This window comes from Sphaerisporangium siamense (assembly GCF_014205275.1).
Classification (GTDB): Bacteria; Actinomycetota; Actinomycetes; order Streptosporangiales; family Streptosporangiaceae; genus Sphaerisporangium; species Sphaerisporangium siamense.
Genome location: NZ_JACHND010000001.1, coordinates 8105608 through 8220950 on the forward strand (window position 1 = coordinate 8105608; position 115343 = coordinate 8220950).

93 protein-coding genes (2 of these 93 only partly in view) are annotated in these 115343 nt (G+C 72.5%); 34 read left to right on the forward strand and 59 right to left on the reverse strand.

What is annotated here, in order from left to right; all coding sequences use genetic code 11:
- Positions 1–787: the start of an NAD-glutamate dehydrogenase gene (locus BJ982_RS36595; protein WP_184887787.1), read on the reverse strand. It extends 4115 nt beyond the left edge of the window; 787 of the gene's 4902 nt are visible here — the first part of the coding sequence; its start codon is at positions 785–787; the stop codon falls past the left edge of the window.
- Positions 788–1272: 485 nt separating this feature from the next.
- On the opposite strand from BJ982_RS36595, the gene BJ982_RS36600 reads away from it, so the two are divergent.
- A complete protein-coding gene (locus BJ982_RS36600; protein ID WP_184887789.1) occupies positions 1273–2856 on the forward strand; it encodes an FAD-binding oxidoreductase in 1584 nt (527 codons plus the stop codon).
- Positions 2857–3000: 144 nt separating this feature from the next.
- On the opposite strand, the gene BJ982_RS36605 is transcribed toward BJ982_RS36600, so the two are convergent.
- The 14 genes from BJ982_RS36605 to BJ982_RS36670 all read right to left on the reverse strand — a co-directional run bounded on the left by BJ982_RS36605 (position 3001) and on the right by BJ982_RS36670 (position 16494).
- A complete protein-coding gene (locus BJ982_RS36605; protein WP_184887791.1) occupies positions 3001–5097 on the reverse strand; it encodes an acetoacetate--CoA ligase in 2097 nt (698 codons plus the stop codon).
- Positions 5098–5965: 868 nt separating this feature from the next.
- Positions 5966–6193 (reverse strand): DUF397 domain-containing protein, encoded by a 228-nt coding sequence (locus BJ982_RS36610; protein ID WP_184887792.1) that lies wholly within the window; start codon positions 6191–6193, stop codon positions 5966–5968.
- A gap of 18 nt (positions 6194–6211) precedes the next feature.
- On the reverse strand, positions 6212–6763 hold the full coding sequence (locus tag BJ982_RS36615) for a DUF5753 domain-containing protein (RefSeq protein WP_184887794.1): 552 nt from the start codon (positions 6761–6763) through the stop codon (positions 6212–6214).
- A gap of 333 nt (positions 6764–7096) precedes the next feature.
- Positions 7097–7804, reverse strand: coding sequence for an HAD family hydrolase (locus BJ982_RS36620; RefSeq protein ID WP_239122702.1), 708 nt, complete (start codon positions 7802–7804; stop codon positions 7097–7099).
- Between the two features lie 264 nt (positions 7805–8068).
- Positions 8069–8707 carry an HAD family hydrolase gene (locus BJ982_RS36625; RefSeq protein ID WP_184887797.1) on the reverse strand — a complete coding sequence of 213 codons (639 nt, stop codon included), beginning with the start codon at positions 8705–8707 and terminating at the stop codon, positions 8069–8071.
- A 60-nt stretch (positions 8708–8767) separates the two neighbouring features.
- Entirely contained in the window at positions 8768–9274 is a 507-nt protein-coding gene (locus BJ982_RS36630; protein WP_184889875.1) for a DUF6912 family protein, read from the reverse strand.
- 99 nt (positions 9275–9373) lie between these two features.
- Positions 9374–10021 (reverse strand): HAD family hydrolase, encoded by a 648-nt coding sequence (locus tag BJ982_RS36635; protein ID WP_184887799.1) that lies wholly within the window; start codon positions 10019–10021, stop codon positions 9374–9376.
- Positions 10022–10071: 50 nt separating this feature from the next.
- Entirely contained in the window at positions 10072–11805 is a 1734-nt protein-coding gene (locus tag BJ982_RS36640; protein ID WP_184887801.1) for a glycoside hydrolase family 3 protein, read from the reverse strand.
- Positions 11806–11919: 114 nt separating this feature from the next.
- Positions 11920–13578: a phosphoenolpyruvate--protein phosphotransferase gene (gene ptsP, locus BJ982_RS36645; RefSeq protein WP_184887803.1), complete on the reverse strand. Its 1659-nt coding sequence runs from the start codon at positions 13576–13578 to the stop codon at positions 11920–11922.
- A 19-nt stretch (positions 13579–13597) separates the two neighbouring features.
- Positions 13598–13855, reverse strand: coding sequence for an HPr family phosphocarrier protein (locus tag BJ982_RS36650; RefSeq protein WP_184887805.1), 258 nt, complete (start codon positions 13853–13855; stop codon positions 13598–13600).
- 77 nt (positions 13856–13932) lie between these two features.
- Entirely contained in the window at positions 13933–14571 is a 639-nt protein-coding gene (locus BJ982_RS36655) for an HAD family hydrolase (RefSeq protein ID WP_239122701.1), read from the reverse strand.
- Positions 14572–14670: 99 nt separating this feature from the next.
- Entirely contained in the window at positions 14671–15117 is a 447-nt protein-coding gene (locus tag BJ982_RS36660; protein WP_184887808.1) for a PTS sugar transporter subunit IIA, read from the reverse strand.
- 65 nt (positions 15118–15182) lie between these two features.
- Complete coding sequence (locus tag BJ982_RS36665) at positions 15183–15419, reverse strand: PTS sugar transporter subunit IIB (RefSeq protein WP_184887810.1); 237 nt, start codon at positions 15417–15419, stop codon at positions 15183–15185.
- 40 nt (positions 15420–15459) lie between these two features.
- On the reverse strand, positions 15460–16494 hold the full coding sequence (locus BJ982_RS36670) for an SIS domain-containing protein (protein ID WP_184887812.1): 1035 nt from the start codon (positions 16492–16494) through the stop codon (positions 15460–15462).
- 156 nt (positions 16495–16650) lie between these two features.
- On the opposite strand from BJ982_RS36670, the gene BJ982_RS36675 reads away from it, so the two are divergent.
- From BJ982_RS36675 to BJ982_RS36685, 3 genes are all read left to right on the forward strand, one after another.
- On the forward strand, positions 16651–17391 hold the full coding sequence (locus BJ982_RS36675) for a GntR family transcriptional regulator (protein WP_184607969.1): 741 nt from the start codon (positions 16651–16653) through the stop codon (positions 17389–17391).
- 32 nt (positions 17392–17423) lie between these two features.
- The gene (locus BJ982_RS36680) at positions 17424–18758 is read left to right on the forward strand and encodes a PTS transporter subunit EIIC (protein ID WP_184887814.1); all 1335 of its coding nucleotides are present in this window, start codon (positions 17424–17426) and stop codon (positions 18756–18758) included.
- A 96-nt stretch (positions 18759–18854) separates the two neighbouring features.
- Complete coding sequence (locus BJ982_RS36685; protein WP_239122700.1) at positions 18855–19370, forward strand: Rv3235 family protein; 516 nt, start codon at positions 18855–18857, stop codon at positions 19368–19370.
- Between the two features lie 78 nt (positions 19371–19448).
- Here the strand turns inward: BJ982_RS36685 and secA are convergent, their stop codons facing one another.
- Positions 19449–22250 (reverse strand): preprotein translocase subunit SecA, encoded by a 2802-nt coding sequence (gene secA / locus BJ982_RS36690; RefSeq protein ID WP_184887818.1) that lies wholly within the window; start codon positions 22248–22250, stop codon positions 19449–19451.
- A 303-nt stretch (positions 22251–22553) separates the two neighbouring features.
- Here secA and BJ982_RS36695 point away from each other — a divergent pair, with 303 nt between their 5' ends.
- Complete coding sequence (locus BJ982_RS36695) at positions 22554–22832, forward strand: HGxxPAAW family protein (RefSeq protein WP_239122699.1); 279 nt, start codon at positions 22554–22556, stop codon at positions 22830–22832.
- Positions 22833–22872: 40 nt separating this feature from the next.
- Here BJ982_RS36695 and BJ982_RS36700 read toward each other — a convergent pair whose 3' ends face one another.
- From BJ982_RS36700 to mtrA, 7 genes are all read right to left on the reverse strand, one after another.
- Positions 22873–24102, reverse strand: a complete 1230-nt coding sequence (locus BJ982_RS36700; RefSeq protein WP_184887820.1) for a winged helix-turn-helix domain-containing protein — start codon at positions 24100–24102, stop codon at positions 22873–22875.
- A gap of 71 nt (positions 24103–24173) precedes the next feature.
- Complete coding sequence (locus BJ982_RS36705; RefSeq protein ID WP_184887822.1) at positions 24174–24875, reverse strand: response regulator; 702 nt, start codon at positions 24873–24875, stop codon at positions 24174–24176.
- 138 nt (positions 24876–25013) lie between these two features.
- Entirely contained in the window at positions 25014–25685 is a 672-nt protein-coding gene (gene hpf / locus BJ982_RS36710; protein WP_184887824.1) for a ribosome hibernation-promoting factor, HPF/YfiA family, read from the reverse strand.
- 566 nt (positions 25686–26251) lie between these two features.
- Complete coding sequence (locus BJ982_RS36715; protein ID WP_239122698.1) at positions 26252–26917, reverse strand: ComF family protein; 666 nt, start codon at positions 26915–26917, stop codon at positions 26252–26254.
- A gap of 197 nt (positions 26918–27114) precedes the next feature.
- A complete protein-coding gene (locus tag BJ982_RS36720) occupies positions 27115–28911 on the reverse strand; it encodes an LpqB family beta-propeller domain-containing protein (RefSeq protein WP_184887826.1) in 1797 nt (598 codons plus the stop codon).
- Positions 28901–30646, reverse strand: coding sequence for an MtrAB system histidine kinase MtrB (gene mtrB, locus BJ982_RS36725; protein ID WP_184887828.1), 1746 nt, complete (start codon positions 30644–30646; stop codon positions 28901–28903). Before mtrB ends, BJ982_RS36720 begins: the two co-directional genes overlap by 11 nt.
- A 35-nt stretch (positions 30647–30681) precedes the next feature.
- A complete protein-coding gene (gene mtrA / locus BJ982_RS36730; protein WP_184607980.1) occupies positions 30682–31359 on the reverse strand; it encodes an MtrAB system response regulator MtrA in 678 nt (225 codons plus the stop codon).
- Positions 31360–31666: 307 nt separating this feature from the next.
- Here mtrA and BJ982_RS36735 point away from each other — a divergent pair, with 307 nt between their 5' ends.
- From BJ982_RS36735 to BJ982_RS36770, 8 genes are all read left to right on the forward strand, one after another.
- A complete protein-coding gene (locus BJ982_RS36735; protein ID WP_184887830.1) occupies positions 31667–33076 on the forward strand; it encodes a DUF7847 domain-containing protein in 1410 nt (469 codons plus the stop codon).
- Complete coding sequence (locus tag BJ982_RS40805) at positions 33073–33774, forward strand: DUF4129 domain-containing protein (RefSeq protein WP_239122697.1); 702 nt, start codon at positions 33073–33075, stop codon at positions 33772–33774. The genes BJ982_RS36735 and BJ982_RS40805 overlap by 4 nt, the downstream gene beginning before the upstream one ends.
- Entirely contained in the window at positions 33771–34979 is a 1209-nt protein-coding gene (locus BJ982_RS36745; protein ID WP_184887832.1) for a DUF4350 domain-containing protein, read from the forward strand. Before BJ982_RS40805 ends, BJ982_RS36745 begins: the two co-directional genes overlap by 4 nt.
- Positions 34976–36121, forward strand: coding sequence for an AAA family ATPase (locus tag BJ982_RS36750; protein ID WP_239122696.1), 1146 nt, complete (start codon positions 34976–34978; stop codon positions 36119–36121). The genes BJ982_RS36745 and BJ982_RS36750 overlap by 4 nt, the downstream gene beginning before the upstream one ends.
- Positions 36121–37509, forward strand: a complete 1389-nt coding sequence (locus tag BJ982_RS36755) for a DUF58 domain-containing protein (RefSeq protein WP_184887834.1) — start codon at positions 36121–36123, stop codon at positions 37507–37509. Before BJ982_RS36750 ends, BJ982_RS36755 begins: the two co-directional genes overlap by 1 nt.
- Before the next feature lie 247 nt (positions 37510–37756).
- On the forward strand, positions 37757–39979 hold the full coding sequence (locus tag BJ982_RS36760) for a M4 family metallopeptidase (RefSeq protein WP_184887836.1): 2223 nt from the start codon (positions 37757–37759) through the stop codon (positions 39977–39979).
- 79 nt (positions 39980–40058) lie between these two features.
- Complete coding sequence (locus BJ982_RS36765; RefSeq protein ID WP_239122695.1) at positions 40059–40523, forward strand: NUDIX domain-containing protein; 465 nt, start codon at positions 40059–40061, stop codon at positions 40521–40523.
- 267 nt (positions 40524–40790) lie between these two features.
- Entirely contained in the window at positions 40791–42323 is a 1533-nt protein-coding gene (locus BJ982_RS36770; RefSeq protein WP_184887838.1) for a discoidin domain-containing protein, read from the forward strand.
- Positions 42324–42380: 57 nt separating this feature from the next.
- Here BJ982_RS36770 and BJ982_RS36775 read toward each other — a convergent pair whose 3' ends face one another.
- Entirely contained in the window at positions 42381–43370 is a 990-nt protein-coding gene (locus BJ982_RS36775) for a stage II sporulation protein M (protein WP_184887840.1), read from the reverse strand.
- A 37-nt stretch (positions 43371–43407) separates the two neighbouring features.
- Between BJ982_RS36775 and BJ982_RS36780 the strand changes: the two genes are divergently transcribed.
- A complete protein-coding gene (locus BJ982_RS36780; protein WP_184887842.1) occupies positions 43408–44340 on the forward strand; it encodes an RDD family protein in 933 nt (310 codons plus the stop codon).
- Positions 44341–44501: 161 nt separating this feature from the next.
- On the opposite strand, the gene BJ982_RS36785 is transcribed toward BJ982_RS36780, so the two are convergent.
- The 7 genes from BJ982_RS36785 to ahcY all read right to left on the reverse strand — a co-directional run bounded on the left by BJ982_RS36785 (position 44502) and on the right by ahcY (position 53472).
- A complete protein-coding gene (locus BJ982_RS36785) occupies positions 44502–45464 on the reverse strand; it encodes an ABC transporter permease (RefSeq protein WP_239122694.1) in 963 nt (320 codons plus the stop codon).
- 4 nt (positions 45465–45468) lie between these two features.
- Positions 45469–46464: an ABC transporter permease gene (locus BJ982_RS36790; RefSeq protein ID WP_203958851.1), complete on the reverse strand. Its 996-nt coding sequence runs from the start codon at positions 46462–46464 to the stop codon at positions 45469–45471.
- A complete protein-coding gene (locus BJ982_RS36795; protein ID WP_184887844.1) occupies positions 46461–47504 on the reverse strand; it encodes an ABC transporter ATP-binding protein in 1044 nt (347 codons plus the stop codon). Before BJ982_RS36795 ends, BJ982_RS36790 begins: the two co-directional genes overlap by 4 nt.
- Positions 47491–48531 (reverse strand): ABC transporter ATP-binding protein, encoded by a 1041-nt coding sequence (locus tag BJ982_RS36800; protein ID WP_184887846.1) that lies wholly within the window; start codon positions 48529–48531, stop codon positions 47491–47493. Before BJ982_RS36800 ends, BJ982_RS36795 begins: the two co-directional genes overlap by 14 nt.
- Positions 48532–48637: 106 nt before the next feature.
- Positions 48638–50455 (reverse strand): ABC transporter substrate-binding protein, encoded by a 1818-nt coding sequence (locus BJ982_RS36805; RefSeq protein WP_221482436.1) that lies wholly within the window; start codon positions 50453–50455, stop codon positions 48638–48640.
- Positions 50456–50686: 231 nt separating this feature from the next.
- On the reverse strand, positions 50687–51937 hold the full coding sequence (locus BJ982_RS36810) for an adenosylhomocysteinase (protein WP_184887848.1): 1251 nt from the start codon (positions 51935–51937) through the stop codon (positions 50687–50689).
- 107 nt (positions 51938–52044) lie between these two features.
- Positions 52045–53472 carry an adenosylhomocysteinase gene (ahcY, locus tag BJ982_RS36815; protein ID WP_184887850.1) on the reverse strand — a complete coding sequence of 476 codons (1428 nt, stop codon included), beginning with the start codon at positions 53470–53472 and terminating at the stop codon, positions 52045–52047.
- A gap of 156 nt (positions 53473–53628) precedes the next feature.
- Here ahcY and BJ982_RS36820 point away from each other — a divergent pair, with 156 nt between their 5' ends.
- Positions 53629–53919, forward strand: coding sequence for a MerR family transcriptional regulator (locus BJ982_RS36820; protein ID WP_307784616.1), 291 nt, complete (start codon positions 53629–53631; stop codon positions 53917–53919).
- Positions 53920–53969: 50 nt separating this feature from the next.
- Here BJ982_RS36820 and BJ982_RS36825 read toward each other — a convergent pair whose 3' ends face one another.
- From BJ982_RS36825 to BJ982_RS36845, 5 genes are all read right to left on the reverse strand, one after another.
- Positions 53970–54929 carry a cation diffusion facilitator family transporter gene (locus BJ982_RS36825; protein ID WP_184887854.1) on the reverse strand — a complete coding sequence of 320 codons (960 nt, stop codon included), beginning with the start codon at positions 54927–54929 and terminating at the stop codon, positions 53970–53972.
- A gap of 65 nt (positions 54930–54994) precedes the next feature.
- On the reverse strand, positions 54995–56116 hold the full coding sequence (locus BJ982_RS36830; protein ID WP_239122693.1) for an SIS domain-containing protein: 1122 nt from the start codon (positions 56114–56116) through the stop codon (positions 54995–54997).
- Positions 56113–56286, reverse strand: coding sequence for a Trm112 family protein (locus BJ982_RS36835; protein WP_184887856.1), 174 nt, complete (start codon positions 56284–56286; stop codon positions 56113–56115). The genes BJ982_RS36830 and BJ982_RS36835 overlap by 4 nt, the downstream gene beginning before the upstream one ends.
- Before the next feature lie 2 nt (positions 56287–56288).
- Positions 56289–57653 (reverse strand): phosphomannomutase/phosphoglucomutase, encoded by a 1365-nt coding sequence (locus BJ982_RS36840; RefSeq protein ID WP_184887858.1) that lies wholly within the window; start codon positions 57651–57653, stop codon positions 56289–56291.
- A gap of 191 nt (positions 57654–57844) precedes the next feature.
- The gene (locus BJ982_RS36845; RefSeq protein WP_114031452.1) at positions 57845–58210 is read right to left on the reverse strand and encodes a DUF3499 domain-containing protein; all 366 of its coding nucleotides are present in this window, start codon (positions 58208–58210) and stop codon (positions 57845–57847) included.
- A gap of 436 nt (positions 58211–58646) precedes the next feature.
- Between BJ982_RS36845 and BJ982_RS36850 the strand changes: the two genes are divergently transcribed.
- Entirely contained in the window at positions 58647–59090 is a 444-nt protein-coding gene (locus BJ982_RS36850; RefSeq protein ID WP_184889895.1) for a metallopeptidase family protein, read from the forward strand.
- A 150-nt stretch (positions 59091–59240) separates the two neighbouring features.
- On the opposite strand, the gene BJ982_RS36855 is transcribed toward BJ982_RS36850, so the two are convergent.
- The 4 genes from BJ982_RS36855 to BJ982_RS36870 form a co-directional block, all read right to left on the reverse strand.
- Positions 59241–60746, reverse strand: a complete 1506-nt coding sequence (locus tag BJ982_RS36855; RefSeq protein WP_239122692.1) for a DUF5719 family protein — start codon at positions 60744–60746, stop codon at positions 59241–59243.
- 386 nt (positions 60747–61132) lie between these two features.
- Positions 61133–64213: a glycosyltransferase family 2 protein gene (locus BJ982_RS36860; protein ID WP_239122691.1), complete on the reverse strand. Its 3081-nt coding sequence runs from the start codon at positions 64211–64213 to the stop codon at positions 61133–61135.
- A 287-nt stretch (positions 64214–64500) separates the two neighbouring features.
- Positions 64501–64743, reverse strand: a complete 243-nt coding sequence (locus BJ982_RS36865) for a WhiB family transcriptional regulator (RefSeq protein ID WP_184889896.1) — start codon at positions 64741–64743, stop codon at positions 64501–64503.
- A gap of 280 nt (positions 64744–65023) precedes the next feature.
- On the reverse strand, positions 65024–67372 hold the full coding sequence (locus tag BJ982_RS36870) for a hypothetical protein (protein ID WP_184887864.1): 2349 nt from the start codon (positions 67370–67372) through the stop codon (positions 65024–65026).
- A gap of 214 nt (positions 67373–67586) precedes the next feature.
- Here BJ982_RS36870 and cofD point away from each other — a divergent pair, with 214 nt between their 5' ends.
- The 3 genes from cofD to BJ982_RS36885 all read left to right on the forward strand — a co-directional run bounded on the left by cofD (position 67587) and on the right by BJ982_RS36885 (position 70845).
- Positions 67587–68513: a 2-phospho-L-lactate transferase gene (gene cofD / locus BJ982_RS36875; RefSeq protein ID WP_184887866.1), complete on the forward strand. Its 927-nt coding sequence runs from the start codon at positions 67587–67589 to the stop codon at positions 68511–68513.
- Positions 68510–69781, forward strand: a complete 1272-nt coding sequence (locus tag BJ982_RS36880; RefSeq protein WP_184887868.1) for a coenzyme F420-0:L-glutamate ligase — start codon at positions 68510–68512, stop codon at positions 69779–69781. The genes cofD and BJ982_RS36880 overlap by 4 nt, the downstream gene beginning before the upstream one ends.
- Positions 69782–70269: 488 nt before the next feature.
- A complete protein-coding gene (locus BJ982_RS36885; RefSeq protein ID WP_184887869.1) occupies positions 70270–70845 on the forward strand; it encodes a GNAT family N-acetyltransferase in 576 nt (191 codons plus the stop codon).
- Between the two features lie 53 nt (positions 70846–70898).
- Here BJ982_RS36885 and BJ982_RS36890 read toward each other — a convergent pair whose 3' ends face one another.
- From BJ982_RS36890 to BJ982_RS36930, 9 genes are all read right to left on the reverse strand, one after another.
- Positions 70899–71144 carry a hypothetical protein gene (locus tag BJ982_RS36890; RefSeq protein ID WP_184887871.1) on the reverse strand — a complete coding sequence of 82 codons (246 nt, stop codon included), beginning with the start codon at positions 71142–71144 and terminating at the stop codon, positions 70899–70901.
- A gap of 330 nt (positions 71145–71474) precedes the next feature.
- Complete coding sequence (locus tag BJ982_RS36895) at positions 71475–74045, reverse strand: bifunctional FO biosynthesis protein CofGH (RefSeq protein WP_239122751.1); 2571 nt, start codon at positions 74043–74045, stop codon at positions 71475–71477.
- Positions 74046–74378: 333 nt separating this feature from the next.
- Positions 74379–75302, reverse strand: coding sequence for a DNA-3-methyladenine glycosylase family protein (locus tag BJ982_RS36900; RefSeq protein ID WP_184887875.1), 924 nt, complete (start codon positions 75300–75302; stop codon positions 74379–74381).
- A gap of 120 nt (positions 75303–75422) precedes the next feature.
- The gene (locus BJ982_RS36905; RefSeq protein WP_184887877.1) at positions 75423–76544 is read right to left on the reverse strand and encodes a glycosyltransferase family 4 protein; all 1122 of its coding nucleotides are present in this window, start codon (positions 76542–76544) and stop codon (positions 75423–75425) included.
- Positions 76545–76677: 133 nt separating this feature from the next.
- Entirely contained in the window at positions 76678–77604 is a 927-nt protein-coding gene (locus tag BJ982_RS36910) for a lysylphosphatidylglycerol synthase domain-containing protein (RefSeq protein WP_239122690.1), read from the reverse strand.
- A 17-nt stretch (positions 77605–77621) separates the two neighbouring features.
- A complete protein-coding gene (locus BJ982_RS36915) occupies positions 77622–78470 on the reverse strand; it encodes a class I SAM-dependent methyltransferase (RefSeq protein ID WP_203958849.1) in 849 nt (282 codons plus the stop codon).
- A 23-nt stretch (positions 78471–78493) separates the two neighbouring features.
- Complete coding sequence (locus tag BJ982_RS36920; protein WP_184887881.1) at positions 78494–79570, reverse strand: glycosyltransferase family 4 protein; 1077 nt, start codon at positions 79568–79570, stop codon at positions 78494–78496.
- A gap of 6 nt (positions 79571–79576) precedes the next feature.
- Complete coding sequence (locus BJ982_RS36925; protein ID WP_184887883.1) at positions 79577–80506, reverse strand: glycosyltransferase family 2 protein; 930 nt, start codon at positions 80504–80506, stop codon at positions 79577–79579.
- A 462-nt stretch (positions 80507–80968) separates the two neighbouring features.
- A complete protein-coding gene (locus BJ982_RS36930) occupies positions 80969–83032 on the reverse strand; it encodes a hypothetical protein (RefSeq protein ID WP_184887885.1) in 2064 nt (687 codons plus the stop codon).
- Between the two features lie 180 nt (positions 83033–83212).
- Here BJ982_RS36930 and BJ982_RS36935 point away from each other — a divergent pair, with 180 nt between their 5' ends.
- From BJ982_RS36935 to BJ982_RS36965, 7 genes are all read left to right on the forward strand, one after another.
- Positions 83213–84832, forward strand: coding sequence for a hypothetical protein (locus tag BJ982_RS36935; RefSeq protein ID WP_239122689.1), 1620 nt, complete (start codon positions 83213–83215; stop codon positions 84830–84832).
- Positions 84833–84977: 145 nt separating this feature from the next.
- The gene (locus BJ982_RS36940; protein ID WP_239122688.1) at positions 84978–86798 is read left to right on the forward strand and encodes an LCP family protein; all 1821 of its coding nucleotides are present in this window, start codon (positions 84978–84980) and stop codon (positions 86796–86798) included.
- 216 nt (positions 86799–87014) lie between these two features.
- Positions 87015–89234, forward strand: a complete 2220-nt coding sequence (locus tag BJ982_RS36945) for an acyltransferase family protein (protein ID WP_184887887.1) — start codon at positions 87015–87017, stop codon at positions 89232–89234.
- A gap of 80 nt (positions 89235–89314) precedes the next feature.
- Positions 89315–90430, forward strand: coding sequence for a glycosyltransferase (locus BJ982_RS36950; protein ID WP_184887889.1), 1116 nt, complete (start codon positions 89315–89317; stop codon positions 90428–90430).
- Between the two features lie 213 nt (positions 90431–90643).
- Complete coding sequence (locus BJ982_RS36955) at positions 90644–91528, forward strand: acetoacetate decarboxylase family protein (RefSeq protein WP_184887891.1); 885 nt, start codon at positions 90644–90646, stop codon at positions 91526–91528.
- 75 nt (positions 91529–91603) lie between these two features.
- Positions 91604–93076, forward strand: a complete 1473-nt coding sequence (locus BJ982_RS36960) for an AAA family ATPase (protein ID WP_184887893.1) — start codon at positions 91604–91606, stop codon at positions 93074–93076.
- Positions 93077–93085: 9 nt separating this feature from the next.
- Positions 93086–93853: a nucleotidyltransferase domain-containing protein gene (locus BJ982_RS36965; protein WP_184887895.1), complete on the forward strand. Its 768-nt coding sequence runs from the start codon at positions 93086–93088 to the stop codon at positions 93851–93853.
- 308 nt (positions 93854–94161) lie between these two features.
- On the opposite strand, the gene BJ982_RS36970 is transcribed toward BJ982_RS36965, so the two are convergent.
- The 7 genes from BJ982_RS36970 to BJ982_RS37000 form a co-directional block, all read right to left on the reverse strand.
- Positions 94162–94518, reverse strand: coding sequence for a VOC family protein (locus BJ982_RS36970; RefSeq protein ID WP_184887897.1), 357 nt, complete (start codon positions 94516–94518; stop codon positions 94162–94164).
- A 123-nt stretch (positions 94519–94641) separates the two neighbouring features.
- Complete coding sequence (locus BJ982_RS36975) at positions 94642–95520, reverse strand: glycosyltransferase family 2 protein (protein ID WP_373869599.1); 879 nt, start codon at positions 95518–95520, stop codon at positions 94642–94644.
- 225 nt (positions 95521–95745) lie between these two features.
- The gene (locus tag BJ982_RS36980) at positions 95746–96513 is read right to left on the reverse strand and encodes a CDP-alcohol phosphatidyltransferase family protein (protein WP_184887901.1); all 768 of its coding nucleotides are present in this window, start codon (positions 96511–96513) and stop codon (positions 95746–95748) included.
- On the reverse strand, positions 96491–97531 hold the full coding sequence (locus tag BJ982_RS36985) for an iron-containing alcohol dehydrogenase family protein (protein WP_184889905.1): 1041 nt from the start codon (positions 97529–97531) through the stop codon (positions 96491–96493). Before BJ982_RS36985 ends, BJ982_RS36980 begins: the two co-directional genes overlap by 23 nt.
- 5 nt (positions 97532–97536) lie before the next feature.
- Positions 97537–98271 carry a phosphocholine cytidylyltransferase family protein gene (locus BJ982_RS36990; protein ID WP_184887903.1) on the reverse strand — a complete coding sequence of 245 codons (735 nt, stop codon included), beginning with the start codon at positions 98269–98271 and terminating at the stop codon, positions 97537–97539.
- A 170-nt stretch (positions 98272–98441) separates the two neighbouring features.
- Entirely contained in the window at positions 98442–99110 is a 669-nt protein-coding gene (locus BJ982_RS36995; RefSeq protein ID WP_184887905.1) for a DUF5941 domain-containing protein, read from the reverse strand.
- A 61-nt stretch (positions 99111–99171) separates the two neighbouring features.
- The gene (locus BJ982_RS37000; RefSeq protein WP_275411659.1) at positions 99172–100809 is read right to left on the reverse strand and encodes a CDP-alcohol phosphatidyltransferase family protein; all 1638 of its coding nucleotides are present in this window, start codon (positions 100807–100809) and stop codon (positions 99172–99174) included.
- A gap of 454 nt (positions 100810–101263) precedes the next feature.
- Here BJ982_RS37000 and BJ982_RS37005 point away from each other — a divergent pair, with 454 nt between their 5' ends.
- Positions 101264–102544: a bifunctional cytidylyltransferase/SDR family oxidoreductase gene (locus BJ982_RS37005; RefSeq protein ID WP_239122687.1), complete on the forward strand. Its 1281-nt coding sequence runs from the start codon at positions 101264–101266 to the stop codon at positions 102542–102544.
- Between the two features lie 16 nt (positions 102545–102560).
- Here BJ982_RS37005 and BJ982_RS37010 read toward each other — a convergent pair whose 3' ends face one another.
- Positions 102561–103601: a glycosyltransferase family 2 protein gene (locus BJ982_RS37010; protein WP_184889911.1), complete on the reverse strand. Its 1041-nt coding sequence runs from the start codon at positions 103599–103601 to the stop codon at positions 102561–102563.
- 105 nt (positions 103602–103706) lie between these two features.
- Here BJ982_RS37010 and BJ982_RS37015 point away from each other — a divergent pair, with 105 nt between their 5' ends.
- A complete protein-coding gene (locus tag BJ982_RS37015) occupies positions 103707–105236 on the forward strand; it encodes an LCP family protein (protein WP_184887907.1) in 1530 nt (509 codons plus the stop codon).
- Positions 105237–105242: 6 nt separating this feature from the next.
- Here BJ982_RS37015 and BJ982_RS37020 read toward each other — a convergent pair whose 3' ends face one another.
- Both BJ982_RS37020 and BJ982_RS37025 read right to left on the reverse strand, forming a co-directional pair.
- On the reverse strand, positions 105243–106073 hold the full coding sequence (locus BJ982_RS37020; protein ID WP_184887909.1) for a phosphoribosylaminoimidazolesuccinocarboxamide synthase: 831 nt from the start codon (positions 106071–106073) through the stop codon (positions 105243–105245).
- Positions 106074–106145: 72 nt separating this feature from the next.
- Positions 106146–107210: a ketoacyl-ACP synthase III family protein gene (locus tag BJ982_RS37025; RefSeq protein ID WP_184887911.1), complete on the reverse strand. Its 1065-nt coding sequence runs from the start codon at positions 107208–107210 to the stop codon at positions 106146–106148.
- Between the two features lie 359 nt (positions 107211–107569).
- Between BJ982_RS37025 and BJ982_RS37030 the strand changes: the two genes are divergently transcribed.
- From BJ982_RS37030 to BJ982_RS37055, 6 genes are all read left to right on the forward strand, one after another.
- Positions 107570–108490 (forward strand): AfsA-related hotdog domain-containing protein, encoded by a 921-nt coding sequence (locus BJ982_RS37030; RefSeq protein ID WP_184887913.1) that lies wholly within the window; start codon positions 107570–107572, stop codon positions 108488–108490.
- On the forward strand, positions 108487–109146 hold the full coding sequence (locus tag BJ982_RS40810; protein WP_184887915.1) for a methyltransferase family protein: 660 nt from the start codon (positions 108487–108489) through the stop codon (positions 109144–109146). The genes BJ982_RS37030 and BJ982_RS40810 overlap by 4 nt, the downstream gene beginning before the upstream one ends.
- A gap of 10 nt (positions 109147–109156) precedes the next feature.
- A complete protein-coding gene (locus BJ982_RS37040; protein ID WP_239122750.1) occupies positions 109157–112150 on the forward strand; it encodes a PEP/pyruvate-binding domain-containing protein in 2994 nt (997 codons plus the stop codon).
- A gap of 224 nt (positions 112151–112374) precedes the next feature.
- Positions 112375–113121: a hypothetical protein gene (locus BJ982_RS37045; RefSeq protein WP_184887919.1), complete on the forward strand. Its 747-nt coding sequence runs from the start codon at positions 112375–112377 to the stop codon at positions 113119–113121.
- A 269-nt stretch (positions 113122–113390) separates the two neighbouring features.
- Entirely contained in the window at positions 113391–114494 is a 1104-nt protein-coding gene (locus tag BJ982_RS37050; protein WP_184887921.1) for a cytochrome P450, read from the forward strand.
- A 309-nt stretch (positions 114495–114803) separates the two neighbouring features.
- A protein-coding gene (locus tag BJ982_RS37055) for a nitroreductase family protein (protein ID WP_184887923.1) crosses the window boundary here: on the forward strand, positions 114804–115343 show its 5' portion. The gene runs 276 nt beyond the window's last position; 540 of the gene's 816 nt are visible here — the first part of the coding sequence; it begins with the start codon at positions 114804–114806; its stop codon lies beyond the right edge, outside the window.

The following is a 115343-nucleotide window of genomic DNA, read 5'->3' on the forward strand; positions in this document are numbered from 1 at the left end:
GGCCGGTGCCCGGCAGCGCGCGGAGGCGGTCGCCGTCCGGCGCGCTCTCCAGGCGGTACTCGCGGTACCCGAGGAAGGTGAAGTGGCCGTCGGCCAGCCAGCGCAGCAGCTCGACGCTCTCCTCCACCCCGCCGGAGGCGGCGCCCGGCGGCAGGGCGGGCGGGCCGGCCTCCAGGTCCAGGGCGATGCCCTCGGCCAGGGCCCGCATCTTGGTGAAGTCCTCGACGGCGTAGCGGACGTCGCCGAGCACCCGCTGCAGGTCCTTCTCGACCTCCTCCAGCACCGCCGGGTCGCTCTGCCGGTCGATCTCGATGTGGATCCAGGACTCCTCCAGCGCCTGCCCGCCCGCGGCGTCGTCGTCGCGTTCGAGCATGCGGCCGGTGAGGTCGCGGCGGACCCGCATCTGCGGGTGGACGATCAGGTGGACGCCGATGCCGTGGCGGTCCAGCTCCATCGTCGCCGAGTCGACGAGGAACGACATGTCGTCGGTGACGATCTCGACGACCGAGCGGCCGGGGTCGTACCCGTGCTCCGCGACCGTGGGGTCGTACGCGCGCACCAGGGCCCGTCCCTGCGGGCGGTGGCGCGCGAAGCCGCGGTGCGCCATCGCCGGCCGGTACAGCCCGGCGGCGTCGCGTCCGGTCAGCTCCTCGGGCGCGACATGCCGGTAGTAGAGCCGCAGGAAGGCGAGGACGTCCTCTCCGTCCAGGCCGTCGCCGCCGGGGGGACCGGCGCACAGTTCGGCCGCGGATCGGAGAAGATGATCTTTCTCCTTGTCGAGGGGCATGTCGCTCTCACTCCTTTGTGAGGGATTCAACGTCGTCCAGATGGTCATGGCAGGCACCGTGCTTCCGGTCCGGGGGAGGTCGCCACGGCGGTGTGGTCCGGCCATGCCCGTGGTTGAGAGGAGGCTAGAGGAAAAACGCCGCCGGGAAGCGGGGCTCGCGGGCCGGGGCGCGCGTTGTCAGGGGCTTCCGCGGCCACGCCTGCAACGCCCCCGTACGTGCTCCCCGACACCGGACACCTCCCCCTGGCGGGCCGGCCTCCCGATCGTCGTTGACCCAGGCCGCGTTCCCGCCTACCCGATACCAGCCCATCACACATAAAACGTCAACCAGCGCGAAACTGCGCATTCCCCGCACCTTCGAGCCTGTCGCGTGTCATCCGCACGGCTTGCCCGATTTGTGATAAACCAACGTTCCTCTGGGGACGTCTGACGTAACGGGCGCGCCACGCGCCCGCCGATGACCGTCCTTTGGGGGCTTCGAGGCGATGCGCGAGATCTTCGACCGGCGGAACTTCCTGCGTGCCGCCGCCGTCACGGCGGCCGGAGCGGCGGCGGCGTGCGGGCGCACGCCCCCGGAGCACACCACCGCGACGCCCTCCTCCGGCGTCCCCGCGCCGCGAGCCGCCTCCTCCGCGCCGGGAACCGCCTCCGCTCCGGCGGCGGGCGCCCCCGCGGCCACGGGAGCCAGGACGGCGCCCTCCCCCGCCGACTGGAAAGCCCTCGGCAAGGGACTGACCGGGCGGCTCATCCGGCCCGGCGACGCCTCCTACGACGCCGCGCGCCGCCTGTTCAACACCTCCTTCGACGGCGTGCGGCCCGGCGCCGTCGCGTACTGCGCCGATCCCGACGACATCGCCGAGTGCCTCGCCTTCGCCCGGCGCACCGGCGTCCCCGTCACCTCGCGCTCCGGCGGCCACGGCTACGCCGGCTGGTCGACCGGCACCGGCCTGGTCATCGACGTCTCGCGCATGAACGGCGTCAAGGTCGCCGGCGGGCGCGCCGTGGTCGGCGCGGGCGCCCAGCTCGTGGACGTCTACGCCCGCCTGGCCGCGCGCGGGGTGAGCATCCCCGCCGGGTCGTGCCCCACGGTCGGGGTGGCGGGCCTCACGCTCGGCGGCGGCCTCGGCGTCGTCTCCCGCAAGTACGGGCTCACCTGCGACGTGCTGGAGTCGTTGAAGATCGTCACCGCCGACGGGCGGCTGCGCACGTGCGACGCGGACCACGACCCCGAGCTGTACTGGGCCTCGCGCGGCGGCGGGGGCGGCAACTTCGGCGTCGCGGTGTCGTTCACCTTCCGCACCCACCCGACGCGCGACGTCACCGTCTTCTACCTGCACTGGCCCTGGTCCCGCGCCGCGAAAGTGACGGCCGCCTGGCAGGCGTGGGCCCCGCACGCCCCCGACGCGCTGTGGTCGACGCTCCACCTGAGCCACGACCCCACGCCGGACGTGCTGGTCGCCGGACTGCACCTCGGGCCGCGCGCCGAGTGCGAACGGCTGCTCGCCGCGTTCGCCGCCACCGCCGGAACCCCGTCCCGCCGGACGGTCCGCCAGATGCCGTACCTGGCGGCGATGATGGACCTCGGCGGATGCGGGTCCCGCACGGTGTCCCAGTGCCACCGCCGGGGCGACCTGCCCGGGCAGACCCCCGACGGCACCTTCCCGCGCGACTCCTTCCGCGCCAAGTCGCACATGGCCTACCGGCCGCTGACGTCCGCGGGCGTCGCCGCGCTCGTCGCCCAGGTCGGGCGCGGCGGGCGCCACACCGTGCTGCTGGACGCGCTCGGCGGCGCCGTGGGACGGCCAGGCCCGGACGCGACCGCGTTCCCACACCGCGAGGCGCTGTTCAGCGTGCAGTACTACGCGCACACGGCCGGGGCGGCGACGTGGGTGCGCGGGGCGCACGCCGCGATGGCGCCGCACTTCGGCGACCACGCCTACGTCAACTACATCGACCCGGAACTGAAGAACTGGCGGCAGGCGTACTACGGGGCGAACGCCGCGCGCCTCGCCAAGGTGAAGGCCGCCTACGACCCCGGCCGCCTCTTCCGCTTCCCCCAGGCCGTCTGAGCGGCCCCCGAACCCTCGGGCGTCCCTGCCGCGTGCGACCGGCAGGGACGCCCGAGCCCGTCACGAACGTCACCGAGCCCCATGGGGAGGCGGGCGAGGACGCGTCAGGGTGGGCGAGGACAGGGCAAGGCGGGCGCGGGCGGGTCAGGGCAGGAAGTGCTTCAGCACCTCGGGGTTGGCCATCGCGCCGGTGTTGGCCGCCTTCTCCACCGGGGTGCCGAGCAGGATCTTGCGCACGGGAACCTCCAGCTTCTTGCCGCTCAGCGTGCGCGGGATGCCCGGCACCTCGCGGACCTCGTTCGGCACGTGGCGCGGGGACAGCTCGGTCCGCAGCGCGGCCTTCAGCTCGGCCACCAGCTCGTCGGTCAGCGACGCGCCGGCCGTCATCGTCACGTACAGCAGCAGGCGGCCCTCCTGCCCGAGCTGCCCGGTGTCGATCACCAGGCTGTCCTCGATCTGCGGGAACCTCTCGACGACCCGGTAGAACTCGCTCGTCCCCATGCGGACGCCGCCGCGGTTGAGCGTGGAGTCCGACCGGCCGTAGATCACGCAGCCGCCGTCCGGGAGGATCTTGATCCAGTCGCCGTGCCGCCACACGCCCGGATAGTCGGCGTAGTAGCTCTCGCGGTACCGCTCGCCGTCCGGGTCGTTCCAGAACATGACCGGCATGGACGGCATGGGCTTGGTCAGCACCAGCTCACCGACCTCGCCGACGACCGGGCGGCCCTCGGCGTCGTAGGACTCCACCGCCGCACCTAGGCAGCGGCACGGGATCACGCCCGCGCGCACCGGCAGCACCGGCACCGCGCCCACGAAACCCGTGCAGACGTCCGTCCCGCCGGAGAACGACCCGAGCTGGACGTCCGGCAGCACCCCGTACAACCAGGCGAACCCCTCGGGCGGCAGCGGCGAGCCCGTGGACCCGACGCCGCGCAGCCGCTCCAGCCCCGCCGGCTTCAGCTCCGCGCGCATCGAGGCGACGATGTACGGCGCGCCGGTGCCGAAGTAGGTGACGCCCTCCTCGGCCACCAGCCGCCACAGCGCGTCCGCGCCCGGATGCGTCGCGCTGCCGTCGTACAGCACGATCGTCGCGCCCACCAGCAGGCCGCCCACCAGGTAGTTCCACATCATCCAGCCGGTGGTCGTGTACCAGAAGAACACGTCCCCCTCACCGAGGTCCTGATGGAAGCTGAGGGCCTTCAGATGCTCCAGCACGATCCCGCCGTGCCCGTGAACGATCGGCTTCGGCAACCCCGTGGTCCCCGAGGAGTACACCACCCAAAGCGGATGCCCGAACGACACCGCCTCAAAGCCCAACTCCCCCCACTCCCCCCGCAACTCCTCCCAAGACTCCACCCACACCCCACCAGCGAGCCCCTCCAGGAACTTGCCCCGCGCCCCGCCGGCCAGCCCCTCCCGGGACTCGGCCCGCGTGCCACCAGGCAGCTCCTCCCCGGACCCGGCCCGCGCCCCACCGGGCAGGTCCTCTCGGGACTCGGCTCGTGCCCCGCCGGGAACCGCCTCCCCTGGCCCGGGTCGCACCCCGCCGGGAACTCCCTCCCCGAGTGCGGTCCGCACGACCACGGTCGCGGCCAGGCCGGGGAGCTTGGCGGCGACGCCGGCGACGATCTCCGAGCGGTCGAACCGGCGGCCGTTGTACGTGTAGCCGTCCACCGCGATCAGGACCTTCGGGCTGATCTGCGCGAACCTGTCGGTCACGCTGGAGGCGCCGAAGTCCGGCGAGCAGGATGACCAGATGGCGCCCAGGCTGGCCGTCGCGAGGAACGCGATCAGAGCCTCCGGCCCGTTGGGCAGATAGGCCGCCACGCGGTCGCCGCGCCCCACACCGAGCCGTACCAACCCCGTCCTTACCCGCGCGACCTCCTCGGCCAGCTCGCCATAGGTCAGCGTGCGCCGGACCCCCGTCTCGTCGCGGGCGATCACCGCCGGGCGGCCGGGGTCGCCGCGCAGCGCGTTGGCCGCGTAATTGAGGGTGGCCCCGGTGAACCATTCGGCGCCCGGCATCGTCCCACTGATGACGGGCCCGTCACCACGCTCGCCTGCGACCTCGAAGTAGTCCCAGACCGACGCCCAGAACTCCTCGGGAGACCCGACGGACCAACGCCAGAGCTCCTCGTAGTCCTGCCCGGCACGCCCGAGCCACGCGGCGAACCGCGTGATCCGCGCGTCCCTGACCACCTCCGGCGACGGCTCCCAAAGCAGCGCACCTTCCTCAACCATGCCCCCATCTTCTACGCCCCCCGCCCCCCACGCCATCCCGCCCACACCATCCCCGGACACCTCCACCACCCGCGATTTCCCGCCTCCCGCTCCCGTGGCACGCGAGCACACGCCACCTTCCTCATCGCAGGCACGAGCCCGCCCCCGCACCTCCTGAGCAAGTCGCGGACACCCTCACGTACGGCACGGGCACCCTCACTCGCCCTCGCGTACAAGGTCGGGACGGCCCAACGGCGAACAGCTTCCCCTTGAGGCCGCAGGCGTTCCTCCCTGATCCCGCGGTGTTCCGCGATGCGCGTACGTTGACTCTGCCCCATTCCGCGATGCGCGCGTTGACTCCGCGGTCGTTCCGCGATGCGCCCGCGCGATTCCGGCATGCGGCATGCGATTTCGGGGCGCACCGGGGCCGAAGTTTCGGACCCGAGCGCGGGAAGACCCTCGATAGCCGCGTTGACCTGCGACGACTCTCCTCACACCCCGCAGTGCGAAGATTCGGGGCCTGGGCGGCGATGTCCGCGGCCCTTAGCGTGGATCTCGCGACGGGCGAGGGCCGCGACCGGGCGGCCGTCCCCGTCGCCACCTCGCGGCGACCCCGCGAGCCCGACACCATGACGCCGACCGCGATCGTCCGGACACCCCCGATCGCCGGCGTGCGCCGCCGAGCCCCCACAGTGTCGTGACCTCGGCGACGCGAGCCTCGTGGAGCAGCCCCGCGGTATCCCTCATCTCGGGATACCGCGGGCCCCGGCCATCACCCGGCGCCTACGGCTCTTCGACTCCCCCCACAAGCGGACACTTCCCACACGGCACTCCGAAGCGTCCCTTGACCGTCCAGCGCACAGGGGCCATTGGCACGGTCGAGGACGCTTCACCCCGCGAAAAAGTCGAACTCCCCCGCCCGCACCCCGGCGACGAAGGCCTCCCACTCGGCCCTGGTATAGACGATCACCGGCCCACCCGTATGACGACTATGCCGAACCGCGACCCGCTCACTCCCATCAAGCACAGGCCCGGCCTCAACACAGTCGCCACCTCCGCCGTCAGCGCTGAAGGTGCTGATATGCCAAGCGGCAGAGAGGTTCGAGGGGATGGACATGGGACTCCCTTCAAGGCGTCAGCCACGCCCCTGGGCCACGGCCTTGATCAACTCAACCGACTCCGCACCCGGAAGCGCATCTCGACGAATCGCATCGAACTTGAGCATAAGCCTCTCGGCCTGATCGGCCTCGACATAAAGCGGCCCAGCAGGGCTCGGGACGTGAGCAACCACTGGGTACGGCTCAGGCATCTCGTACACCTTGAAGGATCCGTCCGGACTGGCATGCGCTCCGCTTGATCGCGAAAGCACTCGCAGATCGATGTTCGGTTGCCGGGCGACGTCCACGAGTCTGGTGAACTGCGCCCGCATCGTCTCGTTGCCGCCGACCGAGCGATGCAGCACGGCCTCATCGAGAACGACCACCACACGCGGCATGTTGCTCGCCAGCACCTGCTGACGGATCAGACGAAACTCGATCCAGCGCCGGATCTGTTCGTCGGGAGCCTCTGAGTCGGCGGCACGCATGACCGACTCCATGTACTCCCGCGTCTGCAGCAGTCCTGGGACGACCATCGCGTCGAAGGAGCGAATCACCTCGGCACGCGACTCCAGCCATGCGTTGTCCACGATGCTGATCGAAGCATCCTCTGAAGAAGACCTCGTGCGAGGAATCGCGCTGGTAGACGACGTCGATTCAGGACATCGCGGTACGGGTGCTCCGCTGCAGGCTCCCATCGAGTGAGCTGAGGACGCGGATCACGGCGCGATGAAGACGGGACTCGGCTGGAGGCCGTGGCCTCCCATCGCTCAATCGATGCCAGGCATCCGGGGGTTCAGGGAGCGCGAGGGGCGGAGCCCCTCGTTCGGGGGGCGAGGGGGGCGGAGCCCCCTGGGAAATACAGCCCGAGCCGGAGGGCCCCCGGGGCCCGGAGGCGAGGACCATGCCCGGGGAGGACCGGATCAGGCGGGGCGGGGGGTTAGGGGGGTGGTGAGGTGGGAGATGGCGGCGGCCAGTTCTGAGGGGTTGGTCAGGTCGTCGAGGACCAGGTTGGCGCCGGCTTCGCGGAGTTCGGTGGTGGTGGAGCGGCCGGAGGCTATGGCGATCATGGTGGCGCCGGCGATGCGAGCGGCCTGGACGTCGCGGGTGGAGTCGCCGATGAGGACGGTGTTGGAACCGTCGCAGGGGAAGCCGTACATCTGCTTGACGCGGCTCTGGGCGACCTGGAGCAGGGTGGCCTTGGGGTAGACCTCCTCGCCGTAGCCGCCGACCTCGAAGTCGACGAAGGCGTCCAGCCCGAACGCGCGGAGCTTGTGGACGGCGTTGCTCTTGATCGTGCCGGTGAGGACGGACTGGACGACGCCATCGAGGCGGGAGACCGCCTTGAGGGCGTCCTTGGCGCCGGGCATGGCGCGGCCGTCCTTGTCCAGGCGCCTGCGGCGGCCGGCGAACGCCCCGGCGAGCGCGTCGATGAACCGGGGCAGGTGATCGTCGTTCGGGACGATGCCGTTGATGGCGAGGGTCTCGAAGATGATCTCCGAGTCGGGGCGGCCCATCGCGGGCGCGAGCTTCACCAAGGGGCGTCCGGTGACCTGGCGGAACGCGTCGGCGTAGGCCTCACGGGTGACGATCGTGACGTCGACCAGGGTCAGGTCGACGTTCCAGAGCACGAGACGGTTAATGGGGGGCCTCCGAAGGCGCGTGACCGGTGCGCTCAGAGTACGACGATTGGCGACCGAGGGCGTCCGCCGATGCCGAACTCGTTTCGGGCGCGGGGACTCCACGCCGTCTCCACGGCTGCGGGAGGCCCGGAGCCGAGGGCAGGGCCGGAGGATGGGGCAGGGGTCGGGTCAGGAGGATGCCAGAGCGGATCCAGGAGCCGAGACGGGAGCCGCGGCGGGGTTGGACCCGGCCGATGGAGCCGGGGCCCGGGGTCAGCTCGCCCACTCCAGGGCGGTGGTGAGGGATTCGACGACGGGGAAGCCGGAGGCGTCCAGGTCGGCGCGGCTGGTCATGCCGCCTGTGTAGAGGACGGCTCTGGCGCCGACGTGCTCGGCGGCGTGGGCGTCGTCGATGCTGTCGCCGATGACGAGGATCTGGGACGGGTCGACGCGCAGGGCGGCGATGTGGGCCACCATGTGCTCGGCCTTGCCGCCGCCGGGGGCGCCGTCGTTCAGCCCGTCGATGCGGTCGAAGTAGTCGGCGATGCCGAGTTCGGCGGCCTTGGCGACCAGGCGGTCGTGCGTCCACATCGACAGCAGGGACTGCGTGCGCCCGGCGTCGGTCCAGGACCGCAGCGCGGTGAGCGCGTCCTCGGCGAGGGCGCAGGAGAGCATGAGGCGGTGGTAGTGGTCGTGGAAGACCGCGTCCAGCCTCACCCACTCGCCGTCGTCCAGCGGGCGGCCGAGGATGCGCTCGTAGGCGACCCAGATCGGACGGGTGTAGGCGGCGCGGAAGGCGTCCGCGTCGAAGGCCGCGAGGCCGTAGGGCTTGAAGACCTCGTTGGTGGCCTCGACGACGGCGTCGATGTCGTGGAAGAGCGTGCCGTTCCAGTCCCAGATGATGTGCTTCATGGCATGGTCAAGGGTAGACCAGCGCCGCGGAACGCCCCACCCGTTTTCCGGCCCGCCGGCTCAGCCGAGCAGGTCGGGGATCTCCTGGGTGGCGTACCACATCAGCTCGTGGGCCTCGGCGCCGTCGACCTCGAACCGCGCGTCGTCGTCGCCTCCGTCGGCGGCGAAGACGGCGGCCACGGCGGACTCGATGTCGGGGACGGCCTGGGCGTCGTCGATGTGGACCGCCGCGACGGCGGTCAGCGGCACGGGGAGGGGAACGCGGACGCGGGAGCGGTCCTCCAGGTCGACACCGGCGGTGACGGCGGCGTCGGGGACCTCGGCGGCGACGACGACCCTGCGGGCGGGGACCTCGACGCCGTCGGCGCGGTCGGCGGCCAGCATGCGCAGGGACGCCCGGGCGGCGTCGGTGAGGGCCACGTACTCCAGCTCCTCGGTGTCCCCGGAGACGTACCACTCGACCAGGGCGGGGGTGACCGCGTAGCCGGTCAGCGGGGCCGGGCCGACCTCTCCGGTCGCCGCCGCCCGGGCGAGCCCGGGCAGTGTGCACGGCAGGTAGACGCGCATGCGTTCCTCAATCACGATGGTCACGGGTCGCGGAGAACCCTTGATGCGGGATGCCGGCGCGTCAGGCGGGCGCCGGCCTCCTAAGAGTGTGCCAGCCGATCATGTGAGGCGGAGCCGCACCCGGCACAGCGCCTCCACCGCCGTGATCGTGGCGTCGGCCTCGCGGTGGTGCAGGCCGACCATGCCGATGGCCTGGGCCGCCACGATGTTGGCTTCGATGTCGTCGATGAAGACGCACTCCTCGGCGGTCAGGTCCACCAGCCCGAGGGCGTGGTGGAAGATGCGCGGCTCGGGCTTGCGCATGCCGACCTCGCCGGAGATGACGATGGCGTCGAAGCAGGAGTCCCAGCCGTCCCGGAGGTAGTGGTCGCCCCAGGAGTTGGACACCAGGCAGGTGGCGAGCCCGGCGGCCCGTGCGGCGCGCAGCATGGCGTACATGGGCTCGACGGGGCGGAAACCGGCGAACATGCGGGCGAGCAGCCCTTCCGCGACGGCCGGCGCGCCGTCGAGCGTGAGCAGCCGGGCGGCCAGGTCGCGCTCGAACTCGGCCGCGTCGATCTCACCGCGCTCCAGCGCGTGGATGGGGTTCTCGCCGTCGCCGCCGTCGTAGGCGTGGGAGATGAGCCGGCTCATCAACTCGCGATAGTGGGCGGCGTCGATGCCGTCGGCGCTGAGCCACTCGGCGATGGCCTCGTGCAGGCCGGTGGTGAGCACGCCACCCCAGTCGATCAGCACACCCTTCACCACATCTGCCCCCTTTTCACGGGTCGGCCTTTCAGCGTAAGCCGGGACGGCCGCTAGCGCGTCTCCAGCCCCACCGGAAGCCGTCCCTTAGGGGTGAGGTCACCGTTCAGCGCCTTGGCGGCGGCGCGGAGCGAGGCGTCGGCGTCGGCGTAGACGGCGAGGGCGATGTCGTACCCGCGCAGGCGGGTCAGCTCGTACGGCGCCCCCATCGACACCACCACGACCTTTTTGCCGGTGGCGGCCATCGCGGAGACGAGCCGGGTCTGGGCCGGGCCGGCGTCCTCCGTGGTGACCACGACGGTGTCGGCCCGGGCCGCCGCCGCGCGGGCCCGCGCGATCTCGGACGCCGTCGGCGTGTCCCCCGTGCCCACGGCCGCCGCGCCGTCCAGCATGCCGGCCAGGCGCTTGCCCGCCGGGCCGGTGACCAGGACGTCACCCGTGACCGGCAGCCGGTCGGCGCCCTTCACGGCCGTGACCGACCGGTCGGCGACGTCCTGCACGGCCTTGCGGTGCTCGGCCGAGCGCAGGACCTCGGCGGCCTCGTCCGCGTCGGCGGCGGGGGCGGTGAGGATGCCGCGGGCCTCCTTCAGTTCCAGCAACCGGGTGACGGACCGGTCGAGCCGCTCCTTGGAGATGCGGCCGGAGCGCACGGCGGACAGCACCGCGTCGCGGGCGGCACGGAAGTCGGGGGGCATGAGCAGCAGGTCGACCCCCGCGAGGACGGCGCGGACGGCGACCTCGGCGTCGCCGTACTTCTCGCGCACGCCCGCCATGTCGAGCGCGTCGGTGCTGACCACGCCGTCGTAGCCGAGCTTGTCGCGGAGCAGCCCGGTGAGGATCGGCTTGGACAGCGTGGCGGGATCGCCGGACGGGTCCAGCTTGGGCATCACGACGTGGGCGGACATGATGATGTCCACGCCGCGCCGGGCGGCCTCCTCGAACGGCGGGGCGTCGAGCCGCTCCCACTCGGAGCGCGAGTGCTGGATCACGGGCAGCCCGCTGTGGCTGTCGACCTTGGTGTCGCCGTGCCCGGGGAAGTGCTTGGCGGCGGCGCCGACCCCGGCGTCGTGGAAGCCGTCGACCGCGGCGCCGACCATGGCGGCCACCCGCCCGGGGTCGGAGCCGTAGGAGCGCGAGCCGATGACCGGGTTCGCCGGGTTGACGTTGACGTCGGCGACGGGCGCGAAGTCGAGGTTGACGCCGACGGCCCGCAGTTCCTCGCCGGTGACGCGCGCGGCCGTGCGGGCCGAGCCGGGGTCGCGGGTGGCGCCGAGCGCCATGCTGCCGGGCACGTCGGTGACCAGCGAGCCGAGCCGGGAGACCACGCCGTTCTCCTGGTCGGCGCCGACGATCAGAGGGATCTTGGACGCCTTCTGCAGGCCGTTGGTGAGCGCGGCGAGCTGGGCGGCGTCCTGCACGTTGCCGGCCCAGGGGAAGATGATGACCCCGCCGGGACGGTACTTCTCGACGACCTCGGCCGGGCTTCCCACGCCGTACCTGGCGCGGTTCTCGCCGTGGGCCGCCCCGGCGCGGGGGCCGTAGAGGACGGGCATGAAGAGCTGGCTCACCTTGTCCTCGACGCTCATGGCGGCCAGCGTCGCCGACACGGCCGGGCTCGGCGACGCACCCGGGGAGGACGGAGCAGGGCTGGGGGGCGGGCTGGGCGGGGCGGGTGTGGACGGCCGCACGGGCGACGGCGAGGAGGACGCCCGTGGCGGCGCGCTTCCGCACGCGGCCGTCACGATCGCGATCAGGAGAAGCGCCACCGCGCGCAGAGGTCCAGCCATGGCGTCAACCGTATCGGCGTCGTGACCGAACAGCTCCCGACATTTGACCTAAGACAGAACACAAGCATAGGAATCTCCGGTTCGCCGACTGCGAACACACGATCGAAAAGTGCCCTAGGCCAGGCCCGGAAGCCGGTCGCGCGCGGCGGCGCGGGCCTCGCCGGGTGTACGGGCGGCCCGCGCGGCGGCGGCGGCCGCGCGGCACTGCTCCAGCGTGTGGCGGGCCAGCGCGGCCCGCACCCAGGGCAGCGCCCGCGCCGTCATCGAGAGCGAGGAGACGCCGAGCCCCGCGAGGACGCACGCCAGGGCCGGGTCGGCGCCCGCCTCCCCGCAGACGCCGCACGGCACGCCGGCCGCGGCGGCCATGGCGACCAGGTCCAGCAGGGCCGGCTGCCAGGGGTCCTGGAGGGCGGCGAGCGCGCCGGCCTCCCGGTCGGCGGCGAAGGCGTACTGGGCCAGGTCGTTGGTGCCGACCGAGAGGAAGCCGGCGACGGCGGCGATGTCGGCGGCCCTGAGCGCCGCCGCCGGGACCTCGATCATGACGCCCGCGCAGGTCAGCCCCGCCTCCTCGCAGGCGGCGGCGAACCAGGACGCGTCCTCGGCGGTCGCGACCATGGGCGCCATGACGCGCAGCACCGCGGAGGTGCCCGCGGCGGCGCGCGCCAGGGCGCGGAGCTGGACCGCGAGCACGTCCGGGTAGGCGCGCAGAACGCGCAGGCCCCGCCGCCCGAGCGCGGGGTTGGGCTCGCGCCCCGGCGGCGGCAGGAAGGAAAGCGGCTTGTCCGCGCCCGCGTCCAGCACGCGCACGGTGACCGTCCTGCCGGGGAAGGCCGTCAGGACCTGGCGGTAGGCGGCGATCTGCTCCTCTTCCGAGGGCGCCTCCCCGCGGTCGAGGAACAGGAGCTCGGTGCGGTAGAGGCCGACGCCCTCGGCGCCGTGGCGCAGCGCGGACGGCACGTCGCCGGGGCCGCCGATGTTGGCCAGCAGCGCCACGGGGTGGCCGTCGGAGGTGGCGCCGGGGGCGGGGGCGGCGGGCATGACCGGCACGACCTCGCGCGCGGCGCGCAGCGTGGCGGTGACCTCCTCCCGCGAGGGCGCGACGCGGACGACGCCGGTGGCGCCGTCGACCAGCAGGGGCGTGCCGGGGGCGATCGAGGCCGCCCCGGGGCAGGCCACGACGGCGGGCACGCCCATCGCCCTGGCCAGGATCGCGGTGTGGCCGGTGGGCCCGCCCTCCTCGGTGACGAAGGCCGCGACGACGTCCGGCGACAGCAGCGCGGTGTCGGCGGGCGCGAGGTCCCGTGCGACGAGCACGTACGGGCGGCCGGCCGGGCGGGGCAGGCCGGGCATGGGCACGCCGGCCAGCTCGGCGATCACCCGGTCGCGGATGTCGTCGAGGTCTGCCACGCGGGCGCCGAGATAGCCGCCGATGCCGGACAGGATGTCGCGATAGTGGAGGAACGCCTCGAAGACCGCGCGTTCCGCGGCCGTCCCCGCACCGATGAGCGTGGTGACGTCGGTGGACAGCGCCGGGTCGCGGGCGATCATGGCCTGGGCCGCGAGCACGTCCTTGGCGTCGCCCCCCGCCGCCTCACCCCTGGCCTCCAGTTCGGCCGCCACGCGCTCCATGGCGGCCGCGGCCCGCACCGCCTCGGCGGCGGGGTCCCCGTCGTGCCGCGTCCCGGGCGCGGGTTCCTGGACGGCGCCGCTCATGACGTACGCGGGTCCGTATCCGGCGCCCGGGCTGACGCCGGCCCCTGCGAGCCTCTCCATCGCCGCGCGTGCGCCCCGGTCAGGGCACCGAGACGATCGCGGCCAGTTCGTCCAGCAGCCGCTCGGCCCCGTCGCCCTCGGCGTGGATCACGATCGCCTCCCCGTGCCGGACGTCCAGCGCCAGGATGGACAGGATGCTCTTGGCGCTGACCGGCTCACCGCCCGGCTTGGCCACGGTGACGTCGATGGCGGCCTTGGCGGCGGTCTGCACGAACGTCGCGGCGGGACGCGCGTGCAGCCCCACCTGCGACTCCACGATGACCTTGCGCTCGGGCACGGCTCCTCCTCAGGCGGGGCGGTCCAGACCACCCGCTCGAAGTTGGGTACAAATAGCGGGTTATACCGGAAATATCGCTACAGAGTTAACGGCCATTCCACCCCCGATAAATCGGTCACCACCATGTCGGCCGCGAACAACTCGCTCGCGTGATGGGTCGTCGCGACCCCGACACAGGTCATACCCGCCGCCTTGGCCGCCGTGATGCCCGCCAGCGAGTCCTCGAACGCGACGCAGTCCTCGGGACGCACGCCCACCGCCGCCGCGCCCGCCAGGAAACAGGACGGGTCCGGCTTGCCGACGATGACGTCCTCGGCCGAGACGATGGTCCGGACCACGTCGCCCACGCCGACGATCTCCAGGCAGCTCTCGGCCCACCACCGCCGCGCCGAGGTGACCAGCACCACCGGCAGGCCGTGGCCGTCGATCCGCCGCACCAGGTCGGCCGCGCCCGGCACCGGGCCGATCGCGGGCAGGCCCGGGGTGTCCAGGTAGGAGGTCAGCTCGGCCAGCAGGTCCTCGACCCGCTTGCCGGGGAACAGCAGGGACTTCTCGGCGAGCACGTCCGGGCCCCGGCGTCCCATGAACTCCCTGAGCAGGGAGTCGTCGTGGTCCACCCCGTGGTTGGCGAGCAGGAGCCGCCAGAGCTCCAGGCTCCGCCGCTCACTGTCGATCAGCGTGCCGTCGAGGTCGAACAGCGCGGCCTTCGCTCCCACCCGCCCGTCACCCCTTCCCGGGTCGCGATTCCAGCGGTACGTCCTGTCCATCCAACACGTCTTTGACCCGCGGAACATCCCTAGCCAGACGAAAGGCGCTCAATCCCAGGCGAACAGCCGCTCCCCCGCCCGGACGTTTCCCGTCGTGACGAGCGCGACCGCGTCCGGCTGCGCGTCCAGGGCGATCACCGGGCACATCGGGGACCGGCCGCCCGCCTCGACCAGCGCGGGGTTCCAGGCGACGATCGGCGTGCCCGCGCGCACCCGCCGGCCCTCGGTCGCCAGCACGCGGAAGCCCTCGCCCCGCAGCTCCACCGTGTCGATGCCGAGGTGGACCAGCACGCCGCGGCCGTCGCCGCCGACGATCACGTAGGCGTGCGCGTGCAGCTTGGCGACCGTGCCGTCGATCGGGGCCACCGCGACGCCCGGCACGCGGGCCGGGTCGATGGCGGTGCCGAGCCCGACCAGCCCGTGGGAGAACACCGGATCGGGCACGGCGGCCAGCCCCACGACGCGCCCGGCCACCGGGGCGAGAACAGTCGTCATGGCAGGTTCACCTTCGGGCGACCCCCGGCGGCGGGCTCGGCGTGGTCAGGAGACCTCGCGCGCCGTCACGAGATGAGGTCGCCGATGTCGGAGGCGATGGTGTCGGCGTCGGGCCCCACCACCACCTGGACGACGTTGCCCGCCGCCATCACCCCGTGGACGCCCGCCGCCCGCAGGACGGCGTGGTCGACCTTGGAGGCGTCCCGCACCTCGGTGCGCAGGCGCGTGATGCACGGCTCGATGTCGATGATGTTCTCGACTCCCCCGAGCCCGGCGATGATCGCACGCGCCTCTGCCGACATTTGGGACCTCCTCGATACGCCCGGGGCAACGGTAGTGACGCTAATCGGTCTGCGTCACCTTGTTGAGCCCGCGGGGGGAGTCGGGGTCGATGCCCCGCCGGCGGGCGAGCGACTCGGTGAGGAGCTGGGCCGGCACGATCAGGCCCATCGGCGCCACCCACTCGGGCAGCGAGGGCCCGTTGAGCGCCGCGGTCGAGGCGGTGGCGAGCTCGGCGCCGCCGCCGATGCCGTACGCGGACGCGCCCGCGCCGGTCACCCGCCGCGCCAGCGCGACCGTGCCCTGCAGCGTGGGGCCCTCGCCCGAGGCGACGAGCAGCGCCGGGGTGCGCTCGTCCACGACGGCGATCGGCCCGTGCAGCAGGTCGGCGTAGGACAGGCCCATGGCGTGCAGGTAGCAGGCTTCCTTGAGCTTGAGCGCGGCCTCCAGCGCGGTCGAGAAGGCCAGGCCGCGGCCGGAGACCACGACGCCCGCCACCTCGGCGAGCCCCTCGACGACGGCGTCGACGTCGCCGGGGTCGGCGATGAGCCGCTCGACGGCGTCCGGCACGCGCTGCAGGTCGTCGGCGTTCACGTCGGCGTCGAGGCCGAGGGCGAGCACGGCGAGCGCGGCGAGCTGGGTGGTGTAGGTCTTGGTGGCGGGGACGGCCTTCTCTTCCCCGGCGAGCGTGCACAGCGCGAGGTCGGCGGCCTGGGCGAGCGGGGAGTCCTCGCCGCCGTTGGTGACCGCGACCGTGGTCGCGCCGCAGGCCTTGGCCCAGACGAGCGTCTCGACGATCTCCTCGGTCCTGCCCGACTGCGACAGGGCGACGGCGAGCACGCCGCTCAGGTCGAGCTTGCGCTTGTAGGTCGTGGCGATGGACGGCGCGGCCAGCGAGGACATGCGCCCGGCGTGGGCCTCGATCAGGTAGCGGCCGTACACGGCGGCGTTGTCGGAGGTGCCCCGCGCGATGAAGAGGAGCTGCCGGGTGTCCCGGGCGAGCGCCCTGACCTCGTCCACCCGGGGGACGAGGGCGTCGAGGGTGGCCCGCAGGGCGGCCGGCTGCTCGGCGATCTCGCTGCGCATCTTGGTCGTCATCCGTACCCGTCCTTCAGCTTCGGTAGGGCGAGATCGGGCCGTTATCGATCCGTCGCCGGTCCGTACGTTGACACTGATTTCTGACGTGTGGTCTAGTCCGGACTAGACCAGCATGAACTTTAACTTATAACGACATAGAGATCGAGAGGAGAATAGGTGCCGCAGATCGACCCCGACAGCCCCGTCCCGAAGTACTTCCAGCTGCGCGAGATCCTCCTCGACCTCATCGAGAGCAACGAGCTTTCCATCGGGGCGGCGATCCCCTCCGAGCGAGAGCTTTGCCAGCGCTTCGGCCTGTCGCGGATGACTGTACGCCAGGCGGTCGACCACCTCGTCTCCGAGGGGCGCCTACACCGCGTCGCCGGCAAAGGCACCTTCGTCGCCCGTCCGAAGATCGAGATGGCGCTGCGGCTCACCTCCTTCAGCGACGACATGCGGGCGCGCGGCATGGAGCCCGGCTCCCGCGACCTCGACCGGCGCGTGGTCCGGGCCAGCGCACACCTCGCCAGGGAACTCGGCATCCAGCCGGGCGAGGCCGTCCACTTCATCGAGCGGCTGCGCACCGCCGACGGCGAACCCCTGTGCATCGAACGGGCTCACATCCCTGTATCTTTCGCGCCGGATCTGGCATCGTTCGACCTGTCCGGCCGATCCCTCTACGCGCTCCTGGAGACGCGGCACGGGGTCGTGCTGGACGCCGGAGAACTGACCATCGACGGGGGCATCGCCGACCCGGGCGACGCCGACCTGCTCAAGATGCCCAGAGGCGGGGCCGTGCTGCTGCTCCAGCGCCGGTCGTTCTCGGGCGGCGTCTGTGTCGAGTTCGGGGTGTCGACCTACCGCGCCGACCGGTACCAGCTCCGCACGGTGCTGGAGATACCGACACGGCGCAGCTGAATCCTCCCTTCCCCGACCTGGAGGAATAGCCGATGAGCTCCGCCTCGGCCGAAGCGGGCCTCCCCGCGCCCCCGCCCCCGAGAGCCGGCGTCATGTCGATCCTGTCGCGCATCGGCCGCTCGCTGATGCTGCCGATCGCGGCCCTTCCCGCGGCGGCCCTGCTGCGCCGGCTCGGCCAGGACGACCTCCTCGGCCGCACCCACAACGCGGCGCTCGACAAGATCGCCGAGGTGGTCGGCGGCGCGGGCACGGCGCTCTTCGACAACCTTCCCCTGCTCTTCGCGATCGGCGTGGCCATCGGGTACGCGCGGCGCTCGGACGGCTCGACCGGCCTGGCCGCGCTGATCGGCTACCTGGTGTTCGACCGGGTCTCCAAGCTCCTGTTCTTCGACGCCTCCGGCTACGCCGTCCACGACCGCGTCGCCCAGACCGTCCTGGACGCCGAGGGCAGGCCCGCCCAGGTGATCAACCTGGCCGCGGGCAACCCCACCGGCGTGCTCGGCGGCATCGTCATCGGCCTGGTCACCGCCGTGCTCTACCAGCGCTACCACCGCATCAAGCTGCCCACCTGGCTGGCGTTCTTCGGCGGGCGCCGGTTCGTCCCCATCGTCACGGCGTTCGCCGCCCTGGTGCTCGGCGTGGTGTTCGGCGTCCTGTGGCAGCCCGTCGGCGAGTGGATGACCGCCTTCGGAGGCTGGCTCGCCGACCACTCCACCGCGGGCGCCGGCATCTACGGCGTCGCCAACCGCCTGCTGATCCCGTTCGGCCTGCACCACTTCCTGAACTCGATGGTGTGGTTCCAGGTGCCGGACTGCACGGTCGGCGGCCGGCAGTTCGCCGGCGACCTCACCTGCTACCTGCAGGGCAACCCCGGCTCCGGCGAGTTCATGGCGGGGTTCTTCCCCGTCATCATGTTCGGCCTGCCCGCCGCGGCGATCGCCATCTGGCGCGCCGCGCCGCCGCACCGCCGCCGCGCCGTGGGCGGCATCATGATCTCGGCGGCGCTGGTGGCGTTCGTGACCGGCATCACCGAGCCGATCGAGTTCGCGTTCATCTTCGTCGCGCCGCTGCTGTTCGTCATCCACGCCCTGCTGACCGGGGTCTCGATGGCGCTGGTGGCCGCCATGGACGGGCACCTGGGCTTCGGCTTCTCCGCCGGGGTCATCGACGCGGCGCTCAACGCGACCAAGTCCAACACCGACAAGTTCTGGCAGATCATGGTGCTCGGCCTCATCTACGCGGCCGTGTACTACGCGGTGTTCACCTTCCTGATCAAACGCCTGAACATCCTCACCCCGGGCCGCGAGCCGGAACCCGACCCCGACGCCGGGGAACCCGCCGCGCCCGCGTCCAGAAACGGCCCCTGACGGCCGGTATCAACCCCGCGCCCCGAGGTCTCCTAAGTGGCGTCCCGACCGCCGACGACACCGGAGCCTCCCGCGATGCCCCCGTCCTCCCGACCCATGCCCCTCCCTCGTCTGGGCGCCGTCCCCCCGGCCGACCCGCCGTACGACGAGGAGCGCCGCGTGCCCGCCGCCCTGGCGCACGGCCCCCGGCCGCGCGCCCATGGCCCCGCCCACGACCCCGCCCATGACCGGGCCCGCGCCGCCCCGCGCGAGCGCCGCAGGGACGATCCTGGGGCCGCGCGGCGGGGCCACCGCGCGGACGGCGCCCCGCCCGGCGCGCGGGGGCTGCGCGCGCTCGGGCAGGCCCTGGCCGAGGTCCTGGCCGGACGCCGGCCGCCCGCCGGCGTGGCCGACCACCTGACCGAGCGCGCCTACGCGGAGCTGGTGCGCGCCGGCCGCATGATCGAGACGCGACGGCCCCCGCTGGCCGGCGCGCCGCACGTCCACCGGCCGCGGGACGGCGTGGTCGAGGCGTGCCTGCTGCTGCACTGCGGCGAGCGCAGCCGCGTGCTGGCGCTGCGCGTCGAACGCCGGGGCACTCAGTGGTTGTGCACGGAGTTCGAGACGGCCTGAACGCCGCGGCCCCGCGACCTGTGGAAGGTCGCGGGGCCGGTCGGCGCTCTGTCCCCGGCGCGCGGCCGGGGGACGTGCTCAGGCGGAGGCGTTCTTGGGGTCGCCGTGGCAGCGCTTGTACTTCTTGCCCGAGCCACAGGGGCAGGGGGCGTTGCGCTCGACGTTGCCGTAGGCGGCGCGCTCGGCGGCCGTGGTGCGCACCCGGGTCTGCTCGACCTCACCGCTCTCGCCCGGCGCGGTGTAGATCATCTCGCTGGGGCGCTGCGGGCGGCGCAGGGCCTTGGAGATGATGGCCTCGGCCTCGCTGACGCCGGCGTCCTGCGGCACCTCCTCGACGATCGGGTTGTCCTGCACCTCGACCTCAAGGTTGAACAGGTAGCCGACCGACTCCTCCTTGATGCCCTCCAGCATCGCGGTGAACATGTCGAAGCCCTCGCGCTGGTACTCGATCAGCGGGTCCCGCTGGGCGTAGGCCCGCAGCGCGATGCCTTCCTGCAGGTAGTCCATCTCGTAGAGGTGCTCGCGCCACTTGCGGTCGAGCACCGACAGGATGACGCGGCGCTCCAGCTCGCGCATGGTCTCGGAGCCCAGTTCCTGCTCGCGGCGGTCGTAGGCCGCCAGCGCGTCGGCCTTGACCCAGTCGCTGATCATCTGCGGCGTGAGGCTCTCGCGCTCGCCGCCGGCCTCGCGCTCGATGAGCTCGTCGGCGGTGCCGGAGATCGGGTAGAGCTGCTGGAACGCCTTCCACAGCTTGTCGAGGTTCCACTCCTCGGCGAAGCCCTCCTGGGTCTCGGCCTGGACGTACGCCTCGACGACGTCGGTGACGAAGGTGCGCACCTGCTCGTGCAGGTCGGCGCCCTCCAGCACGCGGTGGCGCTCGGCGTAGATCACCTTGCGCTGGCGGTTCATGACCTCGTCGTACTTGAGGACGTTCTTGCGGATCTCGAAGTTCTGCTGCTCGACCTGGTGCTGGGCCGTGGCGATGGCCTTGGTGACGATGCCCGACTCGATCGGGACGTCCTCGGGGATGTTCAGGCGCGTCATGATCATCTCGACGCGGGCGGCGTTGAACAGCCGCATGAGGTCGTCTTCGAGGGAGAGGTAGAACCGGGACTCGCCGGGGTCGCCCTGACGGCCCGACCGGCCGCGGAGCTGGTTGTCGATGCGGCGGGACTCGTGGCGCTCGGTGCCGAGGACGTACAGGCCGCCGAGGCCGACGACCTCCTCGTGCTCGGCCTTGACCGCGTCGCGGGCCTTCTCCAGGGCCTCGGGGAAGGCCTTCTCGTACTCGTCCGGGGTCTCGGACGGCGACAGGCCGCGCTGCTGGAGTTCGAGGTCGGCGCGGAACTCGGAGTTGCCGCCGAGCATGATGTCGGTGCCGCGGCCGGCCATGTTGGTGGCGACCGTGACGGCGTGCTTGCGGCCCGCCTCGGCGATGATCGCCGCCTCACGCGCGTGGTTCTTGGCGTTCAGGACCTCGTGCGCCACGCCGAGGCGCTTGAGCATCTTGGAGAGCTTCTCGGACTTCTCGACCGAGGTGGTGCCGACCAGCACCGGCTGGCCCTTCTCGTAGCGCTCCTTGATGTCGTTGACGCACGCGACGAACTTGGCGTCCTCGGTCTTGTAGACGACGTCGGCCTGGTCCTTGCGGATCATGGGCCGGTTCGTCGGGATGGGGATCACGCCGAGCTTGTAGGTCTGGTGGAACTCGTTCGCCTCGGTGGCCGCCGTACCGGTCATGCCGGCGAGCTTGGTGTAGAGGCGGAAGTAGTTCTGGAGGGTGATGGTGGCGAGGGTCTGGTTCTCGTCCTTGACCTTCACGCCCTCTTTGGCCTCGATGGCCTGGTGCATGCCCTCGTTGTAGCGGCGGCCGTGCAGCACGCGGCCGGTGAACTCGTCGACGATGAGGACCTCGCCGTCGACGACGATGTAGTCCTTGTCGCGCTTGTAGAGCTCTTTGGCCTTGATGGCGTTGTTGAGGAAGCCGACCAGGTGGGTGTGCTCGGGCTTGTAGAGGTTGTCGATGCCGAGCCAGTCCTCGACCTTCTCGACCGCGGCCTCCAGCACGCCGACCGTGCGCTTCTTCTCGTCGACGACGTAGTCGCCGGTGCTCTCCTCGCCGTCCTTGCCCTCGACGCCCCTGCGGAGGCGGGGGACGATCTTGGCGAACTCCTGGTACCACTTGCCGGACTGCTCGCCGGGGCCGGAGATGATGAGCGGGGTGCGCGCCTCGTCGATCAGGATGGAGTCGACCTCGTCGACGATCCCGAAGTTGTGGCCGCGCTGCACACACTCTTCCAGCGACCACGCCATGTTGTCGCGCAGGTAGTCGAAGCCGAACTCGTTGTTGGTGCCGTAGGTGATGTCCGCCGCGTACTGGCGCCGGCGCTCGTCCGACGGCATGTTCGCCAGGATGACGCCGACCTCGAGGCCGAGGAAGCGGTGGATGCGGCCCATCGTGTCGGCGTCGCGCTTGGCGAGGTAGTCGTTGACGGTGATGACGTGGACGCCCTTGCCGGAGATGGCGTTGAGGTAGGCGGGGAGCGTACAGGTGAGGGTCTTGCCCTCACCGGTGCGCATCTCGGAGATGTTGCCGAGGTGGAGCGCGGCGCCACCCATGATCTGGACGTCGAAGTGGCGCTGGCCGAGCACCCGGCTCGCGGCCTCGCGGACGGTGGCGAACGCCTCGGGGAGCAGATCGTCGAGGGACTCACCGTCGGCGTGGCGCTGCTTGTACTCCTCGGTGGTCGCGCGCAGCTCCGCGTCCGTCATGGTCTTGAAGTCGGCCTCGATGGAGTTGACCTGCTCGGAGATCCGCTTCAGCTTGCGCAGAACCTTGCCCTCACCGGCGCGAAGGATCTTGTCGAAGATGGCTGGCACTTTGTGTAAAGCTCCTCGCAGGTCTGTACCGCGGCCCGGCGGCCGGGACATGAGGACATAACAGAGTTCCCCGTAACCATGGTAGGCGGTTTCACCACCGCACACAGCCACCGTCAAAGACGCTGTCGGGGCCCGCCGAGTTCCCGGCTTTCCCCGCGCCGGGACGTTCATCCGGGTTACACCGGTACGGCCTGCGACGACCGGCGGGCACGTTGTATATCGTGCGACGTTAAGGGGAGGGAATCTTTGCCACTGGGCACGGCCCTCCCGGCACACGCGATACCGAAGCGAGATCAAGGAGTCATGATGGCCGAGAGCGCACCGGCGCAGGCACACGGCGGGCAGTCCCACGCGGGGCGTCCGACCTCATGGCTGGCCGTCACCGTGATGCTTCTTGGGTTCACGATCGGCGGGGTGGCGCTGTGCATGGGGCCCAACTGGTTCCTGTTCTGGCTCGGCGGCGGCGTCGTGGTGGTCGGCGGCATCCTCGCCCTGATCTTCGACATCTTCTCCGACGTCATCGAGGACGCCCCCCGCGAGATCGCCGTCCAGGAGCACCACTCCCCGTTCGAGCGCCACTAGCCTCCCGGCCCGGGCCCGCCCTCGCCCGCGGGCCCGGAGGTCAGAGGGAACCCGCCAGTAGGGCCGACTGGAGAGGCAGGGCGGCCTCGGCGGGCACCACGCGCTCCACGCGGATGTCGTCGCAGCCCACCCAGGTGGCCGCCTCCCGCAGGGCCTCGGCCATGGCCTCGGCCGCGCCGGCCCGCACCCGCCCGCCCGGTCCCGGCTCGAAGCCGACCTGGCGGGCCACGAACGTCCTTCCCTCCCGCGCGGGGTCGACCCGGCCGATCAGGCGGCCCCCCGCGAGCACCGGCATCGTGAAGTAGCCGTGCACCCGCTTGTCCTTCGGCACGTACGCCTCCAGGCGGTGGGTGAAGCCGAACACCCGCTCGGTGCGGGGACGGTCCCACACCAGCGAGTCGAACGGGGACAGCGGGGTGGTGCGGTGGCGGCCCCGCGGCGCGGACTCCAGCGCCGCCGGGTCGGCCCACGAGACGGCCCCGCCCCGCGCGGCCTCCCAGCCGGCCACCTTGACCGGGACCAGCCCCGCCGAGCCGTCGGCCAGAGCCGTGTCGAGCATCGTGGCGTGCCGGCCCCTGAGCCGCAGGAAGTCGATCAGGTCGGCGCGGGTCGCCACGCCCAGCGCCGCCCCGGCGACGCGGGCCAGCCGCGTGACGCACTCCTCGTCGGTGAGCGACTCCTGGAGCAGGGACGGCGGCACGACGCGCTCGGCGACGTCGTAGACCCGGCGCCAGCCGACGCGGCGGGTGCAGACGACCTCGCCGATGTCGAGCAGGTACTCCACCGCGATCTTGACGTCGGACCAGTCCCACCAGGGGCCGCCGTTCTTGGCGCCGCCCAGCTCGGTGGTGGTCAGCGGGCCCTCGTCGCGGACCTGGTCGAGCACCTTGCCGATGGTGGGCGGCACCTCGTGCCACCGGAAGCGCCGCTCGCGGTAGGCCTTGCGGCGGAACTCGTACAGCGGCCAGTGGTCGATGGGCAGGATGCACGCCGCGTGGCACCAGTACTCGAAGGCCAGGGCGGGCTCGTGCCAGTAGGCCCGCTCGACCTTGGCCCGGCCCACCGCCCCCAGCCGTGCGTACGCCACCAGCTCGTGGGAGCGGGCGAGCACCGAGATCGTGTCGAGCTGGACGGCGGCCAGGCGGCGCAGCACCGCCGCGGCCCCGCCCCTGCGGGACTCGGCGCCGAGGAAGCCCTGGGCGCGCAGGATGGCGCGCCGGGCGTCGTCGGCGGACAGTTCGGCCACGGGAACGGGGAGACCACTGGGCATGCGTCGATGGTAGGGCCTGCCACCGACAAAACCACTACGCAGGTGTCACCCCGCCGCGCCCGCGCGGGAGGTCAGGTGATCTCCAGCAGGCGCTCGCGCACGGCGTAGACCACGGCCTCCATGCGGGAGTGGAGCTGCAGCTTCTCCAGGATGTTGCGGACGTGGTTCTTCACCGTGTTCTCGGAGATGAACAGCTCCTTGGCGATCTCACGGTTGTTCATGCCCTTGGCGACCAGGCGCAGGACCTCCATCTCGCGGTCGGTCAGCCGGGGGACGGGAAGCTGCGGAGGACGTTCGGCCTCCTTGCGGCTCATGTTGGCGAACTCGCTGATCAGCTTGGCCGCCATCGCCGGGTTGATCAGGGACTGCCCCTCGTGGACACCGCGCACGGCGTCGGGGACCTCGTCGATCTGGACGTCCTTCAGCAGGTAGCCCGTGGCCCCCGCCTTGATCGCCTCGAAGAGGTCCTCCTCCTCGTCGCTCACGGTCAGCATGATGATCCGCGCGCTCGGCACCGAGGCCTTGATCACTCTGGTGGCCTCGATGCCGCCCTGACGGGGCATGCGGACGTCCATCAGGACGACGTCGGGCAGGAGGCGGTCGGCGATCTCGACCGCCTCCTGACCATCGCTCGCCTCGCCCACCACATCGATGTCCGGCTCCGCGGCCAGCGCCAGTTCGAGGCTCCGCCGGATCAGCGCGTGATCGTCAACGATCAGCACGCGGATCGGCTCTCGCCCGGAGCGGCCGGCCGTTTCGTCGGTCTGCGTCACGCCTCCTCCTCGTGGGGAGCCAGATCGCGCCGGGTAGGTCGAGCCCTACCGCACGACGCTCCCGCGCCGTCGGAACCGCCATCATTACACGGGTTTCCGGGTCGTGGGGTGGGTCGAGAGGATCTTCGAACGCCTTGGCTACTGTTCCACGAGTCGCAACACTCCGTACGCGTATCCGACACGTCGGTACACGACGCTGGGATGTCCGCTCTCCTTGTCCCTGAACAGGTAGAAATCATGGCCGACGAGTTCCATCTCCAGCAGTGCCTGGTCGATGGTCATCGGGTCGGCCTTGTGGAACTTCTCGCGGACGACGAGGGGGCCGTCACCGTCCATCTCGATGGGAACGATGGGCTCTTCGAAGACCTCCTCCTCGCGCGGGCCCTTGGCGGCCTCGGCCCGCTCCTTGGCCTGGGGCTCCGCGGGGAGCGGCTCGGGGAGCGGTTCGTAGGTCTCGGCGAGGGTGGAGGTCAGGGCGGCCACCGACGGGGGGCAGTGGTTGCCGTGGTGGACCTTGCGCCGGTCGGCGATGCGCCGGAGCCGGCCCTCGAGTTTGCCGAGCGCGATGTCGAGCGCCGCGAAGCGGTCGTCGGCGGACGCCTCGGCCCTGATGGCGGGACCCTTGGAGTGGATCGTCAACTCGACCCGTTCACGATCCTCGGTAGCCCGCACGTTCGCGTTCTTGGACACCTCCACGTCGACGCGGATCAGCTTGTTGTCCAGTCGTTCGATCCTGGCCAGCTTGGTCGTCACATGATCGCGGAACCGGTCACTCACACTGGTGTGCCGTCCCTTGACGATGATGTCCACTCAAAGGCCCCCCTTCGTATCGACAGCGAGGAGGACACCCGTCCGGCCGACCTGGTCTTCGTCCCCACATCCGCCTGCTGAGGGTCTCGCGGCTCTGTGCCACTACTGCCCTTCTCTTCTGACGGAGGACATCCGGACCTCCGGGAAGGCAGGACTTACCTCTAAGCCGCACCGTGATCGGTCGACGAAGAGTCGCCTTACGTGGGCCGTTTCGCCTGCGGCTGGCATCGGCTAGCCGGGCCGGCCCTCTTGCGGGGATCGGTCCGGTGCAACCACGGACCCGAACGGGTGCCATGCTCGAACGCTAGTCGCTGCCGGGCCGAATGTCAGCCGTGAGATCGGCCATAGGATCACATTGAGTGATTTCCTTGAGGATTCGAGCCCGGGGGCAGACCCGGTATTGGCCGTCCTCGTGCTCGGCACAGGCGACGTTTCCCACCCTCTGAACAGGAAGGTCAGCACGCGGGGGCATGGACATGCGGCCGTGCGGGGCGCCGGGGACTTTGACGCAATCATTACCGTTCGTAATCTTTTTGCGTCGGATGTCGCCGGGCGTGTCGGGCGTGTCACAAATGTCGTCGTGTGGCGGCGACGACCACCGCGAAGGGCACCTCGGCGCCCTCGGCGCGCAACGCCGCCGCGGCCGCCGCCAGCGTGGCCCCGGTGGTCACGACATCGTCCACCAGGACGGCCGTACGCCCTCTCAGACGGCCGGCGGCCGCGGGGGTGACCTGGAAGGCACCCGCCACGTTCCGTGCCCGCTCCGGCGCGCTCAGGCCCGCCTGGTCGCGCACGCGGCGGCGGTGCCCGAGCACCGGCGCGCAGGCCACGGCGCGGCCCCGCAGGCCCTGGGCGGCGAGGGCGGCGAGACCCGCCACGGGATCATGGCCGCGCCGCCGCACGGCCCCGCGGGCGCTCGGCACCGGGACCAGGAGGAACGGCGCCGCGGGCGGGCCCGCGGCGCGGATCGCGACGCGGAGGCAGGCCGCGAGCGCGGGACGCAGCGCGGTGCGCCCGCGCTCCTTGTAGGCGAGGATCGCCCGGCGCGCCGCCCCCTCGTACGCGGCGGCGGCCCAGCACTCCGGCGGGCCGCCCGGCGTGGGCGGCCTCGCGAACGGGTGGGCGCCCATGAGCGCCAGGCACGCGGCGCACAGCACGGCGCCCGTCCGGCCGCAGCCGGCGCAGCGCGGCGGGAGGATCAGATCCAGCAGGTCGAGCAGGGAGGCCGGCACCCGCCCAGCATCGGCCCCGCCTCCGACGGAAACCCCGCCGAGACGGGCCCGTCCACAGCCCGTGGCCGATCCCGGCCACGACGGGCCGTCCGTCCACAGCCCGTGGCCATCCGGCTACATCATGCCGTCCGGCCACAGCCCGTGGGCCCCCGGCCGCCGTCGGCGGAGAAGCGCACGGGACGCTCCCGGCGCGGAGGTCACCCCAGCGGATACTTGGGGGTCGCCGCGCCGTTCTTCTCCACGGAGGTCCACTGCCGCTTCTGCGGGTCCCACATCAGCACCTCGCCGTCCGAGGTGCCCGCGAACACGGGCGCGGCCTCGGGCGCGGCGGTGATCGTCACGATGCGGGCCGCCGCCTTGGGCGTGTCGGACCTGCTCCCCCGGGTGACCGACCAGGTGGCCAGCTCGCGGTCGGACTTGCTCTGGGTGAGCACCAGCAGCGTGCTGGCGTCCCGCCAGGCGATGTCGACGATCTCCTGCCCCTCGGCGGCGGGCACGAGCGGGCGCACGTTCTCGACCTCCGGCCGCGACCTGTCGATCGACCCGACCAGCACGCGGTCGCCGCGCCCGTCGTCGGCGATGACGGCCACGCGGGCCCCGTCGCGCGACACGCGGAACGCCTTGACGTCGGAGGACTCCAGGGCGGGGGCGGGCACGCGCTCGGCGCCGGTCGCGTCGCGCGCCCTGAGCACCTGGGATCGGCGCGGCCCGAGCTTGGCCACCGACCAGAGCTGGTCGTAGCGGTCCCAGGACGGCGCGGTGAGCCCGGCGGCCTGCATCCAGCGCTGCCAGGGGCTGCCCGGCACCTCGCCGGTGACCCAGACCGCGCCGGTCTTGTCCAGCAGCGCCAGCGTCGACAGCCCCTTGCCCACGGCCAGGGCGGTGAACTGCCGCGCGGGCTCGGCGCCCCGGTCCAGCGGCTGGTCGTGGTCCTTGTCGACCAGGTACGGCTTGCCCTGGCGCAGGAAAAGCGCCTGGGCCGAGGAGGTCACGACGTTGGGATCGAAGCTCGCGTAGGCGCGCGGGTCGATGACGAACGGCCCGCCGGGGAACTGCTCGCCGTTGACCCTGACCTCGATGGACCGCGACTCGGTGAGCGGCTTCAGCGTCCAGGAGAGCTGGGCGGACAGGGCCATCTTCTGCGCGGTGACGCGCGCGGAGTCGACGATGCCGTAGGTGAAGTCCACCACGACGGTGTCGTCCTCGACGGTGACGTCGTTGACGTCCACGTCGTGGCCGAACGCCGGGACGACGGCATCGCGCAGCGGGGTGGTCGGCCCGACGAGCATGCGCTGCACCAGCGACTTGGCGAGCCCCTGCTCGGGGTCGATGGGCACCAGCACCTGGTCGGTGACCAGCACCTTCTGGTCGTAGGCGGGGAAGTACAGGTCGTAGGCGCGGTAGGCGCGCTTGAAGTCGTCGTCGGACAGCAGCAGCCCGGTGGGCGCCGCCGAGATGCGCCACTGGCCGCCGACCTTGATCAGCTTGAACTCCTCGGTCAGCTCGCCGCCCGAGGAGGCGTCGGCGGGCACGTAGTGGCCGTCGGCGTCGAGGGCGCCGAGCTTGAGCGCCTTCATCGTGATGTGGGCCTGCGTCTCCTCGACGACCTGCGTGGGCGACTTCGGCTGGTCGTAGATCACCACGGCGTCGGTGGGGTCCCACGCGCGGCGGGCCTCGTCGGTGAGGTACTGCCGGGCCACGGTGCGCTGAGGGTCGTCGAAGCCGGCCGCGGCGGCCAGGAAGCCGTTGACGATGTCGATGGGCTCGCCGTTCGGCTTCGGCGGCGCGGCGAGGATGCGCACGTAGGGCTGGCTGAGCGGGTCCTTGGCGGCCGGACCGCGCGCCGTGAAGGGGTTGCCGCCGGTGGGCACGGTCGAGCACGCCGAGAGCAACGCGAGTGCGGCGCCGAGCGAGGCGCCGAGCGTGAGCCGGACGGGCCCGGACGGGCCGGTACGCCGGACCGGCCTGGCCGGTCGTGCCGGTCTAGTCGGCATCGAACGCCCCCTCGACGGCGGGCGAGAGCACCGGCGTGGCGTGGGCCCGCCAGGTGCGCCGCATCTCGACCTCCGGCGGCACCAGCGGGAGCGGCGAGCCGCGCAGCTCGGTGCCGGCCTGCCGGGGCAGCGACAGGCGGAACTGCGACCCCTCCCCCGGCATGCCCCACGCCTGCAGCCACCCGCCGTGCAGCATGGCGTCCTCGCGGGAGATCGCCAGGCCGAGCCCGGTGCCGCCGATCGTGCGGGCCCGCGACGGGTCGGCGCGCCAGAAGCGGTCGAAGACCATGTTCTCCTCGCCGGGCTTGAGCCCGACCCCGTGGTCGCGCACGGCCACCGCCACCGCGTCGCGGTCGGCGCCGAGGGTGACCACGATGTCGCGGCCCTCGCCGTGCTCGATGGCGTTGAACAGCAGGTTGCGCAGGATGCGCTCGACCCGGCGGCTGTCGGCCTCGGCCATGCAGGGCTCACCGGGCAGCCGCAGGTCGAGCCGGGTGGACCTGCGCTCGGCCAGCGGCTGGGAGTCGCCGACGGCGCGCAGCACGACGTCGCGCATGTCCACCGAGTCGATGTCGAGCGTGGCGGCGCCGGCGTCGTAGCGGCTGATCTCCAGGAGGTCGGCGAGCATCGACTCGAAGCGTTCGAGCTGGTTCTGCATCAGCTCGGCGGCGCGCGCGGTGGCGGGGTCGAAGTCCTCGCGGCTCTCGTACAGCAGGTCGGCCGCCATGCGGACGGTGGTCAGCGGGGTGCGCAGCTCGTGAGAGACGTCGGAGACGAACTGCCGCTGCACCTGGGACAGCTCTTCGAGCTGGTGGATCTTCAGGGCGAGGTTGGAGGCCATCTCGTTGAAGGACGTGGCCAGGCGGGCCAGGTCGTCCTCGCCGCGCACCTTCAGCCGTTCCTCCAGCCGTCCCGCGGCGAGGCGCTCGGCCGCCTGGCGGGTGAGCCGGACGGGCGTGACGACCTGGCGGGTCACCAGGGAGGCGACGGCGGCGAGCAGCAGCACCAGCGCCACGCCGACCACGACCAGCCACTGCTGGACGGCGGACAACGTCTTGACGTCGTCCTCCAGCGGGAAGAAGTGGTAGACCTCGTAGTCGCCGACGAGCGCGCCGATGGCCAGCGCGGGGATCGGCTGCGGCCTGCCCAGGTAGTACATCGGGGTGTAGAGCGCGCGGGGCTCGTCCCTGTTCTGCAGCACGGCGTCGCGCAGCTTCCAGGTGACGCTCCTGGGGTCCAGGTTGTCGGTGACGCGGTCCCGGCCGACCAGGTCGGCGTTGAGGATCACGACGCTGTAGCGCGAGTCCGCCCGCTGGGCCATGGCGTAGGCCGCCTGGTCGACCGGGTTGGCGAAGGCGGTGTCGGGGCCGCCGTCTCGGCCCGGCGAGACGTCCGGGGGCGGGGCGGCGGACGGCTGCTCCAGGTACCCGCCGAGGGTGGTCACGTTGGCCCGCGCCTCGGCGGTCGCGGAGTCCACCCGGCCCCGCAGCACGGCCGTGTCGATCATCTGCATGAGGAAGAAGCCGAGCACCGCGACCACCGTCATGGAGATGAAGAGGGTGCTGGTGACGACCCTGAGCTGCAGCGAGCGGCGCCAGACCCGGCGCACCCGCCCGGCGGCGCGCCGCGCGCGCCTCCGGACGCCGCGCACGATCTGGCGCGGCGTCCGCCGGGGCTTCTTCTTCGGCTTCGGGCGGGCGGGGCCCGCGCGGCCGGGAAGGGGCGCGGTGGCCATGGAAGGCGTGGAGGTCACGGCGCGGCCGCGTCCGGCTACGCCGGCCCGGCCTTGTAGCCGACGCCGCGGACGGTGACCACGATCTCGGGGTGCTCGGGGTCCTTCTCGATCTTGGCGCGGAGCCGCTGGACGTGCACGTTGACCAGCCGCGTGTCGGCGGCGTGGCGGTAGCCCCAGACCTGCTCCAGCAGGACCTCGCGGGTGAAGACCTGGCGCGGCTTGCGGGCGAGCGCGACCAGCAGGTCGAACTCCAGCGGCGTGAGGTTGACCGTGTCCTCCTCGCGCTTGACCGAGTGGCCGGCGACGTCGATCGTGATGTCGCCGATCTGCAGGACCTCGGGGGTCGGCTCGTCGGTGCGGCGCAGCCGCGCCCGCACCCGGGCGACGAGCTCCTTCGGCTTGAAGGGCTTGACGATGTAGTCGTCCGCGCCGGACTCCAGGCCCAGCACGACGTCGATCGTGTCGCTCTTGGCCGTCAACATCACAATGGGAACTCCGGACTCGGCGCGGATGCGGCGGCAGACGTCGATGCCGTCCGCCCCGGGAAGCATCAGGTCGAGAAGTACCAGGTCCGGCCGGGTGTCACGGAACGCGTCCAGCGCCTTGTCGCCATCGGACACGAACGACGGCTCGAAGCCCTCCCCCCGAAGGACAATGCCGAGCATCTCGGCGAGAGCGGCGTCGTCGTCGACGACCAGCACGCGTCCTTTCATGGCCCCTCATTCGTTCTGCACAGGTTCGAGAAGGTTGCGGCGAAAGCGGTTAGACCGACCGAAGGCTACCCGTGCGTCGGCGCCGGGCGATAAACGGTCGAACATTGGCGTCACCAAAGGCTGAATTTTAGGCGCACGTTACGCAACCCGCCAATGATCTGGCTCGATGAGCTTGCCATGTGGCGTGAGGCGGGAGCGCGGGCCCCTCCCCCAAGTCTGCGTCAAGCGGGTCGTATTCGGCCATCCCCCCGACGTGATCAGTGCGGTCAGAACCCCGGAGAGCCGTGCGACATGCCAGGATTGGGATATGTCAGACGGTCACGGCTCCGCGTCCAGCACCCCCGGAGGCTGGGCACAGAACCAGCCTCCGCCGTACCGCGGCCAGGCCGGCGCGCCGTGGACGTCACCCGGCGACACGCCCCCCGCCGACCAGGCGTGGCAGGTCCCCTCAGGTCAGGGCGCCCCTCCCCAGGACGGCCAGGCGTACGCGCCCCCGCCGGGGCAGCAGGACCAAGGGCAGTACGGCCAGGGGCAGTACCAGCACGGACAGCAGCACGGCGGGCAGGCGTACGGCCAGCAGTACGGGCAGCAGCAGTCCGGCTACTCGGCGTACGGGCAGGGCGGTCAGATGCCGCCCCCGGCCGCGCCGCGCCCCGGCATCATCCCGCTGCGCCCCCTGGGCCTCGGCGACATCCTGGACGGCACGATCAAGCTGATCCGGTCGAACCCGAAGGCCACGCTCGGCCTGTCGGCCATCGCCGCGGCGATCGGCACGCTTCCCCTGGCGATCGGCCAGGCGATCTACTTCAACGCGCTCGGCGGTGTGCTCGCCGACCCTTCGTCGCTCGGCTACGGTTCCGACGCGCCGGTCGGTGGCGTGATCGCGCAGGCGGGCGGCGGCGTCCTCTCGTACATCATGCAGTTCTTCCTGGTCACGATGCTGACCGGCGTGCTCACGCGCATTCTCGGCCGCGCGGTCTTCGGCGGGCGCATCACCATCGGCGAGGCCTGGCGGCTGACCCGGCCGAGGCTGCCGGCGCTGCTCGGCCTCGCCCTCCTGACCGCGCTGATCGTGATGGCCCCCCTGGCGATCGTGGTCGTGCTGCTGGTGGCCCTCGCGACGGCGGGCGCGTCCCTGGAGGCGGTCGTGTTCGCCGGGTTGATCCTCGGCCTCGGCTACCTGGTCTACGCGGTGATCATGACCACGCGCCTCGCGCTGGCCCCGGCCGCGGTGGTCCTGGAGGGCCGCGGCGTGACCGAGGCGATCCGGCGGTCCTGGGGGCTGGTCCGCGGCGCCTTCTGGCGCACGCTCGGCATCCTGGTCCTCACCATGATCCTCACCATGCTGATCGGCGGCATCCTGTCGGTGCCCGTCAACGTGCTGACCATGCTGGTCGCCTTCACCGGCCGCGACACCCTGATCGCCACGGTGCTCACGACGATCCTGCTCATCATCGGCGGCATCCTCACCTCGATGATCACCTATCCGCTGCAGGCGGGCGTCAACGGCCTGCTCTACACCGACAGGCGGATGCGCGCCGAGGCGTTCGACCTCGTGCTGCGCACCGCGGCGACCGAGCAGTACCGCCAGGGGTGGGTGTCCCCGGCCGCCGACGACCTGTGGCATCCTTCCCACGCGGCGGGCCACGCGGGCGGGTACCATCCCCAGGACCCCCGCCACCATCCCTACGCCCCGGGCGGCCCCGGAGGGCTGTGACCATCTCCGTGACCATCTCCGCGAGCATCCTCGCGCACGCCTCCTTCGCGATCTTCGACGACATCGGCCGCGACGAGGCGCGCCGCAGGGCGTTCGAAGAGCTCGTGAGGCCCGAGTACCAGCAGGAATCGCTGCTGGAGCGCCTGGTCAGGCTCGTCAGGGAATTCTTCGACGGCCTGCTCGACCAGGCGCCCGGCGGCGTGCCGGGCGGCCTCACGGCGCTCGCCCTCATCATCCTGCTCATCGCCGCGCTGATCGGCCTGATCGCCTGGCAGGCGCGGAAGGCCACCAGCGGCCGGCGGGTGGCCGAGGGCCTGTTCGGGACGCGCGAACGCACCGCCGACGAGCACCGGCGCGAGGCCGAGCGGCTGGCTGGGGAGTCCCGCTGGGCGGAGGCCATCCGCGAACGGCTGCGCGCCATCGCCCGCGACCTGGAGCACCGGGCGATCGTCGCGCCCCAGCCGGGCCGCACGGCCGACGAGCTGGCGGAGGCCGCGGGCGCCGAGCTGCCCGCGTTCGCGGGACGGCTGACCGGGGCCGCGCGGCTGTTCGACGACGTCACCTACGGGCAGCGCCACGGATCGCCGGAGGGCTACGCGACGATGACGACCCTGGACGAGGACCTGCGCGCCGCCAGGCCCGCCGCGCTCGCGGGACAGGCGCACGCCGGCGCGCCGCCCCGGACGGCCGCCCCATGACCGTGACCGCTCCTCCGCCCCCGGCCACGAGCGACCCCGCCGCGGTGCCCACGAGCGGCTCCGCCGCCGTCTCGCCGACGGCGCGGGGCCTGTGGCGCGGCGCGCGGGGCGCGGTGGCGCTCGGCGTGATCGTGCTCGCCGTCGCCGTGGTGACCGCGCTGATCGTGGGCGGTTCGGGCGAGAGCGGGCGGCTCGATCCCACCGACACCACGCTCTCCGGCGGCAAGGCGCTCGCCCGGCTCCTGGCCGGCCAGGGCGTCCGCGTCGAGCGGGTCTCCACCGTCGAGGAGGTCGAACGCCTCGACGGGACAGAAAGCCAGCTCCTGGTGTCCGGCACCTGGTGGCTCACCTCCGACGAGCACCGCCGGCTCGCCCGGACGCGCGCCGACCGTCTGGTCGTCGGCGCCGACCCGGCGCTGCCCACGCTGGCCCCGGGCCTGGAGACCACCGGCGAGGCATCGCCCCGTTCGCGGGAGCCGGCCTGCGAGCTGCCCGCCGCCGTCCGCGCGGGCAGCGCCTACATGGGCGGCGTGACGTTCCGCACCCCGCCCGGCGGCGCCGTCGGCTGCTACCCCGGCGCCGAGGGGGTGAGCCTGGTGCGCGTGTTCGGCAGCGGCGCCCCGACGGTGACGGTGGTGGGCGACGGCGCGTTCATGACCAACCAGCGGCTCGCCGAGGACGGCAACGCCGCGCTCGCGGTCAACCTGGCGGGGACCAAGCCGGTGCTGATCTGGCTGGTCCCCGGCGACAGGCCCGCGTCCGCCCCCGGCTCGGGGAACGCCTCGCCCGGCGACCTGATCCCCGCCGGGGTGGTCTGGGCGCTGGTCCAGCTCCTCGTCGCGGTGCTGGTCGTGGCGCTGTGGCGGGGCCGCAGGCTCGGGCCCGTGGTGGTCGAGCGGCTGCCCGTGGTCGTGCGCGCCGCCGAGACCGTCGAGGGACGCGGCCGCCTGTACCGGGCCCGCCGCGCGCGCGACCGCGCCGCCGCCACGCTGCGGGCGGCCTGCGCGGCGCGCCTGACGCCGAGGCTGGGGCTGACCGGGGACGCCACCCCGGAGGAGATCGTCGCCGCGACCGCCCTGAAGTCGGGACAGGACGCGGCCTGGGTCCGTTCGGTCATGTACGGGCCGGTGCCGGCCGACGACGCCGCGCTGGTCGCCCTGGCGGGCCAGCTCGACACCTTGGAAAGGCAGGTACGAGAGTCGTGACCACACCTCCGCCCGGAGGCCCACCGAGCGCTTCGCCCGACCGGCCCACCGTCTCGCCGGGGCAGCGGCCCCCGGAGGGGCCCGGCGGGCCTCCCGCGGCTCCGCCGTCCGCCCCGGCCCCCTCCGGCCCGCCCCTTCAGGGGCCCGCCCAGCCGCCCGCGCCCGTCCAGCCGTACGGCGCCGCGCCGGCCGTCGAGGCCGACCCGGCGCGGGACGCACTCGGGGCGCTGCGCGCCGAGGTCGCCAAGGCCGTCGTCGGGCAGGACGCCGTGGTGACCGGCCTGGTCATCGCCCTGCTGTGCCGGGGGCACGTGCTGCTGGAAGGCGTGCCGGGCGTGGCCAAGACCCTGCTGGTGCGCACGCTGGCCGCCACCTTGGCCCTGGACTTCAAGCGGGTCCAGTTCACGCCCGACCTGATGCCCGGTGACGTCACCGGGTCGCTGGTGTACGACGCCAAGACCGCCGAGTTCGCCTTCCGCGAGGGCCCGATCTTCGCCAACCTGCTGCTGGCCGACGAGATCAACCGCACGCCGCCCAAGACGCAGGCCGCGCTGCTGGAGGCCATGGAGGAACGCCAGGTCAGCGTGGACGGCTCGCCCGTCAAGCTGCCCGACCCCTTTGTGGTGATCGCCACGCAGAACCCGATCGAGTACGAGGGCACCTACCAGCTTCCCGAAGCCCAGCTCGACCGGTTCCTGCTGAAGCTGACGGTCCCGCTGCCGCCGCGCGACCAGGAGATCGCGGTGCTCGAACGCCACGCGCTCGGCTTCGACCCCAAGGATCTGTCGCACATCAGGCAGGTCGCCTCCGGCGCGGACCTGGCGGCGGGCCGCGCGCGGGTCGCCAAGCTGCACGTCGCGCCCGAGGTGCTCGCGTACGTCGTCGACCTGGCCCGGGCGACCCGCATGTCGCCCTCGCTGCAGCTCGGGGTCTCCCCGCGCGGCGCGACCGCCCTGCTCGCGGCGGCCCGCGCCTGGGCCTGGCTGTCGGGGCGCGACTACGTCACCCCCGACGACGTGAAGGCGCTCGCCAAGCCGGCGCTGCGGCACCGCGTGCAGCTCCGTCCCGAGGCCGAACTGGAGGGGGCCACCTCCGACGGCCTGCTGGACGGCATCCTGGCGTCGGTCCCGGTACCCCGCTGATGGCGCTGACCGGCCGCGCCGGGCTGATCGCCGCGCTCGGCGCGATCGCCGTGTACTTCGCGCCGCGGCCGGGCTACGCGGTGCTCGGCCTCCTGCTGCTGCTCGCCGCGCTGGTCGTGGTGGACCTGCTGTTCGCGGGCGGCGTGCGCCCGCTGCGCTTCCGGCGCGGCGGGGCGCGGCTCGTGCGCCTCGGCGAGTCCGTGGCCGTCGAGCTGATCGTGGAGAACCCCGGACGCCGCCGCGTGCGGGGGGCGCTGCGGGACGCCTGGCCGCCTTCCGCGGGCGCGCACCCGCGCCACCTGCGCGTGGACGTCCCCGCGGGTGAGCGCCGCCGTCTGGTCACGACGCTCACCCCGTCGCGGCGCGGCGACCGCGAGGCCGTCAAGGTGACCGTGCGCTCGCTCGGCCCGCTCGGGGTGGCCGCGCGCCAGGGCTCGCACGTGGTGCCCTGGAAGGTGCGCGTGCTGCCGCCGTTCCTCAGCCGCAAGCACCTGCCCGCCAAGCTGGCGAAGCTGCGCGAACTCGAAGGGACGCACCCGGCGCTGGTGCGCGGGCAGGGCACCGAGTTCGACTCCCTGCGCGAGTACGTGGTCGGCGACGACGTGCGGTCGATCGACTGGCGCGCCACGGCGCGGCGGTCGGACGTCGTCGTGAGGACCTGGCGTCCGGAGCGGGACCGGCGCGTCCTGATCGTGCTGGACACCGGGCGCACCTCCGCCGGCCGCGTCGGCGTCTCCCCCCTCGCCCCGCCCGCCACCAGTGCGAGCGCCGCCGCCCCGGCCCACGGCGGCACGGGTGCCGGCGCCTCCGGGCGGGGCGCCGCCGGGTGGCCGCCGCTGGACTGGTCGATGGACGCCGCCCTGCTGCTGGCCGCGCTCGCCACCCGCGCGGGCGACCGCGTCGACTTCCTCGCCCACGACCGGGCCACGCGCGCCTGGACGTCGGGCGCCTCGCGGACCGGCTCGCTGTCGGCGCTGGTCAACGTGATGGCCCCGCTCGAACCCGAGCTGGTCGAGGCCGACTCCGAGCGCATGGTCGCGACGATCATGGCCAGGGCCGGGCGGCGCTGCCTGGTCGTGCTGATGACCGACCTCAACCCCGCCGCCATGGAGCAGGGCCTGCTGCCGGTCCTGCCGCGGCTCACCGCGCGCCACCTCGTGCTCGTGGCCGCCGTGGCCGACCCGCGGGTGGCGGAGATGGCCGCGGGCCGGGGCACGCCGGAGCTGGTGTACGACGCGGCGGCGGCCGAGCACCTGCGCGGCGAGCGCGCCCGCCTCACGGCCCGCCTGCGCCGCCATGGCTGCGAGGTCGTGGACGCCACCCCCGACACCCTCGCCCCCACCCTGGCCGACGCCTACCTCGCCCTCAAAGCCGCCGGCCGCCTCTAGCGTCAGGAGGACGGTCGGCGGCGTGTCCCGCTCCTCAGGGCCGTTCTCCCTGCTTCGTGGCCATTTTCCGGTAGGTGTACGGATGTCGCTACGGATAGTCAGGACCCGGTCCGGCACCTAGCGTCGCGAACAAGCGCTGTCTCGTCACCCCCCACGATCCTCCGCACGCCGTCGGCCGCGACGTCCCTGCGCGGCGTGGTCCGCCGCCCCGCGTCCCCGGCGGCGGGCGGTACGGAAAGGAACGCGCATGAGGCGCAAAGCCTTGTTCGCGGCGGCCCTCGGCCTGGCCCTCGCGACATCCGTGACGCCCGCGACATCGGCCGCGGCGAAGCCCCCGCCCGGGGCCGCCGCCCGGCCCCTGTCCGCCGACCCGCTCACCCTCGCCACGCGGGCGGCGGACCAGGCGGCCGCCGGCCGGCTGGACCACCTGCGCACGGGTGCGGACGAGGTCTGGCACCGCACCAAGATCACCCCTGGTGCGGGCGGCCTCTACTACGCCGCCTACGAGCGCACCTACAAGGGCCTGCCCGTGATCGGCGGCGACGCGGTCGTGGTCGTGGACTCGGCCGGAGGCGTCCGCGAGACCATCGCGGCCTCCGGGCCCACCACCGGCGTGCCCACCACGCCCACCGTGTCCGCCGAGAAGGCCCTGGCCGCCGCCAGGACACGCCTGGACCGCGTGGACGACACCGCGTCCCCGCACCTGGTCGTGCTGAACCAGGGGTCCGGGGCGCGCCTGGCCTGGGAGGCGACGGTGGCGGGCATCGCCTCCGGCCGGCCCAGCGTCCAGCACGTGTACGTGGACGCCCGCACCGGCGAGATCGCCGGATCCCGGGACGAGGTCCACGCCGGCACCGGCACCGGCTACTACAACGGCCAGGTCGTCATCCAGACGTCCGGCTCCGGCGGCACGTACCGGATGGCCGACCCGCTCCGCCCGGGCGTGCAGTGCGGCGGACAGAACGGCACCGCCTACGCCGGGTCCGACGACGACTGGGGCGACGGGCAGGCCGCCAACCTGGAGACCGCCTGCGTGGACGCCCTGTACGGGATGCAGCGCATGTACGACATGCTGCGCGACTGGCTGGCCTTCAACGGCTTCGACGGCGCGGGCCACGGCTTCCCCGCACGGGTCGGTCTGAACGACCTGAACGCGTACTGGGCCGGCGCCTACGCCGCCTTCGGCCACAACGCGAGGAAGCAGCGCCAGCTCACCTCCATGGACATCGTGGCGCACGAGTACGGCCACGCGGTCTTCCACTTCACCCCCGGGAACACGGGCACGGGCTTGGAGGTCCCCGCCCTCAACGAGGGCACCGGCGACATCTTCGGCGCCCTGACCGAGCACTATGCCGCGAACGCCACCGACCCGCCGGACTACGTGGTGGGGGAAGGGGTCGACCTTGAGGGACGCGGCCCGATGGAGTACATGTACAACCCTTCGCTGACGGGCTACTACAACTGCTACTCCTCCTCGATCGACTGGACCAGGCCGCACCAGGCCGGCGGTCCGCTGAGCCACTGGTTCTACCTGCTCGCCGAAGGCTCCGACCCGGGCGGGGGCAAGCCCTCCAGCCCCCTCTGTTCCAGCACGCTCCCCAAGCTGACGGGGATCGGCGTCCAGAAGGCCGGCAAGATCTTCATGGGCGCGCTGCAGCGGAAGACCTCCACCTGGCGCTACTACGACGTCCGCAAGGTCTCCCTGATCGCGGCCGCCCAGCTCTACGGCGCCGGCAGCCCCGAATGCGCCGCCACCCGGAACGCGTGGACCGGGATCGGCGTCCCGGCCCAGTACGGCGAGCCCCAGTGCACCTACATACCGCCGGACTTCTCGATGGTGCCGCTCCCGGCCTCCGGGTACGTCCACCCTGGCGGCTCGGTCAGCCTCACCATCGCCACGCAGACCGTCACGGGCCCGCCGCAGACGGTCGCCCTGACCGCGTCCGGCCTGCCGAGCGGGATGACCGCGACGTTCACACCCACGTCCGTCGCCTCGGGCGGCTCCGCGTCGCTGACCATCGCCGCCTCGGGCGCCACGCCCGAGGGCGACCACCTCGTGGCGATCAAGGGTACGGGGCCCACCGCCACCCACACCGTGGCCTACGCCGTGGTGGTCTCGAGCGCCTTCGAAGAGCGGACGTTCCGCGACGACACCGACCACCCGATCCCCGACAACGCGACGATCTCCAGCTCGGTCACCTCGACCGCCACCGGAAACGCCGTCTCCCCGGTCCAAGTGATCGTCAGCATCGCCCATCCCTGCGCCGCGGACCTGGCGATCCGCCTGCGCGGACCGGACGGTCCGCCCTACACGCTGGTCGCCAGCGGCACCGCGTCCTGCACGCCGTTCGGCGTCCGCGCGTACCTGGTGCCGGTCACCCAGCAGGCGGCCGGCACCTGGACCTTGGAGGTCTCCGACGACTACCGCAAGGACACCGGCGTCCTGGAGAGCTGGAGCGTGACCGTCTGACGCGCGTGGCCGGCCCCGTCCCGCGACGGCTTCCGCCGACCTGATCACCACGCCGGGCCGCTTCGGCCAGGATGGGAGCATGCTGAAGAGGTTCCTGGCGCGGGCTTGGCGTGGCATGTCGGGGTCGGTGCAGTGGCGGGTGCTGTGGCTGCGGCACGCGAAGTTCATGGTCGGGGTGACCGGCGTCGTGCGGGACGGGGACGGCAGGGTGCTGCTGCTCAAGCACCGGTTCTGGCCCGAGGGACGGCAGTGGGGCCTGCCCAGCGGGTACGCGAACAAGGGCGAGACGTTCGAGGACACCTTCGCCCGCGAGGTGCGCGAGGAGACCGGCCTGGAGGTGCGGGTCCACGGGCTCAGGCATCTGAAGAGCGGTTTCCAGCTCCGGATGGAGGTGGCGTTCGAGGCCGAGCCGATCGGCGGCACGCTGCGGCTGAACGCCCTGGAGATCCTTGACGGAGGCTGGTTCCACCCCGGCGACCTCCCGGGCGAGCTCCAGCCGGAGCACCGCGCCCTGATCCACACCGGCCGCGTCGTCGCCGAGTGAGCCGACGCCGACGGCCCCGAGGACGAGAGGGCCACGGCCGCAGGCCCGCGTTCACGTTCGCCCTGCTCGGGCGACACCCCGTACGGCCCGGCCCAGGAGTCCGGGACGCCGTTCAGGTATGTGAACAGAATTCACCATATTGACCTGAATTGCCCAAAGAGGCTACTTTTCAGGTCAACCCGCGCGGTCACCCCCCACGCCCGCGTCCCGGAGCGTTCGACGGCGCCGCTCCGGCGGCCGGACCTTCCCCGAAGGGCCTCCGTCACCATGCCCACGCACCGAAGGGCGGCCGTCCTGACGGCCGTCTCCCTCGCCGCCACCGCACTCTTCGCCACGAACGCCGCGATCCGCGCCTCGGACGCGGCGGCCGTCCGATCCACCGGGACCGGACCGGCCTCCGCCGCCTCCTCGGCGGACGTCGTGAACCTGGCCTGCGGCAAGCCGATCACCGCCTCCGCCAACGCCGCCACCGCCGCCCGCGCCGTCGACTGCGACGCGACCACGGCGTGGCAGTCGGCGACGGTCAAGCCCGCCTGGCTCACGGTCGACCTCGGGGTCGCTCAGCGCGTCACCCGCATCGTGGTGAAGTGGGGCGGCGGGTACGGCACCTCCTACAAGTTCCGCAAGTCGGCCAACGGCTCAAGCTGGTCGACGTTCCAGGACGGCACCGGCCTCGACGGCGGCACCGACGAGGTCGCCGTGGACGTCTACAGCCGTTACCTGCAGCTCTACCTGAGCCAGTACGCGGGGACCAGCGGCTTCACGGTCAACGAGCTGGAACTGTACGGCCCGGCCGCGCCGACGCCCACCCCGACCCCGACCCGGACGCCCACGCCCACCCCGACCCCGACGGGCGCGGGCCGCACGGTGCGCGTCTCCACCCCGGCCGAGCTGAAGTCCGCCCTGGCCGGCGCACGGCCCGGCGACACGATCGCGATGGCCGACGGCGTCTACCACGACGAATTCGTGATCACGGCGTCCGGCACCGCCGGCGGGCGCATCACGCTCACCGGCTCACGAAACGCGATCATCGAGAACGACCTGACCGGCGGCGGAACCGGAGGCTGCCCGAGCGGGCACCTCGGCTACGGCCTGCACGTCAACGGGGCGAGCCACTGGAACCTGTCCGGCTTCACCGTGCGCGACTCCAAGAAGGGCATCGTCATGGACGGCGCCAGGAACACGGTGATCGACGGCGTGTACGTCCACCACATCCAGGACGAGGGCGTGCACTTCCGCAAGGGCAGCGCGGACGGCGTGATCAAGAATTCCACGGTGACCGACACCGGCCTGGTGCAGCCCGGCTACGGCGAGGGCGTCTACATCGGCTCGGCCAACGGCAACTGGGCGTGCTTCGGCGGGCCGGACGGCGTCGACCGCAGCGACAACGTCCAGGTGCTGGACAACACCATCGGCCCGAACGTCACCGCCGAGTCGGTCGACGTCAAGGAGGGAACGAGCGGCGGCGTGATCCGCGGCAACCGCTTCGACGGCGCCGGGCAGAAGAACGTCAACTCCGGGGACAGCTGGCTGGACGTCAAGGGCGACGGCTACCTCGTCGAGTCCAACACCGGCGTGAACCCCTACACCGAGGGCGCGCGCGTCCAGACCGTCTACTCCCCCTACGGCTGCGGCAACGTCTTCCGCTCCAACACCTTCACCCTGGGCACGGCGACCGGTTACGCGATCTTCGTGAACAACCAGCCCGCGTGCGTGTCCAGGAACGCCCCGAACGTCGTCCACGCCTCCAACTTCTCCACCGGAGGCAGGGGCCTGACCAACATCCCCCTCACCCCCTGACGGCCGCCGCCCGGCCGCGGGAACACGCGGCCGGGCACGCGGGTCCGGCGGGCCGGCTCAGGTCGACGGCGCGACGTCGGGGGCGCGTTCCAGGTCGCCGCTCTCCCCCGCGCGCAGGGCGCGGCGCCCGAAGTAGACGACGTAGGCGAGGAAGGCCGCCTCCGCCACGACGCCGATGCCGACGCGCGCCCAGGTCGGCAGCGAGGACGGCGTCACCAGCGCCTCGATCAGGCCGGACACCAGCAGCACCACGACCAGCCCGAGCGCGACGCTCACCACGGCCCGGCCCTGCTCGGCCAGCGCCTCGGCGCGCCTGCGCGGCCCGGGGTCGATGACGCTCCAGCCGAGGCGCATGCCGGCGGCCGCGGCGAGGAAGACGGCGGTGAGTTCGAGCAGGCCGTGCGGGGTGATGAGGCCGAAGAAGACGTCGAGCCGGTCGCGGGAGGCCATGAGCCCGGCGGAGACGCCGACGTTCGCGGCGTTCTGCCAGAGAATGTAGGGAATCGGGAGGCCGAGCAGGACGGACATGGCGATGACCTGCATGGACACCCAGGCGTTGTTGATCCACACCTGCCCGGCGAAGGCGGCCGCGGGATGCTCGGAGTAGTAGTCGGCGAAGTCGTGCTCGACGAGCTGCCGGATCTGCTCGGGCCCGGCGACGGCGGCCTGGACCTCGGGGTTGCGCGCCACCCACACGGCGAGGACCGCCGACACCGCGAGGAAGGCCACGGACGTGCCGAGCCACCACCAGCGGCCGCGGTAGGCCACCACCGGGAAGGACACGGTGAAGAACCGGGCGAACTCGCGCCAGGCGGGGGTGTGCGCCCCGGTCACCGCCGAGCGCGCCCGCGCGACCAGCGCCGACAGGCGGCCGACCAGCAGAGGGTCGGACCCGGACCTGACGATGGACAGATGGGTCGCCACCCGCTGGTAGAGGTCGACCAGCTCGTCCACCTCAGGGCCGGTCAGCGAGCCCCGGTGCCGCACCAGGGCCTCCAGGCGGTCCCACGTGGGCTTGTGCGCGGCGACGAAGGCATCGATGTCCACGCGAAAAGCCTATTGGCCCGGCGGATAGGGTGGGGGCGTGGCAGATGTCGTGACCGGCGAGGCCGTCGTCGTCGAGGTCCGGGTCGCGCAGCTTCCGAGCCGCGCGCTGGCGCTCATGATCGACATGGTGGTGCAGTTCGCGGGCGTCTTCGGCGTCGGCCTGCTGCTGAGCATGGTCACGTTCATCGCCGAGGAGGCTCTGGCCACCGCGTTCGGCATCCTGCTCGGCGCGCTGGTCGTCGTCGGCTACCCGGTGCTCTTCGAGACGCTCACCCGGGGCCGCAGCCTCGGCAAGCTGGCCCTCGGGCTGCGGGTCGTCAGCGACGACGGCGGGCCCGAGCGGTTCCGCCAGGCCCTGTTCCGCGGGCTCTCCGGGCTCGTCGAGTTCTGGCTGCTGTTCGGGGCCCCCGCGCTCATCTGCTCGCTGATCTCCGAGCGCGGCAAACGGCTGGGGGACGTCTTCTCGGGCACCATCGTGATCGCCGAGCGGGGGCCGCGCCAGGCCCCTCCGCCCGAGATGCCGCCCGCGCTGGCCGCGTGGGCGACGACGCTGGAGCTCTCGCGGCTGCCGGAGGGGCTGGCGACCACGGCGCGGCAGTATCTGTCGCGGTTCACCGAGCTGTCCCCGATGGTGCGGCACGAGATGGGCGCGCGGATCGTCGCCCGGTTCGCCGCGTTCGTCTCCCCGCCCCCGCCGCCGAACGCGCCGCCGTGGGCCTACCTCGCCGCCGTCCTGGCCGAGCGGCGCCGCCGCACGGAGGCCCGGCTGGCGCGCCAGATCCAGGGGTACTCCACCCGCCACGGCGCCGCGCCGGCCGTCCCGTACGCCACGGCGTTCCCGGCCGTGCCCCCGGCGCCCCCTCCGCTCACGCCGCCGACCGGAATTCCCGTCCCTTTCCCGCCGCCGGTCTTCGCCGCCTCACCTGCGCGGACGTCCGCGACGCCGGGTGGTTTCCAGCCCCCCGCATAGATTTTTCGCCAAGCCCGCGCATACATATGGCAATGCCGGGCAGAGGGACGTCCAGCGAGCCACTGGGGCATTGGTTCGCTACGTGGGAACGGGTATGGCCCGGCGCGCGAGGGAGAGGTCGCGCCGGCCATACCCACCCGCCCTTTCCCCGCACTCCCTGCTCAGCCGAGCCGCACCCGCGCGTCCAGCAGCGCGTACGCCAGGTCCACGAGCAGGTTGGCGACCACCACGGCGGAGGCCGTGATCAGCACGACTCCCATGATGACCGGCAGGTCGCTGCTGACGAACGCCTGGACGACCGCCTGCCCGACCCCGCCGAGCCCGAAGACCGACTCGGTGACCACCACACCCCCGATGAGCGTGCCGACGTCCACGCCGAGCTGCGACACGACCGGGGTCAGCGCCGAGCGCAGGCCGTGCCGGACGATCACCCGCCGTTCGGGGACGCCCTTGGCGCGGGCGGTGCGGATGTAGTCCTCGCCGAGGACGTCCAGCATGGAGCCCCGGGTGAGCCGCAGGTAGGTGGCGGCCTGCACGGTGGCGAGCGTGACCCACGGCAGGATCAGGTGGCGGGCCCACTCCGCCGGGTCCTCGGAGAAGGGGACGTAGGAGTCGGGCGGGAAGATCGGCGCCCCGGCCTTGGTGAGCTGGAAGAACAGCAGGTAGAGCAACAATAGGCCGATGACGAACGTCGGCATCGACACCCCGGCCAGGGCCAGGAACGTCATGAGCCTGTCGAGCGGCGATCTGGCCCGGGTGGCGCTCAGCACGCCGAGGCTGACGCCCGCGACGAACCACAGGACGGCGCCGCCGAGCACCAGCGACATCGTCGGCGGCAGGTCGCCTGCGACCAGCGTGCCCACCGACTCGCCGTTGAAGTACGACTTGCCGAGGTCGCCGCGCACCAGGCGGCCCATGTACTCGCCGTACTGCACGAGGATCGGCTGGTCGAGGCCGAGGTCGCGCCGGATCATCTCGACCTGCTCGGGCGTGGCCTGACGGCCCGCGAGCGTGCGCGCCGGGTCGCCGGGGGCCACGAAGAACATGAAGAACGTGCCGAGCGTGACCAGCCAGAGCACGACCAGGCCGAGCAGCACCCGGCGGATGAGAAAGCGCCGCAACATCGCCTCAGCCCTCCGTGGTGGTGGCGCGGGCGGCCCGGCGCCCGGCCTTCTTGCGGACGATGCCGCGGCGCCTGCTGAACAGCCGCTCGGTCCTGGGGTCGATCGCGTCGCGGATGCCGTCCCCGAGCAGGTTGAACGCGAGCGTGGTGAGCAGCAGGGCGCCCGCGGGGAAGGTCAGGTACCACCAGGCGACGCGGTAGAAGCCCTGCGCCTCGCTGAGCAGGTTGCCCCACGAGGGGGTGGGCGGGGTGATGCCGAGCCCAAGGTAGGACAGCGTGGACTCGAAGACGATGGCGGCCGGGATCAGCAGCGTGACCAGCACGATGACCGGGGCCAGCAGGTTCGGCAGGATGTCGATGAACATGATCCGCGTGTCGCTCGCGCCGAGCGACCGCGCGGCCTCGATGTACTCCCGCTCCTTGATCGACAGGGTCTGTCCCCGGACGATCCTGGCGATCGCCGCCCAGGAATAGAAGGCGATCACCCCGATCGTCGCGGTCAGCGACGGCCCGGCGATCGAGACGACCGCGATCGCGAAGATCAGGTACGGGAAGGACAGCACGACGTCCATGAGCCGCGACAGCAGCGTGTCGACCACGCCGCCGTAGAACCCGGCGAGCAGGCCCACCGCGACGCCGAGCGCCGCGGCGAGCACCGTGGACAGCACGCCCACCATCAGCGAGACCCGGGCGCCGTACAGGACGCGGACGAACAGGTCGCGGCCGAGGCGGTCGGTGCCGAACCAGAAGGTGCCGTTCGGCGGCACGGGCAGCCCCTGGTCGGTGATGCCGATGTCGCGGAACTGGTCGTCGGGGGCGTGGCCGCTCCACTGCGCGACGAGCGGCGCCGCCGCGGCGAGCACCAGCAGGACCACGACCACGACGGCCGAGGTCAGCGCGACCCGGTCGGTGCGGATGCGGGCCCAGGCCAGCGCCCACGGGCCGCGTCCCGCGATGGTCTTCCCTGGCACCGAGTCCGGGCGCATCTCGGTGAGCGTCACCGGGCCTCCCCTTCGCCGCCGCGCGGGCCGGGGCCGGGGGCGGGTCCTTCGAGCGGGAAATGGCAGGCGGTGAGGTGCGCGCCGCCCTCCAGCGGGGGTTGCGTGCTCGCGCACACCTCCTGGGCCCTCGGGCAGCGCGGGTGGAAGCGGCAGCCGGCCGGGGGGTTGATCGGCGAGGGCACGTCGCCGGTGAGGACGACGCGGGTGCGGCGGTCGGCGACGTCGGGGTCGGCCACGGCCGTCGCCGACAGCAGCGCGCCGGCGTACGGGTGGCGCGGCGCCTCGTACAGCTCGTCGGCCTCGGCCAGCTCCACGACCCTGCCGAGGTACATGACCGCGATCCTGTCGCTGACGTGCCGGACCACCGACAGGTCGTGCGCGATGAACAGGTAGGTCAGGCCGAAGTCGTCCTGGAGGTCCTTCAGCAGGTTGAGGATCTGCGCCTGGATCGACACGTCCAGCGCGGACACCGGCTCGTCGCAGATGATCAGCCGGGGGCGCAGCGCCAGGGCGCGGGCGACGCCGATGCGCTGGCGCTGGCCTCCGGAGAACTCCGCGGGGAAGCGGTTGTAGTGCTCGGGGTTCAGCCCGACCCGCTCCATCAGCTCGCCGACGGCGCGCCGCCGCTCGCGCGGGGTGCCGACGCCGTGGATGACCAGGGGGTCGGCGATGATCGAGCCGACGCGCCTGCGCGGGTTCAGCGAGCCGTACGGATCCTGGAAGATCACCTGGATGTCCTTGCGCACGGCCCGCATCTCCTTGCGGGAGAGGTCGGTGATGTCCCGGCCGTCGAAGACGACCCTGCCGGACGTCACCGGGTGCAGGCCGGCGACGCAGCGGGCCAGCGTCGACTTGCCGCAGCCGGTCTCCCCGACCAGGCCCAGCGTCTCGCCGGGCGCCAGCGTCAGGCTGACCCCGTCCACGGCGTGGACCTGGCCCACGGTGCGGCGGAGCACCGCGCCCTCGTTGATCGGGAAGTGCTTGACCAGCTCGTCCACTTCGAGAAGGTTCGGCGGGGTGGTGGGTTCAGGGACGTTCACTGGGACTCGCCTCCGCCGCGCGCAGCCGTGCCGCCTCGGCCTCCTGGTCGTGGCCGATGGCCTGGTGGGGCAGCCAGCAGGCCGAGGCGTGGTCGCCGTCGCCGGTGACCCGGGCGAGGGGCGGGCGCTCGGCCGCGCAGACCGGCATGGCGTACCGGCAGCGGGGGTGGAACGCGCACCCGGCCGGGACCGCGATCATGCTCGGCGGCTGCCCGGGGATCGGCCTGAGCCGGCCCTCGCGGGCGCCCGTGCTGCCGGGGATCGACTCCAGCAGGCCCTTGGTGTAGGGGTGGTGCGGCCGGTAGTAGAGCGTGCGCCGGTCGGCGCGCTCGACCGGGAGGCCGGCGTACATCACCATCACCTCGTCGGCGACGCCCGCGACCACGCCGAGGTCGTGGGTGATCAGCACCAGGGCGATGTCGAACTCGCGCTGGAGCCGGGTGATCAGCTCCAGGATCTGCGCCTGGACGGTCGCGTCCAGGGCGGTGGTGGGCTCGTCCGCGACGACGAGCTTGGGGTTGAGCGCGAGCGCCATCGCGATCATGGCGCGCTGGCGCATGCCGCCGGAGAACTGGTGCGGGTAGTCGTCCACCCGGCGCTCGGGCTTGGGGATGCCGACGAGCCCGAGCAGCTCGACCGCGCGGCGGCGGGCCTGCGCGCGGCCGACGCTCGCGTCGTGGACGTGGATCAGCTCGGCGATCTGCCAGCCGACCTTGTAGAGCGGGTGGAGGCTGGTCAGCGGGTCCTGGAAGATCACGCTGATCTCGGCGCCGCGGATCCGCCGCAGCCGCTCCTCGTCCAGCGCCAGCAGATCCACGCCCTCGAACAGCACGCTGCCCGAGATGTCGGCCTCCGGCAGCAGGCCGAGGATCGCCTGCGTGCTCACGGTCTTGCCGCTGCCGGACTCCCCGACGATCGCCAGCGTCCGTCCGGGGTCGACGCTGAACGACAGCCCGCGGACGGCCTGCACCAGGCCGTCCGCGGTCGGGAAACCGACCGTGAGATCTTTCACCTCTAGAAGGCTCATCCACCGGTCCTTCGTCCGTGGTCGTCGCTCACAGGTCCGTGCACCGCTCGCCGCCCCTCCTCGTCGCGGGGTGCGCGGCGGGAGGGGCGGGGTCACGCCCGGCCGGTCATGGGCTCGGCGGGTCCAGCCACAGGTTGGTGACGTCGTAGAACTGGAACGCCGTCAGGTAGAGGGCGTTCTTGACCCGCTTGGAGTGGTAGATCGGGTAGTTCTGGTTCTGGAAGGGCACGATGACGGCGTCGGCCATCACCTGCTGGTCCACCTGGTGCCACAGCCCGGCCGCCGCGGCCTGGTCGGGCGCGGTCAGCGCCTGCTTGATCAGGGCGTCGACCTTGGGGTTGCTGTAGCAGCCGTAGTTGCTGGTGCCCGAGGAGCAGTTGGTCTGGAACAGCGGCTGGATGATCGCCCGGCCGTTGTTGCCGTACCAGTCCGGGATCCAGCCCGGCGCCGAGATGTCCCACTTGCTCGCCTTAGCGTTGGACGGCGTTTGCAGGTAGGCGTAGAAGTCGCCCTGCCGGATCGGCGAGCCCTTGACCGTGATGCCGCACTTCTTCAGGTCGGCGGCGTAGGACTGGAACACCGCCGGGTGGTTGCCCGCGTTGCGGAAGGCGCCGGTCAGCGTCAGCCCGTTGGGATAGCCCGCCTCGGCCAGCAGCGTCTTGCACTTGGCCGGGTCGCCGTTGTCGCCGGGCGTCGGGTACGGGTCGTACTCCTGATAGCCGATGTTGCCGGGCGGGATGACGGTGTGCAGCGGCGTGTTGAGCTCCTTGCCCCCGTAGATCTTGTTGATGGCGGTCTTGCTGATGGCGTACTCGATGGCCTGGCGCACCTTGAGCTTGCCCATCGCGCCGTTCTCGTTCCCGCTCTGCAGGTTGAAGACGAGGTAGGGGTTGGTGACCGCGCCGGGGAAGATCTTGAAGTTGGGGTCGCCCGAGCTGGTGAGGCGGGGAAGCTGCGCGGTCGGGACCGGCAGGTCCCACGACAGGTCGGCGGTGCCGGCCTCCAGTTGCTGCTGCACGCCGTCCGGCTCGGTGACGCTCTCCTTGACCTCGATGGCGTCGACGTACTGGTGCCGGACCGGGTCCGTCTCCTGCTTCCAGGCCGGGTTGCGCTCCAGCCGGATCTCCTTGGTCGCCACGTACTTGGTGATCTTGTACGGGCCGTTGGAGATCACGTTCTGCCGGAACCGTGCGTCGTCAGGGGCGTACCTGTCGTACTCCTGCGGCGCCGCGGAGGAGAAGTTCAGGGCCAGGATGTTGAGGAAGTCGCTCGCCGGCTGGGTCAGCGTGAAGACGATGGTCAGGTCGTCCTTGGCCGTCACGCCCTCGATCTCGCGGGAGTTCTGGAAGTCCGCCAGCCCCTGCGGCGTCGGCTTGGCCGACGTGAACGCCTTGGCGTAGGCCGCGCAGTAGTCGGCCATCCCCTTGATCGTGCTGGTGTAGTAGCCCGGCGCGCCCGAGCCGGCCACGGGGTTGCAGATCCGCTTGAAGCCGCGGACGAAGTCCTGCGCGGTGACCTGCCGGGGCGGGGTCGTGTCCCACTGGACGCCCGGCCGCAGCTTGATGGTGTAGGTGAGCTGGTCGGCGCTGAGGCCCCCGTTGGCCGTCGTCGGGATCTCCGCGGCGACGTCCGGCATGATCTCCAGGGCCTTCTTGGCGTCGTTGGTGGCCGGCAGCGTGAAGAGCTGGCGGGCGTAGGCGCGCAGGATGCCGTTGGTGACCGTGTAGTAGGTGCTGGTGGGGTCGAGGTGGTCGACGTCACCACCTCCGACCAGGCGCAGCGTGCCGCCCGAGGTGGGCTTGCCCGCCTGCTCCGGCGTGGCCTGGCCGCTCGGGCCCGCGACGCCGCTGTCCGTCTGACACGCCGTGGCGAGCAACATCGCCGCGGCCATACCCGCGATGGTGAGATGGCGCCTGTTGGCCATCTTCCCTCCTCGTGCCGAGAATGGGTATCCGTGGTGGCCGGTCACCATGAAGGAACCCACTCCGGAGGGGTCGCTGTCGAGAGCGGTTACGCAACCGTTGGCGAGGCGCGATCCGCAAGTGATGCCGGTTCGGTGCGGAAACATCAGCGAATCGCGACATATACCGTCAATGCCGCGCTGTTCTGCGAAGACGCGCTCCGCGCGCCGAGGCGGGCGGCGCCGCGGGCGGCCTCAGGAGCCGAGCCGCCAGGAACGCAGGTAGTCCGTCTGCGCGGGCGTGAGGGCGTCGATGGCGATGCCGGCCGCGGCCAGCTTGAGCCGGGCTACCTCGGCGTCGATGTCCGCGGGCACGTCGTACACGCCCGGCGCGAGGCGGGCGCGCTCGGCGGCCAGCCAGGCGACGGCCAGCGCCTGCGCGGAGAACGACATGTCCATGACGGCCGCGGGATGCCCTTCGGCGGCCGTCAGGTTGACCAGGCGGCCCTCGGCGAGCAGCAGCAGGCGCCGCCCGCCGGGCAGGACGTACTCGTCGGTGTGCGGCCGCACCCCGCGGGTGACGTCCTCGGCCAGGCCCTCCAGGGCGCGGACGTCGATCTCGACGTCGAAGTGGCCGGCGTTGGCCAGGACGGCACCGTCGCGCATCTCGGCCAGGTGCTCGGCCCGGATGACGTCGCGGTTGCCGGTGACGGTGATGAACAGGTCGCCGGCGCGGGCCGCCAGCTCCATGGGCAGCACCTCGTACCCTTGCAGGCTGGCGTCCAGGGCCTTCACCGGGTCGATCTCGGTGACGATGACCCGCGCCCCCTGCCCCCTGGCCCGCTCGGCGACGCCGCGCCCGCAGAAGCCGAACCCGGCGACGACGACCGTGCGCCCGGCGATGAGCATGTTGGTGGCGCGCATGATGCCGTCCAGGGTGGACTGGCCGGTGCCGTACCTGTTGTCGAACATGCGCTTGGTGCGGGTGTCGTTGACCGCGACCACCGGGAAGCGCAGGGCCTGCTCCGCGGCCATCTGGCGCAGGCGGATGATGCCGGTGGTGGTCTCCTCGCAGCCGCCGCCGACCCCGTCCAGCAGGTCCAGGCGCTCGGTGTGCAGGGTGTTGACCAGGTCGCAGCCGTCGTCCAGCACCAGGTCCGGCGCGATGTCGAGCGCCTCGTTGATGTGCCGGTAGTAGGTGTCGCGGTCCACCCCCGCGCGGGCCCGCACGTCCACCTCGTAACCGCGCAGCGCCGCCGCCACGTCGTCCTGGGTGGACAGCGGGTTGGAGGCGGCGAGCGCGATCTCCGCGCCCCCGGCCCTGAGCGCCCCCATCAGCACGGCGGTCTCAGCCGTGACGTGCAGGCACGCCGCGATCCTCAGACCCTCCAGCGGGCGGGTCGCCGCGAACCGCTCCCCGACGGCGCGCAGCACGGGCATCGCGCGCATGGCCCACTCGATCCGGCGCTCCCCGGCCTCGGCGAGCTGCGCGTCGTCGGCTTCCACTGTCGTCGCGTCCTTCGGTAGTGCGGTGGTGCCCGATGTGGCGAAAGGTCCCCGCGCCAACCGGCGCGGGGACCTCGATGCCCGGCCTCGGCGGCCGGCGCCGCCGATCAGTAGCGGTAGTGGTCCGGCTTGTAGGGGCCCTCGACGTCGACGCCGATGTACTCGGCCTGCGCCTTGGTGAGCGTGGTCAGCTTGACGCCGAGCGCGTCCAGGTGCAGGCGGGCGACCTTCTCGTCCAGGTGCTTGGGCAGGACGTACACGCCGATCGGGTACTGCTCGGTCTTGGTGAACAGCTCGATCTGGGCGATCACCTGGTTGGTGAAGGAGTTGGACATCACGAAGCTGGGGTGGCCGGTGGCGCAGCCCAGGTTCATGAGGCGGCCCTCGGCGAGCACGATGATGGAGTGCCCGTCGGGGAAGGTCCAGGTGTGGACCTGCGGCTTGACCTCGGTCTTCACGATGCCGGGCAGCTTCGCCAGGCCGGCCATGTCGATCTCGTTGTCGAAGTGGCCGATGTTGGAGACGATCGCCTGGTGCTTCATCCGGCTCATGTGGTCGGCCGTGATGATGTCGAAGTTGCCGGTGGTGGTCACGAAGATGTCCGCGATGCCGACGACGTCGTCCAGGGTGGTGACCTGGAAGCCGTCCATGGCCGCCTGGAGGGCGCAGATCGGGTCGATCTCGGTGACGATCACGCGGGCGCCCTGGCCGCGCAGCGCGTCGGCGCAGCCCTTGCCCACGTCGCCGTAGCCGCAGACCACGGCCACCTTGCCGCCGATGAGGACGTCGGTGGCGCGGTTGAGGCCGTCGATGACGCTGTGGCGGCAGCCGTACTTGTTGTCGAACTTCGACTTGGTGACCGAGTCGTTGACGTTGATCGCCGGGAAGAGCAGCGTGCCGTTCTTGAACATCTCGTACAGGCGGTGGACGCCGGTGGTGGTCTCCTCGGTGACACCCTTGATGGCCTCGGCGACGCGGGTCCAGCGGCCCTCGGAGGTCACCGTGCGGCGGAGCAGGTCGAGGATGATCTTCCACTCCTCCGGGTCGTCCTCGGCGGCCGTCGGGACGGCGCCCGCCTTCTCGTACTCGGCGCCCTTGTGGACGAGCAGGGTGGCGTCGCCGCCGTCGTCGAGGATCATGTTGGGGCCGCCGCCGCCGGGCCAGCTCAGGGCCCGCTCGGTGCACCACCAGTACTCTTCCAGCGTCTCGCCCTTCCAGGCGAAGACCGGGACGCCCTTGGGGTCGTCCACGGTGCCGTCGGGGCCGACCACGACCGCGGCGGCCGCGTGATCCTGCGTGGAGAAGATGTTGCAGCTCACCCAGCGGACGTCGGCGCCGAGAGCCACCAGCGTCTCGATCAGGACGGCGGTCTGGATGGTCATGTGCAGCGAGCCCATGATCTTCGCGCCGGCCAGCGGGCGCGACGCGGCGTACTCGCGGCGGATCGCCATGAGGCCGGGCATCTCGTGCTCGGCGAGCTGGATCTCCCTGCGACCGAAGTCGGCGAGCGAAAGGTCCGCGACCTTGTAGTCCATCGTGTCTTCTCCTCAACCCGGATCATTCGTCTCTGCGAGTGTAAGAGCCCGTCAGGCCCCAATGCAGCCCCAGAACTGCGAACCTGACACAAGAATGTGAGAATCAGCTCTGTGCGTATCACTGAGGCGGCGAAACGACTGGGTATGTCTCCACGAATGCTGCGATACCGGGAGGCTCTCGGCCTTCTCCCCGCGACCCGCAGCAAGGGGGCTCATCGCCGGTACGGGCCCGACGAGCTCGCCGCCGTCACCCAGGCCATGGACCTGGAGCGGCGCTTCGACGTCTCCCCCGCGGAGCTGGCCTTCGGGCTGCGCGTGCTCAGCGAGCCCGCCGTCGCGCACGCCGTGCGCGAGCTGGGCCTGCGGATCGGGCGCATCCACGCGCCGCGCCGGGCCCTCGACTTCGAGAAGGAGAAGGCTCTGCGGCTGCTCCGCCAGGGACGGTGACCAGCATACCCGCCGGGCGGAAGGCGCCCGGCGGAAGCGTGCCCCGGAGTTCAGGAACGGTCGGCCTGCGCGGAGTCGGCGGGCGCCGGCTCCGCCTTGCCCGGCCGGTACAGATCGGGCTCCAGGTAGATGACCCGGGCGATCGGCACGGCGTCGCGGATGCGCCGCTCGGCCTCGTCGATGCCCTTGGCGACCTCGGCCGCGGTGTCGTCGTGCTCGACGGCGATCTTGGCCGCGACCAGCAGCTCCTCGGGGCCGAGGTGCAGCGTGCGCAGGTGGATCACCTTGGTCACGCGCTCGCTGGACTCCAGGGCCTCGCAGATCTGCCGCTCGGCCTCCGGCGTCGCGCTCTCGCCGATGAGCAGCGACTTGGTCTCGATCGCGAGGATCACCGCGATGACGGCCAGCAGGATGCCGATCATGAGCGTGCCGACGCCGTCCCACATGCCCTCGCCGGTGACCACGGCCATCGTGACGCCGAACAGCGCGAAGACCAGGCCCAGCAGCGCGCCCAGATCCTCAAGGAGGACCACCGGCAGCTCGGGGGCCTTGGCGCGGCGGATGAACCTGAACCAGGACTCCTCGCCCTTGACCTGGCGGGCCTCCTTGATCGCGGTGCGGAAGGAGAAGCCCTCCGCGACGATCGCGAAGATCAGGACGCCGAAGGCCCAGCCGGGCGACTCGACCGCGTGCGGGTTGGCGATCTTCTCGAAGCCCTCGTAGAGCGAGAACACCGCGCCGATCGTGAACAGCACGACCGCCACCACGAACGCGTAGAAGTAGCGCTCGCGGCCGTAGCCGAAGGGATGCTTGCGGTTCTCGCGCTTGCGCGCCCGCCTGCCGCCGAGCAGCAGCAGGGCCTGGTTGCCCGAGTCCGCCACCGAGTGAACCGACTCGGCGAGCATCGAGGATGAGCCTGTGAACAGGAACGCCACGAACTTCGCCGCCGCGATCGCCAGGTTGGCACCCAACGCCGCGATGATCGCCTTGGTACCGCCGCCCGCGCTCACCCTCTGTATCCACCCATCCGTCAGAACATACGATCGACCGACCGCCAAAGCGGTCACGGCAGATCTTATTGTGAAATTCTCGACTTAAGTTCCACGATGGCGCGCACCGAAGCCGGATCGATGCCGTACCCCAGTGCCAGGTACACACTCCCGTAATCGGCGAGACCGACCAGCGACGCCAGCCGCTCCAGCGGATGCGCCCCCTCGGCCGTCACCTCGCTGACCGCCACGCCCCGGTCACGCGCCAGCCCCGCCGACAGCACCCGCCGCTTGGCGACCTGCGGATGCTCGTCGAGGTCGCGCAGGAGGAACAGGCGCAGCGTCGTGGCGGAGGAGTCGGCGAAGACGTCCCGCTCGGCCAGCGGGCCCTCGAACGCCGCCACCTGGTCGTGGCCGGCCTCCGGAATCTCGCCCCAGATGGCCGGGTACTTGGCGTTCACGCCGAGCTGGGACGCCAGGCGGCGCGCGGCGGCGGCCGCCAGCGGCGAGGTGCCCCAGATCATCGGGATCGTGCCCGCCAGCTCCAGCGCCAGCGTCTTGCCCGGGTTGATGAACGACTCGCTCGACGGGCGGCAGCGGTGCGCGATGTCCTCCAGGCGCTTGGCCGCGGCCTCCACCGCGTCCTGGCCGATGTCGGCCAGCCCGAGCGCCGCGGCGACGCCCAGCAGCGGCATGGTCACGCCCCACAGGTTCGTGCGCGACCCGCTCACCGCGCCCGCCACCGGGACGACAGGCAGATGAAGGCCGGACGCCTGCTCGGCGATCGCCGCCAGCGGAGCGCGCGACGGGCCGACGGTCACCAGGCGGCAGCCGCGCCGCGCCGCCTCCAGGGCCAGCGTGCGGGTCTCCTCGGTGGTGCCCGAGGAGGACACCGCGACCACCAGGTCGGCCGCCCCCACCCAGCCGGGGAGCCGGTAGGACCGCACGGTCACGATGGGAATCGGGACGCCCGGGCCGCACACCGCCGCGAGCATGTCGCCCGCGACGGCCGAACCGCCCATGCCCGCCACGACCAGCGCCCGCGGGCGCCCGTCGGCCGACAGCCGCGCCACGCCCGCCTCCAGCGCGCCGCGATGGGACGTGCGCACCTGCGCGCCGGAGGTCGCCACGGCGGGCAGCATGCCCGACGGGTCGCCCTCGGTCAGGAACGCCGTGTCGTCCAGCCGCTCCGCCTCGAACGAGCTCACGCCTTGCGCGCCTCGTCGAGCAGCAGCACCGGGATGTCGTCGCGGACGGGGTAGATCAGCCCGCAGCTCTCCGAAGCACACGCCAGCTCGTCGCCCTCGGACAGGGGGGTGAGCGGCGACTTGCAGTTCGGGCAGGTCAGGATGTCGAGCAGCCAGTCTGCGATCTGCACGGTCAACTCCTCACGATGGCGAGGACCTCGTCGCGGACCGCCGCCATCAGCGTTTCGTCCGCCCCCTCGGCGTTCAGCCGGAGGAGCGGCTCTGTGTTGGACGGACGAAGATTGAACCACCAGCCGGGACCCGACACCGTGAGGCCGTCGAGATCGTCGGTGCTCGTGCCCGCACGGCCGGCGTAGGCGGCGCGGACCCGCGCCACGGCCGCCGCCTGGTCCGTCACGGTGCTGTTGATCTCGCCGGAGGCGGCGTAGCGGGAGTAGCTCGCCAGCATGTCGGACAAAGGGGCCTCGCGCTCGCCGAGCGCGGCGAGAAGGTGCAGCGCGGCCAGCATGCCCGAGTCGGCGAACCAGAAGTCCTTGAAGTAGTAGTGCGCGGAGTGCTCGCCGCCGAAGACGGCGCCCGTGCGGGCCATCTCGGCCTTGATGAACGAATGGCCGACGCGGGTGCGGACCGGGACGCCGCCGTGCTCGGCGACGATCTCGGGGACGGCCCGCGAGGTGATCAGGTTGTGGATGATCGTGGCGCCGGGGTGGCGGGCCAGCTCGCGCACCGCGACCAGCGCCGTGATCGCCGACGGCGAGACCGACTCGCCGCGCTCGTCGACCACCCAGCACCGGTCGGCGTCGCCGTCGAAGGCCAGGCCGACGTCCGCGCCCTTGTCCAGGACGGCCTTCTGCAGGTCGCGCAGATTGTCCGGCTCAAGGGGGTTGGCCGGGTGGTTGGGGAAATCGCCGTCGAGCTCGAAGTACAGCGGCGTGAGCTCGACAGGCAGCCCCTCGAAGACCGTGGGCACGGTGTGGCCCGCCATGCCGTTCCCGGCGTCCACCACCACCTTGAGCGGCCTGATCCCCGAAAGATCGACCAGCCCCCGCAGATGAGCGGCATACCCGTCCAGCAGATCCCGCCGAACCACCGCCCCCGCGCCGGAGCCCGCGCCCGGACCGCCCGGCCCTGAGGCGAGCAGTTCGGCGGCGCGGTCGCGGACCTGCGTCAGACCCGTCTCCGCGCTCATCGGGACGGCGCCCGCGCGGCACAGTTTCATCCCGTTGTAGTGCGCGGGGTTATGGCTGGCCGTAAACATCACCCCGGGTAACCCCAGGCTGCCGCTCGCGTAATAGAGCAGATCGGTCGAGCCGAGCCCCGTGTCGACCACCTCCGCGCCCCGGCCGGTGGCGCCCCGGGCGAACGCCTCGGCCAGCGGGCCGGACGACGGGCGCATGTCACGGGCGATGACGAGAGAACCGGCGCCGAGCACCTCGACGAAGGCCGCGCCGACCGCCTCGGCCGCGCGCTCGTCCAACTCCTCGGGCACGACGCCACGGACGTCGTACGCCTTGAAGATCTTGGCAAGATCGCCCACTGCCGCTCCGCCCCTAGTCACGTCTCATCGGGTCGAGCCTACTGTGTTCCACCGGGCCCGCCGACGAACCCGTGGCGCCTGTGGACAGCGGCCTCATCCGGCCACGGGCCTCGGTGAACGTTTGGGGAAACCATGCGAAGCGCGGAGCCACGCGTGGTAAAGACCGGACGCCGGCACCCCTCGGGACGGCCTCAGCGCTCGCGGTTCTGCTGGGCCGACCGCAGCACCCGCAGATGGCCCCTGCGACCGACCTCGACCCCCTGACCCACGGGCTCACCCGACGACGGCGCGGGCCTCGCGGCCTCGCGCACCGCGTTGGCCAGGGCCTCCAGATCGTCGGTGCTCGGCTGGCCCGCCTCCGACGGCAGCCGGACGACCTCCCACCCACGCGGGGCCGTCAGCCGCTCCGCGTGGTCCGCGCACAGGTCGTAGCAGTGTGGTTCGACGTACGTCGCCAGAGGGCCGAGAACCGCCGTGGAGTCGGCGTAGACGTACGTGAGTGTGAAGACGGCAGGCTGCCTGCAGGCGGTACGGGAACAGCTGCGGACGGGGCTCACGGAGGGACCGTATCCGGTCCGCGTTCACATTGCCACCACCCGGCACCTCTTAACGAGCGTGTCGCCACAATTCGGACACTTACCGAGCATTTACGGGCCCCGGGCACCCCCACGAACCCCCTTTGGTAGGCCCTATGGCCGTACCGATGGCCCCCCGCGTTCCGCGCCCGTCCCCGCGAACGCTCCCGGGCCGGAACGTCCCTCCCTCCCCCGCCCGCCCGGTTCGGGGCGCGGCGGTGTTCTGGAGCCGTCGGAGGGAAGGGTGAGGAACGATCCCTTCCCTCCGACGGCGGAAGAACGCCGCCTCAAAGGCGCCCCGAACCCGCCGAGCGAAGCGAGGCCATAGGCACGCCTGAAAGGCGCCCCGAACCCGCCGAGCGAAGCGAGGCCATAGGCACTGATCTAGTCTTGCTGTGTGAGTCCGGCCTCAGGCGGCATGCCCCGCCCTAACGGCCCGCGGCGGCGCGACCGGCACGGGCGCGGCATGCGTGGTCCGCTCGCTCCGCGGGAAGTGCCCATCTCGCGGACGCGCAGCGAGCGCTTCGACGATTTCGTGCTGGACGCGGTCGACCGTCTCAAGCCGAAGTGGGGCGGCCAGCTCTCCGCGGTCGAGTTCGCCGTCGAGGAGGTCCCGCCGTCGGACGAACTGCTCGACGGGCCCGTCCGGCTCTCCCCCGACCCGATTCCCTTCGGCCGCGCGCAACCCGCGGCGGGCGGCTCGCCGGCCGTCGTCGTGGTCTATCGCCGTCCCCTGGAGGCCAGGGCGCGCGACCGGGACACGCTGGGCGCGCTGGTGCACGACGTCGTGGTGGAGCAGGTGGCGAACCTGCTCGGCCTCTCCCCCGACACCGTGGATCCCGGCTACGACGACCGCCACTGAGCCCTGCCCTCCGTCCGACGGCGGCACGTCCCGACGCGAACCTCACGACCGGGCGTCAGGAACGCGAATCACAACAGGGCATCAGGAATGGCATCGCGTCACGACGCGGCCCGGCCCCGGATTTCTGCGACCGGGCCGGGCGGGGTGCTGTCACGGCACGACGACGGCCGTGGATTCGGCGATGGGGGGCACGAGGGCCGAGGTGCGCGCCTGGGCGAGTGGCTGGGTGGTCAGGTACAGGCCGTCGGGGGCCTTCTCGTCCAGCACCCGGCCGCCGTACACCGGTCCTGAGCCGGGCAGCGGCAGCACGATCAGGCTGAAGTCGCCTCGCCCCGCGGGGACGGCCGGCTTGACCTCCCTGGTGCGGGCGGCGGGGATGTCCACCTCGACGGGCGCGGGGGCGACGCCCTTGGCGGGCACGACCTGCACGCTCACCTTCCCCGCCGCGGCGGGGGCCGAGAGGATCAGCCGCGAGGACACCTTCTTGCCGGTCCGGTTGTCGGCGACCACGCTGCCGACGTCGATCGGCGGGGAGCCCGCGCTGAACGCCACGTCCTGCTTGGCGCCCGTGCCGGTGGCCATCAGCCCGGCCACGATCGGGACGTCCGCGGTGAGCACGAGCGCCGACGGCTGGCCGCCGATGCCGGTGGTCACGTCGAGCGAGGCCGTGGAGCCTGCGGGCACGTCGAGCGACTCGCGGTTCTTCATGGCGTAGAACCCGTCCGCGGTGAGCGCCTTGATCCGGACGACGGTGTCGCTCTCGCCGGGCGCGGTGACGAACAGCTCGCGCGGGCCGCCTCCGCCGGGGATGCCGGGGATGACGACGCTCGTGGCGGGGGCGGCCGAGACGGGCAGCCAGTCGGCGCCCTTGCCCGCGCCGAGCACGGCGCGGGCGGACGCCGCGACGCGCCCGCTGACGGTGCGCACCTCGACGGCCATCACCAGGGGCGAGGGCGCGAGGTCGCGCATGCGGATCGCGCGGTGCTCACCGGGCTTGAGCACCAGGCTGTTGCCGGAGTCGCCCACCACGGGGCCCTCGCCGGCGTACGCCATGATCGTGACGACGGCCTGGGCGGTGTCGGCGTTGGTCAGGTACAGCATGACGTCGGCGGCGGCGGGGCCTGGGCCGACGAACCAGGTGCTCGCGCCGGGCTCCGCGCACCGCACCGAGGCGAGCCCGCGTGCCGCGCCGTCCTTCTCGCGGCGGGTCTGCGCGGCCTCCAGCCCCGCGGCCATCGCCCCGGTGCCGTAGATCTCCACGGGGGCGGCCCTGACGGGCAGCTCACGCTGCCAGAGACGCCCCGGCTGGTCGAGCGTGACCTGCCCGGCCGGCTTCCCGCCGGACCCGGCCGGCTTCGCGCCGGACGTGCCCGCCGGAGCGCCTGACCCGCCCGCCGTGGCGCCGTCCTGCGCCACCGTGGCGGGCGAGACCTCCGTGACCGTGGCGACGCCCACGCCCTTGCCGCCGGGCGGCGTGATGGCGCTCACGCGCGTTCCCGCGGGGTCGGGGCAGACGGCGCTGACCGAGGCGACGGCGACCCTGCCAGGAGTCGCGGCGGGCGCGGCGACGGCGGCGGGCCGGGTGACGAACGCGACGCCGAACAGCGCGCCCAGGGCGACGATGACAAGCCCCAGGAACCCGAAGCGGTTCTCCACGAGCCCTCGGCCCAATCCCGCCGCTCCGGAGCCTCGGCCCTTTCTTGCCGCTCCCGAGCCCCCTCGGCGGCCTCCGGGCGTCTCAGCGGCACGTTTCTGCCGCGCCCCTCGCCCCTCGGCCCGCCGAGCCCCGGCCCGCCGAGTCCCACCCCGCCCACCGGAAGGGGAACCGGGTCCGGAGCCCGTCGTAGAGCCTGCCCCCGAGCCCGTTGCGGAGCTCGCCCCGGAGCCTGCCATCGGATCCGGTGGGGAGCCCGGTACGGGGCCTTCACCCGGCCACGACCCCATCCCGGACGCCGGTCCCGTCCCCGGGGTGGGGCCTGGTGTCCGGTGTGTCGCGGGGCGGAAAGCCTCCGGGAGTTCGGTGGGTTCTTCCTGCCACCCCGTCACCGGACCAGCACTCCCTCCGGTTCGCGTTCCACGGGCGCCTCGGCGTACTCCTCGGCGGGTTCGGCGCCGCGGGCGCCGGGCGCGGCGAAGACCAGCACCAGGGCGACGAGCGCGAGCTGCGCCCAGAGCCAGACCTCGTGCCAGAACGCCTCGTGGCGGATCGTCACGGCACCGCCCTCGGCGGGCGCCTCGAAGCCCTGCGCCCAGCCGTCCACGACCCGTCCCGCGAGCGTGGAGCCGCCCGCCGCGGCCGTCCACCCCTCGGCGGGCTCGGCCAGCACGAGCGCGCGCCCGGCGGGCCCCTTGGGCACGGTGGCCGTCAGCGCGCCGTCCGCCGTCTCGGTGAGGGCGACGGGCGTGCGCCCTCCGTCCGGGCCGAGCAGGTAGGCGCGCCCGAGCGGCCGGGTCATGCTCCACAGCCCGGCGTCGGACGACAGGTTGACCCGGGTCAGGGCGGGGTCGGAGTCGAGGGCCCGCTGGATCGCGGGATCGACGGGGCCGGGTACGGCGACGAAGCGGACGCCGTACGCGGCCAGGGTGAGCGCGTCGTCCCCGCCGCGTCCCGAGAGGACGCCCGCGACGACGTCGGTGAGGCGGGCGCGCATCGCGTCGGTCACGGGCAGGTCGGTCTCGCCGAGCAGCGGCGTGCGACCGCGCAGCAGGGTGAAGGCGACGCGCCCGCCGGGCTCCGCGCGGATGACCACGGTGCTCTCGGCGGCGCCGCCGGGCGCGGTGGTGGCGGCGGCGTAGTCGCTGACCACGCTCGGCACCCCGCGCCTGAGCGGCCCGCTCACGCCGTCCTTCACCCACAGCCCCGCGACCACCACGGGAGTGGCGGAGGCGACGAGCACGACGAGGACGGCGGCGGCGCGGCGCAGCCCGCCCGCGGAGCCGAACGCCATGACACGGTGGCCGGTGAGCGCGGCGGCGGCGATCAGGCCCGTGGCCGCGAAGGCCAGCGGCACCCCCGGCCAGGCGGGCACGCCGTCCACCGAGACGCGGGCGACGACGATGGCCACCAGCACCCCGAACAGCGCGACGCCCCAGCCCACCACCACGACGGTCTTGTGCCGCCGGAACAGCAGGGCGGCGAGCGCGGCGGCGATGAGCCCGCCGGTCGCCCACACCGGCGGCACTCCCGGGCCGCCCGGGTTGAGCAGCAGCAGGGCGTCGGCGGGAAGGCGCGGATCGGCCAGGCCGGGGACGTGCAGCCCCGCTTCGAGCAGGACGCGCCCGGGGTGGGTCACGATCTGCGCGAGCCAGGGGAACAGCAGGACGACGGGGACGGCCATCGCGATGCCGAGGGAGAGCCCGACGCCGCGCCGCACCCCGCCGAACGACACGGCGGCGAGCCCGGCCACGGCGGCGACGAGCACGTAGACGAGGGGCGCGAAGGCGGTGCCGACGGCGAGCAGCAGGCCGAGCGTCCAGGCGGCGCGGCGCGCGAGGCGGCGTTCCGCGGTGATGACGCGGGAGGCGAGCGCGGCGTAGGCGGGGAGCAGGACGAACACGACCGCGGTGCCGAGGCGTCCCGCGGCGACGGCTCCCGTGGCGACGGGCAGCAGCGCGTACGAGGCGGCCAGCCAGACCCGGGCCAGCGGGTGGGAGATCATGGAACGGGTGGCGACGTAGGCCGACACCCCGGCCAGAGGCACGCAGCCGAGCAGCAGCACCGACACCGCGAGCCAGGTCTTGCCGAGGAAGAGCGCCGACAGCCCGGCCATGACGGCGACGTACGGGGGCGGCCAGCCGTCCGAGCCGAGCCCGGCGGCGTGGTACCCGGAGGTGTAGAAGTGCCACAGGTCGGAGGCCCCGCCGGCGACGGGCACGAGCGCGCCGCCGCCGAGCAGCCCGCCGGTGAGCAGCGACCGCTCGGCGGCCAGCGTGACGGCCACGAGGGCGAGGCCGAGCAGCACGCCGGGGTTGCCGAAGACGCGTTGCAGCACCCCGGTGTCGGTGAGGAGCTCGTCCCCCTCCTCGCCCTTGGGCTCGGAGATCACGGCGTGGTGCCGTCCCGCCGAGTCCAGCGGGCCGGACCCGAACAGGAAGCCCTGCACCATGTCGGTGAGGCGTCTGAAAGCCATGCCGGGCGGGGTGAACAGCTTCTTCACCCGGAGGTAGCCCTGTTTCCTGCCCTGCTTCCTCGCCTTCCTGGCCTTCATGAGCCGGAGCGGCGAGGTGAGGAGGGAGAAGAGCGCGACGATCTCGTCCAGCGCGTTGGCCGGCTGTTTGGCGAGCAGCAGCAGGAGCGTGCGGAACAGGGACATCACGGTGTTGCGCAGCAGCGACCACACCAGGGACCTGAACGGCAGGTTCGCCATGATCACGAACATGGCGTTGCGGCGGTCCAGCCTGCGGGGATGGTCGGTGCTTGCGGTGATGCGGCGCCTGCGGCGGGCGGCGGCCTCGGCGTGCCAGGCGACGGCGTCGGTGACGTTGAGCACGTGGTGTCCGGCCGAGGTGGCCCGCCAGCACAGGTCGAGGTCGTCCCGGAACAGCGGGAGGCCGGGGTCGAGCCCGCCGAGCTTCTCCCACACGTCGCGGCGGATCAGCATGCCGGCCGTGGAGACCGACAGCACCTGCCTCACGCCGTCGTGCTGGCCCTGGTCGTACTCGCGGGCCTCCAGGCCGGTGTCGCGGCGGCCGGAGCGGTCGACCGTGACGCCCGCTTCGAGCAGGAGGCGGCGGTCGAGCCAGTCGCGCAGCTTGGGGCCGAGGATGACGGCCTTCTTGTCCTGGGAGGCGGCCCAGAGCAGAGCCTCCAGCGCGTGGCGGTCGGGCGCGCAGTCGTCGTGCAGCAGCCAGATCCACTCGTCGTCGCCCGCGCGCGGCAGGCGTTCCAGCACCTCGGCGACGGCCTCGCCGAACCCGGTCGAACGGGGAAGGGCGAGGACGCCGCTCTCGCCGAAGGCGTCGGTGAGAATGCGGCGGCTTCCGTCACGGCTGCCGTTGTCGACGCCGACCAGACGGTCCAGGGGGCGCGACTGCCGTAGCACCCCCTCCAAGGTCTCCTTGAGCCAGCGGGCGCCGTCATGGGCGACGACGATCGCGGTGACGGTGGCGCGCTGCGGGTGCACGGAGGTGGTGTCCTTGGAGGTTTCGTGTGGCTTGCGCCGATCACGATACGGCACCCCGGGCATGGCGGGTCCGCCACTCCGCGAAACCGGTCGGGCGATCCGCGACGTGGGCGGATGGCACGGTCCACCAGCGGAATCCGGGGAGCGGCGGGACGTCCGCGGCGCCGACGATCGGGCCCCCTCGCCGGCGGCCGGTCAGGGTTCCCTCGACCCGGACCCTCCGCCGTGACCTTGATCGCTCGGCGTCGTCTCACATGGTGTGCGCGTGGGCGCGGCCTCCGCGGATCTCAGCCGGCCTCACGCTTGATACGGCGACGCTCACGCTCGGACAATCCCCCCCAGATGCCGAACCTCTCATCATGCTGAAGCGCATATTCCAGACACTCCGCACGTACTTCACAGGACCGGCACACCTTCTTCGCCTCGCGGGTCGAACCGCCCTTCTCCGGAAAAAACGCCTCCGGATCGGTCTGCGCGCACAACGCGCGCTCTTGCCATCCCAGCTCTTCCGCGCCGAGCATCTGTGCCATGACCAGGTCGGCCACTGCACACCTCCTGCTTATCGCCCGCCCGCCCCGCAACGGAGCCCCCCTTTTTGAACACCTTCCTCAATACCCAGCAAGTGAAAGGTGTAACAACACAGCTGTAATTACACGCGTGTGCCGCGTGTGGCGTCAAGCAGCAGGACAGTATCCGGGGAAAGACCAGCTCACCCCGGTATGCGGGCCTCGGCGGGATATGCGGGCCCGTGGGCATATGCCGCCACCCAGGGGACCCGTCGACCTCGCATGATCCTCGATCTTCGATGGCTCAGCGGTCGGAACCGTACCAAGGAGCTCCCTGGTCCACACCCGGCCCGGCCTGATCTCTACCAGGACTTTCCTCCGGCCTTGCCGAGCGGTCCGGGGCGTAGATGGCCGTGGGGTCGATGGCCTCATCCTGCCGCTGCCGCGCCGGGGCGGGTGGCGGGCCGTCCAGTACGTCCGGTTGGTACGTCTTCTGGTCGTAACGGACGGTTCGCTCCGCGGGCCGGTCCTCCCAGCTCTGCTGCCCGGCCTGGGGGTGGCCCTGGTCCTGCGGGGGCCGGTACTGCTCCGCCGCGGGGCGCGGGTAGCCGGGCGTGTCGGCGGGGTTCTGCGGATGTCCGAGCGGGCCGCCGCCGTACCCGGCGGTGTAGTCGGGCACCCGCACCGGGTGCGTCCCGGTGTCGCCCGTGCCGGAGTACTCGCCCTGCTGCGCCGGGTCGCCCGACTGGGCCTGCTGGTAGCTCTGCGCCTGCTGGTACGCCTGCGCGAGCTGCTGACGGCGCGCGTCCGCCGGCTCGGCGTACAGCGGGGACTGCTCGTGCCCGGCCGCGTACCCGCCCTGGCCCTGCTGACCCGTCCAGGAGGGCGCGCCCGCCTGAGGATGGGCGGACGCCGCGTCCAGCGGGCTGGTCTGCGGCCCGGTCTGACCGTACGACGGGACGTCCAGCGGGCTGACCTGCGGCGCGGTCTGACCGTAGGCCGGGTCCAGGGGGCTGACCTGAGGACCGGTCTGACCGTACGGCGCGTCCAGAGGGGTGACCTGCGGTCCCGTCTGCCCGTACGGCGCGTCCAGCGGGCTCGCCTGCGGCCCGGTGTGGCCGTACGCCGGGTCCAAGGGGTTCGCCTGCGGTCCGCTCTGGCCGTATGCCGGGTCCAGGGGGCTGACCTGCGGGCCGGTCTGGCCATAGGACGCCGCGGGCGCGCCCGTCGCCCCCTGAGGAGCCTGGTCCCCGGCGGAGTGCTGCGGCAGAGCCTGGCGCGCGCCGGTCGTGAACGCGTCGGCGTTGCCGAAGTCGCCCCCCTGAGCGGCGTAGGGAGAGGACGCCTGGGGCGCGTGCGAGCCCTGCCCGTACGAGGGGTCGGAGGTCTGCGGCGCGTACACCGACGCGGCGGGCTGCCCGAAGGCGCCCATTCCCTGCCCCGGCTGCCCGTCGGCCGGCGGCGCGGCCGAGGGGGGCGAGGAGTAGCTCTTCTCCTGCCGGACGGTCGGCGTGTGGATGTCGATCGGCTGCGAGTGCTGCGGCGCGTACGCCCCGGTCCCGGGGGCCGCCTCCCCCGCGGCGGCGTACGGCTGCCGCTCCCCCGGCCGGCCGTACGGCTGGTCGCCCTGCGGGGCGTACGGCTGCTCGCCCTGCGGCGGGAACTGCGGCTGCTCGCCGGCGAAACGGGGGTCGCCGTGGTACTGCGGCTCCCCCTGCGGCGGGTACGGCTGGTCGCCGGACGGCGGGTTCTGCCGTGCGTACTGCTGCTGGTACGGGTCCGGCGCGCCCTGCGCGGCGGCGTAGGTCTCGGCGGGGGCGCCGCCGTAGGGCTGCTGCGGGGCGTACGAGGCGGGGGGAAGCGCGGGAAGCCCCGAGCCGGGCGCGTTCGGCGCGGCCTCCGCGGCCTGGGCCAGAGGCGCCTGGACCGGGGGAACGTGGGTGGGGTGCGCCTGCGGGACCTGGCCCGGGGGAACCGGAGCACCGGCAGGCTGACCGCCGGAAACCGGCCCGCCCGGAGGCTGACCGCCGGGGGCCGCGGGGAACCCGCCGGCCGGGGCGTTCTGGGGCGGTCCGTAGGGCGGCTGGTCGGGACGGCCTCCGTACGGGCCGTTCTCGCCGGGCGGCGGGCCGAAGCCGCCGGGCTGCTCGGCGTACCCTCCGGGTGGGGGGCCGTACGCGCCGGGGAAGCCGGCGGGCGCCTCACCGGGGCGCGCGCCGTAGGCATTGGCGCGGGGCCGGGCGGGCTGGAGCACCGAGAGGCCGTAGACCAGGCCAACGGCGACCAGCGCCAGGCAGGCGAGGCCGGTCACCAGACGCTCGACCGTGCCGGAGCCGCCGGTGAGCACGCCGACCAGGGTCACCAGTCCGAGCAGCGCCATGAGCCCGAGCGCCGCGACCGCGACGAGGTTGACCAGGCGGGCACGCGGGAGCGGGTCGCCGAACCGGGTGACGAGGACGACCGCCCCGATGGCCAGCGCGACGTTGACCGGGGAGAGCAGCGAGAGCAGGACCAGGGCCGAGCGCAGCCCGAAGGACAGTCCCTCGGTACCGGCGACCAGGTTCCACGCGCCGGTCAGTACCTCAGCGCACACCACCGCGAGCATGATCCACGCCGCCGGCTCCCGCAGCCGTCCTGGCTCGACCTTGACCACAACTACCCCCCGATGGGTTCATACGGCAGTCGCAGTTTCGCACATGTGCCCACTTTCAGGGCGCCAGACTCAACAACCTCACAAACCACATAAGGCACCGATCTCCGCGATTTACCCAGGTCATGGGCGTCTGAGCTGCGGTTACGCCCGGCATGGACGGCCACCACCCCGGCCCCGGACGTGGCGAGAAGATGGCAATGGAACACTTGACATCATGCGCATCGTGTCCCTAGCAGGGGGAATCGGCGGCGCCCGCTTCCTTCGCGGCCTGCGCGCCGCGGCCCCCGACGCCGAGATCACCGTCATCGGCAACACCGGCGACGACATCACCCTCTTCGGCCTCCGCGTCTGCCCCGACCTCGACACCGTCATGTACACCCTCGGCGGCGGCATCGACGAGGAACAAGGGTGGGGCCGGGCCGGCGAGAGCCACACCGTCAAGGCCGAGCTCGCCGCCTACGGCATGGAGCCGCAATGGTTCGGCCTCGGCGACAAGGACTTCGCCACGCACATCGTGCGCACCCAGATGCTCGACGCCGGCTACCCCCTCTCGGCCGTCACCGAGGCCCTGTGCGCGCGCTGGCAGCCGGGCGTGCGGCTCATCCCCATGACCGACGACCGCGCCGAGACGCACGTCATCATCGAGGACGAGCGGGGCAGGCGCGCCATCCACTTCCAGGAATGGTGGGTGCGGCTGCGCGCCTCGATCCCGGCCCGGCAGATCGCCCTGGTGGGCGCCGAGCAGGCCAAGCCCGCGCCCGGTGTGATCGAGGCGATCGGCGCGGCCGACGTCGTGGTGCTCCCGCCGTCCAACCCGGTCGTCAGCATCGGGACGATCCTCCAGATCCCCGGCATCCGCGACGCGCTCGAAGAGAAGACCGTGGTCGGCGTCTCCCCCATCATCGGCGGCGCCCCCGTGCGCGGCATGGCCGACGCCTGTCTCACCGCCATCGGCGTCGAGACCACCGCCCAGGCCGTCCTGGAGTTGTACGGCGCGCGGCTGCTCGACGGGTGGCTCGTCGCCGAGGAGGACGCCGGCGTCCGGCTCGACGGCGTCCGCGTCCAGGCCAGGCCCCTGCTGATGACCGACCTCGACGCCACTACCGCGATCGCCCGCGCCGCGCTGGAGCTCGCCGGATGAGCGCCGTCGAGATCCATCCGGTCCCGGGCCTGCCCGAGGTGCGCCCCGGCGACGACCTCGCCGCGCTCATCACCCGGGCCGCTCCCGAACTCGCCGACGGCGACATCCTCGTCGTCACCTCCAAGATCGTGAGCAAGGCCGAGGGCCGCGTGCGGCGCGACGACGACCGCACCCGGGCCATCGCCGAGGAGACCCAGCGCGTCGTCGCCCGGCGCGGCGACACCGTCATCTCCCAGACCCGGCACGGGTTCGTCATGGCCGCCGCGGGCGTCGACGCCTCCAACACCGAGCCCGGCACCGTCCTGCTCCTGCCCGACGACCCCGACGCCTCGGCCCGCCGCATCCGCGCGGGGCTCGCCGCCAAGGCCGGCGTGATCCTCTCCGACACCTTCGGCCGGCCCTGGCGCAACGGCCTCACCGACGTGGCCATCGGCGCGGCGGGCGTGCGTCCCTTCGCCGACTTCCGCGGCATGTCCGACGGCTACGGCAACCCGCTCGTCGCCACGCTCACCGCGCTCGTCGACGAGATCGCCGCCGCGGCCGAACTGGTGAAGGGCAAGCTCGACGGCGTGCCCGTGGCGATCGTCCGTGGCCTGTCCCACCTGGTCACCGACGAGGACGGCCCCGGCGTGCGTCCCCTCGTCCGCCCCGCCGACGAGGACATGTTCCGGTACGGCTCCGCCGACGTGCTCTTCGCGCGGCGCACGATCCGCGAGTTCTCGGCCGAGCCGGTCGACCCCGCGGCGGTGACCCGCGCCGTACGCGCCGCCATCAGCGCCCCCGCCCCGCACCACACCACCCCGTGGCGGTTCGTGCTGCTGGAGACGGCCTCCACGCGCGAGAAGCTCCTCGACGCCATGCTCGCCGCCTGGGTGCGCGACCTGCGCGCCACCGGCTTCACCGAGGAGTCCATCGCCCGCCGGGTACGACGCGGCGACGTCCTGCGCCGCGCCCCCTACCTGGCCGTCCCCTGCCTGGTCATGGACGGCTCCCACACCTACCCCGACGACCGCCGCAACGCGGCCGAACGCGAGATGTTCGTCGTCGCCATGGGCGCCGGAGTCCAGAACTTCCTCGTCCACCTCGCCGTCGAGGGTCTCGGCTCCGCCTGGGTCTCCTCAACGATGTTCTGCCGCGATGTGGTCAGAGAAGTCCTCGACCTCCCCGAAACCTGGGACCCCATGGGCACCGTAGCCATAGGCCACCCCACAGCCCCACCCCCCGACCGCCCCCCACGCCACCCCACCGACTTCATCCTCACCCGCTGAGTGTGCCGCCGCGCTGAGGAATGGTCCGGGCGAAGGCTGCGCTTCGCGCAAAAGTCGCCCGGGCTGCGTCCATCGGGGGCAAGCCCCCGAACCCCCGGCGAGGGGCCCCAGCCCCTCCCGCTCCCCGGACGCGGGCACCGCCCTGAGCACCCTTGAGTCATCGTCGGGAAAGAGGTCCGCCAGCAGGGCGAACGTGATCTCTGGAATGAGGTTGAGGCCGCATTTTTCGCGTGGGTGGAATGGGGCTGCCCTGGCCGGGATCGATTCGGGATGACCGTCACACCGGACAGCCAGTATGTCTGGCTTGAATCCCCGGCCAACCCGATCAAGTAGGTGGAGCGCGCTGCCCGCCGGCGCCCGAAGGGTGCGGTGGCCGATGTCGGGAAGCGCGAGGGCTCTTCGCCGCCGGGTGCCTTGATCATGTTCGAGGAGGCTCGGTGAGATATATCCAGAGGCGCGTGAGCTGGGAAGGCACATAGTGTTGTCGGGTGCTGAAGCCTTCGTATCCGCTTGAAACGGCTCGGTTGCTGCTTCGTCCCTTCACCATGGACGACCTCGATGCTTTGTACTCCTTCCACTCGCGTCCCGACGTCGCCCGGTTTCTCTACTGGGACGCACGTACGCGCGAGGAGACCAGGGCTGCCTTGAAGAACAAGATCGGCTGGGCAGAGCTGCGTGAAGGCGGTGACGCGCTGAACATCGGTGCCGAACTGCGCGAGACCGGGGCGCTGGTCGGTGACCTCACGCTCTTCTGGCGGAGTGCCGAGCACCGTCAAGGTGAGATCGGTTTCGTGTTCCATCCGGACCACCACGGGCGCGGGCTCGCCACCGAGGCGTCCCGGGAAATCCTGCGCCTTGGCTTCGAGGATCTCGGCCTGCACCGGATCTACGGCCGCTGCGACGCTCGCAACACCCCTTCGGCCAGGCTGATGGAGCGCCTCGGCATGCGCCGCGAGGCCCATCACGTGGAGAACGAAATCTTCAAGGGCGAGTGGAGCGACGAGCTCGTCTACGCGATGCTCCGGCGTGAGTGGAACCCCACGGCACAGCCGCCGGACGCGTGACTCGGCCTCACCGCACTGCACGTTCACAGGCGTGCGTTCAGCAGGGCGGAAACTCACTCGGTTCGATCGAACCGCTCCGCGAGTAGATCTTCGACCCGTTCCGAGAGATCGCCCTCCCCGGACGCGCCGATCCCAGTGATCGACAGGCGCCGCCGCCGGACCGGCTCGGAACGGTGTCGCTCTACTGCCGCCGCCGGTTCCGGGTTTGCTTCGACCGGGTCCACAGGCCGGCATGCCTGGTCGAGCGAAAGTCGATCCATCAGGGGATTGAGCTCCTCATACGCACGCCCGGCACTCATGCCACGAATCTACATTCGCGTTTCCACCGGCGCCGGAAACAGATTCGCGCGGCAACTGGCACAGCGGTCGCTGTCAAGACCTGCGGCAGGTGCGGTGGCCCGTGTCCCGGGGAGCGGGAGGGGCCGGGGCCCCTCGCCGGGGGTTCGGGGGCTTGCCGCCGATGGGCACAGCCCGGGCGGCTCTTGCGCGAAGCGCGGCTTTCGCCCGGACCATGTTGTGGGCGGCTCCGGAAATAGGCCCGGCCCTCGGCTTGAGCATGGTTCGGGCGGTCGGACGACGAGCACGGTCCGGGGGTTCGGCCGGACCGTGGGTGCCTCGTCTTGTGGGGTTCAGCCGGTGACCAATGGGAGGGTTTTGCGGATGCTGCCGCAGACGCCGTCGCTGGCCTTGGCGGCGGCTATGCGGTCGGGGGCAGGAGTGCCGTAGTCGGTGGTGCGTTGGCGGAGGGGGCGGGCGGTGGGTTCCACCATGGCGGCGATCTGGCTGATCGTCTTGTAGGAGCCGTTCTCCGAGCCGGCCATGCGGCTGATGGTCTCCTCCATCAGGGTGCCGCCGAGGTCGTTGACGCCGCCGGAGAGGACGGCGCGGCACAGGTCGTCGCGCAGCTTCACCCACGAGCACTGGATGTTGGCGATGGCGCCGTGCAGCATGATGCGGGCGAGGGCGTGGACGGCGCGGTTCTCGCGGGCGGTCGGGCCGGGGCGGGCGATGCCGGCGAGGTAGATGGGCGCGCTGTGGTGGACGAAGGGCAGCAGCACGAACTCGGAGAAGCCGCCGGTCTCCTCCTGGATGCGGCGGATCAGCCGGATATGCGCGACCCAGTGCGCCGGGGTGTCCACGTGGCCGTACATCATGGTGGCCGTGGTCGGGATGCCGAGCCCGTGCGCGGTGGTGATCACGTCGATCCACTCGCGGGTGGGCAGCTTGCCCTTGGTGAGCACCCACCGCACGTCGTCGTCCAGGATCTCGGCCGCCGTGCCGGGCAGCGAGTCGACGCCGGCCTCGCGGGCCGCCTGCAGCCAGTCGCGGATCGACAGGTTGGTCCGGCTGGCCCCGTTGACGACCTCCATGGGTGAGAAGGCGTGGACGTGCAGGTCGGGGCACCGTTCCTTGACGGCGCGGGCGATGTCGAAGTAGGCGGTGCCGGGCAGGTCGGGGTGGATGCCGCCCTGCATGCAGACCTCGGTGGCCCCGGCCGCCCACGCCTCGGCGGCGCGGTCGGCGACCTGTTCCAGGGAGAGGGTGAAGGCGTCGGCGTCGGTGCGGCGCTGCGCGAACGCGCAGAACCGGCATCCGGTGTAGCAGACGTTGGTGAAGTTGATGTTGCGGTTGACCACGTAGGTGACATCGTCGCCGACCGCCTCCCTGCGCAGGCCGTCGGCGACGCGGCAGAGTTCCTCCAGGTCGGCGCCGTCGGCGGACAGTAGCGTGAGGGCCTCGTCGTCGGTGAGGGCGGCGGGATCGGTCTCGGCGCGGCGCAGCGCCGCCCGCATGTCCGAGCCGGTCCCACCGGACCCGTTCAGCGAAGCGGCGGGAACAGCGGGAACAGCGGGAACGCGGTCGCGCAGCGCCTCCCAGTCGCCGTACACGTTGTCGAAGTCGTCGCGCCGGTCCGCCGTGCGTCCGGTGGAGTCGACCTCGACGTGCAGGTCGGTGCGCCCGGAGGAGGCGAGTCCCCCGAACCCGCCGTCGGGCTCCTGCCACGGCAGGCCGGAGGGGTTGACGTCGAGGGCGAGCCCGGTGCGCGGGTCGGCCAGGGCGCCGACGTGGGCGCGCAGGCGCGGGTCCAGCCAGGGCTCCCCGGCGAGCACGTACTCGGGGTAGATGGTGAGGCGTTCCTTGAGCGCGAACCCGGCGGCGGCGGTGCGGGCGGCCAGCTCGTCGATCTGGGGCCAGGGACGCTCGGGGTTGACGTGGTCGGGCGTCAGCGGCGACACCCCGCCCCAGTCGTCGATGCCGGCGCGGATCATGAGCGCGTACTCGTCGCCGATGAGGTTGGGCGGGGCCTGGACGCGGGCCTTGGCGCCGAGGACGAGCCGGGTGACGGCGATCGTCGCGGCGAGTTCCTGGAGGTCGGCGTCGGGCATGCCGCGCATGGCCGTGTCGGGCTTGGCGCGGAAGTTCTGCACGATGACCTCCTGGACGCCCCCGTACTCGCGGGCGACGCGGCGGATCGCGAAGATCGACTCGGCGCGGTCGGCGACGGTCTCGCCGATGCCGATGAGGATGCCGGTGGTGAACGGGACGTTGGAGCGTCCGGCGTCCTCCAGCACGCGCAGCCGCACGGCCGGGTCCTTGTCGGGCGAGCCGTAGTGGGCGGCGCCCTTCTCCTCGAACAGCCGCCGCGAGGTGGTCTCCAGCATCATGCCCATGGAGGGGGCGACCGGCTTGAGCCTCTGCAGGTCGCGCCAGGTCATGACGCCGGGGTTGAGGTGGGGCAGCAGGCCGGTCTCCTCCAGCACGCGGATCGCCATGGCGCGCACGTAGGAGAGCGTGTCGTCGTAGCCGTGGGCGTCGAGCCATTCGCGGGCCTGGTGCCAGCGGTCCTCGGGGCGGTCGCCGAGGGTGAACAGGGCCTCCTTGCAGCCGAGCGCCGCGCCCTGGCGGGCGATGTCCAGCACTTCGTCGGGACCGAGGAAGGCGGCGGGGAGCTTGCCCGGCGCCGTGGCGAACGTGCAGTAGCCGCAGCGGTCGCGGCACAGGCGGGTGAGAGGGATGAATACCTTGCGGCTGTAGGTGACGACGCCGGGCCGTCCGACCGCGGCCAGCCCTGCGTCCCTGACGCGGCCGGCGTATTCGAGGAGCCGTTCCAGATCGGCCCCCCGGGCGTGCAACAGAACCGTGGCCTCCGTCACGTCGAGCGCCTTGCCGTCCCTGGCCCTGGCCAGCGCCCGTCGCATCGCGGCGTCTGTGGGGTTCACGTCCATGGAGGCACATTACGGAACGGGACGGCGTGCGCCTGCGACCGGGGGCCCGCCGATCTCCATGGCTTAAGAGTCGCTAAAGGGTACTGGTCACGGATTCTCGATGGACGTTAATACATGCACGCGAACATAATTGAGGTGTCACGGAAAGTCCTCCCCGCAAGGAGTCCCCCATGTCTTGGTTGGTCCTCGCCTTCATCGTCGCCGTCGCCGTGCTCGCCCCGATCTTCGGCGCCGACAGCCGCGACGGGCGCGACTGGAAGCCCCGCGCTGTCCACGCCCCCCGGGTGACCGGCCGACTATCCGCGGTCAGAACGCGCGATAGTCGCGTGCCGGCATCCTCGGCCCGCGTGCCGGTGGCCGCCGCCCGCCGAGTTCGAGCAGGCGCGTGATCCGGTAGCGGTGCCCGCGGTAGGGGGCGAGCAGTTCGAGCATCCCGGCGTCGTCGGTCTTCCTGCCGGTGAGCGACCACCCGACCAGTGCGGGCAGGTGGTAGTCGCCGACGGAGACCGCGTCGGGGTCGCCGTGGGCCCGCTGCCGCACCTCCGCCGACGTCCACACCCCCACCCCCGGCAGCGCCAGCAGCAGGCGGTCGGCGTCCGCCGGGGCCGCGGCCTCCAGCTTGGCCGCGTGCAGGGCCGCGTTGACGATCGTCCGGGCCCGCACCGCCTCGGCGCCCGCGCGGTGCCAGTCCCACGACGGGATGCGCCGCCAGACCTCCGGCTCGGGGAACACGCGCATCCCCGCGGGCGCGGGTCCGGGGGCGGGGTCGCCGTAGGCGCGCAGCAGCCACCGCCAGGCCCGGAACGCCTCCCTGCCCACGACCTTCTGCTCCAGCACGGCGGGAACGAGCGCCTCGAACACGCGCGAGGTCGCGGTCAGGCGCAGGCCGCCATGCCGGGAGGCCAGCTCGGTGACCAGTGCGTAGCCGCCGGACGGCAGGCCCTCCAGCAGGTACGCGAACTCGGCCACCGGGTCGTCGGCGCCGAGGAGCCGGGGCAGCGTCTCCAGCATCCACGCGGCGCCCGGGCCCCACGCCTGCCCCACGACCTCGCCCTGACGGGCGTCCACACCGACCCGCAGCGTGCCCGGCCCTTCGGGGGTGCGGGAGGTACGCCAGATCGTGCCGTCCGGGGCGGCCTGCCACGCCGGGTCGCCCGCCCCGCGGCGGTGCGGGGCGAGCGTCGTCTTCACGTCCAATGGCCCGCTCGGCCGCCACCTGCGCTCGCGCACGACGTCCAGCGTATTGGCCCCGCGCGGCTCAGCACGTCACATATCCGGAAAAGCGGACAGCAGCCCGGTCGCGTACGGCGGCGCCACCTGTCGGCTACGGCCGGCACTCCCGCGGCGGACTCACTGGTCGGCCGCCCGCTCGTACGAGGCCAGGTGCGCCTCCGCCGAGGCCTCCCAGGTGAACTCGCGGGAGCGGGAGATGCCGGCCTCGGCCAGAGCCCGCCGGCGCTCCGGCGACAGCAGCAGGGCCTTCAGCGCGTCCCTGATGCTCTCGGCGTCCGGCTCGGTGTAGGCCACGGCGTCGCCGCCGACCTCGGGCAGCGAGGTGCGGTGGGTGGTGAGCACGGGCGCGCCGCAGGCCATGGCCTCCAGGACCGGCAGCCCGAACCCCTCGCCGCGGGAGGGGAACGCCACGACGACGGCGCCGCCGAGGAAGCCCGGCAGGTCGGCGAACGACAGGTAGCCGGGGCGCACCACGCGCACCGTCACCGGCAGCTCGCCGATCGCGGCGTCGACCTCCTCGCTCCACCCCGCGCCGCTGGCCAGCACCAGCGCGGGCGGCGCGGGGATGTCGCCCACGGCCTGGCCGAAGCCCCGCACCAGGTTCGGAACGTTCTTGCGCGGCTCGAAGGCGCCGAGGAAGGCGACGTAGGGACGGCCGTGCAGGCCGAGGCGCCCGGCGGCGCGGTCCACCTCGTCGGAGGACGGCTCGTGGAACAGGCCGCGGTCCACGCCGTGGTAGGCGACGTCGATGCGCGTGGGATCGGCGGCGAGCAGCCGCACCAGCTCGTCCCGCGTGGCCTTGGACGGCACGATCACCCGGGCGCAGTCGCGGACGGCGGCACGGGTGGCGGCGCGGAAGAACGACGCCTTCAGGTCGCGGTCGTGCTCGGTGAACCACGTGACATCGTGCACGGTGGCCACGGTGGGCAGGCCCGACTGCAGCGGGATCGAATAGTACGGAGCGTGGATGACCTTGGCCGCGACCCTGCGCGCCAGCACCGGCAGGCCGGTCTGCTCCCACGCCAGGCGCGCGCCGCGGCCGGCGATCGCGGGCGGGCCCGGCAGGATGCGCGCCGAGGCGGCGATCTTGCCGTACCGGTCGGCGTCGGAGCGCTGGCACACCACCGCGAGGTCGGCGCCGGCCCGGTCCAGCGCGCCGAGAAGACCGTCGACGTAGCGGACCAGGCCCCCGCGATCCGCGGGGACCGCTGTGGCGTCGATGAGCACACGGGGCGTCACGAGCCGCGCTCCTTTCGGGTCACCGGTTCACTCTATTGCGAGGCTCCCCCGAATCGGGGGCGTTATCACCGCCCATTTCCCCAAGTGCCCTGCCCGGTGCCATGACCATTAACCTGCGCGACGCCCCGGCGCGTCACTCGTTCCGGGCGGGCACGGGGACGGCACGGGCGCGGCGGGCGGCGGCGCCCGCCAGCGCGGCGCAGACGAGGTCGCCCGCGGAGACCACCAGGCGGGAGCACAGGGCCGCGACGATGGCCGTCCCGCCGTCCAGCACGGGGGCCAGCGCGGCGACCATGGCGACCTCGCGGACGCCCGCCCCGGCGGGGGCGATCACGACGGCGAAGCCTAGGCACCAGGCCAGCGCGAAGGCACCGGCCGACAGCGCGAACGCCCGTCCCCCGGTGACGCCGAGGCCCGCGACGATCAGCGCGAGGTGGACGCCGTAGGCGGCCCACCCGGCGAACGCCCACCCGGCCGAGGTGAGCAGGCCGCGGCGGGTCAGGGGGCGTTCGAGCGGGGGCCGCCGCAGCAGACGCAGGCCGAGGCCGAGCGCGGCGTTGACGACCTTGGGGTGGAGGCCGGCGACGAGCACCGGCAGCAGCAGGAGCAGCCAGGCGTAGCGGGTGACCGAGTCGCCGGCGAAGACGGGCAGGGTGACCAGGGCGACGAGCAGCCCGCTGGCCAGGTAGATCGGATATGTCAGGAAGAACGCGGCGGCGCTGCGCGGGCGCGGCACGCCGAGGTCCTTGCCCATCTCCATCTGCGCCAGCACCGGCCACAGCGAGCCGGGGATGTACTTGCCGAGCTGCCCGACGAAGAACACCTTGGCCGCGTCGGTGAACCGCAGCGGCGAGCCCAGGTCGGCGAGCAGCGCCCGCCACATGAGCATGCCCGCGGTGAGCGCCGCGAGCACCGCGACCAGCGAGCCGCCGAGCGCGGGCCACGACAGCCGCGCGAAGCCGTCGGCCACCCGGGACCACTGCCCGGAGATCGTCCACGCGCCGAACCCCAGCGCGACCAGCAGGAAGGCGACCCTGACGAGCTTCTTGGGCGTGATCACACGTGTCGCCGTGGGGCTCATGGCGTCGGGACGCGCTGGGGCGGCTGCGGCAGGGCCGGGCCGAGCGGCCTGCGCGGCGTCTTGGACGCCACCCACAGGTAGGTGGGGACGACGGGCAGCAGCGCGCGCAGGGCCGCGCGCGGCGCGCGGGCCAGGGTGGCCTGGGCGGCGCGGCCGGCGGGGCCGGGGAACAGCTCGGCGCCCGCGAAACGCTCCGGCGAGGCCAGCACGGGCAGCGAGTAGTCCCAGACGTGGAAGCCGGCCAGCATGCGGCGCAGCCCTCCGCGCGTGCGGAACCGCTCGTAGTAGTGGTCGGCCCGGCCGAAGGAGCGGACGTAGCGGTCGGCGAGCGCGGGGGGCAGGTAGGACAGGAAGGGCAGCTTGTAGTGCGGCTCGATCACCCCGAGCCGGTTGCCGAGCCCGAGGTACAGCACGCCGTCGTCGGCGAGCACCCGGCGCATCTCCTTGATCACGGCGTCGGGGTCGACCACGTGCTCGTAGATGTGGTTGAAGACCAGGACGTCCATCGACCCGTCGGGAAACGGCAGCGCGGTGCCGTCGGCGCAGACGAAGGCCACCCGCTTGCCGAACCGCTCGGCCGCCTTGCGCAGGCCGGGGACGTCGATGTCGATCCCGAAGGCGCGCTCGGCGCCCGCCGCGGCGAGCTCGTCGGCGATGAAACCGGCCGAGCAGCCGATGTCGGCGACGCGCCTGCCGTCGAGGACCGGGCCGTCGCCGGCGTCGCGCCCGAGGAAGTGCGCCAGCACGGCGATGATCTTGGCGGCCTTGCGCCGCCGCTTCGCCTCGTCCAGCATCGCGGCCTGAAACTCGGAGTACTCAAGCTGCGCCACGCGTTCCCTACCCACCCGGCCAAGGGTAGTGGGTGGGATCAGGCGCCCGGGGCCAGCAGCGTGCGGACGTACGTCGCCCAGTAGGGGGCCGGGTCCACGGCCTTGACGTTCGCACGGAGGCGTTCCGGCTCGCCAGGGGCGTAGAAGCGGGTGACGGCCTCGGCCAGGGCGTCCACCGAGCCGGGGACCCCCACCAGGCCGTCCACGCCGTCGGCGACGTGCGCGGCCAGGGGCCCCACGTCGGTGACGATGGCGGGAAGGCCGTGCTCGTGGGCGAGCCAGACGTTCTGGCTGGCGGTCGCCGAGCGGTAGGGCATCACGAGCGCGTCCGCCCCCGCGAACAGCGCAGGCACCTCGTCGGCGGGCACGTAGCCCGGCCGCAGCTCGACCCGGTCGCCGAGCCCCAGCTCCGCGATCAGCGCGCGCGTGCCGTCCAGGCCGCCCCAGAACTCGCCCGCGACGGTCAGCGACACGCCCGGCACCCGGGCGAGGGCGCGCAGCAGCAGGTCGAGGCCCTTGTACGGCCGGACGATGCCGAAGAACAGCAGCCGCCGCGTCACGCCGCCCGCGGCGTCCCCGGAGGCCCGGGACGGCAGGTGCGGCGGCAGGGCGGCGACGGCGACCGGCGCGGGGGCGAGCTCCCTTGCCAGCGCGGCCTGCTCCTCCGAGTGTGCGAGCACACGGTCCACCCGGCGCAGCAGCGTCCGGACCAGCGGCACGTCGTAGGGCTTGCGCTCGTGCGGCAGCACGTTGTGGCACAGGGCCACGACCGGGGCCGCGCGGCGCAGGCCGTACAGGATGCCCAGGTAGGCGGGCACCTGGACGGGGCTGAGCAGGGTGAGCACGACGAGCCCGGCGCCGCGCAGCCGCCGCCCGCAGCCGAGCCAGCCGGCCGGGTTGCGCCAGTCCAGCACCCGCCGGACGTGCGGGAACGGCTCGCCTTCCGGCGAGGAGATCGTCTGCTGCCCGGGGTACAGGAACGCGGGGTACTGCGCGCGCCAGGACTCGATCACGACGTCGTGCCCGGCGGCCGTGAGGCGGTGCGCCAGCTCGGTGGTGTGCTGCGCCCCGCCCCCCTTGTACGGGTACGTGGGCCCGGCGATCGCGATGCGCATACGGGCCTACTCGCCCCGGGAGCGGACGATCAGGTCGGCCAGCAGGGCCAGCGACCCGATGATCAGGCCGGAGAGGAACACCATCACGGTGCTGGCCGGGAAGTAGAAGGGGTGACGGAACATGTCCACGACGCCCTTGACCAGGCCGATCACCACCAGCCAGATCGCGGGCGGCATCAGCACCTTGAGCGGGTTGAAGTACATCACCATCCGCAGCACCTGGAGGATGTAGCGGTAGGCGTCGGAGATGAAGCTGAACTTGGACTTCCCCGCCCGCTTGCTGTACTCGATCGGCATGTACTGCACGTCGTGCTGGTTGGACAGGAAGGCCAGCGTGATCGTCGTGACGCAGGAGAACCCGGGGGGCAGCAGCCGCAGGTACGGCAGCGAGACCGACCTGCGGAACGCGCGCAGCCCGGAGTTCAGGTCGGGGATCTCCTGGCCCGCCAGCCGCTCGGCCACCTTGCGGATGAACCACTTGGCGGGCACCCGCAGGAACTTGTGCGACCCCTGCTCGCTGGTGCGCGCCCCGACGACCTGGTCGACGGTGGGGTCCTTCTCCAGGATCTGCACCAGCTCGGGGATGCGGTCGTTGGGGTAGGTCATGTCGGCGTCGGTCCACACGACGATCTCGCCGCGCGCGTCCTGCGTGCCGATGCGCCGCACGGTGCCCGAGCCGCCGTTGCGGTGGAAGGCCACGATGCGCATGTTGGGGAATCGGGGCGCGGCCTCGCGGAGCCGGTCGAGCGTGCCGTCGGTGGAGTGGTCGTCCACGGCCATCAGCTCGTAGGTGTAGCCGCTGCCGTCCATGGCGCCGCAGATGCGTTCGACTTCCGCGATGACGTGGTCCTGCTCGTTGTAACAGGGAAGGACGATCGTCACATAGGGCTTGGCGTCCACGGCGGGTCCAGTCTCAGGCGTCTCGGTCACACTCACGTCGGGCGAGGATACAGTGCCCGGCCGGCGAGGAAATCCACATCATCCTCATCAGCACAGTCTTTTCCGCCTCATCGCCACCTCACTCCGCCCGGCCCGCCCCTGTGGGGCACGCGGGCGTGACGGACCTGTCTACCAGCCCGTCCGTTGATTGCGCGGCGATTTCCCCAAGCGAACCACCCCGTTGCGGATGCCTTCCCCCTTTTGCCGGAATTTCACCGCGCCCCCCAGGCGGCGACGCGGCTTTCCCCGAAATACGCCCACGCCGTCCGGCCACGGCCCCCGAAACGGCTCCGGCGACGCGTAAACCCGCCAGATCTCCGGGTTTCCGGCCGTAGCGGTAAAGTTCCGTCATTCTATACGGCGCGTAGTCATGCGCTCACGCCTGGCGCCACCGGTCGGAGGTCCTCCGGCCGGCGCACCGCCCACTTTCCGAGCCCCGCGTACCGGTCAAGCACGGCGCTACGGCGTGGCCATCCACACGGTGACGCTCAGGGACCAGGTTCCGTCGGGGGGGCTGATCAGGGAGCGTTCGTCCTGGCGGGTGCGCAGGCGCAGGACCTCGGTGGCGGTGCCGTACGGGGCCAGTTGGCGGCGGTCGGCGGCGAGCAGGACCGGGTGGCGTCCGGCCGCGCGGATCCGGGCGATCAGGCGTTCGACCTCCGCACGCGGCGCGACGTCGCCCCCGCCCCGGACCATCGCCGTGGGCGCGCCGCACATGCCCCGCACGACCTGGGGAAGCCGGTCGGCCGTCACCCTCTCGACGATCAGCACGGCGGCGTCGCGGGGAAGCGCGGCGCAGAGCCGGGCGACCTGTGCGGCCTCCCCCTGCTCGATCGGGGTGAACGCCGTTCCGACGGAGGTCACCGCGGCCGGGACGACGAGCAGCGCGCCCGCCGCCAGCGCGCCCGCCCGCCGCGCCCGGACGCCGTACCCGGCGCGGCGCGCCCACGCCCACCCGGCCGCCACCGCCCAGACGGCGAGCACCACGAGGCCGGGGATCACCACCGGCACCAGCCGGCGGGAGGCGAACGGATGGTCGGGGGTGATGGCGGGCAGCCAGAGCGTCGTCACCGTCGTCCAGCCGACGAGGGCGAGCGGCAGCACCCAGGCGAACGCGCGGCCCCGCGCCATGCGGCCCGCCAGCACCGCCGCGCCGATCGTCGCCAGCGCCACGGCGGGCACGCCGAGGTACCAGATCACCCAGTACAGCGAGTCCTCGTAGTAGAGGCGGGTGTTGTCGGGGGGCAGGCCGTTGAACCGCTGCACCGACTCGATGAACGCCGCGTTGAACTTGTCGTCCGGAGTCGTGGCGACGCGGCGCACGGTCTGCAGCCAGGGACGGGCGGCGAAGCCCGCCATCACCAGGACGACCAGCCCGCCCGCCAGCCCGGGCAGCGCCGTCCTCACCCGGCGCGCCAGGCCGCCGGACCGCGAGACGCTCCACGCGATGACCCGCGGGCCGAGCGCCGCGCCCACCGCCGTCAGCGCCAGCACGGCCCCGCAGATGACCAGCAGCGGCGTCACCGACCCCGACAGGTACGCCAGGTAGGGACGGGCCAGCAGGAAGGCCGCGCCGAGCCCGGCGCCCGCGCCGACGACCAGGCCGCCCAGCAGCCACGGCCCCATCGCCGCGTACGCGGCGGCCCGGCCCGGCACGCGCCGCATCGCGATCAGCAGGCCCGCGTAGGCCAGGACCGGCAGGACGTCGCGCAGGCCGTCGATCCTGACCAGGACGGCCAGCCCGAACACCAGCCCCGCCAGGGCCGCCGCGCGCGGGCGCCCGCGCGCGTCCAGGGTGAGCGCGATGCCGCCGAACAGCAGGATCAGCGAAGGGATCTCGCTCAGCGTCGTGCGCGAGGTGTAGAGGATCGGCAGCGCGACGGCGAACAGCAGCGCCCCCAGCGTGGCCCACCGCGCGCCCGCGAGCCGGGCGACGACCCCGGCGACGGTCAGCACGGCCAGCGCCCCGAGCACCGCGGGCGTCACCAGCAGGCCGTCCACCCCGGCGAGCCAGTGGCCGGGGGCGTACAGCAGCGGCGCGCCCGGCATGAACTGCGGCACCACCGCGCCGCCGTGGTCGTAGAGGCCCACGCTGTCGAAGCGCAGCGCCGGGTCCGGGCCGCCGAACGCCTCCGCCTGGTACGGGATGGGCAGCGACCCGGTCCTCGCCAGCCAGACGGCGTACTGCGCGTAGGTGCTCGGATCTCTGCGGATGAGCAGTTGCTGGCTGTGGAGGAGCGCGTTGAACACCCCCGAGCCGAGCGCCACGGCCACCACGCCCGCGACCTGCCACGGGGCTGCCTCGGGCGCCCGGCGCGAGCGCCGCGCGGCGTACACGCACAGGACGACGGCAACCGCCGTGCCGAGCACGAACGCCGGTAGCGGCCGGAACCGGCCGAGCAGCAGCAGGGGAAGCCCGGCGAGCAGCCATCCGGCCAGGGCGAGCGACGGCATGATCGTGACCGCGGCGAGCACCCGGCCCGCCGGCGGCCGTCGCGGGTGGTCGCGCCAGGATCCGTCCATGTTGCCGCGAGCCTAACCGCCACCCCGCCCAGGAGAGACCCGGCGCATCCCCATAGGTCGTCCAACGGACCGACGCGCGGCTCTTTCCCAGCTCGACGTACTTCCCGGGCGCCTCCTCTCATAGGCTCGCCTCCGGCGATGAAAGTACGGGCGCATGCTCGTCGGATCAGCGGGGGATGCGTGGCAGCAGCGGGGTGGATCACCGTCGTACGCCGGCGCCTGCGCGCCGTGGCCGCCGTCCCCCAGGGCTCTGATGATCCCGGCGCCACGACGACCCGCCCCTCCGGTCCGGGTACCGAGGTGCGCGAGTCCCGGGCCGGCGGCAGCGGCCTACGCGCCGGAGCCGGCCACCTGGCCGCCCGGGCCCGGCCGCACCGGGTGTTCCTCGCGCTGCTGGCGGCGGGCACCGTGCTGCGGGTCGTGGCGATGCTCGGGTACCGGCCGGCGCTGTGGTTCCCGGACTCCTACACGTACGTGGTCACGGCGATGCGCCCGCGGCCCGACCTGGTGCGGCCCGCCGGGTACTCGATCTTCCTGCGCCTGCTGGAGCCGTTCCACGGGTTCATGGTGGTGACGGCCGTCCAGCACCTCATCGGCCTGGCGGCCGGGGTGCTGCTGTACGTCACGGTCCTGCGCGCGGGCGGGCCGCGCTGGGCGGCGGCCCTGGCCACGGTCCCGGCGCTGCTGGACGCCTACCAGATCCAGCTCGAACACCTGCTGGTGTCGGACTCGCTGTTCGCGCTGCTGGTCCTCGGGGCCGTGGTCGCGGCGCTGCGCCCCCCGACCTGGCGTTCGGCGTGCGCGGCGGGGCTGCTGCTGGCGGCGGCGACGCTGACCAGGACGGCGGGCCTTCCCCTGATCGGGCTCGTGACGTGCTGGCTGGTCGCCCGCGCGTGGAGGTCCCACCGGGGGCCGCACCGGCGGTCGGCCGTGCCGATCAGGCTGACCAAGCGGACCAAGTTGGCCGGGCTGACGCTGGCCGTGGCGCTGGTGCCGGTCGGCGCGTACGCGGGCTGGTTCGCCGCCACCTACCACCGGTTCGGCATCGTCGGGTCCAACGGGGTCTTCCTGTACTCGCGGACGATGTCGTTCGCCGACTGCGCCGTGATGCGCCCGCCCGCGGACCTCGCGGTGCTGTGCGATCCGACGCCCCCGGCGCGGCGCCCGCCGTCGCAGGAGTACATCTGGTCGGCGAACTCCCCGGTCGTGGCGCTGCCCGGCATCACCTTCACCGAGTCCACCGACCGGCTCGCGGGCCGGTTCGCCTCCCTGGCGATCCGCAGCCAGCCCGTCGACTACGCGGTGTCGGTGCTGGGTGAGGTCGCGCGCACGTTCGTCTGGGGCCGCCCGGTCTACCCGGACCGGGAGATCTTCGACTACTACCAGTTCCCGGCCGTGCCGCCCCCTCCGCCGGGGCGCTATCCGGCCACGGTCGGCGCGGAGTTCGCCGCGCGCTACGAGCGGGGGCCGATCGGCACGCGCGTGGTGGAGCCGTTCGCGGGGGTGACGCGCGCCTACCAGGACGTGGCGCGGCTGCCGGGCACGGTGCTGCTGGTCATCATGCTGGCGCCTCCTGTGGTCGTGGCGATGCGCAGGCGGCGGGGCGGGCGTACGGGGACGGAGTGGACGCTGCCGTGGCTGGGCTCGCTGGCGCTGCTGGTGATCCCGGCGGCCACGGCGCAGTTCGACTACCGGTACGTTCTGCCCGCGGTGCCGCTGGCGTGCCTGGCCGCGGCGCTGGTGGTGCGCGGCGGAGCTCCGGGGCGTGGCCGTCCTGCCGGATCGACGAACATCCAGTAAAGCCACGGATTACGATATTCCACCGAATATCCTCGCCTCAGTAAGCTAGGCCCCCCGGATCGACCCCTCTGGAGTACTCATGATCATGCGTCAATCACCCGATCATGGCCCCCAGAGCCGGGCCGATGACTAACCTCATGACGAAATGAGCGAGTACCGACACGCCCCGGTCAGGGAATACGGGGAGGAGCCGCGGCAGCCCGGCCGCAGGAGCCGCGGCCGTACGCAGGCTCCGCCCGGCGCTCCTCCGCCGCCCGGAAGCGAGCGCGGCCGCCGTCACCGGGCCTCTCCTCAGGACCAGCTCGTCGCCGGCGCCGACGAGCCCCGGCCGTACCACGCCCACCCGCAGCCCGGCGGACACCCGGTGCGGGACTTCGCGCCCGCCGACACCACGGTCGAGGCGCCCCGCCGCAGGAACGGCCCCTCCTTCCCGCCCCCGCCCGAGACCCCTCCCCCCGTGGAGAAGCACGGCCCCGGCGGCGGCGGGGGCCGCATGCGAGTCCTGGCGTGGGTGAGCATCGCGCTCACCGGCGTCCTGGTCGCCGTGTCGCTGACCGGCTACACGCTCTACCGCAACGTGCTCGGCGCCGTGCGCACCGAGGACGTCAGCGGCGACCTCAACGCCAACCGCCCGGTCAACAGCAGCGGCGCGCTCAACGTGCTGCTCGTCGGCTCCGACTCACGCGCGGGCGACAACAAGCGGTACGGCCAGCACATGCAGAACGAGGGCGAGCGCACCGACACGATCATCCTTCTGCACGTCTCGCCGAACCGCGACAAGGCGACGCTGATCAGCTTCCCGCGCGACTCGATGGTCCAGATCCCCGCCTGCAAGCACGTCAGGACCAAGGCGCCGCTCGTCCCACGCCTCGACATGATCAACTCGGCGTTCAACGAGGGCGGCATGGCCTGCACGATCAACACGATCGAGGCCAACACCAACATCCGCATCGACCACTACATCAAGGTCGACTTCACCGGGTTCAAGAGCATCGTGGACGCCCTCGGCGGCATCCAGATCTGCGTCCCGACGGTCGTGAACGACAAGCAGGCCAAGCTGTACCTGCAGCCCGGCAAGCAGATCGTCAAGGGTGAGACCGCGCTCGCCTACGTCCGCGCCCGCCACGGTTTCGGCGACGGCAGCGACATCAACCGCATCAAGCGGCAGCAGATCTTCCTCTCCCAGGTCGTGAAGAAGGCCACGAGCGGCGACACCCTGACCAACCCCACCAAGCTGCTCGGCCTGGTCTCCGCCGCGGCCCAGTCGGTCGTGATGGACCCGCAGCTCGACGTCGACACGCTGATCCAGATCGCGCAGAGCGCCCGCAGCCTCACCGCGAAAGGCGTCAAGTTCGTCACGGTTCCCTGGCAGCCGTACCCGGCCGACAAGAACCGCATCCAGTGGAAGCAGCCGGACGCCGGGCGCATGTTCGAGTCCCTGCGCAACGACATCGAGGTCACGCCCACGGCCAAGCCGAGCACCGCGGCGTCGGGGTCCGCGGCGCCGTCCAAGCCCGCGATCAAGCCCGGCCAGGTGCAGGTCCAGGTCTTCAACGGCACCAACACCGCGGGCAAGGCCAAGGAGGTCGCCGAGGCGCTGTCCGCCCAGGGGTTCAAGGTGACCCAGGTCGGCGACGCCCGGCAGGCCGACGGCACCGACCGGCCGCAGACCATGGTCCTGTACAGCAAGAACGCCACCGAGGGCGCCGACTACGCCGCCCCGCTCGCCGCCAAGCTGATGACCAAGGTGACGCCCGCGGCCGGCAAGGTGAAGACCGGTCTCACCACCCCCTTCACCCCCTCGGCTTCGTCCACTCCCCCGGCCGGGACGACGGCCACGCCCGCGCCCGGCAGCCCGGTGATCCAGCTCGTGATCGGCGCCGACTTCAAGGGCGTCAAGGTCCCCGTGACGATCCCCGACAGCGCCCGCGTGGTGGACTCCAAGACCGACGTGTGCAGCACCTGAGCCCGCCACGGAGACGGCCCGGTCCCCCGCGGGGCCGGGCCTTTTCATGATCGGTATCCTGTGAACTCGGCTCTGCGCCGCGACAATCGCCGGTGAGAGCGTTATGGTGGATGATCTGGTCGGCCCGTCCCCGACATTCCCATCCGCCATAAGACCCCAGGCCGTGCCGTCCAGACGCTACCCCTGGTCTCCCGACAGATAGCCGAGCTTTCCCCCGTGAGCGACACCAGATCCTCCTCCTTCCCGGTTCCGGCTCCCCGCGGCGACGACGCCTCCTCCGAGGCCGGTGAGACGACCGCCGGCGGCGGGCCAGAGGAGAGGCGGGCCGGTCCCGGGCCGGAATCCCGCGCCCCCGAGGAGGACGCCCCGACGGCCCGCTGGCCCGTCCCCGACTACGCCGAGCCTCCGACCGGCGCCTGGGACCGCCACCGCCCGCGGGTCGGCGACGACGGCGAGGGAGCGCTGTGGCCGGTCGCCGAGTCCTCCGCCCCGGCCCCCCGTCCCGGCCCGCACGACGACGACCCCGAGACGTTCACCTTCGACCGGCCCTCCTGGGAGACCCCTCCCCCGCCTTCGGGCGCCCAGACGTGGGACGGGGCACAGTCCTCCGGGCCGCAGGCGTGGGACCAGGCACAGGCGTCCGAAGCCCAGGCGTGGCAGCAGCCGCAGACGTCGGAAGCCCAGAGCCGGGACCACTCCCAGACATCGGGAGCCCAGGCGTGGGACCACGCCCAGACGTCCGCGCCCCAGGCATGGGATCCCCCTCAGGCATCCACGCCTCACACATGGGAACAGACGTCCGCCCCCCAGGCATGGGAACAGACGTCCGCCCCCCAGGCATGGGAACAGACGTCCGCACCTCAGGCATGGGAACAGACAGCCGCGCCTCAACCGTGGGAGCAGCGGCAGGCGTCCGGTCCACAGGGGTGGGACGCGCCCACCCCGCCGGCCGGACGGCCGCAGGCGCCGCCGCCCGTCCCCGCGTGGGAGGCTCCCCCGCCACGCACGCCCGCCGCCCCCGACGACGGCTTCTCGTACTGGGAGCGTCCCCAGCCCCCGCGGACGTCCGCCCCGCCGGCCCAGGAAGCCGCCCCCGGCCCGCAGGGCTTCGACGGCCCCCGCCATGGCGGCGGCCCCGCGCCGTCCGTCCCGGCCGCGGTCCCCGGATCAGTGGGCCCGGACGGCGTCCCCGTGCCGTACGGCCCGGCAGGAACCCCAGGACAGTACGTCCCCGCCGGAGCCCCAGGTCAGTTCGGCCCCTCCTCTGGAGCCCCCGCGTCATACGGCCAGGGCGCCGCCCACGCGCCGTACGGCCGGGCCGGCTTCCCGGGGGACGCGGGCGGCAGGCCGCCGGGTGCGGAGGCCGCGTGGGACGCGCCCGCCCCCGAGACCGAGGAGGCGCAGCCGGCCGGGCCTCCCGCCAAGCGCCCCCGCGAGCCGTATCTCGACAACGTCAAGTTCCTGCTCATCGCGCTGGTCCCGACCGGGCACGCCCTGGTCCCCACCTTGGCGACGCATTCGTCCCGCTCGGCGTACCTGTTCATCTACGTGTTCCACATGCCGCTGTTCGTGCTCATCAGCGGCTACCTGAGCAGGAACTTCTGGAACTCCAACGCCAAGACGAACAAGCTGGTCGACACCTTCCTGGTGCCGTACGTCGTCGTGGAGGTGGGGTACGCCGTGCTCCGCTTCGCGTTCGGCCACAAGTTCAGCCTGACGATCATCGACCCGGCCTGGCTGAACTGGTACCTGCTGGCCCTGCTGCTGTGGCGGCTGTCCACGCCCGTGTGGAAGCGCATGCGCTATCCGTTGCCGATCGCCGTCGCGGTGTACCTGCTGGCGGGCCTGTCGGACCTTCCCGGCGACTTCAGCATGGACCGCTTCTTCGGGCTGATGCCGTTCTTCGTGCTCGGGCTCCTGCTGCAACCGCACCACTTCGAGATGCTGAACCGCCTCTGGGTGAAGATCGTCGCGGTGGTGGCGCTCGTGGGGGCGGCCGGGGTAGCGATCCTGATCTCCCCGAAGGTCCCCCTCGACCCCATCTACTACAAGGACAGCTACGCCGACCTGGACCTGTCGTGGTGGATGGGCATGGCGATGCGCGTCGGCCTGCTGGTCGCGGCGCTCGTGGTCTCGGTGGCGATCCTGGCGCTGGTGCCGCGCAAGCGCACCTGGTTCTCCGACCTCGGCACCCGCACCCTGTACTGCTACCTGCTGCACGGCGTGCCGGTGTACATCGCCAAAGAGATGGGCTGGCTGTCGTTCCCGTGGCTGCACGGGCCGCTCGGCGTCATGGCGATCGCCAGCAGTTCCTTCGCCCTGGCCATCGTGCTGTGCCTGCCGGAGACGCGCACGCTCTTCAAATGGCTGCTGGAGCCCCGCCTGGTGTGGCTCTACCGCAGACCGTCCGCGCAGGCCGGCGCTCCCGAGCGCTAGGAGCGGATGTTCAGCCGCATTTTCACCCGGATTAACGAGGCGCATCCGGATCGGACGAGAACGGCGCCCAACATCTACATATGAAGGTATGTGTCGGCACGATCGTCCACCACCCGGAGGACGCCCGGATCATGCACCGGCAGATCCGCGCCTTGCTCGACGCCGGGCACGCGGTGACGTACGTCGCGCCGTTCACCCACTGCAACGTCACCCCGCCCGGTGAGATCACCGCGATCGACGTGCCGCGCGCCGTCGGGCTGCGGCGGGGCCGGGCGCTGAACGCGGCGCGGCGCGCGCTCAGGAGGGGCGTCAAGGACGCCGACGTCCTTCTCGTCCACGACATCGAACTGCTGCTCGCCCTGCCCCGGCGCCGGCCCACCACCGTGTGGGACGTGCACGAGGACCTGGTGGGCTCCCTCGACACCAAGGCGTACCTGCCGGAGCCGGTCCGGCGGACGCTTCCCCATATCGTCCGCCACGTCGAGGGCCGCGCCGAGCGGCGCCTGCACCTGATCCTCGCCGAGGCCGCCTACCGCGACCGCTTCTCCGGCGACCACCCGGTGATCCCCAACACGACGTACGTGCCCGCCACGCCGCCACCGCCGCCCGGCGCCGACCGGCTGGTGTACGTCGGCCATCTGTCCGAGGCCAGGGGCGCCCTGGAGATGATCGAGCTGGCCCGCAGGCTCCGGCCGGAGGGCGTCCGCCTCGACCTCATCGGCGCGGCCGACCCCGACATCCGTCCCGCGCTGCGCGACGGCCAGCGCCAGGGCCTGCTGGACTGGTACGGGTACGTGCCCAACGAGCACGCGCTGCGTATGGCCGAGGGGGCGCTCGCGGGCCTCTCGCTGCTGCACGACGTGCCCAACTACCGGCAGTCGCTCCCGACCAAGGTGATCGAGTACATGGCGCGGGGCATCCCCACGATCACCACCCCGCTGCCCATGGCGGCCTCGATCGTCGGCCGGTCCGACTGCGGGGTGATCGTCCCGTACGGCGACGTCGAGGCGGCCGCCCAGGCCGTGCTGCGGCTGCGCGACGCACCCGAGCGCCGCACGGTCATGGGCGCCCGCGGCTACGCCGAGGCCCGCGCCCACTACCACTGGCCCGACCACGCCCGAGACTTCATCACCCACCTGGAGGAATGGTCCCTCCCAACCCCCCTCCCCGCCCTCCGCCGCGCCGTCCCGGCCTGACCCGTCATACCCTGGGCCGCGCGGCGTGCTCGCTTGCCCTTACCCCTCCCGGCCCTACGGGTGACACAAGGGGCGCCGCGTCGGCGAGAAGGGTCTACGGCAATGCCGGCGCCCTGGTACGGCGAGGCGCCCGGCTGTGTTCATCGCGCGTGCGCCCACCACCGTCGGGGGTACGGGTGGCGTCTCGCATCCCGGGTTGGTGTACTGGGAGTCATGGCTAGCCATCTCGTCCAGGGGCGCGAGGTCACCCTGCCGGTGGAGATCAGAGACGCCACGGTCTGCGCGGTGGTCTACACCGTCCGCGCCGACGCCGCCCGGGCCGTGCTCGCCTACTCCCCCGACATGGACGTCACCGAGTTCCTGCCCGGCAAGGCCCTGTGCGTGCTCCAGTTCATCCGCTACGACGACGGCGACCTCGGCTCCTACAACGAGTTCGGCGTCGGCTTCATGGTCCGCCCCCCAGACACCCGCGGGCGCGCCGCAGGGAACCACCCCGACGCCTTCGGGCCCTCCTCTAGCGACGGCCCCGGCCGTTTCGGACCCACCTCCGGCAACGGCCCCGCCGCTTTCGTACCCTCCTCCGGGCACGGCTCCGGCGCTCTTGTGGGACGCCCTCGCACGGCCACCGGCACAGGCGTCCTGTCCGGCGTGCGCGGCCTGCGCGGCGCGGGGATGTTCGTCCACTGGCTCCCCGTGGACCAGCGCTTCACCCTGGAGGCCGGCCGCACGATCTGGGGCTTCCCGAAGGAAATGGCCGAGATCGACCTGCGCCTGTCCTCCCCGTACAAACGGTGCATCCTCCGCAAGGACGGCCGTCTCGTCCTCGACCTGCTGATCCGCCCCGGCATGCCGATCCCGGCCCCGTCCGCCGACCTGACGGCCTACACCCACCTCGACGGCACCACCCGCCGCATCCGCTGCACCGCCCGCCCCCAGACGATCCACGCCCGCCCGGGCGGCGCCCTGATCAGACTGGGCAACCACCCGATCGCCAAGGAACTCAGCGAACTAGGCCTCCCCAAACACGCCTTGCTGACCACCACGATCACCCACACGACCGCGACCATCCCCGAGGCGGAACCCCTCCCGCGCATCTGAGCGAACGACCATCCATGCGCCATTCTACTGAAGTACAGTTCAGTGAACTGTACTTCAGTATCTGGATGGTCACTCTTGGTATCGAAGCCGCCGCACATCTTCGACCGCGACTGGGAATGGGAGGCACTCACCACCTTCGCGACCGCACCGCACCCCGAGGTCTCGTTCGGCGTGGTCAGCGGCCGGCGCCGCCAGGGGAAGACCTTCCTGCTCAGATCACTGACCGAAGCCCTCGGAGGCTTCTATTTCGAGGCGACCGAGGGCACGGACGTCGAGGTGCTCCGCCTGTTCGGGATGGCGCTCGCCCGGCACACGGGGTCCCCCGTGGGATACCCCTTCGCGGACTGGCGAGACGCGTTCACCTTCTTCTTCTCGCTACCGAAAGATCGTCCGATGCCTCTGGTCATCGACGAGTTCCCCTACCTGATGAAGGCGAACCCGGCCATCCCGTCCCTGCTCAAGCAAGAGATCGACCTGCGCGGGCGCACACACGGCGGGACGAGCAACGCACGCGTGCTGATCTGCGGCTCCGCGCTCTCGGTGATGGGCAAGGTCCTCTCCGGTCAGGCGCCGTTGCGTGGCCGGGCACGCCTGGAACTGGTGATCCAGTCCCTGCCGTACCGTGAGGCCGCCGACTTCTGGGGCGTCACCGATCCGCGGCTCGCCGCCATGCTGCACGCGGTCGTCGGCGGCACCCCGGCGTACCGGGACGAGTTCGTGGCGGGCGACATCCCGGCCTCCGCCGACGACTTCGACGCGTGGGTGGCACGCACTGTGCTCAACCGCCGGACGTCCCTCTTCCGCGAGGGCAGGTACCTGCTCACCGAGGAGGCCGACATCCGGGATCCCGCGCTGTACCACTCCGTGCTCTCGGCGGTGGCGGAGGGCAACAACAACTGGGGCGGAATAGCCGGACATATCGGCCACAAATCTTCGGATATCGCTCATCCGCTGAACGTGCTGGAAGACTGCGGACTGCTGGTGAAGGAGAAGGACGCGTTCAGATCCGGGCGGACCCGTTACCGCATCGCCGAGCCGCTCATCACGTTCTACCAAGCGATCATGCGCCCCGAATGGACGGACCTCAGCCTCGGCCTCGCCGAGGAGGTCTGGGCGCGGTCACGGCAGCGTTTCCTCTCCAAGGTGGTGGGGCCCCATTTCGAGATGCTGTGCCGGGAGCACGCCCTGCGCTACGGCCGGACGCACTTCGGCGAGGGCGGCATCGGTGAGGTCGTGGCCGGAACCATCGCCGATCCCGCCAACAGGTCGCAGATCGACGTGGACATCGTGGTCCTCGGCGTGAACCACTCCGCGCAGCCCCGGCCGGTGAAGTCCCTGGGCGAGGCCAAGTGGGACAAGGTCATGGACCTTCGGCACCTGGAGCGCCTTCGCCGGGCCCGTGACCTGCTCTCCGCCAAGGGCTACGACACCGCGAACACCGTCCTCGCCTGTTACAGCGGCGCCGGCTTCCACGACACCCTCCGTGCCGCCGCCGATGACGACCCCTCCATCCTCCTCGTCGATCTCCCCATGCTGTACGGCCGATAGCGTGGGCCGATGACGGTTCAGCAGGACGAGGACTTCATGGCGCGCGTCGGCGGGCGACTCGCGGAGCTGCCGCATGTGGAGGCGGTCGCCCTGGGAGGCTCCCGGGCCTCGGGCACGCATGCGCCGGGCAGTGACTGGGACTTCGCGGTCTACTATCGCGGGGCGTTCTCGCCGGAGTCGGTGCGGGCGCTCGGGTGGCCCGGTGAGGTGTCCGAGATCGGCGGGTGGGGTGGTGGCGTCTATAACGGCGGAGCCTGGCTGGATGTGGACGGCCGTCGCGTGGACGTGCACTACCGGGACCTGGACGATGTCGAGTTCCACCTCGCCGAGGCGCGTGCGGGGCGTTTCCGGGTCGAGAGGCTGCTCTTCCACCAGGCCGGGATCCCGACGTACATCGTGGTCGCCGAACTCGCCCTCGCCCGGGTACTCCACGGGGAACTCCCCCGCCCCGAATACCCGGAGGCCCTGAAGCGCGAGGCCGCCAGCCGATGGTGGGGCGACGCCCAGGCCACCCTCACCTACGCCCGCACCGCCCACGCCCCCCGCGGCCACCTGACCGACTGCGCCGGCGCCATCGCCACCGCCGCCTGCCAGACCGCCCACGCCATCCTGGCCTCAAAGGGCCACTGGACCACCAACGAGAAAACCCTCCTCGACCAAGCAGGCCTAAGACCCATAGACCAACTCCTCGCCACCCTCACCCCAACCCCGACCTCCCTCACCACCACCCTCGACGAGGCGACGACCTTCCTGAAAGCCGCGCTCACTCTGCCCTAACTCAGTCAGACGAGCCCGGACTTGATCCCGCGGTGAACTCCCGCCAGCGTGCAGCAGAAACCGACCCCCCAGGCAAGACCGTGTGGGCGCGCCGGAGAACGCCCTTCGCGAGTGGGGGACCAGCTTCAAACGCCAGACGCCGCAGCCCTCAAGACCTTGCCTTCAGCGACACCGCGCGGCCGTGTGGGGAGTTCGAGGGGCGGCAGCCCTTGGAACGGGGGGTCGAAGGGGGCGGAGCCTCCCCTGGGAAACACAGCCCGAGCCGGAGCGCCCCCAGGCGCGGAGGCGAGGCCCGAGGGCCGACAGGGTCAGGCGTGGCTGAGGATGTTGAGGACTTGGCCGTTGGGGTCGCGGGTGAAGAAGCGGCGGACGCCCCAGGGTTCGTTTTGGAGGGGGTGGACGATCTCGGCGCCGGAGGCGCGTACGGCCTCGTAGACGGCGTCGACGTCGTCTACCTCGATGCTCACGTCCGCCACCACGGGGGCGGTCTCGTCGTGGGTGAAGACGCTGAGCTGGGCGAGCGGCTCAGCAGGAGAGGCGAAGGTCGTGATCCAGCCGAGGTTCATGACCTCTTCCAGGCCGAGCAGGCCGTAGAACTCGGCGCTCTTCGCCAGGGTCTCCGGGGACGGCGCGTGGATGTTGGGGACGATCCTGCGGACGGACATCGGCGGAGCCTCCTTGGCGGGTGGAGGACGGGCACGGGGCCGTCCCGTCGTGGACTCGCACGATCAGGTGCGGGCCTGGGCGTGAGGTCCAGGCCCGATCACCGTACAAGCCGGCCCGAGGCGTCAGACGATCGGGGGGCGGCCGAGGCGGAGCATGCGCCAGGCCGTGCGCCAGGCCATGGGGCGGCGTTCGCCCGCGGGCTCGCGCAGGCCCTCCATGAAGCCGCTGAACCAGGCGCGGATCGCCGCGACGGACCTCTCACGCACCAGCGTGAGGAGGATCCAGTTGAGCAGGTACAGCGTGGCGAGGGGCCAGGGCAGGTTGCGGCGGGCCAGCCAGACCCGGTTGCGCGCGTTGAGCCGGTGGAACCCGGTGTGCCGGGTGGGCGGCGTGCGCGGGTGGTACATGACGGCGTCGGCGTCGTACTCGATGCGGTAGCCCTCGCCGAGCAGGCGCCACGCCAGGTCGGTCTCCTCGTGCGCGTAGAAGAACCGCCCGGGCAGGCCGCCGACCTGCAGGTAGGCGGCGCGCCTGATCGCGCAGGCGCCGCCGAGGAAGGTGGTCACCGGGGAGGACCGCTGCGGGTCGCCGGCGCGGAGCCGGGGGACGTGCCGCCGCTGGCCGCCGCCGCTCTCCGGGTCCATGACGCGGAAGGAGATGACGGCGAGGTCGGGCTCGGCGGCGAATCGCTCGCGGATGTGCGCCGCGACCTTGTCGTCGGCGTACCAGCCGTCGTCGTCGAGGAACATCACGATGTCGCCGCTGCACTCGCGAACGCCGTAGTTGCGCCCCTCCGGGATGCCGACGTTGTCCGGGATGCGGACCGTCCGCACGGAGGCGGCGCCGGTGCCCGGCGCGACGGCGAGGGCGGGGACGTCCGCGCCGTTGCCGACGATGATCACCTCGACGTCGCCGTCGGTCTGCGTGAGCACGGACTCGACCGCGCGGTCGAGCTCGGCGATCCTGTTGCCCATGGTGAGGATGACACACGAGATCTTCAACGCGTCATCGCCTCGACGCATGGAGAACGCATGTGGTCATGATCACCGAGTCTGTGTAAGCGGGGGATCCCGGCCTTGTCTGGATACTGCGAAATAAGCGTATCGGAACTGCCAGGAAACCCCCACCGAACAGTGGATGCCGATCCGGTGGCGACTCTTGACAACCTTTCACCCGATAGATGTACGACGTCGATGAGCCGCCGGCGGTTCCGAGGCGTTGTCATGTCAGGCGAGCCGCCGGGACGCGAGGATGCTGACCAGGTGGAGGACGGTCTGCAGGGCCGCGAACACCACGCAGGCGACGGTCAGGACCTGCGTCGCGGTCAGGCCGCCCGCCAGGGCGTCCCAGAGCGCGGCGACCACGACCAGGAGCGAGAGCTCCACGGCCTGGAAGATCCGGTGGAAGCGCAGCGCCGCCGCGACCTTGCGCGCCGCGCCGAGCCGCCGGGACCGGAACTGCTCGGCCGCCGCCTCGGTGGTGGCGACCAGCCCGGAGCGGGCGCGGGCGACGTCCACGAGGTCGGTCTCAGATTTGATGAGGATGGCCCCGAGCGCGGCGCCGACGCCGAGCACGGTGTACCAGTCGGGCAGCGTGGCCGAGGCCCGGAACCCGAGGCCGATCAGCAGGGCCGCCTCGGCGAAGTAGTGGCCGACCCGGTCCAGGTAGACGCCGGTGATCGAGGTGCGGTGCGTCCACCGGGCCAGTTCGCCGTCGGAGCAGTCGAGCAGCAGGTACACCTGGATGAGGACGGCCGCCGCGACGGCCGCCCACAGCCCCGGCAGCGCCAGCACGACCCCGGCGAGCACCCCGGACACGATCATGAGGCCGGTGACCTGGTTGGGGGTGATCGCGGTGCGCGCCAGCGCCCACGTCACATAGATCGACAGCTTGCGCATGTACAGCGAGCCGGCCCAGTGTTCGCCGGAGTTGCGGCCCATGGTGGTCTGCGGCTGGGCGACCGCGCGCAGCTCAACGACCGACGGCCCGGACATACTGCTCCACCCGGTCGTGCACCTCGGGCCCGGACAGGCGCAGGTGCTCAAGAATCGTGTACCGTCCCGGACGCGTCGAGGGCGCGAGCTCGACGGCGGCGCGGAACTGCTCCGTCGTCAGCCCGACGTCGCCGGGGGTGACCGGGAGGTCGTGGGAGCGCAGGCAGCCGACCAGCAGCGAGAGCGACCGCTCGTCCTCGCGCAGGAAGGAGCAGAACGCGGCCCCGACGCCGGCCAGCTCGCCGTGGTTGGACGTGCCCGGGTAGAGCTGGTCGATGGCGTGCAGGATCTCGTGGTCGCCGCCGCTGCTCGGCCGGGAGGACCCGGCCACGACCATGGCCATGCCGGAGAGGATCAGCGACTCGGCCAGCACCGTGAGGAACGCGTCGGACTCGATGGAGTCGTCGCGGCCGAGCACGGCCTCGGCCGCGGTGCGGGCCATGGAGACGGCCAGGCCGTCGATCGGCTCGCCGCGTTCCACGTTGCCGAGCTGCCAGTCGTCGATGGCGGACAGGTTGCTCACCACGTCGCCCACGCCGGCCCGCACGAGCCGCTCGGGCGCGTCGCGCACGAAGTCGAGGTCGACGAGCAGGGCCAGCGGCATGGGGACGCCGAAGGAGCCCTTGCCGCCCTCGTGCTCCAGGGAGGAGACCGGCGAGCAGATGCCGTCGTGCGAGAGGTTGGTCGCCACGGCGACCATGGGGATGCCGGCGAGCGAGGCGGCGTACTTGGTGACGTCGATGGTCTTGCCGCCGCCGATGCCCACCACGGCCTCGTAGGCGCCCTTGCGCAGGTCGGCGCCGAGCGAGACGGCCGCGTCCACCGAGCCGTCGGGGACGCGGAAGACCTCGGCCTCACCCAGGGTGGGGGTGATCAGGCCGGAGATGTGGTCGCCCTGGCCCGAGCCGACGGCGACCGCGACCCGCCCGGAGGTCGCCACGCGGCTGTCGGCCAGCAGCGCGCCCAGGTGGGCCACCGCGCCCCTGCGGACCTCGACGGTGAGGGGAGCGGTGAGCATGCGGGCTAGTAGAGGCATGCGATCTCCCTGGCCTTGGCGAGGTCGTCGTGGTTGTCGACCTCGACCCAGTCGACCTTGCCGATGGGAGCGACCGCGATCTTCTCGCCGCGGGACACCATCTCGCCGTAGCCGTCCTCGTAGTAGAGCTGCGGATCGCGCTCGAAGGTGGCCTTCAGGGCGTCGGCGAGCCGCTCGGCGGCGCCGGGGCGGATCAGCGTGGCGCCGATGTACTCGCCGTAGGCCTCGGAGGGGTCCATCAGCTTGGTGATGCGCCGCAGGTGGCCCTCGCCGTCCAGGGTCACCTTCATCTCTTCGTCGGCGAGCGTCTTGACGTCGTCCACGGCCAGCAGGATGTCGCTGGTGACCGGGGCGTCCAGGAGCGTGCGCTCGACGGAGACGGGGTGGACGGTGTCGCCGTTGACCAGCAGCGCGCCCGAGGAGAAATGATCACGGGCGCACCACAGCGAGTAGGCGTTGTTCCACTCTTCGGCCTTGTCGTTGTGCACGAGGGTGAGCCGCACACCGTGCCGCCGCTCCAGCTCGGCCTTGCGCTCGTGGACCGCACCCGCGGCGTAGCCGACGATCACCACGACCTCGCGAAGGTCCACCGCAGCGAGGTTCCGCAGGGCGATGTCCAGGATCGTGGTCTCTCCGTCGACCGGCACAAGCGCCTTGGGCAGCGTGTCGGTGTACGGCCGCAGGCGACGCCCGGCGCCGGCGGCCAGCACCATTCCCAGCAACGTGCACTCCTCAGTCTGGCGAGAATCTGTAGGCCAAAGGTTAGTTGCCTGGAGGTGGTGATCGTGTAATCGGGAGTTCACCTATTCGATTACAAGACCTGTTGTTGGCAATGGCCGCCCCCACCGGTGGGGCGAAAGCGACCGGAGGGACCACCGGGGCAAAGGACGGGTCAGTCCTGACCGCCGAGATCGGCCGCCTCGACGCCGGACCTGGGCGCGGCGAGCCAGCAGGTGACGCTCTCCCAGAAGAACAGCGCGATCAGGTAGAGCGCGGCGAGCACGAAGACGGCCGTCACGACGCCCAGGAGGGCGCCCATGGCGATCAGCAGCATACGCCCTTCCCAGCCCAGCCCCGCCGAGGCGAGCCAGGCGGGCGGGTAGACGTGCTGGCGGCACCGGTAGACGACGTCGTAGTGGTGGAAGAGAACCGCGCCGAGCAGGGCGAGCACCAGCAACCGTGGCACTTCCCACGCGAAGCCGACGCAGGCGATGAAGCCGTACTCGGTGAGGCGGAGGATCGGCGGGACGAGCCAGTCGAGCCGTCCGTCGTGCTGGTGGGAGCTGCCGGGCCCGGCGAGCATCAGGGCCACGGCGGGCGCGAAGACGGCCGGGCCGTCGGCCCCCGCCACGCCGAGGAAGAGCATGACGCCGGTGACGAAGGCCCCGGCGATCGCGGGCGGCAGCGGAGGGAGCTGCCCGGCGACGAGCACCCCCATGCCACGCGCCAGCACGCCGTCGTCGCGGTAGGTCACCACGGAGCTGCGCGGCACCCGCGTCATGTGCATGGTGCTCGCCGGGCTCTCGTGGCCGGTCGGGCTCACACGGTTCACGCTGTTCATGGGGCGACCTCACGATCCCGCGCCGGGGCCGGCGGGGAGACGGGTGACGACGTGGCGGCGATCAGAAGGACCTCGCGATCCTGCCGGTGAGCGTGTAGAGGGCGGCCAGGCCGCCCCAGGCGAGCAGCGCCAGGAACGTGACCCTGGCGTTGAACAGCGCGGCCGTGACGGCGATCAGCGCCATGCGCTCGCCGATGGGCAGCACGATGAGCTTGCGGAGCCGGCGCGCGGCGGTGTTCCCGCCGGGCCGCGCCGAGACGCCTTCGGCCGCGCCGCCGCGCCCGTGGGCCTGCGCCCGGGAGTCGGCGTAGGAGAAGTCGACCATGTGGCGCACCGACTGCAGCAGCATGGCGGCGATGGCCATCGCCCAGACGCCGTCCGGCCCGAGGACGCCGCCGTCCGCGGCGCCCGCGTAGCCCACGGCGAGCCCCACGTACACGACGTACTCTTTGACCCGGTCGAAGGTGGCGTCCAGCCAGGCGCCGATCGGCGAGAACGCGCGCGTGTAGCGGGCGAGCTGGCCGTCCACGCAGTCGAGCACGAACGACAGGTACAGCAGCGCGGCCCCGGCGACCTGGGCGCGGCGCTCGCCGGCCGAGAACGCCACCGCCGCGAGGCCCGCCAGGCCGACGGACAGGCCGGTCACGGCGTTGGGCGTGAGGCCGAGCCGCGCCGCGGCCCTCACCAGATGGCCGGACCAGGAGCTGACCAGGTACGTGGCGACGAGGCCGTCGTCGGACTTGATGGCGGACCGGAGGCGGGCGCGGCCCTCGTCGACCTCGCCCAGCCGCGCGATGGCGGCGTCGGCGCCCGGCTGGGTGGTGACGCGCTCGCAGTGGAGCCCGCCGAGCGGCGTCGCGCGCACCGGCACGCCGACCCGCACGAGCCCGGCCAGCAGCAGGGCCGTGACCTCCGACTCCCCCGCCTCGCCGAGGCGGTGGTCCTGGGCGAGGTTGGCCAGCTCGTCGGCGACGTCGGCGAAGCTGTCCAGGTCGGCCTCGGCGATGTGGACGACGCCGCGGAAGGCGCCGTTCGGGCCGCTGACGGTGTGGAAGGAGTTGCCCGCGGCGACGATCCGGCCGCGCTCGTACCTGACCGGCGGCAGGGCGGGGTCGCCGTCGGCGTACCCGGGGGTCACCAGCGCGCCGGTGCCGTGGGCCGGGTCGGCCAGGAGGAGGGCGAGGGCCTCGGTGTGGGCGACCAGGTCGCCGGGGAGCACGGCGAGCGGCCCGGTGCCGGAGCGGGCGAGCGCGGCCACCGCGCGAAGGTCGCCGATGAGGCCGCCGCTGCGGGTGGACCGCGGCCCGGCGCCGTTCAGGGAGCCCGGGGGCAGGGCGGTCACCGGCTCGGCCAAGGGCTCGGTCACCGGCTCGGCCAGGGCGGGCGGCGGCACGGGAGGGGCGGCGGGCCCGGGCAGCACAGATGGCTCGGATGGCTCGGATGGCCCGGATGGCTCGGACGGTTCGGGGAGCCGGGGCGGCGGAGGCGTCGTGGCGGTGCGCGGCGTCGGGTCGGCCGCGGGCTCGGCGACGAGCACGGCGGGGCGCGACGGGGCGAGGGCCGTCCGGGGAGGGCCGGCGGGCCTGGTGACGAGGTGCACCGCGCCCGCGTGTAGCGTGACGAGTTGTCCGGCCAGACGGTCGGCCAGGGTGCCCTCCGCGCACGTCAGGCGCGTGGCCGGGGTCGTGGCGAGCACCACGGCCGCGGGCGCCTTGGGGCGGGGAGGAGCCGGCTGAGCCCATGCGGGGGGCCGCGCGGGGGGCGGGGACGCGGATTCGGGCAACCGGGGTCTCCTTCCGCGACCGGGGATCGTCCACCCCGCAACGTAACCGAGCGCTCACAGCCATGCAATCCAATCCGGCGCGTTCGCCGGGCGCGCCGCTGGTGGAAGCCCCGATCGGACGGCACGGCGCCCGCCGCGACGGTGACGGAGCGCGACGATCGTCCGGGTTCGAGGGTGTTGGGGCGGGTTGGCCGGTTGATCACCGGGGTCGTGCATCACCGGAGCGGAGCCGGGCGGGACCGGTGACGAGAGCAGGTGTGGAAAGCAGTGGCCAAGACCAGTAATACAGGAAGAACGCGATCAGGGACACAGGCCCCGCGCCGCGCGGAGGTCCTGCCCTAGGAGCCGGAAGAAACGGAGAACTCATACCTTGGCCACACCGGGACCGGAACCACGCCGGCGGACCGTAGGAGTCGTCCTCGCGGGCGGCGTCGGGCAGCGGATGGGGCACGACACCCCCAAGCAACTACTCCGGATCGCCGGGCGGACGATCATCGAGCACACGCTGGCCGTCTTCGAGGCCGCGCCGGAGATCGACGAGATCGTGGTGCTGATGACGCCCGGCTTCACCGCCGAGGTGGAGGACATCGTCGCGCGGCGCGGCTTCCGCAAGGTCGCGGCGGTCGTGGAGGGCGGGGCGACGCGCACCGAGTCCACCTGGCGGGCGCTGCGGGCGCTCGGCACCGAGGAGTGCGACGTGCTGCTGCACGACGCCGTGCGGCCGCTGGTGGAGCCGCACGTCATCGCCGGGTGCGCCGAGGCCCTGCGGACGCGCCCGGCGGTCGTCGCCGCCATCCCGTCCTCGGACACGATCATGGTGGCGGGGCCGGGCGAGGTGGTCGAGGAGATCCCCGACCGCGCGCGGCTGCGGCGCGTGCAGACCCCGCAGGGGTTCCGGCTGTCGTTGGTCCGCGACGCCTACGAGCGGGCGCTCGCCGACCCGGACTTCCCGAGCCGTCCCGCGACCGACGACTGCGGGGTGGTGCTGCGCTACCGCCCGGACGTGCCGATCTTCATCGTGCCCGGCAGCGAGCGCAACATGAAGGTCACCCACCCGGTGGACGTCACCATCGCCGAGAGCCTCCTGCGGCTGGTCCCGGCCGCCCTTCCCCTGCCCGGCCCCGGCGCGCTGGACGGCAGGACGGTCGTGGTCTTCGGCGACGCCGGCGTCGCGGCCGTGGCCGGCGGGTGCGGCGCGGACGTGCACGCGTTCTCGCGCGCGGACGTGCGGGTCGAGGACGCCGCCGCGGTGGCGGAGGCGCTGGCGCGCGCGGCCAAGGACGCCGGGCGCGTCGACCACGTGGTGTGCGGCGCGCCGGAGTCCCCGGCCGAGGCGGTCGCCGTGAGCCACGTGGGCGCCCTGAACGTCGCCGGGGCCGCCGAGGGGTACCTGCGGGAGAGCCGCGGGCACCTGCTGCTGCGCGCCCCCGCCCTGCCCGCGGGCGAGCCCGCGCTGGAGGCGTCCGTGACGGGCGCGGTGACCGCGCTCACCGAAGCGCTGGCGCGCGCGTGGGCGCCGGACGGGGTGCGCGTGAACTGCCTGCGCCCCGTCCGGGACCTCGCCGCGCCGCGGGACGCCGCGCGGGCCGCCGCCGGCGTGCTGCTGTCGGACCTGACCGGTCAGGTGATCGGCGTCTCCGCCGACCTGTGAGGCGGGCGGCCCGCGCTCAGGCGGCGGCGCCGTCCCGCGCGGGCCTGCTGAGCCTCGGCGGGCTGGTCAGGAAGCCCCAGCCCCAGGACAGGTGCATGGCCGCGTACACGACGGGCAGCCGCGCCAGCGCGGCGGCGGGCAGGTGGCGGCCGGTCAGGACCGAGCCCGCGAGGATCGCCACGGCGTAGCCGCCCGGGATCAGCAGGCCCGGCCAGAAGAACGGCGAGACGACCAGCCCCAGCAGCATCGCCACCACCGCGACCGGCGGCGCCAGGTAGCGCAGGTTGATCGTGCCCTCGTGGGTGCGGGAGACGACCCGGCGCCAGCGGCCGTAGTGGAAGTACTGCTTGGCCAGGGCCTTGACGGTCGGCCGCGGCCGGTAGGACACGCGCATGCGCGGCTGGAACCACACCAGGCCCCCGGTCTCGCGGATGCGGTGGTTCATCTCCCAGTCCTGGGCGCGCTGGAAGTGCTCGTCGTACCCGCCGACGCGGGCCAGCGCCTCGCGGCGGAACACGCCGAGGTACACGGTGTCGGCGGGCCCGGCCTCGCCGCCGGTGTGGAACCGGGCGTTGCCCACACCGATCTTGGAGGTCATGGCGCAGGCGACGGCCTTCTCGAACGGGGTGACGCCCTCGGCGGCCATGATGCCGCCCACGTTGTCGGCGCCGGTCTGTTCGAGCGTCTCGACCGCGACCCGCAGGTAGTCCTCCGGGAGCATGGCGTGGCCGTCGACCCGGGCGATGATGCCGCTCCGCGCCGCGCCGATGGCGGCGTTCAGCGCGTTCGGCGTGCGGCCGGTGGGGTTGGGCACGACCGTCACGCGGGGGTCCTCGGCCGCGAGGGCGTCGGCGACCTCCTGCGTACGGTCCTGGGACGGGCCCACGGCGAGGACGACCTCGATGGGGCCGTCGTAGCGCTGCGCGAGCACCTGGTGCACGGCCTCACGCAGGTGGCGCTCCTCGTTGAGCACCGGCATGACGACCGAGATGGGCGGCCAGACGCGTGTGGTGGGGCTTGTCCGGCTTGTTCGTGGCGAGTCGGGGAACTCCTTCATGGCGGCGCTCACGCTACTGTACGAGCGGGTGGGGACGGCAACCCACGGGCGCGCGGGAACGTCCTCACCGGGTGACGCGTTCTCGTCCTTGAGGGGGACACCACGGTGAGCGACGACGACTCCGCCGTCTCCGCCGTCCACGTGGGCGGCGACGCGTACGGCGGGGTGCGGCTGAACCAGCGCCGTACGCGGCGGGCGCGGGCGGGCGCGCGGGCGGTGACGATCACCGGGGCGCTGTCGGCGATGGTGCTGGCCGGGTCCGGTGTGCTGTGGTTCCTCTCGACGTACGCGACCAGTCAGATCAAGTCCGTGAAGGCGGGCACGGCCGGGTCCGACCCGCGGGGCGCGATGAACATCCTGCTGGTCGGGGTGGACAAGCGCGACGACCTCACGCGTCAGGAACAGAACCGCCTGCACCTCGGCCGCGAGGTCGGGCAGCGCAGCGACACGATGATGGTGATCCACCTTTCGGAGGACCACAGCAAGGTCACCGTGGTCAGCCTGCCCCGGGACAGCTGGGTCGACATCCCCGGCAAGGGCTCCCACAAGATCAACTCGGCGTACTCGGCGGGCGGCGCGCCGCTGGCCGTCCGCACCGTGCAGAACGCCACGGGGCTGACCATCAACCACTACGTCGAGGTCAACGTCCTCGGCTTCATCAGGGTCGTGGACGCCCTCGGCGGCGTCTCGGTGTGCACGCCGGTCGCCATCGACGACCAGCACACCGGGTTCAAGCTCCAGCCGGGCACCTACGAGCTCGACGGGGCCAAGGCGCTGTTCTACGCCCGCACCCGCGCCACCGCGCGCTCCGACCTCGACCGCATCGACCGCCAGCAGCAGGTCATCTCGGCCCTGCTGCACCGGGCGCTCAGCGGCGGCACCCTGGCCAACCCCGGCAAGCTGACCGGGCTGGTCGGCTCGGCGCTGAAGACGCTGACGGTCGACGAGGAGTTGTCCAAGGACCTGCTGGGGCTGGCCAACCAGCTCAAGGACGTCTCCACCGACGACGTCGCCTTCACCACCGTGCCGCTCGCGGACGTGAACTACCGCGCCCCCACCGGAGAGTCCGCGGTGCTGTGGGACAAGGTGGCCGCGCGCGACCTGTTCCGGCGGATCGGCGACGACGAGCCGCTGGTCAAGCCCGTGAAGTCGCAGCGGCCCTCGTCCTCGCCGTCCTCGTCCCCCACTGCGGGCGACTCCGCGGGCGATCCGGGGGGCGATTCCGGGGGCGACTCCGGCGACGAGGAGCTGACCGTGCCGCCGGACCGCATCGCGGTCAAGGTGATCAACGGCACGTCCATCGCGGGTCTCGGCGCGCGCACCAAGGCCGAGCTGGTCAAGGCGGGGTTCCAGGTGCCGGCCGCGCCCGGCGACACCGCCACCAGGAACTACACCGACCCCGTCGTCCGCTACCCGGCCGGGCGCGAGGACTCCGCGCGCACGCTCGCCGCCGCCGTCCCCGGCGCCCAGATGCGCGAGGCCGACGTCACCGGCATCGAGCTGATCGTGGGCACCAAGTACACCGGCGCCGAGAAGGTCACCATCAAGACCACCACGACGACGGCCACGGCGGCGCCGCCGGCCACGGCCGCCCCCGCGGCGAGGACGGCCACCGAGAACATCTGCAAGAAGTAGCGCGGCCTACCAGGTCTCGCCGGTGATGAGCTCGTACGCCTGGATGTAGCGGGCGCGGGTCGCCTCGACGATGTCGGCGGGCACCTCGGGCGCCGGGGCCTTCTTGTCCCAGCCGGTGCCGGTGGCCCAGTCGCGGACGAACTGCTTGTCGAAGGACCGCTGGGCCCGTCCCGGCTCCCAGTCGGCGGCGGGCCAGAAGCGCGAGGAGTCGGAGGTCAGCAGCTCGTCGCCGAGCACGAGCGTGCCGTCGGCGGCCCTGCCGAACTCCAGCTTGGTGTCGGCGATGATGATGCCGCGCGCGGCGGCCAGCTCGGCGCCGCGCCGGTAGACCTCCAGGGTGGCGCGCCTGAGCTCCTCGGCCGTCCGCGCGCCCTCCTGGGAGACGACGTCGTCGTAGGTGATGAACTCGTCGTGCTCGCCGATCGGCGCCTTGGTGGTCGGCGTGAAGACCGGCTCGGGCAGCCGGGAGCCCTCGACGAGGCCGGGCGGCAGGGACACCCCGGACACCGCGCCGCTCGCCTGGTACTGCTTCAGGCCGCCGCCGACGAGGTAGCCGCGCGCGATGCACTCGACGGGCACCATGTCGAGCCTGCGGCAGCGCACGGCCCGGCCCGCGAACTCCTCGGGCACGTCGGTGGCCGAGATGACGTGGTTGGGCACGACGTCGGCGAGGCGCTCGAACCACCACAGCGACAGCCTCGTGAGCACCTTCCCCTTGTCGGGGATCGGCGTGGGAAGGATCACGTCGTAGACCGAGACACGGTCGGAGGCGACCAGGATGACGTCACCCCGGTCCTCGTAGACGTCCCTGACCTTCCCGGAGTGGAGAAGCCTCACCCTGCCCCCTTGCCCGCGCGCCCGGCGGCCCGCCCGCCGTCCAGCCGGACCAGGCTACCGCCGGCCCGCCCCTCACCCGGCGGGGGGCGTCCAGTCGACCGGGTCGAGGATCTCCACCACCGCGCAGGACAGGGCGACGCCCGCGCCGTTGGCGAGCATGAGGACGTGGTCGCCGGGGCCGACGGCGCCGGTCTCGACCAGGTGGTTCAGGCCCGCGACCTGGTCGTTCACGCTGAGGTGGCCGAGGCCGCGGCCGTACTCCAGCACCCCGCGGGACGGGTCGATCCCGAGCGGTTCCAGGATGGCGCGCACGTACGCCTCGCCGCCGGAGAAGATGTGCGTCGCGCGGGTCACCTGGCCGGGGGTGACGCCGGCGTCGGCCAGGGCGCGTTCGGCCACCTTGACGCGGGCGAGCCGCAGCGTCTCCTTGGCCTCCTCCAGCTCCTTGGGGTTGCGCGCGGCGAACTCGGCCACCCTGGCGCCGATCGCCATGGGGACGCCCGCGGCGCTGCCGGGCGGGAACAGCGGGACGTCGCCCCGGTACAGCTCCTCCAGCTCGGGCAGGGAGGCGGACGCGATCGACCGGAGCCGGGCGAATCCGGCGCGGCGCGACAGGACGACGGCGGTCCCCGCGTCGCCGAGGATGGTGCCCCGGTTGGTGGTGGCCCCTTCGGCGTACCGCCAGCGGTCGACCAGCGGGGCGCCGAAGTTGTCCGCGCCCGTGATCAGCGCCGCCGCCGGGCCCTGGGCGGCGGTGAGGTGGCAGGACGCCAGCTCCATCGCGCCGAGCATCCCGTTGCAGGTCTGGCCGACGCTGAAGGCGGGGACGCGGCCGCCGATCGTGTGGCGCTGCACGTAGTGGTGGGGCGACCAGCCGTCCAGGCCCTGGTGGAACAGGTTGGCGTGCAGCAGCAGGCCGACCTCGGACACGTCGTGGGCCGAGCGGGCCAGCGCCTGGCGCGCGGCGCGCACCGCCAGGTCGGGGGCCGGCACGTCCCCGGCGACCGCCGCGCCGGTCCAGCCTCCGCGCTCGTACTCGCCGGCGTCGTACATCCCGAGCCGCACGGCCTCGGCCGCGCTGAAGGGTTCGGGGACGCAGGCGCCGAGCCCGGCGACGAAGATGCCTTCGATCTTCATGTGGGCCTCACCTCCGGGCACGGATCGTGGTGCCGGCGACGGCGGCGGCGCATCTTCTGGATTGCCCTTCTCACCGCCATCGGCGCGGGCTATGCCGTCCACCTGGGGCGATGAATCTAATCGCGCGGAATTCGTGCTTATCTGAGGTCCGGAATCAGAGATTCCCCCTATTTCGGACTATCGCTGATCACATTTATCCCGCTCGTCGCGGATATGGACGGCTATCGAGGTCCGCAACGGCGATTTACATCAGATCCATAACTCCGAAAAATGCCCGGGGACAGCAATACGGAAGATGCCCGGGCCGACGTGCGCCCCTGAGGATCCGATGAATATTCGGCAATCAGGGAGTAGTGCTTATGACCCTGCTTTCCGCACGCGACGCCGACGCGCCGCAGGCGACCCTCCTTCAGGAACGTCCGGCCTCGGGGCTGGCCCGGGACATCGACCTGGTGACCGGCACGTGGAGCGCGGCCCTCGCCGTGGACCCCGGCGACCCGTACTTCTTCGACCACCCGCTCGACCACTTACCCGGGATGGCCCTGGTCAGCGGCCTGCTGGACCTGCTGAGAGCGACCGGCGCGGGCCTGCCCGAGCGGGCCGGGTCGCGCATGGCCCTGACGCTGGCCCTGCCGTCGTTCTGCGAGCTGGACGCGCCCGTCCACCTGGAGGCGACCCGGCTGCCCGCCGACGCCTCCGGGCTGCCGGGCGCGCGCAAGGTCGTCCTGCGGGCGCGGCAGTTCGACCGCGCCGTCTGCGAAGGGGAGGCCGTCTTCGCGCCCGCGGCGCCGGTGCCGGAAGGCACGGCGACGGGCCCCGATCACCCCGACCAGCGGGACGGGACGCTGGTCCACCGGCACCGGGCGGAGAACGTCCTGGTCAGCGGCATGATCCCGGACGGTTCCACGCGGACGGTGCGGGTGCGCAGGCCCGCGGACGGCCATCCCCTGGCGGCCGGGCCCGGGGAGCCGGCGCGCGCCGAGGTGGTCATCGACGCGGCGCGCCAGTTCGGCACCATGATCTGCCACGTCGAGCACAGCCTGGCCGACGACGCGCGGCTGGTGCTGCTCTCCATCGAGGCCGACCTGCCCGGCGGCGTCCTCGCGGACCTGTACCTGCGGTGGACGTGGCGGCCGCCGGTGCGCGGGCGCTCCCGCATGGAGATCGACGTGGTGGCGGGCGACCCGGCGGGCGAGGCGTGCGGCGGGGTCGGGCTCGACTACTACGCCGCCTCCCCCGCGGTGTACCGGCGGCTGCGCGGCGCGGGCGGTCCGGCGTGAGCGCGGCGGGGTCGCCGGCCATGGGGCCGGTCACGCTGCTGACCCGCGTGCTGTTCGTGGCCGCCGTCGCCACCATGGCGGTGCGCGGGACCGGCTACCTGCTCGACGCCTCCGAAGGGGCCAACCTGGTCTCGGGTCTGCTGGTCCTGGGCTATCTGGCCTGGGTGAGCGTCGAGATCCCCGTGACCTTCCGCAAGCCGTCCCAGCCCGTCGCCGAGAGCGCGACGCTGGCCGCGTACGCCTCCTCGCGCATGCTGCTGGTGATCGCGGCGGTGCTGCCTCCCGCGCCGTGGGACGGCCCCTCGCCGTGGATGGCGGTGCCGGTCGTGCTGTTCGCCGGGGGCATCATGCTGCGGACGGCCGCGATACGGGCGCTCGGCGCGCTGTACACCCACCATGTGCTGCGCCGCGACGAGCACCCGCTGGTCACCACGGGGCCGTACCGGTTCGTCCGGCACCCGGCGTACGCCGGCATGCTGCTGGCCAATCTCGGGTTCGTCCTGTACTTCCACCAGGTCTTCGGCGTCGCCGCGCTGCTCGCGCTGACCGCCGTCCTGGTGTGGCGCATCCGTACCGAGGAGCGGGTCCTGTGGACGGTGCCGGGTTATCCACAGTTCGCGGCCGGACGGGCCCGGCTGCTGATCGGGGTGTGGTGAAGTGGCGGACATGCTGATCAGGGCCGGAGACGACCGGCTGACCGACGCCATGCTGACCGGGCACAAGTTCGCCCGTCAGGAGCGGCTGCGCAGGGCCGGCTTCCGCGTGCCGCGGTTCTTCTGCGTGCCCGTCGCGGTGTTCGACGAGGTCGCCCGCGATCTGGTGTCGCCGCCGCCTCCGCTCGCGCACGAGGGCGATCTGGTGGCGTGGGCCGCCGACGCGGCGGCCGCCCTGTCCACGGCCGCGCTGCCCGCCGACGTGGCCGCCGAGCTGTCCGAGGCCGTCCGCGACCTGGCGGGCGAGGGGGGCCTGCTCGCGGTGCGCGCCTGCGTGGTCGCCGACGCCGACGGCAACGGCGAGGACGGCGCGACCGACGCCTTCGCGGGCATGACCGAGTCCTACCTGTACGTCCGGCCGCAGGACGTCGCCCGGCGCGTCGCGCAGTGCTGGGCGTCCGGGTTCTCGCCCGGGTCGATCATGTACCGGGCCCGCAGGGGCCTGCCGCCGGACTCGGTCCGGGTGGCGGTCGGCGTCCAGCTCATGGTGCCCGGCGCGCGCTCGTTCGTGGCGTTCAGCCGCGACCCGCGCACGGGCGAGGCGTCCTGCGTGATCGCGGCGGCCCACGGCATCGGCGAGGGCGTGGTGCAGGAGACTGCCGACGTCGACCACTTCTTCGTGGACACCGCCTCCGGCGAGATCCGCGCCGAGCTCGTCGTCAAACAGGTCATGACCACCCGGGGCGACGGCGACGAGGGGCCGGTGCGCCGTCCCGTCCCTCCCGAGTACGCGCAGGCCCCCGTCCTCGCCGACGACGAGGTACGCGCCGTCACCCGGCTCGCCGGCGACGTCGAGTCCTTCTTCGGCCTGCCCCAGGACCTGGAAGGCACCATCACCCCCGACGGCGAGATCCACCTCGTCCAAGCCCGCCCCGTCGTCTTCTCCCCTCCCACTCCCACGGCGATACCTCGGACGGCGACTCCTGTGACTCCAGAGGTCGCGGCGGCGGGGCCGGAAGCGGGCTCGGGCGGTCCGCGGGTGCGCTGGACCAACCACAACCTCACCGAGAGCTTCCCCGGCCTGTCCGGCGCGCTGACCTACTCGCAGGCCCGCGTCTTCTACCGGGTGATCTTCCGGGACCTGTACCGCCGCATGGGCGTGCCGGACCGCGGGCTTCGCGCCCGTGAGCACCACCTGAACCGCATGGTCGGCCTGGTGGACGGCCGCGTCTACTACCGCGTGGACGCCTGGCTCGCCCTGCACGGGCAGATCCCCGGGTTCCCGCTGGTCCGCCGCTGGTGGGAGCGCTCGATGGGCCTCGGCGAGAACTTCCGTCCCTCCCGGGTCCAGGTCGCCCGCGCCCTGCTCACCGTGCCGGCCCTGACGGCCCGCCTGATCCGCCTGCCGGGTCAGGTCCGCGACTTCCTGCGCTGGTGGGACCGCGTGGTGGACCACACCACCGACATGGACGCCTGGTCTCCCGAGCGGCTCATCTCGTTCTACCGGCGGCTGTGGGCCGAGGTGGGGCGGCGGTGGGGCGTCACGCTGGTCAACACGTTCTTCCTCCTGGTGTGGACCACCCTGACGTCCGCGGCGCTGCGCCGCTGGGTCACCGAGGACGAACAGCGCCTTCTCGGCGGCCTGCTGATGGGCGGGCGCGAGAACCGCTCGCTGCTCGGCGTCCGCTCCGCGATCGCGCTGGCCGAGCTCGTCAGCGCCCACCCCGCCCTCGCCGACCGGATCCGCGCCTGCGACCACCAGCCCACCCCTGGCCGCGACCGGTCCCAGCGCGACCGTGGCGGGCAGGGCGACACGCCCGAGGCCATCTGGGCCGACATCATCGCCGGCCGCTACGGACGCCGCGTCGCGGCCGCGGCGACCACCCACCTGCACCGCTACGGCGACCGCGCCCTGCACGACCTCAAGCTGGAGGAGCCCTCGCCCCGCCAGCGGCCCGCCATGATCATCACGATGATCAAGCCGATGGTGCACGGCGGGCTGACCGTGGCCGGCAGCCGGGCCAGAGAGCTGGCCAGCCGCGCCGAGGCCGAGGGCGAACTGCGCGAGCGGTGCCCGAGCACGGCGCGCCGCCTGGTGATCCGGGCCCTGGCCACCGGGCTGCGCTGGTCGGTGAAGACCCGCGAGGATACCCGGTACTGCCGTAGCCAGTTGTTCGGCCTGTCCCGTCAGGTGCTGTGGCGGCTCGGTGACCACCTCACCGCGGCCGGCAGGCTCGACCGGCGCGAGGACGTGCTCGACCTGACCGTGGAAGAGGTCCTCGGCGCCTACGACGGCACGCTCGTCGACGCGGACCTGCGCGCCCTGGTGCACGCCCGGCGTGACGAGCGGCACCGCGCCACCCACCGCCCCGACCCCGGCTCCGAACTCTCCACCCTCCTCAACCACCCCGTCACGAACCCGTCACCCCACCACCCCGCCCCGTCGGCGACCAGCACACCACCGGACGGACCGGGCCACGGGACGGTCACCCACTCACTCCCCGGCCGACCTCGCGCCGAGCACCCCGGGAACGACAACGCACCGGTCCCTCACGGCCCGACCTCGTCCGGCCGGTCTGGGGAGGGAGGACCGCTGGAGCCTGTGCGGGGTGGCTCTCCGGACGGGGGGACGCCTGGGGGCGGCTCCGTCTCAGGTGGGGGCGCGGCGAGCCTCGACCTGCGGGGGTTGCCGTCCAGCCGGGGTGTGGTGCGTGGCGAGGCGCGGGTCGTGCTGGACCCCTCCATATCCCCCGAATCTTGCCGTGACCGCATCATCGTGGCGAAGGAGACCGATCCCGGATGGCTGTTCCTCATGATGGCGGCGCGGGGCATGGTGGTGGAGCGCGGCACGTTGCTCTCCCACACCGCCATAACCGGACGCCTGCTCGGCATCCCCACGGTCGTCTCCGTCCCCAACGCGACCACGCTCATCCAGGACGGCGCTCGAATCGAGGTGGACGGAGCCGAGGGCACGGTTCGGGTCCTCAGTCCCGAGGAGCCTCTCTAGCGGCCCTCCTGCGTCACATCGCCGACAGCGTCTCGGCGGGGGCCCACGTACCGGACGCGACGGCATGGGCGACCCGCCTGGGGCGCTACGTGGCGGGGAGTTTTCCCCCGAAGGCGTATGTGCCGTACGCGGTGGCGTGGGCGATCGGTGCGCCGGCGGCGTGTGCGCTGACCGATGCCCGCCTGTCCGGATGGGTGCCGGACCTGGGGTCCCTGGTCAGTGCCGTGAGCCTTCTCGCGGTGCTCCTGATGATGCGGGCCCTGGACGACATCCGCGACCTCGGCTACGACCGCGAGCACAATCCCGGACGCCCGCTGGCCGGCGGCGCGGTGAGCGTGCGCGACCTCACCGTCATGATCATCGTAGGGACGCCGCTGGTGCTGGCGCTCAACGCCTGGCGCCCGCCGGTCATGGGGGTCCTGGCCGCCCAGCTCGCGTACGCGTACCTGGTCATCTGGGCGGACCGGCGGCTGGGCCGGCCGCGTGGCGACGCGATGCTGGCGGGCATGCTGGTGAACCTTCCCGTCCAGCTGTTGATCAACGGGTTCCTGTACGCGGGGCTCCTGTACTCCACGGGCATGGCGCCGTCCTGGCGCGGCGTCCTCGGCATCGTGGTGACGACGCTCGCGTTCCTGCATCTGGAGTTCGCCCGCAAGACGACCCGGCGGCCCCGTCCCGGCGAACGCACCTACGTCACGCTCTTCGGCCCCTCGGGCACCGCCGCCCTCGCCCTGGCCTGCGCGATCGCCTCGGTGGCCGTCCTCGTCACCGCCGTGCTGCTCGGCGGCGGGCGGGCCTCGTGGGCGGTGTGGCTCTCGGTGGCCCCGCTGGCCTTCGCGGGCGCGGGCGCGCTGCGGTTCTGGATCCGGGGAGATGTGCGCTGGCCCTACGGCCAGGCGGCGTCGTTCCTCCTGGCGTCCTTCGCCGGATACCAGATCATCAACCTCATCCAGAAGGTGACGCCCTCATGACCGACCTCCAAACCTCCCCGCCCCCACACCTCCAGAACCTCCCGGACCCCACGGAACCCCGCACCGCCGCCGGCCCACCCGACCTCGACGCCTCCCCCAAGCCCCGCACCTCTACGACCTCTGACACCGCCCCCTCCCCCGGCCTCAACACCGGGTGCCCTGTGCGAGGTGAGGAGGGGGAGCTTCGGGGGTTTCCGTTCGGGATCGGGGTTCGGGGGGAGCCACCGGCAGAGTACGCACGGATCCAGCGGGAGGCGGGGCTGTCGCGGGTGCGGTTGAACAGCGGGCGGGAGGCGCTGCTGGTCGCGCGGTATCAAGACGTCAAGCTCGTGCTGTCGGACGCCCGGTTCAGCCGGGCCGCGTTCGCGGGTACGCCGTTGTTCGCCAGGACGGCCGAGTCGCTCCCGCTGATCACGACCGACGCCCCCGAGCACAGCCGCCGCCGGGGCGCCGTCGCGCACGCCTTCACCGCGCGGCAGGTGAAACGCCTGCGCCCCATGGTCGAGGAACTGGTCGCGGAGCAGATCGCCGCGGTCGCGGCCGGGCCGCGCCCCGCCGACCTGGTCGGGGGGTTCACGGTGCCGTTCACCATGCGGGTGATGTGCCGCATCCTCGGCGTTCCGGAGACCGAGATGTCCAGGTTCAAGCCGTGGGTGGACCCGATGATGTCCATCGGCCGCTTCCCCGCCGAGGCGGTGGCCGCCGGCCACCGCGAGATGCACGACTACTTCACCGACCTCGTGGACGGCATACAGGCGGCACTCGACGAGGGACGGGCCGTTCCCGGGCTCATCGCCGAGATGCTGTCACCTCGCAAGGAGGAGCGCCGCCTCAGCCGCACCGAGGTGATCACCCTGTCGGCGGGGCTGTTCGTGGCGGGGTACGAGACCACCAGCAACGAGATGGCCGCGGCGGTGTACGAGCTGCTGCGCCACCCGGAGCTGCTGCGCCGCCTGCGCGAGCGTCCCGGCGACATCGAGCCGGTGATCGAGGAGGTCCTGCGGTTCCTGTGCGGCAACGGCTCCGGCGGCGTGCCGCACGTGGCGACCGCCGACGTGGCGCTGTCCGGCGGGGTCGTCGTGCCGACGGGCGAGGTGGTGGTGCCGATCCCCGACGCCGCCAACCACGACCCGGACGTGTTCGACGAGCCGCGCCGCCTGCTGCCGGACCGCCCGGACAATCCGCACGTGGCGTTCGGCTTCGGCCCGCACTACTGCCTGGGGGCCGAGCTGGCGCGGCTGGAGATGCGATCAGGCGTGTCGGCGCTGTTCACGGCGTTTCCGGCGATGCGACTTGCCGTACCGGAGGAGGATCTCTCCTGGCGCACGGACATGTTCGTCCGCGGCCTGTGGGAGCTACCGGTCACGTGGTGACCGCCCGGCTCACCATGTCACCCCGATCAGTGGGCAAGTCGCCGCCATTGGACAAGCCCTGATCGATGTTCGACGAGTCCCGGTCGGAACGGTGAACGCCGATCGGGACGGTGAACCGTGGTCGAGACGGCGAAACGTGGTCGGAATGGTAAGCCCAGGTAGCTCGGTAAGCAGCCTTTCAAGACCTCGAATGCGGATAATTCCCGACACATCCAAACGCCACCCACGCCCGCAATAAGCAAGCCTTCTCCCGCCATCGACGACGAAGAGAACGCCCACAACACCCCAGACACGTCAGGAAACCCCGATATGCTCACGGACTGGCTGGACAACGCCGGATCCCCCACGGACGAGCCGACTTTCTATGGGCTCACCCCGGACGGACTGCTCACCACGACACGCTCGGTACGCAGGCGTCTCGACCTGAGCCGGCCGGTGCCGCGCGAGCTGATCGAAGAGTGCTTACGCATCGCGCAGCAGGCTCCCTGCGGCTCGGGCCGCAACACCGGCCACTGGATCGTCATCACCGACCCGGAGGTCCGCGCGTCCATCGGCGCCCTGTACCGCACGGCGTTCGAGCACAACCTGACCGCCTCGGCCTCCGCGCGAAAGCCCCCGCCCCCGCAGGATCAGGCCGCGCCACCCGCGACGGCCCCGACCGCGCAGGATCAGGCCGCCCCGACGACCCGCCCTGGGGACCTCTCCCCGCCGCGCGGGACGTCCGCCGAGACCACAGAGCACGAGCAGAAGCGCGGGCTGGAGGGCAGCAGGAAGCGGTCTCTGGACAGCGCCGCGTACCTCGCGCGGCATCTCGGCGAGGTGCCGGTGCTGGTGCTGGCCTGCCTGCAG

Excerpts from the sequence above, each read along its gene's own strand:
- BJ982_RS36800 (WP_184887846.1), bottom strand. The coding sequence starts at position 48,531 with ATGAGCCTTCTAGAGGTGAAAGATCTCACGGTCGGTTTCCCGACCGCG.
- ptsP (WP_184887803.1), bottom strand. The coding sequence starts at position 13,578 with ATGGAGAGGCTCGCAGGGGCCGGCGTCAGCCCGGGCGCCGGATACGGA.
- BJ982_RS36820 (WP_307784616.1), top strand. The coding sequence starts at position 53,629 with ATGCTGCGATACCGGGAGGCTCTCGGCCTTCTCCCCGCGACCCGCAGC.
- BJ982_RS36865 (WP_184889896.1), bottom strand. The coding sequence starts at position 64,743 with ATGGCACAGATGCTCGGCGCGGAAGAGCTGGGATGGCAAGAGCGCGCG.
- BJ982_RS36745 (WP_184887832.1), top strand. The coding sequence starts at position 33,771 with ATGACCGTGACCGCTCCTCCGCCCCCGGCCACGAGCGACCCCGCCGCG.
- BJ982_RS36700 (WP_184887820.1), bottom strand. The coding sequence starts at position 24,102 with ATGCCCAGTGGTCTCCCCGTTCCCGTGGCCGAACTGTCCGCCGACGAC.
- BJ982_RS36600 (WP_184887789.1), top strand. The coding sequence starts at position 1,273 with ATGCGCGAGATCTTCGACCGGCGGAACTTCCTGCGTGCCGCCGCCGTC.
- BJ982_RS37040 (WP_239122750.1), top strand. The coding sequence starts at position 109,157 with ATGCTGATCAGGGCCGGAGACGACCGGCTGACCGACGCCATGCTGACC.
- BJ982_RS36755 (WP_184887834.1), top strand. The coding sequence starts at position 36,121 with ATGGCGCTGACCGGCCGCGCCGGGCTGATCGCCGCGCTCGGCGCGATC.
- BJ982_RS37025 (WP_184887911.1), bottom strand. The coding sequence starts at position 107,210 with ATGAAGATCGAAGGCATCTTCGTCGCCGGGCTCGGCGCCTGCGTCCCC.
- BJ982_RS36880 (WP_184887868.1), top strand. The coding sequence starts at position 68,510 with ATGAGCGCCGTCGAGATCCATCCGGTCCCGGGCCTGCCCGAGGTGCGC.
- BJ982_RS36770 (WP_184887838.1), top strand. The coding sequence starts at position 40,791 with ATGCCCACGCACCGAAGGGCGGCCGTCCTGACGGCCGTCTCCCTCGCC.
- mtrA (WP_184607980.1), bottom strand. The coding sequence starts at position 31,359 with ATGAAAGGACGCGTGCTGGTCGTCGACGACGACGCCGCTCTCGCCGAG.
- BJ982_RS36685 (WP_239122700.1), top strand. The coding sequence starts at position 18,855 with ATGCCCCTCCCTCGTCTGGGCGCCGTCCCCCCGGCCGACCCGCCGTAC.
- BJ982_RS36995 (WP_184887905.1), bottom strand. The coding sequence starts at position 99,110 with ATGAACAGCGTGAACCGTGTGAGCCCGACCGGCCACGAGAGCCCGGCG.
- BJ982_RS36785 (WP_239122694.1), bottom strand. The coding sequence starts at position 45,464 with ATGTTGCGGCGCTTTCTCATCCGCCGGGTGCTGCTCGGCCTGGTCGTG.
- cofD (WP_184887866.1), top strand. The coding sequence starts at position 67,587 with ATGCGCATCGTGTCCCTAGCAGGGGGAATCGGCGGCGCCCGCTTCCTT.
- BJ982_RS36970 (WP_184887897.1), bottom strand. The coding sequence starts at position 94,518 with ATGTCCGTCCGCAGGATCGTCCCCAACATCCACGCGCCGTCCCCGGAG.
- BJ982_RS36920 (WP_184887881.1), bottom strand. The coding sequence starts at position 79,570 with ATGCGCATCGCGATCGCCGGGCCCACGTACCCGTACAAGGGGGGCGGG.
- BJ982_RS36670 (WP_184887812.1), bottom strand. The coding sequence starts at position 16,494 with ATGACGACCAAGATGCGCAGCGAGATCGCCGAGCAGCCGGCCGCCCTG.
- BJ982_RS36930 (WP_184887885.1), bottom strand. The coding sequence starts at position 83,032 with ATGGACGGATCCTGGCGCGACCACCCGCGACGGCCGCCGGCGGGCCGG.
- BJ982_RS36950 (WP_184887889.1), top strand. The coding sequence starts at position 89,315 with ATGAAGGTATGTGTCGGCACGATCGTCCACCACCCGGAGGACGCCCGG.
- BJ982_RS37030 (WP_184887913.1), top strand. The coding sequence starts at position 107,570 with ATGACCCTGCTTTCCGCACGCGACGCCGACGCGCCGCAGGCGACCCTC.
- BJ982_RS36965 (WP_184887895.1), top strand. The coding sequence starts at position 93,086 with ATGACGGTTCAGCAGGACGAGGACTTCATGGCGCGCGTCGGCGGGCGA.
- BJ982_RS36605 (WP_184887791.1), bottom strand. The coding sequence starts at position 5,097 with ATGGTTGAGGAAGGTGCGCTGCTTTGGGAGCCGTCGCCGGAGGTGGTC.
- BJ982_RS36895 (WP_239122751.1), bottom strand. The coding sequence starts at position 74,045 with ATGCGACGGGCGCTGGCCAGGGCCAGGGACGGCAAGGCGCTCGACGTG.
- BJ982_RS36985 (WP_184889905.1), bottom strand. The coding sequence starts at position 97,531 with ATGCTCACCGCTCCCCTCACCGTCGAGGTCCGCAGGGGCGCGGTGGCC.
- BJ982_RS36665 (WP_184887810.1), bottom strand. The coding sequence starts at position 15,419 with ATGTCGGCAGAGGCGCGTGCGATCATCGCCGGGCTCGGGGGAGTCGAG.
- BJ982_RS36680 (WP_184887814.1), top strand. The coding sequence starts at position 17,424 with ATGAGCTCCGCCTCGGCCGAAGCGGGCCTCCCCGCGCCCCCGCCCCCG.
- ahcY (WP_184887850.1), bottom strand. The coding sequence starts at position 53,472 with ATGGACTACAAGGTCGCGGACCTTTCGCTCGCCGACTTCGGTCGCAGG.
- BJ982_RS36630 (WP_184889875.1), bottom strand. The coding sequence starts at position 9,274 with ATGCGCGTCTACCTGCCGTGCACACTGCCCGGGCTCGCCCGGGCGGCG.
- BJ982_RS36735 (WP_184887830.1), top strand. The coding sequence starts at position 31,667 with ATGTCAGACGGTCACGGCTCCGCGTCCAGCACCCCCGGAGGCTGGGCA.
- BJ982_RS36760 (WP_184887836.1), top strand. The coding sequence starts at position 37,757 with ATGAGGCGCAAAGCCTTGTTCGCGGCGGCCCTCGGCCTGGCCCTCGCG.
- BJ982_RS36980 (WP_184887901.1), bottom strand. The coding sequence starts at position 96,513 with ATGTCCGGGCCGTCGGTCGTTGAGCTGCGCGCGGTCGCCCAGCCGCAG.
- BJ982_RS36720 (WP_184887826.1), bottom strand. The coding sequence starts at position 28,911 with ATGCCGACTAGACCGGCACGACCGGCCAGGCCGGTCCGGCGTACCGGC.
- mtrB (WP_184887828.1), bottom strand. The coding sequence starts at position 30,646 with ATGGCCACCGCGCCCCTTCCCGGCCGCGCGGGCCCCGCCCGCCCGAAG.
- BJ982_RS36890 (WP_184887871.1), bottom strand. The coding sequence starts at position 71,144 with ATGAGTGCCGGGCGTGCGTATGAGGAGCTCAATCCCCTGATGGATCGA.
- BJ982_RS37010 (WP_184889911.1), bottom strand. The coding sequence starts at position 103,601 with ATGAAGGAGTTCCCCGACTCGCCACGAACAAGCCGGACAAGCCCCACC.
- BJ982_RS36660 (WP_184887808.1), bottom strand. The coding sequence starts at position 15,117 with ATGACGACTGTTCTCGCCCCGGTGGCCGGGCGCGTCGTGGGGCTGGCC.
- BJ982_RS36640 (WP_184887801.1), bottom strand. The coding sequence starts at position 11,805 with ATGGCTGGACCTCTGCGCGCGGTGGCGCTTCTCCTGATCGCGATCGTG.
- BJ982_RS36765 (WP_239122695.1), top strand. The coding sequence starts at position 40,059 with ATGCTGAAGAGGTTCCTGGCGCGGGCTTGGCGTGGCATGTCGGGGTCG.
- BJ982_RS36940 (WP_239122688.1), top strand. The coding sequence starts at position 84,978 with ATGAGCGAGTACCGACACGCCCCGGTCAGGGAATACGGGGAGGAGCCG.
- BJ982_RS36805 (WP_221482436.1), bottom strand. The coding sequence starts at position 50,455 with ATGGCCAACAGGCGCCATCTCACCATCGCGGGTATGGCCGCGGCGATG.
- BJ982_RS36850 (WP_184889895.1), top strand. The coding sequence starts at position 58,647 with ATGCCCCGCCCTAACGGCCCGCGGCGGCGCGACCGGCACGGGCGCGGC.
- BJ982_RS36955 (WP_184887891.1), top strand. The coding sequence starts at position 90,644 with ATGGCTAGCCATCTCGTCCAGGGGCGCGAGGTCACCCTGCCGGTGGAG.
- BJ982_RS36610 (WP_184887792.1), bottom strand. The coding sequence starts at position 6,193 with ATGTCCATCCCCTCGAACCTCTCTGCCGCTTGGCATATCAGCACCTTC.
- BJ982_RS36695 (WP_239122699.1), top strand. The coding sequence starts at position 22,554 with ATGATGGCCGAGAGCGCACCGGCGCAGGCACACGGCGGGCAGTCCCAC.
- BJ982_RS36625 (WP_184887797.1), bottom strand. The coding sequence starts at position 8,707 with ATGAAGCACATCATCTGGGACTGGAACGGCACGCTCTTCCACGACATC.